Here is a 115,343-nt window from a genome sequence, read left to right as displayed (position 1 = left end):
TTCACAAGGTAAATCACAGACAAGAAGCGTTAGAAGAACTAGATGGCAATACAAAGAAGGACAGTTTTCTCAATTTTTCAATGATATTTTAATATGTGGCAATCAAGAAATTACACAAGATTATATCAATAAAATATATCCTTTTCATCTTGATGAATTGAAACCTCTGAACGAAAAATATTTGTTGGGTTGGAACGCAAAGGCTTTTGACAAAGACATGAACGATAGTTATACGTTGTCAAAGAACTTTATAACGAGTAAGGTAGAAGAAATGGCTGCGACTTATTTAGCTGCTGACACGTATAGTGGCTTAGAAGTCTCAACGGAGTTTTGTGATGAAACCTATAAACACATTATTTTACCAGTCTGGTTTTGTGAATATCTTTTTAAGGATAAGAAATATTTTTTCATCATCAACGGTCAAACAGGCGCCATTCATGGCGAAAAACCACTTTCCACCACTAAAATTGTTACGGCAATTGTCTTAGCCGTCATTTTTGTTATTGTTCTTTTTATGGCTTTTAGCTAAGCTTACAGCACTTTTAAAATTACAATTTCTTAAAAAAAAATAAGTTATGACGCACCAGAGAGATTGTTTAAATGAATACGTGGATATCTGGTCAAATTTTAAGACGCAGATAAAATTGACAAGTCGTGGTGATTATTGGTTTTTTGTATTGGTTAATTATGCGCTGTTAACTATTTTTCAACACTTTTTTCAGGACCATTATTACTTGGAATTGCTCTTAATTATTGGATTTGTAATCACCACAATTTGCATAGGATTTGGCCGAATGAACGATATTAAAAAACCTATTTATTTCCTATTTATTCCGTTATATAACTTGTATCTCCTACTCCAACCTACCGCAAAGAATAAAAGTACTGCAACAATTGAATCTTTGCAAGAAGGTACAATGTCGAATGCGAATTTCACTGCTGTTGAAACTGTCCCTATTCAGAAAAAGATGTTTTTTCTAAAGTTTCTTATTGCTTCCATTGCTCTAGCGATGTTGCATCTAAAAATTAATCTCACTTATGAAGAAAATGTAATTAACGACGAACTAGCTGAAATTCTTGTATATTTAGTATCAATTATAATTTTCATTGCTTCCTTCTTAGCCTTATTTATTTTACACCAAGTTTTGAAGAAAGGAATTTCTAGCAGTTCGCTTATTATTTATTTTATTGCTAGTTTAACAATCTTGAATTTTTTGACACGTTTGTTATTACAAATTCTTTTTAACTGGCTTTAACTGCTTACTAATTAGCTGGCACGTAATCAGTTTTGCTGAAATTTACTTCAAGAATATAATAGAGAAATAAGTATATTTAAAGATGGTTTTGATTATTTGGGCGTTACCACAAGGGTCGCGCTGTGCGTTCTATCTTTTTGTTGAAAAAACAAAAAGGATGCCACTTCCATCGCTAACGCAACTTAGTAGTAAAATTCAAAAATAGGATTGTATTTTAGAATTGTACTAACAAAATAATTTATAGAATTTAAAAAAAGACCGAAAGAAGTTGAGCTAATAACTAATTATCTTTTGTAACAGCAACCGCATCTGCATCTTTAACTCCATCAAAAAAGCCTTTTTTCACGTCCTCAAAACTAGTGTAAATGGTTGCCATTAAATAAACAACTACTGCGGCAATAAATAAATAATCCTCTCTTTTCTTGTAATTTTCATCTTCCTTCTGTTTTATGTTTTTTTGCTACTCTATTAATTTTTCAAAGACAATAAAAATATCTAAAATCAATTAAAGTGTCAATTTAATCTCTTCTCTAAATTTAGTCGCGGTTTTTATTCTGCGTTTAGAAAATGTTCCATTTCGTGCGGCATTGGATAGTGTCCATTTTGACGCATTATTGTAATTATTTCACCCAAATGGAATGATAAATGAACTGTAATATCTTGAATGATTTTCAGTTTTTCCTCACTATTATTGTCTTGAAGTGTCATTTTACGCAACATTTCTTTAATCGTTTCAATTTGGGTTTCAAAAGTAGCGATCTTATTAATAAGTAAAACTTCATCGCTTACCTCTTTTGATGCAAACCAAGTATCAATTTCATTTATCTCCGCTGTAGCAACAGCACTCAATTTCCTTATCTGATACTCTTGCCAAATTATTAAATGATTCAATATTTGCCAAATACTTTTTGGCGTATTGTTATGAAGCAAACTAGCTTTTTGCGTATCTAATTTTGCAAACACCTTAAAAGTATCAAATGAGTCTTTAAATAAAGTATGTAATTCCATGAAGTTATCTTTGTTGTAACGAATTACTTATAAATTTGAAAAATAGATAGCAAAAAACACTTTAAAAAGATTTAGTACAAAATACTTTTTATTTATCACTGTTATAAATCTGATAGCGCTTATACGCTATCTTTTCGTTTTTATAATGTAACGCTTTTATTAAATCAGATGGTTTAAAATACTCAATGTAAATTAATTCATCCATGTCCATTTTCTGATAATCAACAGTACTTAAGAAAATATATTTATTTTTATTTTCAATTTCTGAAAATATTTTAATTACATATTCTAACACATTGTCAGGAGCTTCGTTGTTTTTTATTTCTTTTCCAATTATCTTAAAATTACCTGAAATCTTCTTCTGATTAAAAAGAGCGGCTTTCACCATTCTATTTCTCTCAATACCTTTAAAACTAATGTAGGTTAAAACTCCTAAACCAAGCGATTGAAAAGCAACTGATAAACCATCAATTTCATTCAATGCTTTATTTATAAAATTAAAATAGATAAAAGCAATAAATAAAAATAGTAAAACGAAGATGGAAACAAACATTCCTATCTCGTAATTTTTATACTCTTTTGAAAGATATATTTTGTCCTGCTCTGTTAATTCAATTTCTTCCAAAATACTTTGTAATTTATTTTTATTTACTTCTTTTTTTACTTTTCTTAGAATTACCTAATTTTTATGGCATCTGTCGCGATTTTTTGATCAACCGAAAATGCCATAAAACAACTCACTAGCTGAAAAGATTGTGCAAAAGTAAACCAAACTGAACCAATTCTCTTGGATTGATTGCTTTATTTTAGAATAGTTTTATTTACTTAAAGTTCATTTTTTGTATTCGAACCGCATTTAAAATAGCTAATAATGCGACACCAACATCTGCAAAAACAGCTTCCCACATTGTGGCAATTCCACCCGCACCAAGAATAAGAACAATAGCTTTAACAGCAAATGCTAAAATAATATTTTGTATTACTATTTTTCTTGTCGCCTTCCCTATTTTTATGGCTGTTGCAATTTTTGAAGGTTGGTCGTTTTGAATCACCACGTTTGCCGTTTCAATTGCTGCATCGCTTCCCATTGCTCCCATCGCAATACCCACATCGCTTAATGCTAAAACAGGCGCGTCGTTTATTCCATCGCCTACAAAAGCAATTATGTTATTTTTGTCTTGCTTTAATTCTTCTACTTTTTGGACTTTATCTTCCGGCAATAAATCACCAAAAGCCGTATCAATTCCTAAATGAAGTGCTACCTGTTGTGTAATTGCATTTTTGTCGCCACTTAACATTACTATTTTCGTAATTCCATTAGCATGCATTTGTCTGATTGCCTCTTTTGCATCTTCCTTAATCTCATCGGCAATTATAACATAACCGGCATATTGATTGTCAATCGCAACCACAACAATACTCTCTACGATTGCATCAATATTTTTATCATAAACTATATTGAACTTCTGTAAAAGTTTGGTGTTACCAGCTAGCACAACTTTACTATTTACAACTCCTTTTAATCCATGGCCGCTTATTTCTTCAATAGCTGTTGCCTCGTACTGATGGTCATTGTCTTTTTCACTTTCTACGATTGCTTTGGCTATTGGATGTGTCGATTTTTTCTCAAGCGCAACTAATGATTGCATTAGCTCTTCCTTAGTGGTATTGTTGGCCACTTCAATTTTTTGGACTTTAAAAACTCCTTTTGTCATTGTGCCCGTTTTGTCCATAACCACAGTGTTAATTTTGGTCATTAGCTCTAAATAATTTGAACCTTTAAACAAAATACCGTGCCTGCTTGCGGCGCCAATCCCACCAAAATAACCTAACGGAATAGAAATAACTAATGCGCAAGGACAAGAAATAACTAAGAAAATTAATGCTCTATACAGCCAATCTTTGAAAACGTAATCGCTTACAAAAAAGAATGGAATTATAACTACCGCCAAAGCTAAAAAGAAGACAATAGGTGTATATATTTTAGCAAATTTCCGAATTAACAATTCTGTTTTTGCTTTTTTTGCTGTCGCGTTTTGCACCATATCCAATATGCGAGCTAGCGAACTATCAGCGAATTTTCTAGTAACTTTAATTTCAATTACTTTTTCTAAGTTCAACATTCCGGCCAATACTGTTTCTCCTTGTTTTATGCTTGCCGGCTTGCTTTCCCCTGTCAATGCCGAAGTATTAAAACTACTGTTCTCACTAAGCATTATTCCATCTAACGGAACTTTTTCACCCACCATAATTTGGATCGTTTCGGCAATCGCTACTTCTTCCGGATTTACAGTGATGTAATTGTTGTTTCTATAAACATTCGCTATTGTGGGACGAACATCTAACAAAGCTTTAATATTGCCTTTTGCACGATTTACTGCTGCACTTTGAAATAGTTCTCCAATACCATAGAAAAGCATTACAGCAACACCTTCCGGATATTCTCCAATGGCAAAAGCACCCAATGTTGCCACACACATTAAGGTAAACTCTGTAAATAGTTGTCCTTTTTGTAAGGTTTCAAAGGCTTCTTTTAAAACTGGTAATCCAACAGGTAAATACGCTACAAAATATAAAATGAACCGAATATAACTTTTAAAAAATTCTGGTTTAATATAATAATCTAAAGCAATTCCAGTCAGCAATAAGCAAAACGAAATAATTGCTGGCACATATTGCATAAATCCCGAAGTATAGCCGTGATCATGATCGTCATGATCGTGATCGTGATCGTGATCATCGTGATTGTGTTCGTGATCTTGCTCATGATTGTGTTGCTTTTCGTGATTCTTTATAGTTTCCCTTTCTTGATTTTCATTTCCAGCAGTTGCTATCAAACCTTTTGCGCCTGCTCTTGTATAAATCCTTTCTTCTTGCGTGCAGCAAATTTGCTTGCCGTATTTGTTGTAAATATGTTGGTGTTTCTTATTATCCATTTTTTAATTTTATCATTATGTTTATCAGAGTTTCCTACTCTTGGCACTTACCGTTTTTCGGTTCTAAACCTCGGAAAAGCTCGATACTAACTACAACAAATATAAAACAAAAAAAGGGAAACTATTTCTAATTTCCCAGAAGCCAAGTCATCTTTTATTGTTTACGCTAAATTCAACTTTTAAACTATTTGCAAAATTATTTCAATTTAAAGTTATAGTTATTCTATTCTCGATTTAACACTTTACGATATAAAACTTTTGTTTAAAATCAGTTAAACCTATATAAATAATGTTTTGATTAGCTGCTAAATTCTAATTAGCATTTACGTTGAAGCATCCAGTTCTAATATTGCACATTTAAACAAGTCTCAACTATTGATTGCTACTATTTCTAAATTTCAACTGATTCTAGAAATTCTTTAACAACTTGTAGTTCTTCTAATTGCGCTTTAAATTCTAAATTCACTTCAAAAACAATAGTTGGTGATGAATATCTTGTTGAAATCAGTTTAATTTTGTTTGTTAAATATTCTTTTTTTCCTATAGTAAATCGGTTACCAACACCCTCAAGTTTATCAAAATCATCACTTTTAGATAATTGCATAATTGAGCTGTTGGTATTGATTATTTTATTTCTTAACAACAACAAAAGAGTGTTTTCAAAAAGAATTATATCAGAGTTGAAAAATTTCGAAGATACACCAAGTTTGTTTGTAGCATACATTTCAACATCTATATTTTTAATTTCTACGAAAAGCTTCTCTCCAATGCTTTTAAAGAGTAGTTTACGCTTATTTTTAAAATATAAATGCACTCCATAATTTCCAAGAATACCCAAAGGAATCAGGAGAATCAACATGCTGATTAAATTTGTGCTCATTATAATATTGGTTTTAATTTGATTTATTTCTCAATTGAGATAGATTGAGTTGAAAGCAATGAAAATTTTACTAGACGAAAATACAATTAATATTCAATATTGTAAAGGGTAGCTTGTACTTATAAAAAGCAGGAAGGCCCTACTCATGATTTTTGAAATGTACTCAAATTTTCAGGAAGTACTTTTTTATAAAATCTATGGATTCTCTGTAGTAAGTAGTTGTATTGTCCCAACTCCCAATTTCAATATGAGAATCAAAGTCTCCTAAACATATGACTTCACAATCTGGATCAATTATAATTCTAAACTTTAAGCTACCGTCATTATAGATTGCATAACTATCGTTTAAAAACGTCATTAAATTAGATTTATCATCATTTTCAAATCGTTTGTAATATGTTAGTTTCGCAAAAACTTCGGGTAGTTCCTTTTGAATTTCATTATATAAATCTTTTCCAAATCCACTATAGCGGATTTCAAAAGTTTCAAGTGGCTCTTCAACATATCTCTGGCGGTCGCCTAATAAGTCCATTTCCATTTATTATAAGCTTTATTTTATCCCTAAAACAAATATAGCTAAAATCATAAATGACACATATAAGATTAAGCTCTTTTTAGTAAACATTTGCAACTAAAATAATTACGGGACTAGTATTTCTTTTCTAACGATTTTACTTAACTCCGTTGCTTTATTTAAAGTCATAAAATGACCACCATTTTCAATTTCAATATTAAAATCTATAAAATTTATTGGCAATATTCGATCTGAATTGCCGTGAATATGTATTGAGTTTGTAGGCGTTCTTATATTATCCCAGGTAACAATTTTATCAATTGCCCATTTCAGAAATTTCTCATCTGTGTCTTTTAGAATCTCTTTTAGTAAATCTTTATCTTGCTTATTTTCTATTCCAAAAAACCAATAGCTAAAAACATTCGGAAGTTTTAATAATTTCGTTGGTACTAGTTTATGGAGTTTTAACTTTCCCGCGATTCTGTAGTAGTAAGGAATTTGATTTTTATTTTTGGCAGAAGCAATTAAAATTATCTTTTCAGTTGCAATTATCTTACCTATTTCGGTCGCAATTATACCACCAAAAGAAAGTCCAATTAAGATTGGTCTTTCATGAGTGATTTCTTCAGCTAATCTTTTTGCATACTTCTCAATAGTTTCATTTTCATCTGGCAAAATCCATTCTACAAATTTCACATTAAAGCCCGAAAAATCCATATTTTGAAATACCCTCTTATCAGCTCCTAGACCACTAAAAATATAAATATTTTTCATAAATAAATTTTGCTTTTCTGATAAATTTTAAGAATTAGGAGTTGCTAACTTTCAGCTAACGACAGATATAAGAATTCTAGATTAAGCATTACAAATTAAAAAAAAAGTTATGTCAATTCTGACAATATTTTGCAAAAGTTGACGAATCACTTATGTTCTATCGTAACAGTTGTTATTTGAAGCATTTAATCTTTTAAGGACTTCTCTAGAAAGATCTAAATAGTATTTTCAGAATTAAATATTTAATTATTCATTCTAATTTGGCTTATTACATCGAACGATTATACTCTTGATGATTCTACCTATTTTTTAAGTCTGTTTACTGCGCGTTCTTAAAATACAACTAATTTCTTAAATAAGTCTAAAGACGGATTGCAATTCATTTCTACTGATTTCATATTACTATATTGATAGTATGTTTTTAAGTGTCAGTCTTTTAACTTGCTATGTTCTGTATTATATTTTAGTTAGGTGTTTCGGTTCCTTCAATTTTTGCAATTCTATTGTGACAATATCTTTCTATTTCACCTGCGTAAAGAATGTCTGCGATCTTTATTTTAGAATTAGAAAGTATCTTTTTACCATTTCGACTGATATGAACTCCAGTTTTTAACTTAAATATTATATTACCATGTTTTTCACTTCCAAACATTTCAATATCATTAGTAAAAGACTCCCAAGGATGTGGCTTTATTTTACCACGACTATAGCAGATCAAATTATCCTTAGTCCCTAAGTAATATCCTCCAGAACTAAATAATGCAAAAACACCCAGAAAGAAGAAAAGGATTCCCGGCGCTATAAAAAAGGAAAAATAGATAAATAAAAGATTTAGCGGAGACAAATCATCTCGACAAACTTCTATTAGATCTCCTCCTATTGAAACTGTAGTACAGTCTCCATAAAACAATTCCCAAACGAAACCTGAAAATATTAAACAGACCACTACAATCCAAAAAATTCCAGAACCAATTAAGGAAACACTATCTCTAGTAGGTTGCACTTTTTTCGCCTTTACAAAAAATTCTATTTTTTCATTACCCGCTTCTTGCTTTAAAACATCGGGAATTGCAATATTTTCAATCATATATTAAATAAAATATTTATGTGCGCAAATAAAGATAAAAATGCGTGCTTTCGTAATTGAAGTTTGAAAAAAATTAAAACTAACTATCGCAAATATAAAATTACTTTGGTGAATCTTGTAGGTAATTCGAAAATGATATTACAAATTACACAAAATAACAACTTGCCTAAAACTTTTATAATTCATTAAAAACTGTCGCGTTAAGCAATGACAAACTTCAAAAATCGCAATGGCAACAACTAAATAATAAAAGCAAATGGGCTGATTTTTTATTTTATATAATCGATTAAACCACCTATCATAAATATTACTATCATAAATGTTATCATTCCTAGAAAGTAAGAAATTACTGCTTTCGGATAATTTAAAACTTTCTTTTTGTCAAAAAAAAGTACAATTGCCCATAAAATGTAAAGAATCCCAATTAAGTAACCTTTATCAATTATATTTAGGTCAAATAAGCTATTAGCAATTCCAAAAAAAGAAAATAGTAACATTCCTATCCCCATAACAAAACATAAAAGAATAAGTATTTCAAAGAAATTGTAACCGTACTTTTTAAAGAAAATTTTAATCCAAAATGCAATAAAGATGCCCATTAATATATTAGAATAGCCATAATTATTAGAAACCCATCCAAAAACAGAAGCTATTGTCGAATCCTTTTCAAAGGAGTAACCTACATATCCATCTTCAAAATTGAATATTTGTTGAATAATAGAATAAATTAAAGAGCATACTATTATAAAAACTACTGGCTTAACGAGTCTATTTCTGTCTTCATTTAAAAAATTTCTTACAGTTTGCCCTGGTCTTATAATTAACTCTCGGGTTGTATATAAAAAACCTTTATTAAAATTTAAGACACTACCAATTTCACTAATTATATATTTTGCGTCAATTTTAGTCAATTTAAGTGGTAGCCCACAATGTGAACAATAGTTTTGAATTACTTCACTATTACAATTTTTACAAATATTCGTTTTCATTTATTTTAAATTTCGAAGAATTAGGCATTTCGGCACGAAAGTTAAGCTAGTGTAAAAATTGCATGGTATGCAAAAAATCTACTAACGAAAATTACAATATTTCATTTTGTGGCTTTACTTTCTAAGTAAGAAAATCAATTCCGACAGAACGAATTAATGATTCAATAAATACGAGAAAATAAAAGTGGCTAATTTCTAAATCATATTACTTACATCAAATTCTGCTTGATTCAATTTTACTTTTAATAAGATATAATTTGATTTTTCGATCGCTCCAATAAGAGTGGGAACATCAAATTTTTGACCATCAATAGTTCCTTCTATAAATGTATATCCTTGAACGTTTGAATAATCCATTCTCATAAATTTCTTATTTCTATAAATTGATTTTATATCCGAATAATTAATTTTTGCATAATCATACTTACCGAAGAACGCTTTATAGGCAGAAGTATATTTACCTCCAGGATATAAGGCCACGATCATGAAAGAATTGTAAAGTTCTATAATAGGTATATTGTATCGTATGAGTACATATAATTTTATAATTCCTTTATAACCAAGGTAAACACATAAAAAAAGTAGTAATAATGACAAAAGGTTCGCAAATTCAAATGCAAATTCAATTTTGTCAAATGACCACTGTACGAAGAAAATAGCTGCGCAGACAACGATCAATCCGAGAATAACAAAGGCTGCCCTTGATCCGTCACTAAAATAATAGGTTGTATCTGCTTTCATATTTTATTTATTTTTAAAATATACTTATTTTAATTGTTGCTTTCAAAAGTAAATGATTACGATCAATCTTCCAAACAAACAATTTTTAAAGCATCTACGGACTATCATATCAAGATCATCCTCGAGGATTAGGTGGACAAAAATACTAGAAACTTTTTAAAAAAATTGTTGCAAAAAAATGTTCTAGTCGGAAAAACGAAATTATATCACGCTCAAAATTCACTAACAACGTTAAGATGTTTTACAAATAGGTGCAAATAGTATTTTACTTATTATTGTTTTCAGATTTAAATTTATAGTAAAAAATGGATATTAAAATTGGATTTGGCAAACAAACTACCATTAAATATTGTAAATCTTTATTTTCAAAATTTTTGAGCATTAGCGCTACTATAAATACTATTAGCACTATTGGTAAGAGATAGAAACTTAAAAAACTATACAAAGTATTCTCTCTAACCTTTTTATTAAAATTCAAGAAGACTGTTAAAAACGAAATTGAAATAAGTAAACTTATGAAACTGAAGATGAACTCTGTGCAATAGGGAATATAATATGTAGGAATCGTGTCTCTATTTATTTCTATAAAATGACAAAGTATAAAAGTTAGAACACAACTTAGAAGTAAAGTTGTGAAATAATTTTTAACTAAAAAAGATTTATATTTTAAACTATTCATTTGGTAGATTAAGTTTTTTTAGCTTTAAAATTCATGCTATTTTTCCATTTTGCTGTCTGATGAACACTGTATTTAGAAGATTAAATGGTAACGGTTATTTAATCTGAAATAAAACTGTAGTAAAACCAAGAGTCCTGAATTGAACTAGTTGAGATAAATATACTTTAAAACAAATATATATATTTTAAAGTATGTGAAGATGGTAAGCTTTCATGAAATATGCTAAAATAAGTTTGGTGTAATAAAAAACCACTTCAAAATGAAGTGGTTTCGCTATATTTATTTTATTGCTTTCATTTATGAACACGGAATATAATTGTACTCAATCATTGCGTCAAAATGTGTGCTCGATGTGATTTTAAAACAGAGAGTAACCAAAGATTATTGATGCTGTTTTATATTCGGAACCCCAGTACATATAATTTTTCAACACCTCTCTATTCGAAAGGTATCTCAATTCTACACTATATTTATTATTTAGTTTATAACCTACGCCAAGTGCTAAATTGAAAGTTGTGTCAATTGGCAAATCACCTCCGAACTCATAATCAAATTGCGAATTTGTCGGAAAATCTAATACACCTGAGGCATTTATAAATAGTTTAGAATTCTCGTTTAGATAAATATAATGTCTTACTCCTAAAGCCAATTCAATCGATGTATAATCTACTTTTACTTTTTGATAGGCAATTTCCGTTTCCGCTTTAAAATATTGATATGTTGGCTCAGCAATTATACTCCATTTGTTTTTATTAAATGGTAAAACAAACTCGCCCTCAAGACCCAATCTAAATGTTAATTTATTACCAAAATTTAAATCTGTACTACTTGAAATGACATTACTTGTTGATAAAGAGGAAATGTTAAGCCCTGGACGAATACTTAAATTAAATGGATTCTTCTTTTTCTTTTTTTCAAAAATTGTATATTGTAGATTATTACATTTATTATATGTTACAAAATAATTCATTAAATCTTTTTTACTATAATCTAAATTTTTAAAAGTAGATAAATCAAAAGTTTCACAATTTAAATCTTTCCAGAGTTGTTGTTTGTAACTGCTATTTATTGCAATATTATTAACGCTATTCAGATATTTTTTATAGATTAACTGTTCAATTTTAGCATTGTCTTTATTGTAAAAATATCTTGTAAGATTGCCATCTTCATACGAGTATAAATTTGCATTTCCTTCAATTAATAATTTTAAAAAGAGTTCTTCTTCCTTAAACTGCGGGCTTCCCTCATTGGTAAGGGCGTTTATAAAATCCGAAGACCTGTCAATATCCACAGTGCTTCGCACGTATTTAGTAATATTATAAATGCTAAATTCTTTTACTGATTTTATCGTAGCTGTTTCAGAATTCGCATTTTCTGAAGTTTTATATTCAAAATAAGATGGATTGTTTTTCCAATCTATATTTTTGATCAAACATTCAATTTTTTGATTCGCATTGTTAATGTAGTATCCTTTTTCAAAATTAATTTGTGAATACCCACTCAAACTTAACATTGTAGTTATGATTAACACTATGTTTTTTTTCATTTTTTTATTGTTTTTCGATTAAATACTTAAGTGATTTTGAAGATATCAAAAGCTTAAAATTAAATCCTACTTTTAAAAAAAGCTATGAAAGCGATTTTTAATTACTAGGGATTAATTTTAAATCGGTGCGAATATAATTTATTTTAATATATATCTAAATATATTTTTGTAATAATATGCTTATAATTTGCACAGGTTTGCCTTAGTGATGGCAGTGGCATCCTTTTTGTTTTTCTTTAGAAACAAAAAGATAGAACGGACAGCACGACCTGAAAGGGAACGCCCAAAAACATTTTCTAAAATTATAGTAAAGTTTTTAAATTTATAAATTCATACTTCTTTATTCTGATTTTCATATCGTATCTTTGCTTTTCAAAATTTTGATTATGGATATGGCTGTTGACAATGTTTTTCCACCAAGAGAACCGAAACCGAAATGGTTGCGCGTGAAATTGCCTACGGGTAAAAATTATGCAGATCTTAGAAATTTAGTTGATAAATATAAGCTGAATACTATTTGTACTTCGGGAAGTTGTCCGAATATGGGCGAATGCTGGGGCGAAGGAACGGCGACGTTTATGATTTTAGGAAATATTTGTACGCGTTCGTGTGGCTTTTGTGGGGTAAAAACGGGTCGACCAGAAGATGTGGATTGGGATGAGCCTGAAAAAGTGGCACGTTCTATCAAGTTAATGAACATCAAACACGCCGTAATTACAAGCGTTGACCGCGATGATTTAAAAGATATGGGTTCGATTATTTGGGCAGAAACAGTGAAAGCTATTCGCCGAATGAATCCAAACACAACTTTAGAAACTTTAATTCCTGATTTTCAAGGAAATACAAGAAATATAGACCGAATTATAGCGGTGGCTCCGGAAGTAGTTTCGCACAATATGGAAACCGTGAAACGTTTGACACGTGAAGTGCGTATTCAGGCGAAATACGAGAAAAGCTTGGAAGTGCTTCGCTATTTGAAACAACAAGGCATCAAAAGAACAAAATCTGGAATTATGCTTGGTTTAGGTGAAACCGAAGAAGAAGTGATTCAGGTTTTACACGATTTGCGTGATGCAAATGTGGATATTGTTACGATTGGTCAGTATTTACAACCAAGTAAAAAACATTTGCCAGTGAAGGAATATATTTTACCAGAGCAATTTGAAAAATACGAAAAAATAGGAAAAGAATTAGGTTTTAGACATGTGGAAAGTGGTGCATTAGTGCGTTCGTCTTATCATGCAGAGAAGCACATTCATTAAATCAATAACAATTTCAATAGCAATTTCAAATTTCAATTTAGAGGCTGAAAGAATACCGAATTCCTTAACAGCTAGAGAAAAGAAGAGAAAAATAAAAAGTTAACCTAAAAGATGAAAACAAGAATTGCTATAAATGGTTTTGGAAGAATTGGGCGCAATGTGTTCCGATTGTTATTAAATCATCCAACTATAGAAGTAATTGCCATTAATGACATTGCGGACACGAAAACAATGACGCATTTGGTAAAATACGATAGCATTCACGGTGTTTTGAAAGAGCCGATTTCGTGCACAGAAACGACATTGGTAATTAACGATAAATCGTATTTGTTTTTTCATGAAAGGGAAATTAAAAACCTAGATTGGAAAGCTCTAAATATCGATATTGTAATTGAATCCACGGGAAAATATAAAACGTTTGAAGCTATTAATCAACATGTTTTATCGGGTGCGAAGAAGGTAATTCTTTCTGCTCCTTCTGAGGTTGATGAAATAAAAACAGTGGTTTTAGGTGTTAACGAACATATTTTAGACGGAAGCGAACTTGTTATTTCAAATGCAAGTTGCACGACGAATAATGCTGCTCCCATGATCAAAGTGATTCAGGAATTGTGCGAAGTTAAGCAAGCGTACATTACAACGGTTCACTCCTACACTACCGATCAAAGCTTACACGATCAACCGCATAAAGATTTACGAAGAGCTAGAGGTGCAGCTCAATCGATTGTTCCAACAACTACTGGCGCTGCAAAAGCATTGACTAAAATTTTTCCTGAACTTGAAGGTAAAATTGGTGGCTGTGGTATTCGTGTTCCGGTTCCAGATGGTTCTCTAACAGATATTACTTTTAATGTGAAGCGCAGGGTTTCCATTGAAGAGATCAATGCAGCTTTTAAAAAGGCAGCCGAAACAAATCTAAAAGGAATATTAGATTATACAGAGGATCCAATCGTTTCTGTGGATATTATTGGCAATCCAAATTCATGTGTTTTTGACGCGCAATTGACTTCTGTCATTGATAAAATGGTAAAAATTGTGGGTTGGTACGATAATGAAATTGGATATTCATCTCGTCTCATAGATTTGATTTCTTTTGTTTCTAAAAAATAAAGTTTTTTTTTCTCATGAATTAACCTAAATTGCAGTGTTTTAAAATTAATTCTATCTACAAAATTGATAAAACAATTTGCAATATTCTTATACCTAGTATCTTTTGCAAGTTACTCACAATCGATATATAAGCAAGTTACTGGCGCAACCGACAGTACTGATTACTACCTAGAAATTGGACTTTTTAATAAGGAAGATAAACAATCTTATAAAAAAGCAGTAGAGTTCACTGAGAAAGCTATTGATTACGCGAAATCTACAAACAATACCAACAAGCTAGCTGATTCATACTTACAATTAGCTAACATTTACTACGATTTAGAAAAAAATAATTTGGCTGTTGATTACTATATCAGGGCTGTAAACTCGTACGACAAAGATAATCCGAAGACGAATTTAGCCTTGTCTTACTATGGTCTTGGTAAATGTTATCTAAAAAAAGACAATATCAAAGTCGCTGAAATTTATTTTGAAAAAGCTGCCGCGCTCTACAAATTATTAAATTTTCATGAAGCCATTGAATTGATCAATCTTCAAAAAGGAATTATAAAAAAAGAAAAGAAAGACTACAGAAATGCAACTTACATACTCTTATCTGTAATTAAAAACCTAGAAGACGATAGTTTTCTCAGCACTAAATCAGAGGCGTACTTTCAATTAGGCGAAATTGAAATGGCACAAGAAAAGTATGCTTTAGCAATCTATTATTACGAAATTGCCAATACTATCAACGACACGGATTCAAATAATATTGAAACCACCAAGAAAATCCTACATCAGCTAAGTGTTGGACACGAGAAAAACAAAGACATTATTAAGTCCCAATACTTTTTGAAAAAATATGTAACCTTCTCAGATTCCATCACTAGTAATTTTATCCGTTTTGATTCTGAAAACATGATTGACAAGGTGCAGTTTGATCAGCAACTAAAAACGATAGAGCAATTAGACAAGGAAAAGAAAAGCCAGCAAAAGACATTGCGTTTTTCTAAACTAATCAGTATTTTAAGTATTGCGTTAATTTCCATTTTGTCGCTGTTGAGTTTGTCATTGTATAAAAACAACAAAATTAGAATTAGCACAAATAAGTTGCTTAAGGAAAAAAACAAAGAATTAATTGCCGAAAAAGAAAGAGCAGAATTAGCCTCGAAGGCTAGAGCCGATTTCTTATCTACTGTAAGTCATGAATTGCGAACGCCACTGAACGCAATCAACGGAATTACCTATCTTTTACTTCAGGAAAAACCAAGAGCCAACCAATTAAACTACCTGAAATCACTGGAGTTTTCCGGAAATTACTTATTGCATTTCATTAATGATATTTTAGAGATTAACCGATTAGAATCTGACAAAGTAGACGTTGAGACGATCGATTTTGACCTGAAGAAATTAATTGATAACATCTCCATTTCATTTCAAGAGTTTATAAAAGAAAATAACATTCATTGCCATTTAAATTACGAAGCTGCTGTTCCAAGTAATTTAAGAGGTGATCCTACAAAACTTTCTCAAATTCTAATAAATCTGCTTAACAACGCCATTAAATTTAGCAAAGATGGCGATGTTTGGTTGAGTATTAAAAATATAGCCGAAACTGAAAATTCGGTTAAATTACTATTTAGAGTTAAAGACAACGGAATTGGAATACCAAAAGACAAACAAAAGGAAATATTTGAAAGCTTTAGTCAAGGTTCTGTAGAGGTAAACAGAACTTATGGCGGAACAGGTTTAGGACTTTCAATTGTAAAGAAAATTCTTGAAATTATGGGAAGTACTATTCATTTGCAAAGCGAAAGCGGTAAAGGAAGTACTTTCACGTTCGAATTAGAATTTGAAAAAGGCGACGGAAAAGAAGTGATTTTAGATGTGAGTCCTGCTGTTAAATTCCTGAATGAGAAGAGAATTCTTCTGGTGGAAGACAATAAAATCAACCAAATGATTACTCAGAAAATGTTAGAAAAAAGAGGTATTTCTTGCGTAACTATTGATAATGGAGAAGAAGCTATTGTAGAAGCAAAAATGAATCAATACGATCTTATTTTAATGGATGTCCATTTACCAGGAATTAATGGAACCGAAGCTACTACCGAAATTAGAAAATTTGATTCTAAAACACCTATTATTGCTTTAACAGCAATATCTTTAAACGAAAACAAAGAAATGCTCTTGTCTTATGGCATGAATGAAGTTATCACAAAACCGTTTGAACCAGAGCATTTCTATGCTGTTGTAACTAATTATTTATCGAAGCCTAATTAATACTGAGCAATCAGATTCTTAATTAGATTTCTTACGTGTGGTTCTGCTTTTGAAGCGGCTTCAAGCACTTCTTCATGACTTACCTCATCGATATTTTCTTCATCACCCATATCAGTAATTACGGAAACACCAAAACATTCCATTTCCATATGACGTGCAACAATTACTTCTGGAACGGTTGACATTCCAACGCAATCTGCACCTAAAGCTTTTACCATTTTATATTCAGCAAGGGTTTCAAATGTAGGCCCTGATAATCCTAAATAAATTCCTCTTTTTAAATCTACAATAAGTTCTTTACCTAATTCAAATGCTTTTGCAATCATAGCTCTTGAATAAGGTTCACTCATGTTTACGAATCGCGGTCCGAAACGTTCATCGTTTTGACCTCTTAGCGGATGCTCGGGCATAAAATTCACATGATCTGTAATTACCACTACATCACCAACTTTGTAAGCTGGATTTACTCCGCCTGAAGCATTCGATACAATTAACTTCGTTACACCTAAATATTTCATTACGCGCACTGGAAACGTAACTTCTTTCATGTCGTAGCCTTCATAATAATGAAAACGACCTTGCATTGCAACCACTTTTTTCCCTTGAATGGTTCCAAAAACCAAAGCGCCTTTATGTCCTTGCACCGTTGAAACTGGGAAATTTGGAATTTCCGTGTAAGGTAATGTGTGCTCAATTGTAATGTCATCTGTAAATCCGCCTAATCCTGAACCTAAAATTACGCCATATTCTGGCGTGAAATTGGTTTTGTTTTTAATGAAATTAACGGTTTCTTGTACTTTGTCCCACATAATCTTTTATCGTTTTATCAATGTTCATACTATTCAAAAATACGGATTTTATTGGCAAATAAAACAATTGGTCTTTTGGCAATAATCCGTTTAAACGCACAAAATCTTTTTCAGTTGTAATTATCTTTCTTCCTTTTGCTCTTGCTAAAATCTGATCGCAATCTTGTTCTGAAAAAATATGATGATCTGGATAAACCAAGGTTTCATCTTTTCCAGTTTTAAGAAAGTAAAAAAATAACTTCGGCTTGGCAATTCCTGCAACTAATACTTTGTCTTCCGACTGAATAATTTCTGTTGCTATTTTTTGTTCCGCTCCGAAAACATAATCATCATAAGCGATAGTTGTGAAATAAACAGCTTGCTTCGCTTTTAATTTCTTCTTAATCTCCTCTTGTGCAAGGTCCGATAAATCTTTAGGACATTTGGTGACAATTATCACGTTGGCTCTTTTTTTACCACTTGATGGTTCTCTTAAATTTCCGAAAGGCAAAGAATAATCGTCTGAAAACAAATCGCCATAAGCTGTGAGTAAAATATAAAGTCCTGCTTTTACTTTTCGATGTTGAAAAGCATCATCTAATAAAATTAAATCCGGTTTATTGGCTGAATTTATTAATTGCTCGATTCCATTTCTTCTATTAGCATCAACTGCAACTTGAACATTCGGAAATTTTGAAAAGAATTGAAAAGGTTCATCACCAATTGATGTTGCGCTAGCATTTTCATCTGCTAAAACAAAACCTTCGGTAGCACGCTTATAGCCACGACTTAATACCGCAACTTTATAATTTTCGGATAACAATCGGATTAAATATTCAATTTGAGGAGTTTTCCCGGTTCCACCAACGCTTAAATTTCCAACAGCAATAATTGGAATATCAAAAGTATAGCTTTTCAGAATTCCTTTATCATAAAGCAAATTGCGAATAAAAGTTACAAGCCAATACATAATGGCTAACGGGAAAAGTATTTTTCGTAGGAAATTCATAAATTATTTATCAGAATATTGACCCATTGCAGAAATTACATAAACTGATACAACGTCATCATTAACTTTGTAAATAATCCTGTCTTTCTTATTTATTTCTCTTGACCAAAAACCTGTAAGTTGGTGTTTTAATGCTTCAGGCTTACCAATTCCTTCATACGGTGCTTCCGATAATTCTATTAAAATTCGCTCAAGCTTTTTTATACTCGCTCTATCACCAGATTTTAAATGTTTCTGAATATGCGATTTTGCTAAATCTTCTATTTCAACTCTAAACTTCCCCATATATCAGTAGGATCTAAAGTTGTATAATTGCCTCTTTTATCAGCTTCCAAAACCATTTTCACAAATTCAGGATTATAAGAAGTTTCTTCAACCTCAACCTTTTCATCTTTAGATTCCGCAACAATTACATCCTTCTCATTAGCAAAAAAAGCGCGAGCAAATTCTAAGAATGCTTTCCCTTTCTTTGATTTTTCGTTAATTTTTATTGTTATTGTTGTCATAATAAAACTTATTAGTTTTACAAATATACAAAAATCGTTCAACTTAATTTTGGTGGAAATGGCAATTTAAACGGGTTCTTTTTTTATCTTTGAAATGAAATCGTTAAAAAATGAAATTACAAGAAATACTTGCCGTTTTAGAGGAAATGGCACCTTTAGGTTATGCCGAAGATTTTGATAATGTTGGACTTTTGGTTGGAAATTCTAATCAGGATATTTCAGGCGTTTTGGTTTGTCACGATGCGTTAGAAAATGTGATTGATGAAGCTGTTGCTAAAAAATGCAATTTAGTTGTTTGCTTCCACCCTATTTTATTCTCAGGAATTAAGAAAATCACCGGAAAAAACTATGTCGAGAGAGCTATTTTGAAAGCCATTAAAAATGACATAGCAATTTATGCAGTTCATACGGCTTTGGACAATCATCAAAAAGGAGTGAACAAAATTTTCTGTGATGCTTTGGGTTTAATCAATTCGAAGGTATTAATTCCGAAAGAAAATTACATTCAGAAATTAGTCACTTTTACCATTCCTGAAAATGTAGAAAAACTTAGAAATGCTTTGTTTGAAGCTGGAGCTGGAACTATCGGAAATTATGAAGACTGCAGTTTTAATTCAAAAGGAATTGGAACATATATGGGCAATGAAAATAGCAACCCAGAAATAGGTTCGCGTTTTGAATTTGTGGAAGCTGAAGAAATTAAAATTGAAGTGACTTTTGAGAAGCATTTACAAGGAAAAATATTGAAGGCATTATACAATAATCACGTCTATGAAGAAGTGGCTTACGAACTTTATAAGTTGGAAAACAAGCATCAAAATATTGGTTTAGGAAGAATTGGAGAATTCGAAAATCAGATGACTGAAAATGAATTTTTACAGTTAGTTAAGGAAAAACTGCAATGTGGTGGCATTCGTCACTCCGTTTTTACGGGAAAACCCATAAAAAAAGTCGCGGTTTTAGGCGGAAGCGGAAGTTTCGCCATAAAAAACGCAATTGGCTCAGGCGCTGACGCTTACTTAACTGCTGATTTAAAATATCATCAATTTTATGAGGCTGAAAATCAGTTACTTTTGGCTGATATTGGTCATTTTGAAAGCGAAAGATTTACAAAAAACTATATAGTTGATTATCTTAAAGAAAAAATCACTAATTTTGCAATCATTTTATCAGAAGAAAATACAAATCCAGTTAAGTACTTTTAAATATGGCAACAATCAAAGAGGTAAACGTAGAAGACAAGTTAAGAGCCCTTTTCACATTACAGTTAGTTGATTCTAAAATCGACGAAATCAGAAATGTTAGAGGAGAATTACCGTTAGAAGTAGAAGATTTAGAAGATGAAGTAGCGGGACTTTCTACACGTTTAGAGAAATTAAAAGGCGATTTAGACTCGATTGATGATCAAGTCAAAGAGAAGAAAAATGCTATTGATGCGCACAAAGCTGGCATTAAAAAATATTTAGAGCAACAAAAGAATGTTCGCAATAATAGAGAATTCAACTCTTTAACAAAAGAGGTGGAGTTTCAGGAATTGGAAATTCAATTGGCTGAAAAAAACATTAAAGAATTAAAAGCTTCTATTGAGCACAAAAAAGAAGTTGTTAACGGAACTAAAGAACGTTTAGACGGAAAACAAACGCACTTAAAACATAAAAAAGCTGAATTAAGCGACATTATGGCTGAGACTGAAAAAGAAGAAAACTTCTTAACGAACAAATCTCAAGAATTAAGAGGACAAATTGAAGAACGTTTATTAGCAGCTTACGACAGAATTAGAAACAGCGTTAGAAATGGTTTAGCGGTAGTTTCAATTGAGCGTGGCGCTTCTGCAGGTTCATTCTTTACAATTCCTCCACAAACACAAATGGAAATTGCTGCACGTAAAAAAATTATTACGGATGAGCACAGTGGAAGAATCTTAGTAGACGGCGTTTTAGCTGACGAAGAAAGAGAAAAAATGGATAATTTATTTGCTAGCATTTAATTAATCCTTTCAAAATAAAAAAGTACCGTCTCATTTAGTTGTGACGGTATTTTTTTTTCAACTAACGAACCATTTCAACTAATCACAAAATAAACTATCTTTGCAGTATGGAAGAAAACACTACACGAATTAACAAATACTTATCCGAAACGGGTTTTTGTTCTCGTAGAGAAGCTGATAGACTAATTGACCAAGGAAGAGTAACTATTAACGGAACTGTTCCTGAAATGGGGACGAAAGTAGGTCCCAATGACGAAGTTCGTGTGAATGGTGTTTTAGTAACTGAAAGAAATGAGAAACCAATATACTTAGCTTTTCACAAACCAGTGGGAATTGAATGTACCACTAATCCGCTTATTCGTGAAAACATAGTAGATTACATCAATTATCCTGAGCGCATTTTCCCTATTGGGCGATTAGACAAGGATAGTGAAGGTTTAATATTCATGACAAATGATGGTGATATTGTAAACAAAATTCTTCGTGCCAGAAACAACAACGAAAAAGAATATATTGTAACGGTTAACCGAGCAATTACTGACCGATTTATTCAACGAATGGGTAATGGAATTCCAATTTTGGAAACTATTACAAAAAATTGTAAAGTAGAACAAGTTAGTAAATTTGTGTTTCGCATTATCTTAACGCAAGGTCTTAACCGCCAAATTCGTAGAATGTGTGAATATTTAGATTACGAAGTTACTGCGCTAAAACGTACACGAATTATAAATGTGCCATTAGACGTGCAAGAAGGTAAATATCGCAACTTAACTGAAGAAGAGCTAACGGAATTAAACCGATTAATTGCACCTTCAAGCAGTACAGAAGAAGCTAGTTTACCAAGTGCAAAAGCAAAATTTACAGGAAAACGAAATTACGGCGAACGTAATAGATAGTGAAAAAACAAAAACCTCGTTATAATACGAGGTTTTTTTATGGTTTAATTATATTTTAAAGATTCACTTCCATGACGTAATCATCCATTATGTACTTATTCCCGATGTCAATTACTTCTTCTTTAGTAATTTTTAATCCTAGTTTAGTATAGAAATATTGCGCTTTGTTGTATTTATTTACGTTTAAGAAGATGGCTTTTTGATGCTGTTCTTTTGCTTTATTTTTTACAAATTCAAAAAGTTGCTTCCCCACTCCACTTCCTTGCGTTTCTGGCAAAACATAAATTTTATGTATTTTTGTTTTATTAGGCTCACAGTTGATTTCGTAAGCTACAAAACCAATATAATCTTGTTGCATATCCTGCGCCAAATAAAATTGTTGCCCTTTTTCGGCTTGCAGTTGCAAAGTATCCAAATTATAAAAGCGTTCCAACATATAAGTTAGTTGTTCTTTTGAAAGGATTTCTCCGTAAGCTGTAGGCCAAATTGCATACGCTAATTCTTTTACTACTTCGAGTTGGGCTCGATTACATTTTATTATTTCCATACATTATATTCTAACGGCTAAATTAAAAACAAAAAGGGTCAATCTCTAAGATTGACCCTTTTTTTAATAGAAATAAGTGAATTTATTAGTACTTTGAATTTACCTGAAATATTGGCAACTGTTACTTTAAAAATGTAAATAGATCTACAGACAATTTTATTAAATTTAGCCTTTGAAAGACCAAGTGCTTTAACCTATAAGTTATATTAAAAATTCAATCCTTTATTTATCCATTTCCGAATACTATAATTTAAATTTTACTGTATTTCTAAGCATTTCAGATTTTCATTCCATGGAATATCCAACGAATTACCTAATTTCCTAACAAGCACTTCATTTGAAAGAGATACCAGCCAATATCCTTCGGTATTTTTAAACAAATAATAATTTGATGGATATTGGCTGTCTTGACTACACCCTTGTCGATATCCTGCGAAAACTGCTAAAAGAACTGTATCCTTATTTTTAAGAATACGGACTTTACCGCAATATATATTGGTAGCATCTTTTAAAAATTCATTAAAAATAGTAGTTGTATTGGTATCAATTCCTTTTAAAATAATTAGTCCTTTTTCAATATCATAATAAAAAACATGATTTTTATCTTTGTAGTAGTAATAATTTAATTGCACAAAACTTGAAGCATCAGCTCTAGTTTCCTTATTATCCCAATATATTTTATTACCTTTTTTGATAAGCAAATCATCAAACTTTTTTTCTACCAAAGTTCTTTGCAACATATTTTTGCTGAGTACTAATCTATTTTCTTTAGCTAATTTCAATTGTTCTTTTGTCAAATTTTCATAAAGAATTTTACGCCAAGGATCGTACGCTTGATTCTCATAAATAATATAACTTGAATCATCGGTAATGAAAGTATTTTCACTAGTTACCTTATTTTTATAGTTAAATGGAAATTTCACATTGATAACATCGTCCAGTTTTTCAACCCATTCTCTTTCATAAATTCCATTTTTATCATAACAAAAATCAGAATGTGGTAACATTCCAAAAGTCTTAGCATCAAAATTTGGCTCTACATTTCCATCTCTAAAGTATATTTTTAACCCATCCGAAATGTATGCACTATTCACTTGCTCCCAAACCTTTACGTTTTTAAAATTTATAGGTTTAATCGCTAATTTCTCTGTTTCGTAATACACAAAATCCTTATCCATTGTATAACTATCTGAAAAAGCAACTAATGTTTTCACATCCATATTAAGTTTTTGAAAGTCTTTTGAAAGTACATATTTTGATGTTTTAACAATAGATTTGTTTACTGGCATCACTTTTTCATTCTCAAATCTCAATATCTTACCGTCTAAGTAATAATTATATTTATCAAAGCAAGAATTATCACACGATTTAGAAACACTCAAACCATCTGATCCCTCAATTTTTTTATCAAAATAATAAACAAAGTCTTTATCTCTAAAGTAACTACCATTATAACATTCAATAGGTTCAAAACTAGCAACATCTGAAACTATTACTATTTCTGAATTTTTATAGATATTTGTATTAGTTTTCCACAAAACTTCTGTGTTTGTGTAATCATATTTAACACCTATCAACTCAAAACCAGTAGTATCTGTTTTAATAAAATCTCCTCTAAAATAAACGCCATTTTTATCTAATGCAAAAAAGCCGTTTTCATTGCGCTTTGGAAATCTAAAACTAGACATATCTGGAAAGATATATTTTCTAGTAGTACAATTTTCATAAATAACTGATTGTGGATTAACAATGTAAACATCCTCATCCATAAACTCACAATTTGATAAGGGAACTACTAAAGTTGAACTCATTTTTGCATCTTGTGGCACTTCAACTAGTGCATCAACAACTTTCTGTTCTTGCGCACAACTTAAAGATAAGAAAGATGTAAAAACAATAGTTTTTTCATGTTTTATTTTTACGAATTTTCAAGTTAAAAATTTCATAAAGCTCTTAGTTACTCCTATTCGAATTATTCATTCCAAAAACTACTTAGAGAAATATTTTCAAAAGGATATTTCTTTCTTATTGGTTTGCTTATTTTTACTTCTGAAGCGGCATCTTCATTCATAGTATTTATTTCACTTTTGAAGATCTCTTCTTTCGCAAAATCATAATATATCGAAGTTTGACCTCCTGCACCTCTAAAATCACCCTCAGCGTAAGTGAGTAAGAATTCATTTTCCAAATATTTGAAAGTGAAAAATAAATTTCCACCAGGTCCAATACTGTAAAATTGAATATTTAAACCTTCATTCTCAAAATTAATACTTTCTGTGTCAAAAATTTTATAATCGTATTCATTGTATTCGGCAGGAAAAGCAACTTCGGAAATTTTATCTAAACGATATGATTTGTCTGCATTTTGCAAAATTACAATTGCAGGACGTATGCCCATATTATCAGTTTTATGTTTAAATACCAAGAAATAATCTGCCAATCCATCCTTATTAAAATCACCTTCTGCTTGGTGCTGAACCTCATAAAACTTTGAATTTGGAATAAAATCAGAAGGCTTTCGACCTGTTTTTGGATAAACCAAATCATCTTGAACCGCTTCCTCTTCCCACTCCATTTCATCCTCCTCAAAATCATATGATGTATCTTCTTCAAATACTGGTGCACTGCTTTCAATAACTTCTTTTTTATCTTGGCAAGAAAAAAAGCAACTCATTAAAACAAGAAATATAAAATGTTTCATTTAGTAAAGTTAGTTTAAATAGATCGAATTAGTCGTAATGAAAAAAAACTGGAACAACGGTCATTTTAATTTGGCATCATTTTATGAACTTTTTTATTTTTTGTTGGTATTTTGATGAATTAAACTCAATAATAGGTCTTGATCTCCCGTTAAATAGAATCATTGCTGTTCTTTGTGGCAAGCTATCTACTTCGATGTAATAAGTTACTCCTTTTAAATTAAATTTAAAATCTCTGGCATTCGTCTCTGCTATAAAAAACCGATCGGTTGCCGGACCATATTTATTATAAAGTCTATTGGCTGTGTTTTTGTGATTATAAAGTGTTCTATCGTCAACCTCTCTGGTGCCATTCTCTACAAAAAATATCGAGACAGAAGGAGCACTGATTTCAAAACCAAATTTAGTTTTTGTATCTGGACTCACTTTCTGAATATACTTAGAACTACATGAAGAAAGTAATACAAATAGAAGATAAAATTTCGCTATTTTAATTATCATACTTTTGTTTTTTTAAGACAGCGATTTTGATGTCCATAATTTTATAAGCGTATTTAATTAATACTTAAACAAGTGTGATTAAGTTGCCAAGGCATTCCGTTTACCACCTTTCTTTATTTAAAATATAATCGTAAGGAATATGCTGACTAAGCTGGCTTACACACCAAGTATTTGGAGCGTCTTGATATTTTACAAAATCATAAGCTACATCTAGCGGATATTGAATATTGCCAAGATTTCCTCGTTCTTTATTAAAAGCCGAAACCATAGCGGTAACTCGTGCTATTTCAACTTGACCACTTTGTCCATTTTTTTGCAAAGGCGCTTTATAACAAACTCCAATTTTAAAATTCGCGTCGTATTGTTGTAGTAAACTAGCTACATCTTCTTCATAATTATTAATAATAGCTTCCTGAGCTTCTTTATCCGTTGGACTATCGATGGCAAGTACCAATTTTGAAAAATCACGATTTTTATATTCTTGAATTTCTACCAAAACATCTTCCGGAATATACTGTCCGGTTTTTATTGAATGGTTCCACATCTCAATATCTAAAGGGCTCGTTGGAGCGCTAAGCGCAACATCGGTAGCAACATCTTGCGCCATTTCTGCATCTAAAACTTCATTAGTCGAAGAAGAAAAGCTAAAGCCTGAATTTGCTACGAAATGATCAAAGTGATGCTCTACATGGCTAAAACCTATAAAATATTTTAAAAATAAAAATCCTGATAAAATTAAAATAGCAAACAGAACAATTACTTTTCTGCTTTTCGCTATAAAAGATGGCTTTCTAATAAGCTGATTATGATCTAAATTCCTTCTTTGTTCATCAAACAAATCCTGATTATCAAAATTATCGATGCGATTATCTTTGAAAAGGTCTACAATATACGTTGCGGTAGATAAACTTACGTTTCCTTTAAGACTTAAGTATTTTATAGCTTCAGATTTATCTTTCTCATCGAGAAACTTCTTAATCTGTGCCTTATTAATTTCACGCTTATTTACAAGTATTGTCCCTTTCATCGTATGGATTTTGATTATTTATGTTTCTATATTTATAGTATAACGGAAGAATTGCTACTATATGATTAAGACCTATCTCAATTTAAAACACTTTTCTAATAGTTTCCTAAATCTTCTTTTTTTCTATGATATTCTAAAGTAAAAACTTCATTATTTACTTTTTCGCCAAATGCCTCGACCCAATCTCTATAATAGTATTTTGCATGAAGAATATTATTTGTAAGTTCAAATTTAGCAAAAGATTTACCTGTCTCTGGCACGTTTTTTAAGTTGAAATCATTACCAGTTCCATTATCAAATTTACAATCCATTTCCTGACCCCAGATCATTTCGAATTCGGTAGCACTGATTTTCTTAATAGGATAAAAGTAAATACATTGTTCATGGTATTTAAAAATTAAATAGTCATTATCCACAATTAAAGTGACCAATGAATTCTCCCACTTAACAGCTGCTGTACTTTTCTCTTCAACTATATTTGATTTGCTTAAAAACTTAATGTCAGTAATTTTCCAATATGTTTTATCTTTTTCTAAGGTGATTGTGGCGAAAGCTTCCTCTGGTCCTCCATGATTTAAATATACAGTTGCAACGGCACTAAAATCATTAACTTTACTTACATCATTGATAGAAAAACTTTGTGGATTTTCCTGACTACCGATCCAATACATATAGTATAAATCATCACAATATTGATCATACGCATAAGCGTCGGAAGTTTCATAATCCTTAAAATCAAGTGTTGCCAGGAATTCTGAACAGCCTTGTAATCTTTGTTCTTCCTTGGAGATAAACTTTTAGGAAATAGTTCCAAGTTTTCTCAGTGAATTAAAATAAGTTGTGCTATCTAATAAACATTTTCCTTTCTTATCTTTAATAATGGAAATGTACTGCAAGTCATTCGCGAAATACCAGTCATAGAAAGACTCCACGCTCTTTTCAATATCCTTTAATTCGTTGTCAATTTGTATTTCGCCTTTGGGCTCGTCAGTATTTTCTTCTGCATTTGCAACTTTATCACTACAGTAAATAAATAAGACTGAAATTAAAACGAACATAAACAGCTTCTTCATCTATCTTGTATTTTATACATTTTGCTCCGTAAAGATAATTTAGTTTACTATTTAGCTCGTAAATAATTAGTGAAATTTTTAGATTGGTTCTACTATTGCTGCTTATAAAAATTATATCAAATAGCTAAAATTTCTGATTGTCGTCTAAAAAAAATAACCTCACTAAAGAAGTTACTCTTTAAGAGAGGATGAAATAAAAATATTTAAATAATAGTATCTAACCACTTATTCCTTTAATTATCCAGCCATTCTTTTCCTTTCTAACCATAAAGATAAACATATCATCCCAAATGAAATCTTCACTTCTATCTTTTCCTTGTACCAGTTCAAAACCCATGAAAAAGAAATCAGTTTCTGTGGTTTTATAATGATCTGGCAACTTCTGATTAAATTTTTGCTCTAATTCGGCAGGTGTATAAAGATTTATCTGGTACATATCTTTATAGTTTTGAAAGGTCTTACTCTTATCTCGTACAGCCTCTTTATGTGAATCGCATAATTTTACTTTTAAAGGTTTCTTAAGCACAGGCTTTTCAGTACTGAATCGTAAAAGTGAATCGCTCATGGCATCATAGACAACATCGCAATCTTTTGTAAAGTACGATTTTACAATTGTTAACGAGAACTCTTTCGCTTCTTCTTTTAAATCGAACGAACTCTCATCTTCTTGGGTGGAGGAAATTGGAGTCGCTGAGAAGAGCAACGCAATTAGAGAAATTATGTAGTATTTCATTATAATAATTATATTTTTAAATGTAAAAACGTTAGCCGTTTAACTTTTACTTACTTCACGCCTTTGAAGGGCCTTGTGACACCCACACACCTTTGTTTGAATTTTCCTTTTTCAATAACCCAAATTACCGCATAAGAAGCTGACCAATCACTATTGTCAGAGCGAATATATAGTGTTTGCGATTTTTCGTCAAAGTAAGCAACTGTATATTCGATGGTTGGTTCAAATAGATTTTGTATCGCACCTTTAGGCATTACGACTTTGATGCCGTTAATTTTAACTTCTAGCGCGTTATATTCTCTTTTAGGTAAATCACCATCAGTTCCGTAAATTTCTTTACCTTCAATTCGCTCAATAACTCCTTTGTAAATTTCATAATACATTATTGAGTGTTCGCTAGCATTGAATACTTTATCTGAAACAACGATTTCAACATTTCTATTAAAAAGTTTGTATTCATTACTTTTTTCACTGCGTCCTTGGACTTCCTGAAAACTAGTAAAATCTCTCAATCGATCTCTCAAAATGAATCCAGAAATCTCTGCGTCATTCTTTTCATAACGAATAGCAATCCAGAGTCCATCTCTTTCGAAATAGTTAATAACAAATCCGTTATCTAATTTGTCAATAATATTGTCATTGATTAATTGTTTGCTGTTACGCACATGTACAAATCCGTCTTTATCATTAATTATTGCAAAATCTAAGCTCTGTCCGTAGGTATTGAACAGACTTGTGATAAAGGTAAAGAACACTATTAATTTACGCATGGGGCTTTGCAGATTAGTTAGAGTTAAAAGAAATAAATGTAGAACTCCTAAACTAAATTTGCAAATGAAAATCAATTTAATTTAACAAAAATGTTAAAAAAAAGCATTTATACAATGAAAAATTCTCGCATTACACGAGACTTGATAATTTATGCTTGACCTGTAGGACCAAAGTTCAAAGGAATAGTTGGTTGTTCACCTTCTTCTATTTTACCATGAGCTGCTTCAAAACGGTGGATATTTTCGCCTAATGCTTTTAGTAGACGTTTTGCATGTTGAGGGGTTAAAACAATTCTAGATTTAACTTTAGCCTTGGGTACGCCTGGCATTATTGCAACGAAGTCGACAACGAATTCTGAATTTGAATGATTGATTATCGCTAAATTTGAATAAGTTCCTTCAGCCACTTTTTCGTCTAATTCAATATTAATTTGTCCTTGTTGGTTGGTATTTTCCATTTTTATTTGTTTGATTATATTATACACGGAGCTTTTAATTCTTCCTATATAATTCTGTTATGTTGACTTTAAAAACCTTATACAAGAATACGGGTTTTTTTTAATTAAAAAAAACCTAACAGAAAAATCTGTTAGGTTTTTAGATATAGGAATACTAGGAGCTAATTAATAATTAAATTCTTCTTTAGCAGCTACTAATTCATTGTATTCATCTTTAGAACCTACTATCATATTGTCATAATCTCTCATACCTGTTCCGGCTGGGATTCTATGTCCTACAATAACATTTTCTTTTAATCCTTCTAATGTATCGATTTTACCTGCAACTGCAGCTTCGTTTAATACTTTAGTAGTTTCCTGGAACGATGCCGCAGAAATGAATGATTTCGTTTGTAACGATGCTCTCGTAATACCTTGAAGTACTGGAGTAGCAGTAGCTGTAATAACATCACGCGCTTCTACTAAGTTTTTATCATTACGTTTTAATAACGAATTTTCATCTCTTAACTGACGTGGAGAAATAATTTGACCTGCTTTTAAATTCTCAGAGTCACCTTCAGTTTCTACCACTTTCATTCCATATAATTTATCGTTTTCTCTAAGGAAATCACTAGTATGAGCTAATTGATCTTCCAAGAATAAAGTATCTCCTGGATCAACAATTCTTACTTTACGCATCATTTGACGAATTACTACCTCAAAATGTTTGTCGTTGATTTTTACCCCTTGTAAACGGTAAACTTCTTGAATTTCATTAACTAAATACTGTTGAACAGCAGATGGTCCTTGAATTCTCAAAATATCTTCTGGAGTAATTGCACCATCAGAAAGTGGTACACCCGCTTTCACATAGTCATTCTCTTGTACTAATATTTGGTTAGAAAGTTTTACTAAATATTTCTTCACTTCACCAAATTTAGACTCAATAGCAATTTCTCTATTTCCTCTTTTAATTTTTCCGAATGTAACTACACCGTCAATTTCAGACACTACCGCTGGGTTAGATGGATTACGAGCTTCTAATAACTCAGTAATTCTTGGTAAACCTCCTGTAATATCACTCGATTTAGACGAACGACGTGGGATTTTTACTAAAATTTTACCGGCTTTAATTTTCTCGCCATCATCTACCATAAGGTGAGCTCCAACTGGTAAGTTGTATGAACGAATAAGTTCACCATCTTTTCCATAAATCAATAATGTAGGAACTAATTTTTTATTTCTTCCTTCAGAAATTACTTTCTCTTGGAAACCAGTTTGCTCATCGACTTCAACTAAGAACGATTGTCCTTGTTCTAAATCTTCGTAAGCTACCTTACCAGTAAATTCAGAAATAATTACCCCATTATAAGGATCCCATTTACAAATAGTAGTACCTTTTTCAACGATGTCACCATCTTTTACTGAAATACTAGATCCGTAAGGAATATAGTGTGTATTTAAAACAATACCTGTTTTAGGCTCTACTAATTTTAACTCAGTAGAACGAGAGATAACAATATCAACAGAGTTTCCTTCTAAATCTTCACCTTTAACAGTTTTTAAATCTTCTAATTCAAGACGACCTGCAAAACGAGTAACGATACTAGATTCTTCAGAAATACCTCCAGCAACCCCTCCAACGTGGAACGTACGAAGTGTTAACTGTGTACCTGGCTCACCAATTGATTGTGCTGCAATAACACCAACTGCTTCCCCTTTTTGAGTCATATTTCCTGTTGCTAAGTTTCTTCCGTAACATTTAGCACAAATTCCTTTTTTAGCTTCACAAGTTAAAGGCGAACGTACTTCCACTTTTTCAATAGGAGACGCTTGAATTTTCTTAACGATAGCTTCTGTGATTTGCTCTCCAGCTTCAACTAATACTTCGTTGTTTAAAGGATTGATTACATTCTGTAAAGCTACACGTCCAAGGATTCTTTCACCTAATGATTCAACAACCTCTTCGTTTTTCTTTAAAGCTCCAACTTCAATACCTCTTAATGTTCCACAATCTACAGAGTTTACAATTACATCCTGAGATACATCATGTAAACGACGCGTTAAGTAACCAGCATCGGCAGTTTTAAGAGCCGTATCCGCAAGACCTTTACGAGCACCGTGAGTAGAAATAAAGTACTCAAGAATCGAAAGACCTTCCTTAAAGTTAGAAAGAATTGGGTTTTCAATAATTTCACCACCACCAGCAGTAGATTTTTTAGGCTTAGCCATCAAACCACGCATACCAGTTAACTGACGAATTTGTTCTTTAGAACCCCTTGCTCCAGAGTCAAGCATCATGTATACCGAGTTGAAACCTTGTTGGTCTTCACGGATATTTTTCATTGCTAACTCTGTTAATTGAGCATTCGCAGAAGTCCAGATATCAATAACTTGGTTGTAACGTTCGTTATTAGTAATAAGACCCATGTTATAGTTCACAGAAATAGCTTCAACTTGCTCTCTTGCATCTGCAATTAATTGTCCTTTTTGCTCCGGAATTCTAATATCCCCTAACGAGAATGATAAACCTCCACGGAATGCAAATTTATAACCCATATCTTTCATGTCATCCAAGAAAGCTGCAGTCGTAGGTACATCAGTTACAGATAAGATTTTACCAATAATATCACGTAATGATTTCTTAGTTAAAACCTCATTAATATATCCAGCTCCTTCAGGTACTACTTCATTAAATAATACTCTACCAGCAGTTGTTTGGATAATTTTATATACTAATTCTCCATCTTCATTAAAGTCTTTAGCTCTAATTCTTACTCTTGCGTTCAATTCTAATTTCCCTTCATTTAAAGCGATATTAGCTTCTTCAGCAGAATAAAAAGTTAAACCTTCTCCTAAAATTTTGTGTTCTGGAGTTGACAAACGCTCTTTGGTCATATAATAAAGACCAAGAACCATGTCTTGAGAAGGAACAGTAATCGGTGCACCATTCGCAGGGTTCAAGATATTATGAGAAGCCAACATTAATAATTGAGCTTCTAAAATAGCTTCTGGTCCTAAAGGTAAGTGAACTGCCATCTGGTCACCATCAAAATCGGCGTTAAATGCCGTACATACTAATGGGTGTAACTGGATTGCTTTTCCTTCAATTAACTTAGGTTGGAAAGCTTGAATACCTAAACGGTGTAATGTAGGAGCACGGTTAAGTAATACTGGATGTCCTTTAATTACATTTTCAAGGATGTCCCATACAACAGGCTCTTTTTTGTCTATAATTTTCTTAGCCGATTTAACTGTTTTAACAATTCCTCTTTCGATTAATTTACGAATAACGAATGGTTTGTATAGTTCCGCAGCCATATCTTTCGGAATACCACATTCAGATAATTTCAATTCTGGACCAACAACAATTACCGAACGAGCAGAATAATCCACACGTTTTCCAAGTAAGTTTTGACGGAAACGACCTTGTTTACCTTTTAATGAATCTGATAATGATTTTAATGGTCTGTTTGATTCTGTTTTAACAGCAGATGCTTTACGCGTGTTGTCAAATAATGAATCTACAGATTCTTGTAACATACGTTTCTCGTTTCTTAAGATCACTTCTGGAGCTTTGATCTCCACTAATCTTTTTAGACGGTTGTTACGGATGATAACTCTTCTGTATAAATCATTTAAATCTGAAGTTGCAAAACGACCTCCATCAAGCGGCACTAAAGGACGCAATTCTGGTGGAATAACCGGAATAACTTTAAGAATCATCCACTCTGGGCGGTTTTCTCTATTTTTGTTAGACTCACGGAATGCTTCTACAATATTTAAACGTTTTAATGCTTCTGTTTTACGTTGTTTAGATGTTTCGTTATTAGCAGCATGACGAAGACTATAAGACAATTCGTCTAAGTCTGTACGTGCTAATAAATCCATAATACACTCAGCACCCATTTTAGCGATGAATTTATTAGGATCCTTATCATCTAAATATTGATTTTCCATAGGAAGTGTATCTAAAATATTTAAATACTCTTCTTCTGTTAAGAAATCCAATCTTTTTAAAGATTCTCCTTCTGGATTTTGAGCGATACCTGCTTGAATTACTACGTATCTTTCGTAGTAAATAATCATATCTAATTTCTTAGATGGTAACCCTAAAATATATCCAATTTTGTTTGGTAACGAACGGAAATACCAGATATGAGCAATTGGCACCACTAAATTAATGTGACCAACTCTATCTCTACGTACTTTTTTCTCAGTTACTTCAACACCACATCGGTCACAAACGATTCCTTTGTAGCGAATTCTTTTATATTTACCACAAGCACACTCATAATCTTTAACTGGACCGAAAATTCGTTCACAGAAAAGACCATCTCTTTCTGGTTTGTGCGTACGGTAGTTGATTGTCTCAGGTTTTAGAACCTCACCTCTAGACTCACCCAAAATAGATTCTGGAGAAGCTAAACCAATAGTGATTTTATTAAATCTTTTGATTTGCTGCTTGTCTTTACTATTTCTATTGTTATTGTTATTCATCATCGTTTTTACTTTGATTTATTTTGCAATTAAAAATTGTTTGTTTGTTATAGTCAAAAGTCTAAGATTAAAAAGCTAAAAGTCAGTATATGACGCTAAAACTTAATACCATTAAACTTTAAAACTATGGTCATCTTCTCGGGTTACTTCTCTAAACCTCAAAATAAATTTGAAGTGCTAGTTATAAAACTACTAAGTTTTATAAAAAATCGGAACGGTTTACGAGTATAAATCTTAAAAACTTATTAAAAAAAGTGTTCAGTGCTCAGTAAAAAGTAAACAGTTAATAACTGAAAACTAAAAGCTGAACACTGAATACTAAAATTTATTCTTCTAATCTGATGTCTAATCCTAGACCTTTCAATTCATGCATTAATACATTGAATGATTCAGGTAATCCTGGCTCTGGCATAGATTCTCCCTTAACGATTGCTTCGTAAGTTTTAGCTCTACCAATAACGTCATCCGATTTAACAGTTAAGATTTCTCTTAGAGTACTAGATGCACCATATGCTTCAAGTGCCCAAACCTCCATCTCTCCAAAACGTTGTCCTCCAAACTGCGCTTTACCTCCTAAAGGTTGTTGCGTAATTAATGAGTACGGACCAATAGAACGTGCGTGCATTTTATCATCTACCATGTGTCCTAATTTCAACATGTAAATAATACCCACAGTTGCTGGTTGGTGGAAACGCTCTCCAGTACCACCATCATAAAGATAAGTGTGACCGAATTGAGGAATTCCTGCTTCGTCTGTTAATTCATTGATTTGATCTAAAGTTGCACCATCAAAAATTGGAGTAGCAAATTTTCTACCTAATTTCTGACCAGCCCATCCTAATACCGTTTCATAAATCTGACCGATGTTCATACGAGATGGTACTCCAAGTGGATTCAATACAATATCAACTGGTGTTCCGTCTTCAAGGAATGGCATATCTTCTTGACGAACGATTTTTGCAACAATACCTTTGTTACCGTGACGTCCTGCCATTTTATCTCCTACTTTCAATTTACGTTTCTTAGCGATGTAAACTTTAGCAAGTTTTAAAATTCCAGAAGGTAATTCATCTCCAACTGTAATTGTAAATTTCTCTCTTCTCAACCAACCTTGTAAATCATTTAATTTGATTTTGTAGTTGTGAATTAAGTCGTTCACCATTGAGTTAGCACGATCGTCAGTTGTCCATTGACCTTTAGTTAAATGCGCGAAATCTTCCACACCTTGTAACATCTTTTTAGTGAATTTCTTACCTTTCGGCATTACTTCTTCTCCTAAATCGTTCATTACACCTTGTGAAGTTTTTCCGTCAATGATAACAAATAATTTTTCAATCAATCTGTCTTTCAATTCCGTATATCTAACTTCAAATTCAAGCTCTAACTTGTCAACGTCTTCTTTGTCTTTCGAACGTTTTCTCTTATCTTTTACTGCTTTCGCAAATAATTTTTTATCTAAAACCACACCGTGTAAAGATGGAGATGCTTTTAATGAAGCATCTTTCACATCACCTGCTTTATCCCCGAAGATAGCTCTTAAAAGTTTTTCTTCTGGAGTAGGATCTGATTCTCCTTTTGGTGTAATTTTTCCAATTAGAATGTCGCCAGGCTTAACGTCTGCACCAATTCTAATCATTCCGTTTTCATCTAAATCTTTAGTAGCTTCTTCAGAAACGTTAGGAATATCATTAGTTAATTCTTCGTTACCTAATTTAGTATCACGAACTTCTAATGTATAATCATCAATATGTAATGAAGTAAAAATATCATCACGAACTACTTTTTCAGAAATTACAATAGCATCCTCGAAGTTATACCCTTTCCATGGCATAAACGCAACTTTTAAGTTTCTTCCGATTGCTAATTCTCCGTTTTCCGTAGCATAACCTTCACAAAGAACTTGTCCTTTAACAACTCTATCCCCTTTTCTAATGATTGGTTTTAAGTTGATACATGTACTTTGGTTGGTTTTTCTATATTTGATCAATTGATATGATTTCTCATCTGAATCAAAACTAACCATACGTTCTTCGTCAGTTCTATCATATTTGATGGTAATTTTGTTAGCATCAACATATTCAATAACTCCGTTTCCTTCCGCATTAATTAATACTCTTGAATCAGAAGCAACTTGTCTTTCTAAACCAGTACCTACAATTGGAGCTTCAGGACGTAACAATGGTACAGCCTGACGCATCATGTTAGATCCCATCAAGGCTCTATTCGCATCATCATGTTCCAAGAATGGAATTAATGAAGCAGAAATCGATGCAATTTGATTAGGAGCAACGTCTGTATAATCTAGTTCAGTTGGAGCAACTACAGGGAAATCGGCATCTTCTTTAGCAATAACATTTTCCGCAAGGATTTTACCATTACTATCGATTTCGATATTCGCTTGTGCAATCAATTTACCTTCTTCTTCTTCAGCACTTAAATAAACTGGATCAGAAATAATATCAATAACACCATTATTAACTTTACGATAAGGTGTTTCGATGAATCCCATTCCGTTTACTTTAGCATATACACCTAAAGATGAAATAAGTCCAATGTTTGGTCCCTCAGGAGTTTCAATAGGACAAAGTCTTCCGTAGTGTGTATAGTGAACGTCACGTACCTCGAAACCTGCTCTTTCTCTAGATAAACCTCCAGGTCCTAGGGCTGATAAACGACGCTTGTGTGTGATCTCTGCTAATGGATTCGTTTGGTCCATGAACTGAGACAACTGGTTTGTTCCAAAGAATGAGTTAATAACCGATGATAATGTTTTAGCATTGATCAAATCGATTGGTGTAAACACCTCGTTATCACGAACGTTCATTCTTTCACGGATAGTTCTAGCCATACGCGCTAAACCGACACCGAATTGTTGAGACAATTGTTCCCCAACAGTTCTTACACGACGATTAGATAAGTGATCAATATCATCAATCTCTGCTTTAGAGTTAATTAATTCAATCAAATATTTAACAATAGTGATAATGTCTTCTTTAGTTAAAACTTGTTTTTCCATAGGAATATCAAGGTTTAACTTTTTATTCATTCTGTAACGACCTACTTCACCTAAGTTGTAACGTTGATCAGAGAAGAATAATTTATCTATAATACCACGAGCCGTTTCCTCATCAGGCGGTTCTGCGTTACGCAGCTGACGGTAAATGTGCTCAACAGCTTCTTTTTCAGAGTTTGTTGGGTCTTTTTGTAACGTATTATGAATAATTGTATAGTCAATAGCATTGCTATCCTCTTTATGTAAAAGAATAGTTTTTACGTCTGCTTCAATTATTTCTTCGATATTATCTTTATCTAGAATCGTATCACGATCTAAGATAATTTCGTTACGTTCAATAGAAACCACTTCACCTGTGTCTTCATCTACGAAGTCTTCATGCCAAGTATTTAAAACACGCGCAGCAAGTCTTCTTCCTGCGTATTTTTTAATACCGGTTTTAGAAACTTTAATTTCTTCAGCTAGGTCGAAAATCTCTAAGATATCTTTATCTCTTTCGAAACCAATTGCTCTGAACAAAGTAGTTACAGGTAATTTTTTCTTTCTATCAATATAAGCATACATTACGTTGTTTATATCGGTAGCGAATTCTATCCAAGATCCCTTAAAAGGAATAACTCTCGCAGAATACAATTTAGTACCATTTGCATGGAAAGATTGTCCAAAGAATACACCTGGTGATCTATGTAATTGCGAAACAACTACACGCTCAGCACCATTGATAACAAATGTACCGCTAGGAGTCATATATGGTATTGTTCCTAAATACACATCTTGAACAATAGTTTCAAAATCTTCGTGTTCAGGGTCAGTACAATATAGCTTCAATCTAGCTTTAAGAGGAACGGAATACGTTAAGCCTCTATCAATACATTCTTCAATAGTATATCTAGGTGGATCTATAAAATAATCGAGAAATTCTAATACGAATTGATTTCTCGTATCAGTAATTGGAAAATTTTCCATGAAGGTATTATACAGCCCTTCGTCGCCTCTTTCATCAGATTTAGTTTCCAGTTGGAAAAAATCTTTAAACGATTTCACTTGAATATCTAGAAAATCTGGATATTGTGGAATGTTCTTTGTAGAGGCAAAATTTAATCTTTCAGTCTGATTTGCAATCATGAATGGATAAAATTTTTGATTTAAAAAAAGTAATTTTTGTGTAAATACACTATTTAATAATACTTCCTTTTTAATAACCAATACATCTTTAAAATAAACCAGGAAAGTTAGTTTAATTTTTTTCTTCGTAAGAGGTTAAGATATGCTCGTAGTTTGAAAATAAATATCAATTTTCATATACGAAAAAAGGGTTTAGGTCTTTGAGACAAATCTCAAGACCTAAACCTAGTTTTTTAAACTTAAGTTAACTTATTTAAGCTCAACTACAGCTCCAGCTTCTTCTAAAGCTTTCTTAAGACCTTCAGCCTCATCTTTAGAAACACCTTCTTTTACAGCAGCAGGTGCAGAATCCACTAAATCTTTAGCTTCTTTAAGACCTAAACCTGTTAATTCTTTAACTGCTTTTACAACAGCTAATTTAGAAGAACCAGCTTCTTTTAACATTACTGTAAATTCTGTTTGTTCAGCAGCAGCTTCCGCTCCACCACCAGCAGATACTACAACAGCTGCAGCAGCTGGTTCGATACCATACTCGTCTTTTAATATTGTTGCTAATTCGTTAACTTCTTTAACTGTTAAGTTAACCAATTGTTCTGCGAATTGTTTCAAATCTGCCATTTTTTCTATCGTTTAAAATGTTTTGTAAAAATATAATTTATTAAGTGCGTACTTCTTATTCTGCTGAATCTTCCTTACTAGGCTGATTTTGAAGAGCTGCAATAACTCTTTGTGCAGGAGACTGTAATAATCCAATAAGTTCTCCGATAAGTTCTTCTTTAGACTTGATAGCAACTAAGCTGTCTAATAATTCGTCACCGATATAAATTTCTTGGTTAATATAAGCTCCTTTGAATAATGGCTTTAAACCTTTCTTACGGAATTCTTTAATGATTTTTGCTGGACCATTTGCGGTATCAGCAATAAACATAGAAGTATTTCCTTTAAGAACTGTAGATAAATCACCAAAATCACTATCTGAAGCCTCCATTGCTTTTGCCAACAATGTGTTCTTAACAACCTCTAATTTAATACCTGCTTTAAAACAAGCTCTTCTTAAATTTGAAGTAGTATCTGCATCAAGTCCTGATGTATCTGCTAAATAGATAACATTAACACCTTCTAACTGTGCAGTTAAATCTTTAATCGCGATTGATTTTTCTTCTCTAGTCATACTAAAAATTTTTAACTACCAATTATATTGCTTTAGGATCTAAGGCAATAGCAGGACTTTGTGTACTAGATAAGTGAATAGACTTAATGTAAGTACCTTTAGCTGCAGTTGGTTTTATTTTGATTAATGTTTGTACAATTTCGTATGCGTTTTCATAGATTTTATCAGCATCAAAAGATACTCTACCTATTCCTGCATGAACGATACCAGTTTTATCAACTTTAAAGTCAATTTTACCAGCTTTTACTTCCTGCACAGCTTTAGCAACGTCCATAGTTACAGTTCCTGTTTTAGGGTTTGGCATTAAACCTCTAGGTCCTAAAATACGACCTAATGGACCTAATTTACCCATAACAGCTGGCATAGTGATAATAACATCAACATCTGTCCAACCATCTTTAATTTTTTGAAGATACTCATCTAAACCTACGTAGTCTGCACCAGCAGCTTTAGCTTCAGCTTCTTTATCTGGAGTTACAAGAGCTAATACTCTTACATCTTTACCAGTTCCATGAGGTAATGTTACAACCCCTCTTACCATTTGATTCGCTTTTCTAGGATCTACCCCTAATCTTACTGCGATATCAACAGACTCATCAAATTTTGCAGAAGCAACTAATTTAATTAATGCCGAAGCATCTTTTAAACTGTATAGTTTATTCTTTTCAATTTTTGAAACAGCCTCTTTTTGCTTTTTTGTCAATTTTGCCATGTCTAATTCTTTTTACGATTAAAAAGGAGCATTCCCTGTTACTGTTATACCCATAGATCTAGCTGTTCCTGCAATCATGCCCATAGATTTCTCTAATGTAAAAGCATTCATATCTTGCATTTTGTCTTCAGCGATAGACTTAATTTGATCCCAAGTAACACTTGCTACTTTCTTACGGTTAGGTTCACCTGAACCAGACTTTAATTTTGCTGCCTCTAATAATTGGATTGCAGCAGGTGGCGTTTTAACAACAAAGTCAAAAGACTTGTCTTTATACACAGTAATTTGTACTGGTAAAATTTTGCCGGGTTTATCCTGAGTTCTAGCATTAAATTGCTTACAGAACTCCATGATGTTAACTCCAGCAGCCCCCAAAGCAGGTCCAACCGGTGGCGATGGATTCGCTGCACCTCCCTTAACTTGTAGTTTAACTACTTTACTAACTTCTTTTGCCATTTTTTAAAAAAATTTAGCACATCTATCAATTGGAAGCGATTGATGTGGTTTATATATATAACCTAATTATACTTTTTCAACTTGCATAAAACTTAATTCTAAAGGTGTTTTTCTTCCGAAAATTTTCACCATTACTTCAAGTTTACGCTTTTCTTCATTTATCTTTTCAATAGTTCCGTTGAAACCATTAAAAGGACCATCAACAACCTTAATTGTTTCACCAATAGAAAATGGAATAGACATACTGTCTTCTTTAATAGATAATTCATCTACTTTTCCTAACATTCTATTAACTTCTGATTGTCTTAAAGGAACAGCGTCTCCGCCTTTAACCTCTCCTAAGAAACCGATAACACCAGGAATTGATTTAATAATATGAGGAATCTCTCCAGTTAAATTTGCTTCAATCATTATGTAGCCCGGAAAATAAACTTTTTCTTTCGCTATTTTCTTTCCGTCTTTAATTTGAATAACCTTTTCTGTAGGCACTAAAACCTGAGAAATATAATCTGCCATTCCTAATCTAGCAGTTTCTGTCTCAATGTAAGCTTTAACTTTATTCTCTTGACCACTTACAGATCTTACCACATACCATTTATTCACATTATTGTCAGCCATCTTATAGAATTATTTTAAAATATTAAAAAAGCTTTCAAGTGCTTTACTAAATACGGTATCTACACCCCAAGTTAATAATGCGAAAACAATTGAAAATATAGCAACAATAATTGTCAAACGTTGCACTTCTGGCCATTCTGGCCAAGTAACATTTGATCTTAATTCATGAAATGCCTCAGATACGTAATTAACTACTTTCATCTTAATCTTTATTTGCACGGGCGGAGGGATTCGAACCCCCATCAATGGTTTTGGAGACCACTATACTAGCCCTTGTACTACGCCCGTATGTTAAAACCAGCAGCGAACTGCTGGTTTAAATTATTATTGACTAATAATTAGTCTAAAATTTCAGTAACCTGACCAGCACCTACTGTTCTACCACCTTCACGGATAGCAAAACGTAAACCTACTGATAAAGCGATAGGGCTTAACAACGTTACATCGATAGTTAAGTTATCACCAGGCATAACCATCTCTACACCTGCTGGTAAAGAAATAGTACCCGTTACGTCAGTTGTGCGTACATAAAACTGAGGACGGTAGTTATTATGGAATGGAGTATGACGTCCACCTTCTTCTTTTTTCAAGATATAAACCTCTGCCATGAAATGAGCGTGTGGTTTAACAGATCCTGGCTTAATAATAACCATTCCTCTTTTAATATCCTCTTTCGCAACACCTCTTAACAAGATACCTACGTTATCACCAGCTTCTCCTCTATCAAGGATTTTACGGAACATCTCAACTCCTGTAACTGTAGAAGTTAATTTTTCAGCTCCCATACCGATAATTTCAACTGGATCTCCAGTATTAGCAATTCCAGTTTCGATACGTCCTGTAGCAACAGTTCCACGTCCTGTAATTGTAAATACATCCTCTACTGGCATTAAGAAAGGTTTTTCTGTATCACGAATTGGCTCTTCGATCCAAACGTCAACAGCTTCCATTAATTCCAACAATTTGTCAACCCATTGTTTTTCACCATTCAATGCTCCTAAAGCAGAACCTTGAATAACTGGACAATTATCACCATCATACTGATAGAAAGATAATAAGTCTCTAATTTCCATTTCAACAAGCTCTAACAACTCAGCATCATCAACTAAATCCACTTTGTTCATGAAAACAACCATTCTAGGAATACCAACTTGGCGACCTAAAAGGATGTGCTCTCTTGTTTGTGGCATAGGCCCATCAGTTGCAGCAACCACAAGGATAGCTCCATCCATTTGAGCAGCACCAGTAACCATGTTTTTCACGTAATCCGCGTGACCTGGACAGTCAACGTGAGCATAGTGACGGTTTGCTGTAGCATATTCTACGTGAGATGTATTAATTGTAATACCTCTTTCTTTTTCTTCTGGAGCGTTATCAATTTGATCAAATGATTTTGCTTCTGAAAAACCAGCATCTGATAAAACTTTAGAGATAGCTGCAGTAGTCGTTGTTTTTCCGTGGTCAACGTGTCCGATAGTTCCAATATTTAAATGGGGCTTCGAACGATCAAAGGTTTCTTTTGCCATGATTTAATAATTTTTAATCTTAGTGTTATATATTAGTGTTCAAAAAATAATTTCTATGAGCCAATGACGGGAATTGAACCCGTGACCTCTTCCTTACCAAGGAAGCACTCTACCCCTGAGCTACACCGGCTTTTGTGTGTTCAGACGTTAGAACCCGGAATTCAGAAAACTAAATAAAGAGTTCTAAACTCATATTCCGTGGGGAGAGCAGGATTCGAACCTGCGAAGATGTAATCAGCGGATTTACAGTCCGCCCTCGTTGGCCGCTTGAGTATCTCCCCAAACCTTTTATAAATAGTTGTTAAACTCAGAGCCAGTGGAGGGACTCGAACCCACGACCTGCTGATTACAAATCAGCTGCTCTAGCCAGCTGAGCTACACCGGCAACTTAAATATAAAAAGTCCGCTATTTCTAACGGACTGCAAATGTATATAATTTATTTTTGATTCAAAACATTTTTCGTGTTTTTTTTTCGAATATCAATTCGCTCTTAGTTTTTCTTTTCTCCTAACTATCGATCTCTCTAATGAATCTACAGACAAATCAACTGCTTCCTCAAATGATTTCGCGGTTTTCTTTACAATAAAATCATCTCCAGGGACAATAACTTTTATCTCAACTGTTTTATTTTCTTTATCACTGGTGTTCTCTAATTTTAAGAAAACTTCAGCAGAAACAATCTTGTCGTAATATTTTTCTAATTTATCTAACTTTTCTTGAATAAAATCTACTAACTTTTTGTCAACATTAAAATTTACTGCTTGCAAATTAACTTTCATATCATTTCAATTAAATAGGTTATACATTGAGTTACTATTTGTTCCGAGGATGTGCTTCTTGATATACTTTTTTTAGCGTAGCTAAACTGCTATGCGTATATATCTGAGTGGACGACAGACTGGCATGACCTAATAACTCTTTAACAGAATTCAAATCCGCCCCATTATTTAAAAGATGGGTAGCGAATGAATGTCTAAGAACGTGTGGACTCTTTTTTGTTTTTTGTGAGACAGTACCAAAGTACTCATTTATTAAACGATAAACAAACGATTCACTTACTTTATTACCGCTTTTTGATAAAATTAACACCTCACTATCATTAACCACTTCTAAATGATTTCGTTGCTGATCATATAGCTTTATCAGCTCCAAGGTACAATCCAAAAGAGGAATAATACGCTCTTTATTTCTTTTCCCTATTACTTTTATACTTTTTTGCGAAAAATCGACAAAGTGTATTTTTAGATTGATCATTTCAGCCCTTCGGATTCCTGTAGTATAGAAAAGCTCTATGATTAATTGATTACGAATTCCTTCAAAATTACGTTCATACTCATTAAATTCAAAAACATCTTTTAATTCTTTTTCGGAAAATGGAATTTGGACTTTTTTAGCCGTTTTAAGCGACTTGTGTTTCAGCAATGGATTTATGGAAATCTGTTTTATTTTTAAAAGAAATTTATAGAACGATTTTAGTCCGGATATTTTTCGGTTGACAGAACCATTTGAAATATTACTTTCTACTAAAAAAACAATCCAACTGCGGATTTGGGAATAACTGACTTCTTCTAATTTTAATCCTTCTTGATCTGATATTAAATAATCCTGAAAAGAAAAAATATCTGCCAAATAAGCCTGAACAGTTAAAGGAGAATAATTCTTTTCCTTAACTAAATAATCTTGATATGCTTGTAAATTAGTTGCCATAAAAAAACCGCTAGAAACAAAGTTACACTTTATTATCTAGCGGTTGATATAGTTTATTCAAAAATGATTAATTCTCTAAATTATCTTTCATGTTTTGAATGTAAGCAGCTTTTCCTAATTTAGCTCTGTTTGCAACAGATGGCTTCATGAAAGCTTGACGTGCACGTAACTGACGAACAGTTCCTGTTTTATCAAATTTTCTCTTATAGCGCTTTAATGCTCTATCGATATTTTCTCCGTCTTTAATTGGTATAATTAACATAATATTGACACCTCCTCTCATTAAGGATGCAAACTTACAAATTATTATTGGGCTTTAGTTATTATTTTTCAATTCTTTTAAAACAAAATATGATTTAAAAACAAAAGCCCTAGCCCAGATAGGAACGGTATCCTTTTTTGAATTCCCATGGGAGAAAACCCATGGGAATTTAAAAAAGATATAGTGGATAGCTGGAAATAGCTCCTAGATCCTGAAATAAATTCAGGATGGCAAATGGAGACTAATCCTATTCAGGATCACACATGGAGACCAATCCTATTCAGGATCACAAATGGAGACTAATTCTATTCATAAACATAAATTGAGATTCTGAAAATAGTTCAGAATCTCAAAATTCAGCTTTACTTTACTGCTGGTTTGTAATTTTGCTTGTCGATTATCATTTTTGATAAAATTTCTTTTAGGATTTCAGAAGTTCCACCTCCGATAGGCCCTAAACGACTGTCTCTCAACAAACGAGCTAATGGATATTCTTCCATATAACCATAACCACCTAGCATTTGTAAGCAGCTGTATATGGTTTCATCTGCTACTTTTGTAGATTTTAATTTAGCCATAGTAGCCTCTTTTACTACATATTCTTTTTTATCTAATCTTGCTGTTGCCGCGTAATTAAACACTTTACAGTGTTCAACATCAGTTGCATGCTCCACGATTGTATGTCTTAATGCTTGGAATTTATCAATTGTAGTTCCAAATGCTTCACGTTGTGACATGTATTCAATGGTATATTCAATTGCATATTCCGCTCTTGCATGTGCATTAATTGCCATAATTAAACGTTCGAAAGCAAAATGTTGCATGATATATGGAAAACCTTTTCCTTCTTCGCCCATTAAATTTTCTAACGGAATTTCTACATTATCAAAAGCGATTTCCGCCGTATCAGAAGCTCTCCAACCTAATTTATCTAATTTAGTTGCAGATATTCCTGGTAAATTACTGTCTAATAAAAAGATACTTATCCCTTTGTTCCCTAACTCTGGACTTGTTTTAGCAGCAACTACATAATAGTCTGCATAAACACCATTGGTAATAAAAGTTTTAGAACCTGTAATGATATATTTGTCTCCTTTTTTAACTGCTGTTGTACGCATTCCTGCTACATCACTTCCACCAAAAGGCTCAGTTACACACAAGGCTCCAATTTTTTCACCAGCAATACTTGGTGCTAAATAGTCTTGTTTAATGCGTTCGCTTCCTTCTGCATTTAAATGAGTCATTGCTAAGTAAGCGTGCGCCCACATAGCAGCGGCAAAACCTGAAGATTTTACTTTTTGAAGTTCTTCTAAGAAGATAACTGAATAGAATAAATCTAAATTCATGCCGCCATAAGCTTCAGGATAATTTATTCCAAAGAAACCCATTTCGCCAAATTTTTTCCAAATAAAGCGTTCGATGGTTCCTGTTTTTTCCCATTTTTCAATGTGAGGTACTACTTCTTTTTGTAAAAAGTCGCGGAAACTTTTCCTAAATAATTCGTGCTCTTCTGTGAAGTATAATGAATTCATATTCTTAAAATTGTTATGTTGTTTTTTGGTGTTTTTTTAGAATTCCAAATATAAGGCGATTATTTTTAATTTTTCATTAGGCATTCCCTTAATTTTTGTTAAATCCGCAATTTTCTTGATTCCATTATTCATAGTTCTATAGATAACAATTTCTTTTGCAAGGGTATAATTAAAATAAGGAAAGGTTGCTAATTCTTTTATAGACAAATCATTAATCGCAATTTTCTTAAGTGAAGAAGTATTCTTAACAAAGAATCGCTTTTGGAGATCCGCGATTGCTTCAGGACTAATTCCCCATATAAATTCGAGTTGTTCGATGCTTACAAACTCACCAAATTTATCTTTTTCGAGTAAAATTTTATCCGCTAGCTTCTCTCCTATTCCGTACGCGGCGATTAAATCTTCTCTTGACGCCGTGTTTAAATCTTTCTGTATTATAAGCACTTTTTCTTTTGAAGGGAATTTTTGGAATTTGTCACCAGCATACGTTTTTTTATTAGTGACCCATTCTGGAAATTTAAAATAAGGCGAAAGTTTGTTTAGCAACTCGGTAGAAACCTGTGTTACTTTTTGAAAATCCTGAGCGGAATTAACGTATTTATTTTGACTGCGAAAGGCATGCAATCGATCTATTTCTGCAACGGACAAGCCTAATTTATATCCTTTGTAATCGGTTAAGAAATTAGGGTTAAAAGGATAAATGGTATCTTTTTTAGTACTACCAATTTGTTTTAAACTATCAATTTCATTTTGCATCGCTAGCCAAACCAAATCTTCTTTCGGCTTTTTAGTTTCAAATAATTTATCTGCAACTAAAAAATATGCTAATTGCACTGCAATAATTAAGAAAAACAACAAGAAAATCCCACTTCGGTGTTCTCTTGAAAACAGGAAGTAGGATTTTATTTTATTCATTGTATCTGATATTAATCTTCTTTTCTAACTAATTCATCATCATTTTCAGAGAAAGAATCTGGCTCTTGCTTTGGCGGTATAGTCAAAACTTTATAGAAAAAATAAGCCGCAAAAGAAATTACAATTCCTTGAGCACATATCATTGTTATTAATGCTGATGTATTCATATCGTTTTTTTTATAATATTATTACTATTGACTACAATGTAGCTCTACCTTCTCTTGCTCTTTTCTTGTACGCAAAATAAACAATTAAACTAATAAATGCGAATAAAGAAAGTAACAACATTCTACCCATAAATTTATATAAAGTATCATTTGTAAAATCTCCTTTTGCAATTACACCTTTAGGCTTTACTATATCGCCTTTTTTAACCGTTACGATTTGATTCTTGTCTGCATCAAAAGTATACTCTTTATAATTTTTAAATTCAACTTGCTTTATTCTTTCGGTTTCTTTATCAAATACTTTTTTGGTATCCATAAAAGAAAGCTTAACATGCTTATCTGAAGCCTCTTCCACTACTCCGTTTTCAATTCCTTTGCTTTCAAAATTCTCAGCGTAGTATTCACTTGCAAACCATTCTTTATTATTTGTATCAGCATCTTGTACTTTTTCAATCCAATCTGGAATACTTGACACAAGAACCCATCCTAATAATAATGGTGTGACAACTAAAATAATATACTTGTAAATACCTGGTATTTTGATATCAGCACCCATGTTAATTTCTGCCCAACCCTTTTTAATTCCAAATATATAAGAGAATAATATTGTTTCTAAGAACGCAAAAACTACTAAACTTACTGTTCCTGCCCAATAGTCATACTGATCAAAAAGTCCTTCTTTGTAGAAAATAACTGTGGGCAATCCCATTATTAGCACTAAACCACCAAAAGACCAAGCTCCTTTATTTTTACTCCAGTTAAACTCATCTTGCATGAATCCCATCCAAGGAGTTCCCATTGCTAATGAAGAAGTAATACCAGCAAAGAACAACAGCCCAAACCAACAAACTCCAGCTACAATAGCTAATGCTGGTCCCCATTGTTGGAACAGATACGGCATTGTTTGGAAAGCCATTCCAAAACCTGCGTTTTGAATTACCCAATCCAAACCTAAATAACCTGCTGCAATAGGAATTACAATTAAACTTCCTAATACAACTTCTACGAACTCATTCATGAATCCTGCAGAAACTGCATTTAAAGCAATGTCATCTTTTGATTTTAAATACGCTGCATAACAGTGAATTGTCCCCATTCCTACAGATAAAGTAAAGAATATTTGACCCGCTGCTGCTAACCAAACTTTTGAACTTGTTAGCGAATCATATTGTGGTGTCCAAAGAAAGTTTAAACCATCCCAAGCATTTGCATCTGGAAAAATATCTGAAGCTCCTGAAGTACCAAGTGTTAAACCTCTCACAGCTAAAACCACTCCAAAAAGAATTAATAATGGCATTCCTATTTTTGCTACTTTTTCAATACCACCTAAACCTTTAGATAAAATAAAAGTATTTAAAAGAAGACATAAAACATAAAAAACAACCGCTTCATAAGGAATACCAGTTGTAGACTGAGCAATATCAACGTATGAGTTAAAAAACCCTGCAACTTCACCTTGACTCATATTATCAAATGTACCAGATATGGTGTGATACACGTAAGACATTGTCCAAGATTCAATATAACAATAATAAGCAGCTACAGCAATGTTGGTGAAAATTCCAAATACTCCAACGTATTTCCAAAGCCGACCTTTAACCATAGAATCCAAAATGTATGGCGTACTGTGGTTTCCAAATCTTCCACCGAATCTTCCCGAAGACCACTCAATGAATAATAATGGAATACCCATTACTAGAAAACAAACTAAATAAGGAATTATAAAGGTTCCTCCTCCATTTTGAACTGCTTGTACTGGAAATCTAAGGAAGTTTCCTAATCCAACGGCATTTCCCGCCATTGCTAAAATTAGCCCAACTCGGGATCCCCAAGAATCTGCTTTTGTAGACATATAGTTATATTGGTTGTTAATTTTTCAAAGATAAGAAAACAATCTAAAAAACAAATAAAACTTACATTTAATGTAATTTTACAAGTCAAAAACTGAACTTCTCTTAGTTTTTATCATATCTTTTAATTTTAAAAGAAACGCTAGTGTTAGGTAAAATCCAAAACCTAACCCCACGGTAATGAAAGAGATATAGATAAAAAACAGTCGCACATTAGTAGCGCGCATGCCTAATCTATCCGCTAATCTCGAAGCCACAAAAAAACCATGCTTTTCAAAAAAGTGTAATAAATTTTGGATCATGAAGTAGATTTTTAGTTTTTCAAAAATACAATTAATTTTTAAGCAAATGAACACCTATTGCACATTGTAAGCATTTTTTTTGTTCACAATATTCTTTTTTAAGTTGCAACAAAGCTTGCGTTTGAAATGCATTTTTAGAATGAACACCAATTTCCTTAAATTTATCTACAATTATATTTTTCTCTGGCGGAATTGCTATAGCCAAATCAATAATTTCTTGTGAGGTCTCTTTATTAATGCTTTGCTCATAAGCGAATCTTACTGGAATTATAGTATTTATAATGATCAAATCAATAAAGGAATTTGTCATTTTCTTTTTCTTCTGCACACTTTTCTTGTCAAAATTATAATGCGTTTCCCAATAACTACTGATCTCTAGCTTGAATAAATCATAAATTTGCTCAATTGAAGCTGTAGCCATTACTTTCGAAAACAAATTTTGCTCTTTGTGATATAAAGCTGCTAGTTGTGCCAAACGAATCGTTGGGAAATTATCAGGTCTGTGTTTAAAAAACTCAACGTTCTCAAATATACTTTTTTGAAATTTATGTTTGTGCGCTAAATAATCAAACTCTTTTTGAAGGCCGATTACATAACTATCTTGAAAATCATAATCTAACATATTAGCTTGACCAAAAAACAAAGCTTCTAGGCTTTCAACCGAAGTCGATTCTTTCCGAATTACTGTAAAAGGAAACGATTTTGCCATTTTTAAAAATAAATTTCCATTGGTATTTAACCCGAAATTCTTCGCTAACAGACAAAATAATACGGCTTCCCAATCGTTATTAGATTCTTTTAACAACTGCAAGATTTCATTAGATTTTCTTTCTAGACGTTCAAAATAAAGTCTTTCTTCCCAATTTTTAAAAATAAAATCAGTTACTGAAGCGATATCGTTTTCACAATAAATCCATTCCTTCTGAGCAAGTAACGACTGATATTTATTTAAATCAGCAAGTGCGACGTAATTTTTTAGCTCTAATGTGGGAATTTCAGAGTTGTCTTTTCTAAAAACTGGTGTGTCGTGTTCCCAAACTACGTGTAGAATGACTGAATCATAATTACTGTCATTTTCGTGATTGTGCACATACCAATCCGAAGAATTGAGATGAATTTCGACATTCCCAGCCCATTTTTGCTGGCCGATGATAATTTGTGAATTGAAAAAATCAGGTCCGGCTAGTTGTAGATATTGTCCGGAATTTAGAATCTGAATTGACTCTCCTGTAGTAGTTTTTAAATCCGTAACAGCAAATTTCTTATGCTGCCACAAGTGGTGCAAATAATCTTCTTTCATTTTGTATGGCGTATAGTATTGAATAACAAATATAAAAAAATTATCTTGGTTATTCAATATTCTTGAAATGAAAAAAAATCGTAACTATCGCATTAGTAAGTCTCTTTACGGCAGCGACAGCAAAAAGGGCATTAAAATCACCTATCAAATAAGCTTGAAAATGCTTAATTATTTATGACTTTCTTTTGCTTTTAAATCTTCATAATACTTAACCAAAATATTATATTGTAATAGTTTTTCTTCTTTTATATAGAAAAAACCATCAACAACTGAAGTAATATCGACATTATATTGTTTTAAACCGACCAGTAAGGATTTTGATACATTATTCTCTAACAACTCTGTTTTGTTAGGTTCATTTCTAATCGAAATAAAAGCAGCATAAGGATTATATTTTTCCAATATATATCTTTCGATACTCCCTTTTTTTGCCTTTACTTTACGTTTCATTAATCCAAGATAACCCTTCATACCTGTAACTCCTTTTGCTGGTATAAAAGCTAAATGATAATATTTATCCCCAAACTCTTTTTTTATATAATATCCTGTGGATTGTTTGTTTACTTTATCTTTAAAATATAATTTATTTACATCTTCCAAAAAATGCATGGTCGCTCCCCAAAGCATAATCTTTTTGTTTGGGTATTTATGATTTGCTAGAAAACTTAAGTTTTTAGCCATTTCATAATCACGGTTTGCAAGATGGTAATTTTTACGATAAATAGATTGGATATTGTTTGTCATTCTTTCCCAAAAAAGAAAATAAACATCTTTGCTTTTAATTTTATCCAAAGAATTGCTTACTTGTTTGAAGGTGTTATATAATACTAAAGTATCATTTGGATTAACTTTATTAAAATAGTAGCATTTTTTCGCCGTATCCATTAAAGCATAATCAAAAATTGAGTCAGTTTGGATTTTAGAATCACTTTCTATGTTTAGCTTTTTAATAAATGTATTATAATCATCTACAATGGTATAGTTTACATTATTGTAAAATAAGCTCTCATCAAACCCTTCATAGATTAAAGGTCTGTCTGTTTTTTGAGTTTCTAAAATATATTTAAAAAGCTCAATCATATCATCCGTTCTCCAGATATTAGAAACCTGACCTGCAGCAAGAAATTGATTAGCGTTTACTTTATTGGTTTTTATATATTCAATGTAATATTTGTCTAAATCATACATTGGAGATTCAAAAGCTATAACGTCAAAATCACAATGCTCATGTAAGTATTTTATTAGTTTTATCTTTGAAACAAAAGTGTTTCCCATATAATGTGCTGGCTCGCCAAGACCAATTATTCTCACCTCTTTTAAATCATTTTTTAAGACCGTATTTTGAAAATTTGAAGATTCAAAATCTTGCTTACTTATGGTGTTAATTTGTGCATAACACGCTACAGTAATAAAATAGATTATCCAATAAAAATTAATTCTTTTCATGTTTAAAGATTTTATTCGTTTTAAAAACTTATTTAAACTTAATGAGAAGATGAAACGAGTTCAGCTTGACAAAATACTTTAGCTTTCTTTATTTATAATTTTTATTTGATTTTAGTGAGAAGATGAAACACGTTTAGCATGACAAATTCAGAGCTTTATATTGCTCAAAAGTATCAAATCAACTTGTCAAAGATGCAATTGTCATCCTGAACTTGTTTCAGAATTTAAAATTATTGAATAGAACCTATAATATCATATTTAGTGATGATATGATGATTTCCATTTCCTAAATCAATTAATACTGCTTGATTATCTTTAGTAATTAATTTTGAAACTTCTTCAACTGGCGTTCCTATTTTTACGATTGGAAATGGTTTTCCCATAACCTCCCTAATTGGGCGTTCCGCTGTATTTTTATCGGTAATGAAACTTTGGAATAAATCTGATTCATCTACTGAACCTACGAATCCGTTTACGTCAACAACTGGAATTTGTGAGATTTTGTATTTTCTCATTCTTTCAATTGCGTGGGAAACTAATTCTTCTGTACGAACAATTACTAACGGTTTTTCGATATGTCCTTTGATTAAATCTTCTGCTTTTGTGATTTCTTCATCTAAGAAACCTCTTTCTCGCATCCAGTCATCATTAAACATTTTTCCAACATAGCGACTTCCTGAGTCGTGAAATAAGACCACAACTACATCTTCTGGAGTAAAGTGTTCTTTTAATTGCAACAAACCTTTTACAGCTGCTCCAGCAGAGTTTCCAACGAAAATACCTTCTTCCAAGGCGATTCTTCTAGTATAAACTGCAGCGTCTTTATCGGTAACTTTTGTAAAACCATCAATTAATGAAAAGTCAACGTTTTTAGGTAAAATATCTTCACCTATTCCTTCTGTGATGTAGGAATAAATTTCGTTCTCATCAAAAATTCCAGTTTCATGGTATTTTTTAAAAACTGAACCGTATGTATCAATTCCCCAAATTTTGATGTTTGGATTTTTTTCTTTTAAATATTTGGCAACTCCAGAGATTGTTCCTCCGGTTCCAACACCTACTACAAAATGAGTAATTTTCCCTTCGGTTTGTTCCCAAATTTCTGGGCCTGTTTGTTCGTAATGTGCGATAGCGTTACTGGGATTATCATATTGGTTGACGTACCAAGAATTTGGAATTTCGTCTCCTAATCTTTTAGAAACTGAATAATAAGAACGAGGATCTGTTGGTTCCACATCTGTAGGGCAAACAATTACCTTTGCTCCTACTGCACGAAGAATATCTGTTTTTTCTTTTGATTGTTTATCAGAAATTACAAAAATACATTTGTAGCCTTTTACAATTGCTGCTAAAGCTAAACCCATTCCAGTATTTCCTGATGTTCCTTCAATGATGGTTCCGCCTGGTTGTAAACGACCGTCTGCTTCTGCATCTTCGATCATCTTAACCGCCATTCTATCTTTTACAGAATTTCCCGGATTGAAGGTTTCCACTTTAGCTAATACTAAAGCATCAACGCCAGCAATTACTTTATTTAACTGAACCAAAGGTGTATTTCCAATGGTTTCTAATATATTTTTTGCGTATTTCATTTTAAAATTTAGAATTTAGAAGTTTGAATTTAGAACGCTGTGATGCTATCTAAACTATTTTGCAAAGATAGTATGAATATTACGAATACAAAAAAGAAAATGGAATCCTGCCTAACCCTGATGGGAGTGGTAGCTCCCGATTTTTCAGAATCGGGACTATAACGGACAGCAGGAATAAGGAAACCAAATAAAGCCCTAGCAATTCGTTTCTATTTAAAGAAATTCCATACCAATCCGAAGCGAACCATAAAATCACGATATGGATAATTTGGTGCTGAGTAGAAATTATTTCCAGTCATTGCGGAGTTAAAATGTTCGGCTTTTAGGAACAAACGCGTTTGACGCACTCGGGCATTGATGAAGAAGTCGACCATAGGAAAATCGCCAATCTTCTTCTCGTTTTGCACATAGAATTCTCCGATTAGTGGATTGTAATCGTTTCCGTAATATTTTGTGAAATATTGAAATGTGAATCCGGTTTGAATTAACATGGCTCTTTTGAAAACGTAATCCGAAAAATAAAGTGTATTTCTTGTAGTAATTTGTGGCACATTTAGTACATTATCAGTTTGATCTACCGCTTGATAAAGTACGGTATTATCTAAAGCTAATTTCCAAAACTTGATTTCTTTACTAGCTTTTACTGACAAATAATTGATTGTTTTATCGTACTGAACCGGTTTAATAAGTAAAGAAGTGATATCGTTTGTAGTATTGTCAAAATATAGGTAATCATTTAAGACTTTATATTCTGCCGATAAATTAACCCATTTTGTATTTGCTGCAAAAGAAAATTCGTTGGTTTTTTCGGTTTTAAAATTGTTGTACCAATTGTAATTGATGTAATTACTTTGGTATAAAGTGTAATTCAAGTTTGGCAAGCTGGTTAACTTCTTGTAATTGAATTCGAATGCAATGGCATCATTTAATCTGTATTTTGCATTGGCTTCAATATTTGAAATCGAAGGTTCGCTGATAGACTGAGAAACGGTAATGTTGGTAAGAATATCTTTGATGCGATACGTGTAATTCCCTCCGAACATATTGATTCGGTCTGCAATGGAATTAGGAATTTCAATTGCTCCTGTATTTCCATAAATTACGCTAGCATAGTAATAATTATAATTGGCATCATCAATGAAAAATGATAAATCGCCATACGATTTTGTGGTATAAGCCACGCCTACCTTATTATACATTTGGTTATAGCGTGTTTTGTTGCTAATTCTATTGGAGTAAGAAGTACCAAATCTTGAACTAACGGTTGGTTGCGTATATTCAAAAAACTTGTACTCGTATTCGAATTGGTGCGTAAACATCAAACTATTTGGGTTTGTTTTACTTAATTTAAAGGAATGATCTACAAAGAATCGATTTCCTTTTAACATAGAAGTGGCGTCCTCAAAATAGACATCGATACGATTTCGATCTTTAAATCTATCATCGCCAGACTCAAAGTCATTGGTATTTATAATTCCACCATTTTCTTGATTAGAAACATCTTGCCCTGTAAAATGTGCGTTTAAAATATAGCGTTTGTCTTTCGTAAAATAACTGCTGGTAAATCTGAAATTTCCTGAGCTGGTTAAGTAATTCACATATTTACCTAAGGAACGCAATCCTTTATAAGCTATGGAAAAATTAAGATTTTCCTGCGTATTTACGGTTAAAAAAGCATCTAGTGATTGGCCTTGTTCCATTACCGTTTTAAAATATAAATCGGTCAATGGTGTAGGAACAGAATAATAATTGATATCATCTGATTCTAAATAATTAAAGTGCTTCGCTGTAAAACCCATCGTTGGCTGCGTTCGCTTTTTAATTAGTCCAAAATCCAACGTATTATAAGTTTGCCCTTCGTTTGAAAAAGGCAATAGTCCGAAAATATCTTTTCTAAGTAAATTATATTTATACTCGCTTTGAATCGTCAACGTGGTATCTACATAAGTAGAGTCTTTTTGAAGATTATAGATTTTATATAGATCTATGGGTGGTTTGACTTTAGGATCTACTTCACTATTAGCATCAGAACCTGAAGACGGCTTACTAACAATAGGTTTTGCTTTACTATTATCTTTTAAATTAATAGAGGCATCTTTCGCTAGTTTCTTTTGTGAAAAAGACAACACAGAAAAAAAGAATATAAAAAAAAGGAAATATTTATTCATTTGCTAAAAATTATTCAAAAGTAAGTTGAAAAAATCAAAAAAGTAAACTTTTAACAAAAAAAAGAAATACATCAAATTACGGAAGCTCGACAGTCATACCGATAGTTAAATTTATGCTTATTTTATAGAAAGATAAAACCGCTTCATTACTAAAAAAGCACTTGTGAAATATTTCACAAGTGCTTTTGATTTAAATAGCAATAAATATGCTTTATTACAGTCTTTTAAAGGACTACTTTTTTACAAATTTCTTAGTATAAGAAGCGCCCAAAGCATTAATTCTTAACATATAAACGCCTGATTGTAAATTTGAAACATCTATTACTGATTCTTCACCTTGTACTTTCTGAGTTTTAACAACTCTTCCTTGAAAGTCAACTACAGAAATAGTAGTATTACTGCTAACAAATTTACTATCTCTTAAAACAACATTAAGCTGGTTACTTGTAGGATTTGGGTAGAAAGAAATTAAGTTTTCATTAAATCCAACTAATCCAAGGCTTTCTTCCGCTTTACAGAAATTTAGAGAAAAACTATTAATTACTCCACCATCTGCTTCAAAACCATCAACAACTCTTAGCTTCCACTCACCTGTAACAACTTTATTATTTAAAGTTGCCAATGTATTTGCTGGTTTAAATGTTCCTGAAATTGCAGGCGTACTAGAAGTATTACAGTTAATTTCACCAGCGCCATCCTTAATTTCAGCAACAATATCTGCATAATCTCCACAGCTTTGATCAATAAGCAAAATTGATGGACTACCTATTGATGCGGGTCCTTCTAAAAATACTTTCAATTCTTGTACTGAGCTATGTGAAATATTAATATTTACAGAAACATCCGCAATAACAAAATCCTCCGTGATCTGAATAGGAACTATTGCTTCAGCGAAGCCATCGGTGCCAATAGTACTATTTGAAAAATCTGTTGCAAGATAATTAGCGCCACAAACAATATTAGCAGTTTTAAAACTATTTACTTCATTAGAAGTTGGTGCTTGTCCACAAAGATTCACTGGTAAAACTCTCCAGAAAAATGCTTGATTTGGTGCTAAACCATTCACCAAGTACGATGTACTTAGTACCGTTTCATTTACAAAAAGGCTTTGGAAATTTGCATCCTGAGACACTTGTAAAATGTAAGATGTTGCATTTGGATTTACATCCCATTCAAATTGTGTATTAGAGGCTACTGAAGTTGAATTATTTAAAGGAGAAATTAAGCTTACATCACCAAAGTTACTATTAAATACTTTCAGCGTCACCGGCACCGTTTTAATTTCTGTTCCTTTAGTTGCAACAAGATTGATAAAATACTCACCACTTGGAACGCTTCCTAAATTAGAAATTGTCATAGTTACAACACCTTGAACCGCTATGCTACTGCTGCTAAACGTAGCACTTGCTCCAGCTGGAAGATTAGTTGCTTGCAAGTTAACCGCCGCAAATGTCGCATTTTTGAAATCAAAAGAATACACTGCGCTAGCTGTTGAACAAAGTTCTTCGTCTGAATTTAAAGGTAAAAGAGAAAAAGAAGAATCGATTCCACTAACTATTAATGAAAAATTCTGTAAACCATTAACTAAATTACCTTTATGAGTAATTGTTACAGTATACTCAACACCTGCAGTAGGAGCGTCAATTAAAACGCTCTCAACATTATCTACGTTATTATCGCCGTCTCTTACTGCATTTAATGCAGGGTTAGATTGAAGTTTCCAAGGGAAAAATGATTCATTTGCCGCTGATGTAATTCTAACATCTAAATCATTAACTAGCGCAGGCGTAGTTCCATTTAACACACCATTAATTGCAACTCCCGCAGGGTCTGTCCAACAAACTGTCGCTTTGAAAGGAGCTCCTGTAGCTTTATATTTATATGTAATTGTTTGATTTTGATTGATGTTATTCTCTACAATTGAAGTGCTTAATCCATTAAAAAAAATAGTTTCTACTGCTTTTTTTGAATTTAAAAGTCCCCAACCATAAACTGCGTCAGGACCAGGTCTTCCTGCATCATCTGCTGTATGACAAACTAGACCTTTTAATGTAGCGGCTTTCATGTATCTGTTGTTCTTCTGTTCAAAATACTCTTGTAACAATACTATTGAACCAGTAACATTTGGAGCAGACATAGAAGTTCCACTCAGTGTAAGGTAACTAGAATTAGAGGAATCACCTGTTGATAGAATACTAGATCCTTGTCCTGCAATATCTGGCTTTATTCTTCTGTCATCAGAAGGTCCTTGACTACTTGAAGAGTTGATATTAACAGCAGTAAGATTACCATTAGCATCTATAGATGCTTGTTGCGTATTAGCGATCACCAAGTTATTCTTGGATACTTTGTTTCCTGTTAATTTATCATAACCAGTAGCTAGTGGTGCAGCATTGGCGTCACCTCCATTGTTACCAGCAGAAGCAACCATTAAATAATAAGGCATATTAAAAGCAATAACATCCCAATCACGCGATTCGCTTGTATAAGCACCAGCATACCAAGACGGCACTTTGTTTACAGGAACTCCGTAAGAATGATTTGAAACCAACATTCCTATACGTGCTTGCGCTATAACTTCAGAAATATCGTTAAACCAGTCAAATCCTTTAATATTAACTTGTGGAGCCATTCCTTTTGCAAGTGCATTTATACCTGACGCACCAATAGTTCCAGCTACATGAGTTGCGTGAAAACTATTTTCATTAAGAGCAAACATTCCGTCTCCGATCGAAGCGCGACCTCCAAATTCTACATGACCGATCCTCATCGGACCGCCATCCCAGACACCTACAAAAAGACCAGCTCCAAACAAGTTATAATTATTATTTAAATAATTAGTTCTAGTTGAATTAGCCGCTGTAGAATTATTATCAGTACTATAATATTTCAAGTGATCGTCTCCTATTAGACCAACAAGTTGATCTACTCCATTTTTAGTTAAAATGTCAGCGGAATAGCCAAACTTGTTTGCAAGGAATCTAGCCTTTTCAAGTTCTTTAACCTGTTTATCTTTGAAACTTAACTCGAGCTTTTTAAGATACTGTAAGTCATATGAACTAAGTACTTTGTCGATACTCGATTTTTGAGCTACTAAAATATTAGTAGCGACTAGAAAAACAACAAAAAAGTAATATTTTCTCATATCAATATTTTTATAATTACAAATATAAAAAAAAGCTGTCTAAAAGACAGCTTTTAATAAAATTTAAAAAGAAATTAGTTCGGAGTTAAAACTACCGCAACTTGGAATGTTCCATTAAATAAACCTTGACGTAAATTATACTTAATAACTCTAGTACAAGGATCGTAAGTTCCTGTTCCTCCTGGATACAAAGCAGTATTAGTAACATTAGTCACCACTACTGTATTATCACTATTTATTGTGATAAAACCGGGATAAACATAACCAGTAGCAGCTCCACCAGTAAGAAAATCAACAAATCCATCTCCCCAAAGAGTGCTTACTTCAAACTTTTTAGTATCACCTGGAACAATCGTCATAGTAGGAGTCCAAGGACCGAAAAAATCTTCTTCACCTTCAACTACAGAAGTACCTCTGTAGTTAGTTACCAAATCACTCGGACAAATCCTGATTCTTTTAACAATTGGCTTAAGATTAGCACCACTATCAACAATTCCTACCGTCACATTTGAACGAGACGTACCACTTAAAGTAACATCAAATTCTATGACACTAGCTAAATTAGCACCTAACATATTCATAACAATGCTTGATGTATTTGTAGCTTTATCAAATACAACTTTATTATCAAATGATAGAACACCATTGGTAGTACCAACAATATTTGTAATAGCATAGTCAACTTGTAAGCCAGAAGTATTTACTGGTGATTTCAAATCCACAGGAATTGAAACTTTCCCGTCTTCCATAAACATAATCCCTAATGTAGCAGAATTACGAAATTGAACCCATCCACTTTCTTCATCAGAACTGAATCTTCTGGAATCGTCATCTGAACAGGCTGTAAAAACCCCTAAAGACAACAAAACCGTTAATATTAATATTTTTTTCATAATTCTTACTGTTTTGTAAATTTATAAGTTGTTTGGCTCGAAGGAGCACAATCACTTGTACTATCATTTGTAAATGTCATAAAAAACTCGCTATCATCTTCTGCGTCAAAAGTTGCAGGAGTTGTTGCAGGGCCAAAAAACATTCCGTCAGCACTACATGTACAAGTACTAGGTTGATTATTTTTAACTATAACTTCACCACATAAAAGATTGAAAAAGAAATCTCTGAAAGGAGAACAATAGTCAGGATAATTCTTAGTACTGAATTTTCTCTCAGTCGTAGGAGTATTAGCATTAATATGCTTCAAAACAATAACTGTACCATCACTTAAAGTAGGACCATCAACATATGGGGTCATTTCCTCAATAAGATAATCACCAATAAATTTAGTTGGATCCACAGGACAGCTTTGAGCTACAGTAACTTCATGAGTTGAAGGTGAAAGAACCACGTTAGAACCCGTTGTTACGGAAACAATTTTAAGAATGATTAATTCTGGATTGGTACTAGCAGTCACATCAACACCATCAATCGTTAAAATACCTGAATATTGATTAGCAGGTATAACAACAGTACTTGGCAAAGAATAATTAGCATCATCAGCTGTTGAAGTAGCAAGCACCTCAATAGTTACTGTTCTATCAACATTCGATAAAGAGCTAGAGTTAACAGCAATTTGAACTTGTCCTTCACCATCTAAAACAATATCCAACTTAGAGGTCTTAGTTGCAAAATAAATTAAACCTTGACCATCTGGATTGTACAGAGTACTTTCATTTTCGCTACATGAGAAAACAATGAAAGCTAAAATAAATATTCCAATAATTTTTTTCATACAATAATATTTTATTAATTATAACCTGGATTTTGCACCATCAAGGTATTAGCGCCTGTTTCATTTAAAGGTACAGGTAACGTAAATCTGTGATCTGTTACTCCAATTGTACAAGGAACTGAACCACCACAATCTAAAGCATTTCTTACAATACCAACATTTGTGTCATTTCTAAGTCGTTTTATATCAACATATCTATGACCTTCATATCCCAATTCTAAATTTCTTTCTGCAAGTATTGCTGTTGCAGCTTCGTTCATGTTAGTATACACATCTAGTCCTGGCTCATTACCAGAAGTAAATCTATTATCTCTAAGCAATTTGATAGTCTGAGCAGCAGGTCCATAAGACGTTAAACGAGCTTGCGCTTCAGCCTTAACCAAGTACATTTCTGAAACTCTCATTACTTTCTCTTGGTTGAAATAGTTAACACCACTACTTCCAGGATACTTGTTAATTAAATGCTCATTATTTGCAACATCGCTAGTAGGATCAAACAATACGTTAGTTCTAACATCGTTAGGAACTAACGCGTCATACATTTTATTCGACATTTCCATAAATGCACCTCCAGTACCTGTAAAGAACCAAGTACCACCCATATAAGTTTCAGTAACAGTACGTTTTCTTCTAAAAATAATTTCAGCGTTATTAGCGTCAGTAAATATTCCAGGATACTGTGCAACAGTAGCTAGCGGTACATTCGCAATCACAGCATCAGCTTTGATTAACGCTTGAGGAAAATCACCAGTAACTAAAAACACTTTAGCTCTAAGAAAATCAAAGAAATTTCCAGTAGCAAAATAAGTATCCGTTGTAGAAACCTTTGCTTGAGCAGTATCTAAATCATCTAAAATCCCGTCTCTTACTTCTTCTACTGTATTTCTAGCAATCCCTGCCGTAAGAACTCTATCAACATAAGGAACAGCTAATGAAGTCAAATTTCTAGGATCTACAGTATAATGATTTAATAAGTCAAAATGACATAACGCTCTAAGCGCATAACACTGACCTACAATGTTATCATAGCGAGCTTGCTCAGCAGCAGAAGGTGTAATAGTAGAGGCTGCTACAATAATTCTATTTGCTCTCGCGATTGCAGAATAATGACCCGCCCAAATAGCGGCAGCACTACCCTCTGCAGGATCTAAAACTTGGTTATACAAGTTAATTTGTTGTCCTCCATTATCTGCACCGATTTTTGATTCATCAGTAAAAATAGAAGAGAAAGTTATAATATTTCGCTGTGTATATGCAGAGAACACACCATTTAATCCTAATTCTAAGTCATCAACAGTTCTATATGCCGTATCTGATACTAAAGAATCATTTGGCAATCTATCAAGACTATCTTCACAAGAATAAAAAGCAAATATTACAGTGAATAATAATACTATTTTTTTCATTTATATTTTTTTTTATAAGTTAATATCTACACCAAATGTAAATTGACGTGGAGTAGGGTAATCAAAGAAATTTGATGAACCGTTAGATTCAGGGTCAAATCCTTTATATTTAGTCCATGTAAATAAGTTTTGTGCTTGAACGTAAAAACGAACAGAGCTAAAGTATTTTGAATCCTGCACTTTAGTACCATTTAAAACATAGCCTAAAGTAACATTTCTAAGTCTTAAATATGACGCATCCTCTAAATATCTATCTGTGTTTTGCAGACGAATACTTGGGAAATTTACACTTGGAATACTTGTGATATCTCCAGGATTTTGCCATGCATTTAACATTGTCGTAGACTGATTAGCAAATCCAGCTAAACTCACGTCTTCTACAATCGCTAAAGAACTATTAGTTCTGTATTGCTCAGCTGCAAATGAGAATAAAGATGATATTTGAAAATCTTTATAAGTTGCATTTAATCCAAACCCTCCAGTATACTTAGGAACGAAAGATTTACCTGAACTTACTCTGTCATTCAAATTGTAAACATTAGTTATATCTCCATTGCCATCATAGTAAAGCGGCTGACCATTCGCTGGATCAACACCCGCATAACGAACAGTGTTGAAAGTACCAAAAGCATCACCTACCTGTAAACGAGTAGCACCACTACCTTGGAAATTGGTTAAACCATCTAACTTAACAATTTCGTTTTTGTTGTATGCTCCGTTAGCAAATACATTAACAGTGAAGTCAGACTTTTTGATTAAATCATAATTAAGTTCTAATTCAATTCCTCTGTTTGACATTTCACCAATGTTTTTAAAAATGGAAGCAAAACCAGTAGAAGTAGGTAGCTGTGTTTGAAAAAACAAATCTTTTGTCTTTTTCTCATAAACATCTAATGAACCTCTTAATCTATTTAATATACCAAAATCTAAACCAATATTAGTTTGATAAGTAGTTTCCCACTTCAAGTCTTTATCAGCGATTCCAGGTAAATATGCTTGATTAGAACCATAACCAGTACCTCCAGTAATAGTTTCATATCCTACATAATAACCTCCAACACCTTGATTACCCGTAGAACCATAACTAGCTCTAAGCTTCAAGTCATCGATTACTTTAGAATCTTCCATGAATTTCTCTTCACTAATATTCCATTTACCCGAAACAGACCAGAAAGTTCCCCATCTGTTATCTTCTAAGAAACGTGAAGAAGCATCTCTTCTTGCAGAAACCTGAACACCATATTTGTTATCATAATCATATTTCACAACACCAAAATAACTAAAAATAGCTAATTCAGAATTACGTGAAAAAACTTCAGGCGCATAAATTGCCTGACCACCTTCTAATAAAGATCCTGAAGTAAATCCTGAACCAGAACCAATCAACGCTGGATTCAAACCATAAGCCTGAAAACCTGCATTTTTATAGTCATTATAGAAATACTCTGATAAAACAGTAGCTTCTACGCTATGTTTGTCCTTAAAAGTTTTCTCATATGAAATAAAAGTATTCACATTCAAATTTGAATCTCTACCAAAAGCTTCATACTGATATCCTTTGTTAGCCGATGCTTGTGTAGGATACAAATCTCCTCTAATACTTAGAGGATGTGTAATATCAAGACTTGCAATGTTAGTATAATCTACACCGAAAGAACCCCCAACTTTAATATTAGGAAGAATTTTATAATCAGCATTAATTTGAGCAACAGCTTTTAATTCACTCTCAGAATCCGTATTGAATCTTGAAGTATTTAAAGCTAAATATGGTGTATTAGAAAATCCATTTGCTCCAGAAATTGAGTACCCGCCTTGAGATCCATCTACATTTGTATTATAAGCACCTGACAATTGATTTCCAATGATATTTAAACTTCCATCTGTATTGTATGGAGATAAATAAGGAAGACCAATATAAGGAACGATGAAAGGATTATCAAGTTCCCCTCCTGTATTCTCAGCACCTACTCTATTACGATCCACTACGAAACTACTTTTACTATAGTTAAAAGTCAAATTGTATCCAAAACGGAACTTGTCATTTGGCTTTAACTCGTAGTTAGTTCTAAAAGTAAATCTCTTTAAATCACTTCTTAAGGTAATCCCTTCTTGATCAAAATACCCAATAGAGGTATACGATCTAGAAACATCATTACCCGAAGTTAAATTCAACTCATGAGATGTAGTTCTACCTTCTCTAAAAAATACATCCGACCAGTCTGTATTAGTTTGACCAGCAATAGCGGCGATCTCAACATCAGACAATGGACCAGCACCAACAACAGTTCCTGAACTACCTGTTGCACCATAACCGGTACCAAGAACATCTCTTTGCCAAGTTAAGTATTGTGAAGCATTCATTACATTAAATTTCGCAACTGGCTCCATTGAAATACCGAACAAAGATCTGTACTGCACTTTAAATCCTGAATTATATTTACCTTTTTTAGTTGTAATAAGAACAACTCCACTCGCACCTCTACTTCCGTAAAGTACTGTTGCTGCAGCATCTTTCAAAACGCTTAAGCTTTCAATATCATTAGAATTTATACTTCTAAAGTTTTTAGCATCAATAGGCACACCATCCATTATATAAAGTGGATCTCTTGTACCACTTAATGAAGATATACCTCTGATTCTAACAGAAGCACTTTGACCAGGCTGTCCTGATCCTGTTGAAACAGTCATACCTGCCACACTACCTTGTAGAATCTGGTCTAAAGAAGCGATAGGAACCTGCTCAATTGCTTTAGCACTCACCGTAGATACTGCAGATGTTACATCTTTTTTACTAGATGTACCATAAGCTACAACTACTGTCTCAGCAATTTCAACAATTTTTAAAGAAACATTATAATTGCTTGCATCTCCTACAGTAATACTTTGAGTACTACCTGCAAATGAAACCACTAAAACCTCTCCTTTTCTTGCACTGATAGAATACTTACCATCAAAATCAGTTACCGTACCAGCTTTTGTCGATTGATTAACAACGTTTGCACCAGCAACAGGGCCTAGGTTATCAGAAACCACACCTGTAACAGCTTTCTGTTGCGCGAACGAAAACTGCATCGTAAACGCTACTAATAGCGTAAAAATCCATTTGAACTTCGATCTCATATTAAATTTATTTGAGTTAGTTATCCAGCAAACTTCTTAATAATTTCTTAAATAAACAAGTAATACTCCGGAATATTACAATTTACAAGTGTTAAAGTTTTTACGGTAAAAAAAACACATTTAAGAATTATCTCATAATAAAGATGCATATATGCTAAATAGGTTGAGTAAAAAATTAAATATTTCTCAAAAATAATATTGTTAAGTAAATGTTATACTTTTGCCAAAAAGAAAGATGCTGAACAATAAATTTACGAATCTTGAGCATGAGTGTGGCACAGATGAAGCAGGCAGAGGATGCCTTGCAGGACCGGTTACAGCGGCGGCTGTAATTCTTCCAAATGATTTTGAATTAGCATTACTAAACGATTCCAAACAGTTGTCAGAAAAAACAAGAATGTTACTAAAACCACTAGTAGAAGAAAAAGCTATTTCTTTTGCAGTAACACATCTATTAAATGAAGAAATTGATGAAATCAATATTTTAAACGCTTCAATGAAGGCCATGCAAGAATGCATATTGCAGCTAAAACCGATGCCAGAATATATTATTGTTGATGGCAACAGGGCATTAAACGCCAAATTAGGCATGAAACAGACAAAAGGAAGGATATTTACTTCTGAGGAGATTGAATTATTAAAATCGATCCCCACGACAAGTATCACAAAAGGTGATGCAAAGTTTTTAAATATAGCAGCAGCCTCGGTATTAGCAAAGACGTACCGAGATGAGTATATGAATAAAATTCACGAGGAATTCCCAATGTATAATTGGAAAAAGAACAAAGGCTATCCCACAAAAGAACACAGAGCGGCCATAGCAAAATATGGCCCAACAAAATATCACCGAATGAGTTTTAAATTACTGCCGGATCAATTGCGTTTGGAACTTTAGGAAAGTTGTCCGTTCTCTATTGTAGGTTATCAGTTTAGGTTGATTCTGGAAATAGCTTTTAATTGTGCTTGCTTTTTATTTAACCATTTCTGCTTCAAAAAGCGTTTGAAAATGCTTTAATATTTTTTCTTTTACTTCTTCGGCATCTACGGGCCCACCTAATTCTACATGCATTGACGTCACTGCTTTTCCTTTTATACCACAAGGAATAATATTATCAAAAAATCCTAAATCTGCATTGGCGTTTAAAGCAAATCCATGCATTGTAACCCAGCGTGAAGCTCTTACTCCCATGGCACAAATTTTACGTGCAAATGGCGTTCCAACTCCTAGCCAAACACCTGTTTCTCCACCACTTCTTTCGCAACGTAAACCATATTCGGACAAGGTTAAAATGACTGCTTCTTCTAAAAAACGCAAGTATTTATGAATATCAGTAAAGAAGTTTTCTAAATCTAAAATAGGATATCCTACAATTTGTCCAGGTCCATGATACGTAATATCCCCTCCTCTATTTATCTTATGAAATGTTGCTCCTTTAGCTTCCAATTGTTTTTCGGAAAGTAATAAGTTAGAAAAATCACCACTTTTACCTAAGGTATAAACATGCGGATGTTCTACATATAAGAAATAGTTATCCGTTTCAATGGAAGGATCTTCTCGTTTCAGTTTTTTTTGCGCTACAACTTTTGCAAACAATTCTTCTTGATAATCCCATGTTGCTTTATAATCTTTATTTCCTAAATCTTGCAGTTGGACTTTTTTGTTCATGATTATTTGAATTCTACTTTAAATTCTAAATCTTTTTGCTCATCCATTTCTTCTAAAAAAACCTCATAAGTAAAGGTTTTTCTATCGTCGCTTATTTTTGCTCCTTTTAATGAAACATTTTTTATTTCTTTTGGGAACGTATATTTCATTACATAAGAACATTCCTTCAAAGCAGCACTTATCTGTTTAGAAAACTCATCATCACCTAATTTTTCTTTTTTTGATGCTTTTTTAGATTTTTTCTTCGACTTATCTTTTGATGTAACTGTTTTAATAAAAAATTTATCCGTGTAAGAATAACTCGCTTCGATATTTTCACTATCTGAACCCACTTGACTTGAACCTAACGCTAAATTTTTGTCCGTTTTAGACAATGCATCAATACTTTTAAATGGAGACATGTCTTTTGATATAGCGGCAACTGAGCTTATGTTAATTCCCATTTCATATAGGAAAATATCTTTCGACTCGTCGACATTTAATCGAATATCAAAACCTGATAAAAATTCTAATTTAGCTTTAATACTATCAGGAAGCTTGGAAATACTGTCTTTATGCTCCACTAACAACGTTTTAAAATCTAAAACCGTATCGATTACTTTCTGGTTCGCTTTTTTATCTTTATCCTTTGTACCTAACTTAAGCATAGGCGAAAAATCGAATCCGTAGCGTAAATTTACTTCTTCTGAATCCGTAATTATAAAGGTTTCATGAATTTTACAACCAACGAGTAATGTCCCTAAAAACAAGGCGAGTACTATTTTTTTCATTTTAAAAAATTTTAACAAATATACAAATACTTTACTAACTAGCCCTGATTGAAGAGGAAATCCTTTTTAGAAATGACAGGTTTCAAAAACCTGGCAAGTCTAAAAAGATTGTAACGAAAAGCAGGAATATGGATACCAAAAAGGCGCTTACCATTCGCTTCAGAAAAAAGTTTTCAGTCTTCAGTTCTTAGTTGGCAGTTTTTTAATTTATGCCTATCTTTGCACCCTTAAATATAGTTATATGCAACTTTCGGAACAAGAAATTATCAGAAGAGACAAGCTAAACGCTTTGCGCGAATTAGGAATTAACCCTTATCCGGCGGATTTATTTCCGGTGAATCATACTTCGAAACAGGTGAAGGAGAGTTTTGTAGAAGGTAAGAAGGTGATTTTAGCAGGTCGTTTGATGAGTGTTCGTGACCAAGGGAAAGCTTCGTTTGCTGAGTTACAAGACAGTGAAGGAAGAATTCAGCTGTATTTAAATCGTGATGTTCTTTGCTTAGGTGAAGACAAAACGACTTACAATCAGGTTTTTAAAAAATTAACGGATTTAGGTGATTTTATAGGAATTGAAGGCGAATTGTTTATGACAAAAGTGGGTGCAATGTGTGTTCGCGTCGATAAATTCACTTTTTTAAGTAAGACTTTACGCCCATTACCATTACCAAAAACAGATGAAGAAGGCAATGTTCACGATGCTTTTTCTGATCCTGAATTGCGTTACAGAATGCGTTATGTAGATTTAGTAGTGAATCCGCAAGTAAAAGAAGTGTTTATGAAACGTACGAAATTGTTTACCGCAATGCGTAATTTCTTCAACGATGCCGGTTATTTAGAAGTTGAAACTCCGGTTTTACAATCTATTCCTGGTGGCGCTGCAGCACGACCTTTTATTACACATCATAATAGTTTAGATATTCCATTATACATGCGAATTGCTAACGAATTATACTTAAAAAGACTAATCGTAGGTGGTTTTGACGGTGTTTACGAGTTTTCTAAAAACTTCCGTAACGAAGGAATGGATAGAACGCACAATCCAGAATTTACAGCAATGGAAATTTATGTAGCTTATAAAGACTACAACTGGATGATGGAAATGACTGAAAATTTATTAGAATATTGTGCCAATCAAGTAAACGGAACTACCGAAGCTACTTTTGGCGAACATAAAATAAATTTCAAAGCACCGTATGCTCGTGTGACAATGACAGATGCGATTATTCAATTCACTGGTTTTGACATTACTGGAAAATCTGAAGATGAATTGCGTGAAGCTGCAAAAGGAATGCATATTGAAGTTAACGACACGATGGGGAAAGGAAAATTAATTGATGAGATTTTTGGTGAAAAGTGTGAAGGCAACTTCATTCAGCCAACTTTCATTACTGATTATCCAAAAGAAATGTCACCTTTATGCAAATCTCATAGAGATAATCCAGAATTAACGGAGCGTTTTGAATTGATGGTTTGTGGTAAGGAAATCGCTAATGCGTATTCTGAGTTAAATGATCCAATTGACCAAAGAGAGCGTTTTGAAGCACAAATGGCTTTGGCCGAAAAAGGTGATGATGAAGCAAACGGAATTATCGATGAAGATTTCTTAAGAGCTTTAGAATACGGAATGCCACCAACTTCTGGTTTAGGAATTGGTATGGACCGATTAATTATGTTTTTAACGAATAATCCATCGATTCAGGAAGTGTTATTTTTCCCTCAAATGCGTCCGGAGAAAAAAGGACCTGAATTGACTGAAGATGAAAAACACATTATTGAAGTTTTGAAAGCAAATGAAGGCATTTCGATTGCCGATTTAAAAATCAAAGCGGATTTAAGCGGTAAGAAATGGGATGCTGCCAGCAAAGGAATTAGCAAACACGGTTTAATGAAAATTAAAGTAGATGGCGACAATAAAATTGCCGAATACTTAGGAAAATAATCACATTTTAAAAAGGCTGCTAATTGCAGTCTTTTTTTGTTTTAGAGTTTAAAAAGAAAGGGCAATTGTATTTATATTGCACAAATGGTAAAGATCCTGAAATAAATTAAGGACGACAAAATCCCAGTTAATACTACAAACAAAAAAAACACCTAAAAGTGTTGCATGAATTGTGATTGAAAATAAAAATTAAGCACTAAAAATAGGTGGTCTAAAAACGGAACAATCTGCCGTGTGAAAGTAAAGATTGGCATAATTGTATCCAAAAGAAGTTGTATTATGATAATAAATTTGTCTTACTGATAATGCTTCGATGTCTTGAAAAAACAAGACTTGCGTAATTTGTTTTAAGTTATTCTTTTTATCTGATTTCATTGGCTTTTCATCAGCAGCCGTTTTTGCTAATTCAGCCACCAAATGACATTTTCCATTACACTCTAATTCGGGCTTGTTTGTATTTTTGCAAAGCTCTGTAGCAATGTAGTCATACTGCAAGATGTATTCTAAAACCGGATATATTGGTTTTAGAAATAACATAAGTGCAACTATAACAATTAATCGCTTCATAACGTCAAATTTAAAATAAGAAAACTAATAAAATTATGATTGTGGTCATAATTTAAGTAGTTTTATATCAATTATTTTGTAACACCAAATTGAAAGAGCATAAAACAGAAGCTTTTTCGACTTAAAACACTCATTTTCAACCATGCAAATAGATTTAGATTTACTTTATACTTGGGGCGCAATTGCTAAAGAATATAAAAAAAACGAAATCCTTTTCAGCGAAGACGAAGTAGCAGGTTTTTATTATCAAGTAGTGGAAGGTTGTGTTAGAATGTATAATTCTAATGATGACGGCAAAGAATTTACCCAAGGTTATTTTAATGACGGACAAAGTTTTGGAGAACCTCCTTTACTGATTGACGAGAAATATCCTTCTTCAGCAGTGGCTTTTTGTGATTGTAAAATAATTAAATTGTCAAAGGAGAAATTCCTGAAGATTTTAGATGAAAATCGAGAAACTCAGAACCGATTTCTACAATTATTAGCCCGTAGAATTCATAGCAAGTCGAAAACCTCCAAGGACATTATTAACCAAAAACCTGAGTTTAGAATTTTAGCATTCTTAAATACACATAAAAAAGGCAAAGACGAAATTAGAGAATTGGTTCCTTTTACACGTCAAGAAATTGCCAATTTTACAGGCTTACGTGTTGAAACTGTAATTCGAACATTTACGAAAATGAAAGCAGCGAAAAAAATTGAAATTATAAATCATAAATTATATTACTGATGTTATCTAGAGCAACATTTTGGTTAAAATTCTCATTATTTAATCTACTATTAGTAGCAATCTTAGGACTTTTAATGCGCTACAAAATTGGCTTTGAATTTCCTTTTTTAGATCAAAAAAATCTGCAACACTCGCATTCTCATTTTGCATTCGCCGGATGGATTAGCCACACTTTGATGGTATTGATGCTAGTTTTTTTAACTAAAAAAATAACCAATTCTACTAAAGATTTCCTGAAAAAATACAATACTGTCCTAATTGCAAATTTAATCTGCGCTTATGTGATGCTGATTTCCTTTATAATCCAAGGTTATGGCATTATTTCAATCATTTTTTCTACATCTACTATTGTTGTAGCCTGCGTATTTGCTTTCATGTACTACCAGGATCTAAAAATGGTTCCGAACGATGATCTGTCTAAAAACTGGTTTAAAGGCGCACTCTTTTTTAATGTAATTTCATCTATCGGAACTTTCTATTTAGCCTACATGATGGCGACAAAAACCATTATTCAAAACGAATATTTGGCTTCTATCTATTATTACTTGCACTTTCAGTATAATGGTTGGTTCTTCTTTGCTTGTATGGGATTTCTAATCTCTTTACTAAAATTAAAAGCTTCCGAAAACTCATTTTACAATCAGTTTTACTATCTGTTTTTCCTATCATGTATTCCGGCGTATTTTCTATCGACACTTTGGTTAAAATTACCAATGTGGGTTTATATTTTGACGGTACTTTCTGCAGTAATTCAGGTTTATGCATGGTTTAAATTCTTGGCAATTGTTATCAAAACAAAAAGCGAAGTCATTAAGACCTATCCTGTTTTTCTACGAAATATTTTCCTGTTTTCAGCCTTGGCCTTAACCTTAAAACTTTTACTACAATTAGGCTCTACAATTCCTGCGTTAAGTCAACTGGCTTTTGGGTTTAGACCGATTGTAATCGCATATTTACATTTAATACTTTTAGCTGTAATTTCATTATTTTTATTGTTCTATATTTTTGCTACTGATTTGATCCGTGTCAATAAGGGGATAAAAATTGGTCTAATAATTTTTACTGTTGGAGTTTTCTTAAACGAAATTATCCTAGCCATACAAGGAGTTGCCGGCTTTAGTTACACTAAAGTTCCATATGTTAACGAGATGCTTTTTGTAGCTGCCATCGTTTTAGTGACCGGAATAGGTATTACTGCTTTTTCTTCTGGAAAAAAGGTTAAAATTTAGAATATCTTATGCGTACAATCATAAAATATAGCTTTTATAATCAGGTACTTTGTTAGTATAATTTGAATGTATTATAAAACCAATAATTATGAGAACAACAATCAAAACGTTATTAATTGCAAGTTTATTATTTGCTTTTAATTGCAAGCAGGTCGACCAACCAGCTACAGAATCAACATCAGATACAACAGAAGCGGCTGTTGGAGGACAAGAAAATGTTGTGGATGAAACTTCAATGCCAAACATTGTTCAGACGGCTGTTGCAAGTAAAGATCACACCACTTTAGTAGCTGCATTAAAAGCGGCAAATTTAGTATCTTCACTAAGCAACGCAGGTCCATTTACAGTTTTTGCACCCACTAATGCTGCGTTTGATAAATTACCAGCTGGCACAGTAGATGGCTTGTTAAAACCAGAGAAAAAAGATGATTTAGAAAACATTTTAGGCTATCATACTTATGTAGGTGTTTTAAAAACAGAATACATGCAAGACGGACAATCGTATGATATGGTTTATGGTGGAAAAGTAAAAATCACAAAAGAAGGTGATAAAACTTTTGTAAATGGTTCTGAAATACTAGCCACAATTGAGACTGCTAACGGCGTGATCCACGTAATTGGAGATGTTCTTTTACCAAAATAAGATAAAATTATTAATTCAACTTATTTCTATTTTATAAAAGTTAAAAAAGCGTGAATTTTAAAATTCACGCTTTTTTATTTTCTTTATATTGTTATCAATCTTGTCCACCTAATTCTACTAAACTTTCTAAAACTACATACCTCAACAGCATCAGAAGAAACTAACTAACTGAAGGCGTATAAATAGATTTAGAGTCATTTTCGAAGCTTTCTTAAGACAGGTTAGCTAACTGTCTTAAGAAATTCTGTTGCACTAATAAAAAACACTACTTTCAGAATAACAATTCGCTCTATAACTGCTCTAAATTGAAGTCATTTATAGAATAGTAGTTCTTAGTCATAAGATCAATAACGTATACCACAAGCTCCAAAACAAGTGATAGCATTCTTATACTTTCGATATATTTATTAGAAAAAGAGATATCAACTTACAGATTACATTTTTCTAGCTTTTGGAACTTCAATAAGCACTAAAATAAATGGCCACTCACCAAAACGGTAGCGGCCAATAATTTTATTATTTCTAAAATTTAATGCTTTATGGAGCTAGTGTTTTGCTCATCAATACAGCAGAAATATTCATTGCTCTATTTTTTATTTCTTCCGCCTTTGGTCCTTCAAAAAAGGTATTTACAGTTTCTTCAAAAAGTTTATTCCATTGCTTAAAATGCTTCGGATTTAAAGGGCTTTTTTCGTGTAATTCTTTATGAACCACCATCGGACTTCCATTGTAATTTCCGGTGTAAAATAAAATATTTTCCCAAAAGTTGTACATTATCGGAAGATGCAATTCCCAATTCACTTGCGCTACATCATTAAACATATAACCAATTATCGAATCAGATTTAATCTTATCGTAAAATGAATTCACTAATTTCTCAATGTCTTTTCTATTTCTGATGTCCGTTTTCATGTTAAAATAATTTAGAAATTAGTGTGAAATTCTTTAGTTATAAAATCTAAATTTATACAACTCGATTCTTTTACAAATCTTTTGTTTTGAACTTTCTAAGTGAAATTAAAAAAGGAAGTATTACCCATAAAACCAATAAGAATAAAGAAACTGCTATTCCTATTCCGTTACCGAAGTATTCTTTGAATAAGGCTCCTGTGTATCCCATCATTGCTGAAGCATCAAGATGCAATAACATTTGAATTCTCGCTAAGTCAATTGGACTCATTGAGGTTACAAAAATCATTGGTTTTTCAATTGGATAATCCGAAAACTGAAACAATAAGAACAAAATTAAACCGTCAAAAATCAAGGCAAAGAACAACCAAATTACGATTGAAGTTCCAATTCCTCTCGCTTTATCGCGATTAAAAATTGCGCTAAAAAAAGCTAGAGAGACGAAAATTGCTGTAATTAAAATACCGATGATCAACATCATAAACCCATTAAAATCAGGCGCATAAATCAGTAAAGGTATTCCAGAACCTATAAAGAAAGAGATTACTAAAGACAACATCAAACTGATGAATAAACTGATCCAAATCTTACTTCTTTTAATAGGCTGACTTACTAATAATTCTATGAATTCAGAACTATTATAAATGTAAATCGTTGAAAATAAAATAGCTACTAACGGAACTGTGAACAAAATTACATTTAATACCGTTAACATTCCTTTAGCTGAATTGTCTTCCATTGCAAAAGAACTCCATGACAAAACGGCTAAAATAAGTGTGTAAACTATTACTATTTTATTTTTTAAAATATCGGATAATATGATTTTAATTATTCTGTTCATGTGAGTTTGCTCTTAAAATTTTGGCTATGGCTTTAGATATCTTATCTTCTTGGGTTTCTTCTCTCAATTCATTTACGCTCTTGTGGAAAAAAACTTTCCCTTCCTGCATAAAAATAATTTCCGAAATTAAATCATCTAATTCACTCAATAGATGTGATGTAATAATGATTAACTTTCCTTTATCTTTTTCCTTGATGATTTTATCTTTCAACAACTCTGAGGCTAACGGATCTAGTCCGGCAGTAGGCTCATCTAAGATTAAAACATCAGGGTTGAATAAAAACGCCAATACGGCACTTACTTTCTGAGTTGTTCCTCCCGAAAGTGTTCGCATTTGTTTGTTTAGCATTTTTTCAATTCCGAAAGCATGGTATAAATCATCGTCTAAAACTTCTTTCGAATTTCGGATTTTCTTTACCATTTCAATAATTTGACCTATTGTCATGGTATCTGGATAACGGCCAATTTGAGGCATATATCCAATTTTTTCTCTGTATAAATAATCGCCAAAAACTGACTTATTATTGAATTCCATTGTTCCTTTATCAGGTAAAACCATTCCTAAAATTGATTTAATCAAAGTGGTTTTTCCGCATCCGTTTGGACCAATCAATGCAATACATTGACCTGATTTACACGAAATAGAAACATCTTTAAGGACTTCTAATTTTCCGAATTTTTTGCTTACCTCTTTTACTTCTATCATAATGGCAACGGTTTCATTAATGGTTTATTATCTATAAAATTATCTGGTGTAATACTTGGCAATACTTTTTCTGATTTGTCTAAAAGTGTAATCATAAAACTTCTAAACAAAAGCATTGCGGAAGGATTGTTTTCAATAAGAACGGCAAACAAACTCAAAGGATGATACGGCACATCGCCTACTCCATCTTTATTGATATCATACCCTTCATACTTATCCCAATAATTACTATTAAAGGTGTTTAAAACAAGAGTTCCATTGGTTCCCATATCAAAGGTATTCCCCTTAAAATTATTATTCACCACCTCATTATCCATACTATTAGCCTGGATTTGCATGGCCCATCCGTTTGAATTAAATTGATTCTTTTCAATTTTATTACGGCTACTTCCTTCTATATAAATTGCAGAAGTATTAGAAATGAATTTATTATTAAAGATATAACTATCAGAAATTTCTTTTAAAAGCAACCCGTAAGCAGAAGCACCCCAGTTTTGATCAAATGTATTATTAAACATTTTCACATTCTTAGTGTACATCACCGAAACTCCTGCTCCATTATTTCTAAATACATTAGTAATGTAAGAGTTACTATGTGAAAACATGAAATGAAGCCCATATCTAATATTATTAGTGCAGATATTTCTCCAAACTAATGAATCATATACAAATTCAAAATAGATGCCATCTCTATGGCCGTCAATACGATTACCAATGATTAAGATATCATTTGACTTCCAGCAGTGTATTCCGTTTCCTAGTTGCTGTTCTTCTCTGCCGTGTGCAATTAGGTGATTATTTTTTATGGTACAATTTTGGCTATTTTGAAGATATATACCAAAAAAATTATCCTCTAAAACATTGTTTTGAATTACAACGTATGATTTGTTATACACTTTGATACCACAAGGATCTGTAATTGTTGCATAAGCTGATTTAATAACTTTAAAACCATCTACAACAACACTATCTGCTTTAATAGATAACACTTCATGTTTTTTTTCCCCATCTAAAATGGGTAAATCTTTACCTATAAAAACAATTTTTTTATCAATTATTATATTTCCTTCTCTATATAAACCACCGTGAACCATTAAAGTATCACCAGCTTTCGCTAATTCAATTCCTTTTTTAATTGACTTAATAGGGTGATCTTTTCCTACATGAATAGTTTGTGCATTCAATGAAAATGAAAAAAGAAGTACTATAACTATGAAATTTCTCATTTAAATTTATTTAATAATTTCGCTCCAAGAAATAGGATTTGCTTTATATTTTTCAGCCATTTGTTTAGCTTCTGCCTCCGTTTGAACAGCAATTGTATTACCGCGCATAGGACTGTTGATTTCTCCTCCTTTTACATAGTAAGCACTTTCCGCAGCAATAAGTGCGTTGTCTTGGTTAAAATCATGAATGAAAAATGACTGAATGTTAGTAGAGCTGTTTTCTTTGTGATAATTAATCATGCAATGCATGTCATCAAATTTATAGACTCTTCCTTTGGCCGTAATTAATTCTGCGCCAAATTTTCCGTCGGCAATTGTCATTTTACAAAATTCGCATCCATCAGCGTTTAGTTTAATAGGCTCAGCACCTTGTGGCGCGCAAGAGACCATTACGATAAAAAGTAAGAAATACGATATTTTTCTCATCATGTTGTTTTTTTATATTTGTATTCCATCCACACGATTATTGCTAATAAAAGTCCAGCTGCTGTAAGCATCCAACCTCCTACATCAGGAATAGAATAAGCTCCAAAGTTTAACAATTGTTTAAATCCTAATAATGGGGGCTGATAAGCCATTCCAGGAACAATAATAGCGGCATGCGGGTCTAAATTGTGTCCGTATTCATAATTCCATCTGTAAAAGTCAATTCCAGAAAGCGCTATAAAAAGCACAAAAGTAATTAAGAAGGCAAAAACTGCTTTTCTATTATTGATGAAAATTAAGGCCAAAGCCACTAATGCAAACGCACTGAATATATAAGGCAAAATCTTAAACTCAAAGAAATTTTCTGTGTGCAAAGTTGCCATCCCAATATAGTGATTTAATCCATTTATAATATCAACATCACCAGCAATTTTATTTGCATGCAGTTGTAATGTTAATCCTTCTGGATATTGTGGTGCATCTAATTCGATTCTCCATAAAGGTACAAACAGAGAACCAATGAAAAGCAATCCTACGATCAAAAGCATAGCTTTCGAAAGCAAAGTTAAATTTGATGTTTTCATTTTGAAAGTTTTTTAAAAAAATAAAGGGAGCAGTTTAACTTGCTCCCTTCTTTCTTATTATTATTATTTTGAAGAAGCTGGTAAATTAGTACCTAAGCTATAAGAAATTGGCACATTACTTCCTGCCGGAGATACTCTAATATATCCTGACATTTCTTGGTGTAATGCACTACAGAAGTCTGTACAATAGAAAGGCACTATACCTACTTTATTTGCTTTCCAATATAAAGTAGCTGTTTCTCCTGGCATGATTAACAATTCAGCAGTTGGCGCTCTTCTAATTGAGAAACCATGAGGAACGTCCCAGTCTTGTTCTAAGTTTGTGATATGGAAATATACATCATCACCTACTTTAATTCCTTCAATATTGTCTGGAGAGAAGTGAGAGCGAATCATTGTCATGTAAACATGTACTTTATTTCCTTCTCTAACTACTTTCGTTTCTTTTTCACCTTTTGCAACTCTTGGGTGCTTGTTGGCTTTTATATCATATATTTTCAGCTGTCCGTTGTTACGAATTAAATCTGCAGGAGCTGCTTGCGCATAGTGAGGCTCACCTATTGTAGGGAAGTCTAACAATAATTGCATTTTTTCTCCACTAATATCAAATAACTGAGCAGATTGCGTTAATTCTGGACCTGTTGGTAAATATCTGTCTTTTGTAATTTTGTTATACGCAACTAAGTATTTTCCAAATGGTTTTCTAGAGTCTCCTCCAGGAATCATTAAGTGACCTGTTGAATAAAACGTAGGCGATCTATCTAACACCTTAAGTGTTTTAATATCCCATTTCACAATCTCAGACGAAACGAACATAGTTGAATATGCATTTCCTTTACCGTCAAATTCTGTATGTAATGGCCCTAATCCTGGTTTTTGAACTTCTCCATGTAAAACAGAAGCATATTTTAAAACCGGAATTCCTTCATAATCTCCTTCGAAATCTTTTTTATCAATAGCTTTGATCATTTTATCAAAACTAAATACAGGAATCAAAGCAGCTAATTTTCCAGAACCTACAATGTATTCTCCTGTTGGATCAACATCACATCCGTGAGGTGATTTTGGACATGGCATTAAATAAAGAACATCTTTTAAATTTTCTACATCTAATACTAAAACCTCTTCTTTGATTACAGATTTTCCAGTATGCGTTTCATCATCCCATGTGTTATGAGCATATCTAGCTTTTTCCATTTTACCTTTACCAGCTTTGATATATTCTTCAGCTTTTTTCCAGTTAACCGCCATGATAAAATCTTTATCATTTTGAGAAGCATTGACTTCTAAAAGAGTGTTTGCTTGTTCTGAATTATAACAAGTAAAGAAGAACCAGCCATGAGATTTTCCTTTTCCTGCGTGAGAAAGGTCAAAATTCACCCCTGGTAAACGCAATTGAAATGCAATATCCATTCCACCCGTTTCTTTGTCAACACTAATAAAACTGATGTGAGCTTTAAAGTTTTTCTTGTATGTGTTAATTGGCACATCACCATCTTCATAGTCACCCGGTACACCAAAACGTGTTCCTGCAACTACATATTCTGTATTTTCTGTAATAAATGGTGAAGAGTGATTACCCGCAGAGTTTGGTAATTCAATAATTTCAGCCGTTTTAAAACGTTTTAAATCTACTCTAGCAACACGTGGAGTATTATTTGCGTTTGCAAAAATCCATCTTCCGTCTACTTCACCGTTTGTTTGTGATAATTCAACGTGATGTTGATCATCCCATGGAACAAAACCTTCTGATGTGTTTAACATCGGTTTTGATTCTTCACTATAACCCCATCCACTTTCTGGATCTACTGAGAAAATAGGAATTACTTTTAATAGTCTAGCACTTGGCAGACCATAAATACTCATTTGACCACTGAAACCTCCTGATACGAAGTTGTAGAACTCATCGTATTTCCCAGGTGCAACATAGACACGCTGCGCAGCATCGCCACTCACAGCATCGCCTGTGCTTTTAGGTTTACAAGAAGTGACAAGTGCACTTCCCAATGCAATTACTAGAATTGCTTGTACAAATTTATTTTTCATAATATCGGTAATTAAATTGTGGAAATTGAATTACTTTCACCTAACTCAATTTCCATTTATGTTTATTTTACACCATCATTCTGACGCATGTATTCCACAATTTCTCTTGCTTCAACATCAGAAACACCTTGGTTTGGCATACGTACTAAACAAATCTCTAGTTGCGCTTGCACTTCAGGGTCTTTATCAATCATTGGATCTGGATTGGTAATGAAATTCATAATCCATTCTGGTTTTCTTCTTTCAGAAACACCTTTCCATCCTGGTCCAACTAATTTTTCATCTGTCATTTTATGGCATGAAGTACATTTTACTTCAGATACTTCTTCTCCTTTTTTTGCCATCGCAAGGTCTAATCCCGTTCCTAAATCTACTGAGTCATGTTTTCCTTCACCACGATTTGGGTCGTATGTTGCAGCATCAGATGCTCCTTCTTCAGTAGTTGGAGTAGAAAAATCAGTTCCGTTTTCTTCTTTTTTACCACATGCGATTACTAGTACAAATGATAAGATTAATAAAAATGTTTTGTTCATGATATTATATGTTAGAATTAATACGACAAATCTCCGAAATTAGGGGGTCAAAAAGTATGACTACAATCATAACAATCAACATTTGCTAAAACTTTGTTAAATATTAAACCTTTCCATTTCATTACGGTCTTATTAGTAAATCCTCAAAATAATACATCATGAAAAAGTTACTAGTAATTATCGCATTAGCCCTTTCTACTCTAACATTAGCACAAGAAACAACAGGCAAAAAAGACAGATTAACTCCTGAACAACAAACTGAGCTGAAGGTTAAGCAAATGACATTGGATTTAGATCTGTCTAAGAGACAGCAAAAAGATTTAAAAGTAATTTTATTAGAGAAGGCCCAAAAAAGACAAGACAAGATGGTAATGTTTAAGGCGAGCGGCGAAAAAACCCAACAACGAACAGCAAATGAACGCTTTGAAATGCGAAGGAAAATGCTTGACGACCAGATTGACAAAAAAGCAAAAATGAGAAAACTATTGAATGAAAGTCAATTTGAAAAATGGGAAACAAACAAGACAAAAAGAGTAAAGCAAATGAAAAATAAACGCTCTAATAGAAAATACAAAAGAAAAGCCAGTCAAGAAATTACAGAGTAATTTTTTTTATTTTTATATTTGTTAATCCAAAAAAAACAATTAGATTTGGATTTAGAAAACTATAAAAATCGAAAAATGAAAAAATTAGCAGTACTATTTATTTTATTCTTAGCCTACTCTTTTGACGGTCATGCGCAAGAATTTGAAAAATTTGACAGCGAGAAGCAAGCTAAGAAAGAAATAGAAAAGGTAACTCAATATTTAAGCTTAGACGATTCGCTATCTAACGACATCTATTCATTATTGTTGAAAAAACATAAAGATCTTGCTGAAAACAAAAAAAAGGAAGACAAAGAAGTTATTTACCACCATGTAGAAGCTAAACTCAAAGCAACTTTCACTGCAGAACAATACACTAAGTTAGAAAGCAACAAAGCGCTTTTGTTTGATTTAATACACTAAAAAAAAAGCCCGTATTTAATAAAATGCCCCAAAAAGTTAGATTCTATTTGGGGCATTTTTTATGTTATAATTCTTTTGCAACTGCTGCAATAGCTTCAATGGTGAAATCCAAATCTGCATAACTCAATGCATCTGTGATAAACCACGTTTCATAAGCTGATGGTGCAATATATACACCACGATTTAATAAACCGTGGAAAAACTTTTTAAAAGTTTCGTTGTCTCCGTTTTTAGCGGTATTGAAATCATATACTGGATTGGCATCAAAATGAACTGAAATCATTGAACCTACTCTATTAATAGTATACGGAATTGCCGTTTCTGATAAAACGCGGTGTATTCCTTTTTCTAAATACGCTGTTTTCTCTTCTAAACTTTTAAAAATACCTGCATCAGCATTTAAAGCTTTCAACATTTCTAATCCAGCAGCCATAGCTAATGGGTTACCCGATAAAGTTCCTGCCTGATAAACAGGTCCAAGTGGTGCTAAATAGTTCATAATTTCTTCCTTCGCTGCAAATGCACCTACTGGCAAACCACCACCAATTACCTTCCCAAAACAAACGATGTCTGCCTGAATACCATATAATTCTTGTGTTCCTCCTTTTGCCAAACGGAATCCGGTCATTACCTCATCAAAAATTAACAATGCTCCGTTTTCTGAGCAAATCGAACGTAATCCTTCGAGAAATCCAGTTGCTGGTGGAATACATCCCATATTTCCGGCAACAGGTTCGATTATGATCGCTGCGATTTCGTTTTTATTAGCTTCAAATAAAGCTTTTACATTATCAAGATCATTGTAATTTGCTAATAAAGTATCCTTCGCAGTTCCTTCAGTTACACCAGGACTATTTGGCACACCAAATGTACTTAAACCACTTCCAGCTGCAATTAAAAAAGAATCGGAATGTCCATGATAACAACCTGAAAACTTAACAATCTTGTCGCGTTTTGTATATCCTCTTGCTAAACGAATAGCGCTCATACAAGCTTCCGTACCAGAATTAACAAATCGTATTTTATCAATATTAGGAACCATTGAAATAGCCAAAGCAGCAATTTGCGTTTCTAATTCAGTAGGCATACCAAAAGAAGTTCCTTTTTTTGCTCTTTCAATTACGGCATTTACCACAGGTTCATAAGCATGTCCTAAAATCATAGGTCCCCAAGAGTTGATGTAATCAATTAAACGGTTACCATCTTCATCATATAGATAAGCTCCTTTTGCTTCTTTTACAAAAATAGGCGTACCACCTACTCCTTTAAACGCTCTAACTGGCGAATTAACACCTCCTGGAATTACTTTACTGGCTTCAATAAATAATTCGCTACTTCTTTTGTACAACATTATTTAGTTTTTATTTTTTGACCTACGTTTATGGCGTTGTCAGATAAATTATTCATTTTTTTCAATTCGTCGACAGTAATATTGAATTTTTTAGACAATGAATATAACGTATCACCTTGCTGCACCGTGTAATTTCCCGCCGCTAATTCTACCGCAGGATCTTTCTTAGCTATCGCAAAGTTTCTAGACAATACTTCATTATCATAATCATACAAATTATATCGTTCAATAATTCCAATTAATTTAGCAGGATATTTCACATCAGTAGCATATCCGGCAGCTTTTAATCCTTTTGCCCAAGCTTCATAATCGCCTTTATCTAATTTAAATAAAGAAGCGTATCGACTTCTCGAAGTTAAAAACAGCGAATGATCTCTATACGATTCTGATGCATGAACATATTTTCTAAAACACTCTTGGGCTGCATCATCATCGTGCTTGACACTTTCACCAGTCCAACCTGTGTGGCATTTGATCCCGAAATGATTGTTTGCACTTTGCGCTAATTTACCTTTCCCTGCGCCCGATTCCAAAATTCCTTGCGCCAAAGTGATACTTGCAGGGATACCGTGCGTTCTCATGTTGTTTTTAGCAATTTCACTGAAGTCCGAAATATAAAAGCGGATTTCATCGTCGTAAGTACGAACTTTAGAAGTTGCTTCCAACTCCACTTCGCTTCTTGGAGTAATAATAGGTTTTGGAGAATCTTTAGGTTGCGTTTTTACAAAAACAGGGGCTGGTTTTTTCTTAATCGCAGTCGTTTTTGATTTCGAAGTTTTTTTAGTCACTGATTTTGAACTGTTACAACTCAGCACTAAACTAATTAGTAACAAAAGGGCAATTTTTTTAATCATTATAGGCTATTAATTTTTTATTCTTCTTCTCTAATATAGTATTCATTCCAGCAATACCTTGCAAACCACCAGTATGGATGGCTAAGATTTTTGAATGAGGTGGAAAATAATCATTTTCAATTAAATCCACTATTCCAAACATCATTTTCCCAGTATAAACTGGATCTAAAGGAATTTTTGTTTTGCGATAAAAATCATTTAAAAACTGAATGAGCGCGTCCGAAACCTTTCCGTAACCGCCAAAATGATAGTCACAATTAGTGTTCCAATTTTCTTTGGTTACAAAATTACGAATTACATCAGACAAAAAATCACCTTTTAACGAAGAAAATCCAATAACCTGCTGTTTTTCGCCAGATGAATTGATAATTCCAGAAATAGTTCCAGCAGTTCCCATAGCGCAACATACGTGCGAAAACTTTAATTTATCAGTTTCGGTTAAAATTTCTTCACATCCTTTTACTGCCAAATCATTAGTACCGCCTTCCGGAATCAAATAAAAATCACCAAACAATTTATGTAAGGTGGTTATAAAAGCTTCATCTGTTTTATTTTGGTAGGAGGTTCTATCGATAAAATGAAAATTCATTCCGTTTTGTTTGGCAAAATTCAACGATGGATTATCTTGCAATTTATCTTCAATTTCTTCGCCACGAATAACACCGATAGTCTCGAAACCATATTCCTTACCGGCACCAGCAACGGCAGCTATGTGATTGGAATAAGCGCCACCAAAAGTTAACAATTTATTATAACCTTCTTCTTTTGCAGTTACTAGATTGTATTTCAACTTTCGATACTTATTACCTGAAATTATAGGATGCAGTTGATCCTCTCTTTTTATAAAAAGCTCAATGCCATTTGGCAAAATAATATCTATTTTTTGATTGACGGATTCCATAAAAAAAACAGCTATAAAAGCTGTTTTCAAATATACTGTATTATTTGGGTTTTACTTTTTATAAATCGATACTTTTTTACTTACCGCAATATTGTCTTTTGTTGTAGCTTTTACGATATAAATTCCATCGCTTAATCCCGAAGTCGAAAATTGATAAGAAGCATCAGTTCCAAGGTTTGTTTTGCGTAACACTTGTTTCCCAGCAATGTCGTAAAGCACCACAGAAGCGATATCTTTATTTGTTTTATTGAATAAAGTTAGCATTCCTTGTTCATTATTTTGATTTACAGAAAACGCGTCGTTGACTGCAGCGATATCTTCTGAAGATAAGGTTTCGTTTTTAAAGGTAATTTCAAAACGTGTTCTATTATCACCAGCCGGTAAGGTTATTTCAAAAGTACTATTTTTTATATCGTGATAAATACCTGTCTGTTTGTCAAAAATAAAAACTTCTTGACTAGGATCAAAACCATATAACAACTCATTTATTTTTATTTTAAAAGTAGCTTGTAGGTTGTTTCTCAATCCAACCGGAAGTCTTTTATCGTTATTGAATGAAGTTATTGACATCGAGAATTCATTAGGCGAATCGTTTAAAACATAATAAAAACTATAAGGCGAATCTTCAGAAGTTCCTGCGGCATCCGCACTATAATCGACACCGTCAGTATACTGATCTCCAAAACCTAGGGCCGTATGAATAATTGCTGCATCGTTAACTAATGCATTAATTCGTAACTGTGGTGCATAGCCCGTTCTTATTGTGGTATAATCTTTACCCGCAACATTAGGAATTTCAGGATAAAACTCATTTTCTAAATTTGAATTCCTTTCACCTGCACCTGCAGCTATTCTTGCAAATTCAGAGTCAGCTGGATCAAGACCTTCTTTCCTAAATAATCTAAAAGAATTCTTCATAGTTGCAACACCATTCGCTAGCCCTACTACCATGAAACCCTGACCTACAGGTGCAAACCTTCTTTTATATAATGATCCAAAATTGCCCGTATCTGAGTTTATTGAACCATCACCGTTGTATCTCAAGATATTAGCTTTCACATAACCCCCTGCTATAGTAAATGTACCGTAACCGCCTTGATACTCATTCAGTATATGGGAATTAATCGTCGATTGTTCCCAAAAATATAAAGTACCATCTATAAATGCCGAATTAGCAAGTATGTAATCGTGTAAATCTATTGCACTTGGATAAGGATTACCAACTAAAGTGAAATTATCCTTTAAAACAGCAACGGAAATATCTCCATCATTTGGCTTTCCTCTGAAATCATAACGTTGTTTATTACCCGGATTATTTTGAACATTTTCAGCAGCTTGTACTATTGTAAGATCAGTGCCGGAAGTTCCTTTCATTGAAAATCCTTCTCCTGGACCAATAGTTGTGGTGTTTCCAACAAAAACCCATTGCGAATATGCTGATGATGCTACGAATTTATGTATCCATCTCGGAGAAATCATTAAAGGATCTGCTGCACCATCATGACCCCCATTAACAATTGCAGCTGCACTCGTTGTTAAAGTCGTAGGTCTAAACAATCTACTAATTCCAAACTGATTATTACCAGGACCAACTTCTGCCGCTCCCACGGGAGAACACCAATAGTTATATTGAAAATTATTTACAGTTCCCTCTTGAAAGACAGACAAATCACCAGCACCTTTATTAGCACTACCAGTAGTACCTCCTTGTAATAATTGAGAATTATTACGTAAATAAAAATTAGCGTTAGCTTGAATATTTAAATCTTGTTGTACATAAACATATTGATCATTTACAAAAACATAAGACGTAGGCGATACATACATCTGAGCACTAGCAATATTTGCTAAACTTACAAATGTGATGAGATAGAGGATTTTTCTTTTCATAACCTAAAGATTAAGATATAGTTATGATACAAAAGTAGTCTATTTTTAATGAATTTTACAAATAATTTGCTTATTTAACAACACTGATTTACTTTTATGATAATAAAGTTTTCCATATCAAAACTTGAGAAATTTATTGTTTTTAGCATAGTCGTTTAGTGTTGATTTTAAAAATAAGAACATAATCTTAATAAATAAACCGAGCACAATGATTTTAACTGTTTTATTAAAATTAATTATCTACTATTTGAGTTTGTTAAAAAAATTGATATCGATCATAAACTCACTTATTACAAAAATCAACTCTAAAAAATAAAAAACAAAACTGCATTTCGTCGATAAAAAAACCTTTTTGTCGGTAAAAAGATACTTTTATCGATTATACAGGCAACAATAACGTAAGGGATTTAATATGGCATATTTTTGCAAAAAAAACAAATGAGATTACCCCTTCTTCTATTGTTATTTTGTACAATTTCACACGCTCAAGTCGGAATTGGAACATCAACTCCGCAGGCAGCCTTAGACATAAACTCTACAAATGATGGTTTGCTGATACCACGAATAGCTTTAACAGCCAATAATGTCGCGTCACCAATTATCACACCTACAGTTTCTGAACTTATTTACAACACCGCTTCAGCGGGAAAAGCTCCAAACAATGTAACTCCAGGTTATTATTACTGGGATGGAATTTTATGGAATAAATTAGCAACCACAACAAATGCTAGCTGGTCTGTAGCAGGGAATGCGGGGACCGATCCAACTATAAACTACATTGGAACTTCAGATGATAAAGACATCGTTTTCAGAGCTAATAATATCGAAAGAATGCGTATTATTAGTAAAACTGGCGATTTAAAAATAGGTGATGCTACTTCTGGAACCATAAAAGCTACTAAAGAATTAATATTAAGACAAGATGGAGACCAGTATGGATCATCTGTTTTAAGATTGCTAAACAGAACGGGAGAAAACGGAGCCATTTTTGAGAATTTAAATCCTACACCTGCAGGCACAAATTTAGTAGATTTTATTTTTAAAACCGGAACTACAGCAACGCCAATAAAAAGCAATATAAGATTCGAAACTAGATCAAGTAGCTTAAAGCTAAGTGGAAATACTACAGAATGGCAATTTGGACAACCTGACACTGTGAATGGAGGACCAACATTGGTACTTGGTGCAAATGGTAGTGGTTCAAATTCTGCTTTTCTAATTGGAAATGTCGGTTTCGGCACTTCTAGTCCTCAAGCAAAATTGCACAACACCGGAACTACAGCTTTTACAACAGCTACTTCAGGAACAAACAATACCATTTTACTTTTAAATGGTGGAACCTTTGCTACACCAGCAGCTTCAATTGGCAATGGAATGGTTTACATCATAAGAAATACGAGCAATTCAACAAACACAATCATAAATAATGTAATCGACTACAACTCATCCGTAGCATCAAATTTTACCTTAACACCAACTTTAGGATCCATAATGATCGTTAGTAATGGAACTAAATGGTATCGCATAAACTAAAAATACCTCCAAAACCTCCAAAAAGACCTTTGCTTTAAATAGTGAAGGTCTTTTTCGTTAGCATAAGCTTCCCGTTCAAACGAAATATTCCGATAAGCGGCATTCCAGTTTTTATATTGAACATATCGAATTATAAATTCCGTAAAATACCAAACATAAAAAAACACCACCAACAACTCCAATTGCTGTCGGATGTGGATTTTTTCGTGATGCACCAATACCCTATTCTCACGATCTTGCTTCCCTAAAAGAAACACAAACGGAAAAATAGTAATACTGCGATATCCCTTCGGAATTAAATATTTAGAAACTATAACGAACATATCAAGCAAAGTTGCTAAATTTGTAGTTATGAATAAAGCATTAGACCCAAATAATTTAAAAGAAGGCGAAGATTTTTATTACACGCCCGAAGGTTACAAGTGTTTTACCGAAACCTATCACTTAAAACGAGGCTATTGTTGCAAAAGCGGTTGCCGACATTGTCCGTATGGATTCGATAAAAAAACAGGAACTATTAAGAAGTGAGCAGTGGTCAGTCACAGTAAACAGAAAAAAAAGTAAAATGTATATTGTCTTTTGTATACTGAAATTCAGCATACAATTTTACAATCTACATCAATACATTATACAATATTTATAAAATGACTTTCAAAGAACAAATACATCAAGGAATTCCAGCGGAGTTACCAAACGTAAAACCCTACGAAACAGCAATCAATCACGCACCAAAGCGTAAAGACATCCTTACCGAAGAAGAAAAAAAGTTAGCTTTAAAAAATGCCTTGCGTTATTTTGATGCGAAACATCACGCCGAACTAATTCCCGAATTCAAAGCCGAATTAGAAACTTACGGTAGAATTTATATGTATCGTTTGCGTCCAGATTATGAAATGAAAGCCCGACCAATCGATGAATATCCAGGAAAAAGCGAACAAGCGAAAGCTATTATGCTAATGATTCAAAACAATTTGGATTATGCCGTGGCTCAACATCCACACGAATTAATTACCTATGGTGGAAACGGTGCGGTTTTTCAAAACTGGGCTCAATATCTTTTGACCATGCAATATTTGTCTGAAATGACAGACGAACAAACCTTAACGATGTATTCGGGTCATCCGATGGGATTATTTCCATCGCACAAAGAAGCACCAAGAGTTGTAGTTACTAACGGAATGGTAATTCCAAACTACTCAAAACCGGATGATTGGGAAAAAATGAATGCTTTAGGCGTTTCACAATACGGTCAAATGACTGCCGGAAGTTATATGTACATCGGTCCGCAAGGAATTGTGCACGGAACAACGATTACTGTTTTAAACGGATTTAGAAAAATTAAAAAAGCTACTGCAGGCGGATTATTCGTCACTTCAGGATTAGGTGGAATGTCAGGTGCACAACCAAAAGCAGGAAATATAGCAGGATGTGTTACGGTCTGTGCCGAAGTAAATCCAAAAATAACACACATTCGCCATTCACAAGGATGGATTAACGAAGTAATTGATGATATTGAAAAATTAGTGCCAAGGGTTCAAAAAGCGTTAGCCAACAAAGAAGTAGTTTCGATTGCTTATTTGGGAAATATCGTTGACGTTTGGGAAAAATTTGATGCTGAAAACGTACATATCGACTTAGGTTCCGATCAAACTTCATTACATAATCCGTGGGCGGGAGGATATTATCCTATCGGTTATACTTTTGAAGAATCGAACGAAATGATGGCAAACGATCCTGTGAAGTTTAAGGAAGAAGTACAAAAAACTTTACGCCGTCACGCTGATGCAATTAACAAACACACCGCAAAAGGAACGTATTTCTTTGATTACGGAAATGCCTTTTTATTAGAAGCTTCTCGTGCGGGTGCGAATGTAATGTCAGATAATCCAACTTTAGGAAGAGAATTCAAATATCCTTCTTATGTACAAGATATTATGGGTCCGATGTGTTTTGATTACGGCTTTGGTCCTTTCCGATGGGTTTGTGCGTCGGGAAAACCAGAAGATTTAGCAAAAACAGATCAAATTGCTTGTGAAGTTTTGGAAGAAATGATGAAAAACTCTCCTGAAGAAATCCAGCAACAAATGCAAGATAATATCACTTGGATCAAAGGAGCTCAAGAAAATAAATTAGTCGTTGGTTCGCAAGCACGAATTCTATACGCCGATTCAGAAGGAAGAATTAAAATTGCGGAAGCATTCAATCAAGCAATAGCACGAGGAGAAATTGGAACTATCGTTTTAGGAAGAGATCACCATGATGTTTCGGGAACCGATTCGCCTTACAGAGAAACTTCGAACATTTATGACGGATCTCGTTTCACAGCTGATATGGCAATTCAAAACGTAATTGGTGATAGTTTCCGAGGAGCTACATGGGTTTCAATTCACAACGGCGGTGGCGTTGGTTGGGGCGAAGTTATTAACGGTGGTTTTGGTATGGTTCTTGATGGTACTAAAGAAGCTTCAAAACGCTTAGCATCAATGCTTTTCTGGGATGTGAACAACGGAATATCAAGAAGAAGTTGGGCTAGAAACGAAGGAGCCATTTTTGCAATTAAAAGAGCGATGGAGACGCAACCTTTATTAAAAATTACCATCCCTACTATAGTAGACGAATCATTATTATAAATTAGTTAAAGGTTTAAATTTAAATCTTTGACTTTAAACCCTAAAAAACTATTCATTATGAAGACAATAAAATTACTTTCGGTGCTTTTTATAGCGACTTTAGCTTCGTGCAGTTCCGTGCGAGTAAACTCAGACTATGATAAAAAAGCAGATTTTGGTTCATATAAAACCTATGCTTACTTAAAAAGTGGTGTAGATAAAGCTGAAATTTCGGATTTAGATAAAAAAAGAATATTATATTCGATTGATGAGGTAATGACTGCTAAAGGATTTACGAAATCTGAAAATCCGGCTATTTTAGTTAGTATTTTTACTAAAGAATCGCAACGTGTTGACATTTACCAAAACAATAGTTTTGGTTGGGGCTGGAATCCGTATTGGGGAATGGGAATGAATTATTCAAACGTGAATACTACACCAGAAGGAACTCTTTTCATTGATTTAATTGATGCAAAGACAAAAGAATTAATTTGGCAAGGTGAAGGAACAGGTTATTTAACAAAAAACACAGAGAAAAAAGATGCTAGAATTAAAGAGTTTGTTGCTAAAATATTAGATCAATATCCTCCAAAATAAAATTTACAACATACTTAAAAAGTAAGAGTTAGCCTGCGGTTAACTCTTTTTTATTTTTTTAAAATAGTAAGCGATATTTGTAGTAATATTGCACTTTCTTAAAAATAAAAAATGATTGCTTTTAAAAAAACCCTTTTCGTTAAGATTCTTAAAATTACTGGAATTACTCTAACAGCTATATTAGCGCTCCTTGTCATAATTCCGATGCTATTTGCGAATACTATTACCGAAAAAGTAAAAACGCTAGCTAACGAAAATTTGGAAGGCGAATTGAATTTTTCCGATTCAAAACTATCTTTTTTTAAGGAATTTCCATCTTTAACATTAACGTTAAACGAATTTGATTTAAAAGGCTCAAAACCATTTCAAGAAGAAACCTTAGTGACTGCTAAGGAAATTGGTTTTGGAATTAATGTATGGAGCGTAATTTTTGGAAGTCAAACCAAAATTGAAGAAATCTACATTACAAACGCCAAAATAAATGTTCAGGTAACTAAAAATGGCGAATCCAATTACAATATTTATAAATCCAATAGTAAAGACACAACAACTTCATCAGAAACCGCTTCTTTGAATCTTGAAAAAATTCAGATTAGCAATAGTCAATTGACTTACAACGACTTATCAGCTAAGATGCTTATTGAAGCCAAAGGTTTTAATTACCAAGGAAAAGGCGACTTATTAGCTTCGAATTTCAACCTGAATACTTCGGCTCAGATTGATGATTTAAGTTTTTCGTTTGACCAAAAAGAATATTTAAAAAATAAAAAAGTTAAAGCCGATTTAATTACGAAAATCAACACCAATTCCCTTTCTTTTGTCTTTGAAAAAAATGATTTGGTGATTAATAAATTGCCTGTTGAATTTACTGGACTTTTCGATTTCCTGAAAAACGGTTATCAAATGGATTTTACCCTAAAAACCGAAGACAGTAATTTAGACGATTTATTTACAGCTTTACCAGCCGAATACGTTTCGTGGAAAAACGAAGCTACAATGACCGGAAAAACTTCGGCATTTCTGACCTTAAAAGGAAAATATATCGCTTCGGAAAATTTGAGTCCGGAAGTGAATTTCAATATTAAAGTACGAAAAGGCTATGTAAAGCATACCAAATCGCCTTATCCAATCGAAAATATTTTCTTAAATTTAGACACGAAATTACCAAATTTAGACATCAATCAACTGAAAGTGCAATTGGATTCGTTGTATTTTGATGTGGCTAAAAACAATTTAAGTGCGATTTTAATTTCGGAAGGATTTGGTGATGAAATTAAATTGGATGCAAAAATAAAATCAAAATTAGATTTAACGCTTTTAAATAATGCGCTTCAAATTCCGAACTTTAAAATGGCTGGAAATTTGGATGCCGATATTGTTTCCAAAGGAACTTACAACAAACAAAATAGAGAACTTCCCGTTACAAGAGGAAAATTCGAACTCAAAAATGCTTTAATTCAAACGGAATTTTATCCAAAACCAATTGAAAATATTAATTTAAAAGCAGAATTCAATTCGACTTCTGGCAGTTTCGAAGAGGCGAGTTTTGTGCTTTCGCCAGCGAGTTTTACCTTCGAAGGTGAACCTTTTGCATTGAATGCTTCTTTCAAGAATTTCGAAGATATCACTTATGATATCAAAGCGAAAGGAACATTAAACGTTGCTCGAATATATAAAGTTTTTTCACAAAAAGGATTGGATGTTGATGGTTTTATCAAAGCCAATGTTGATTTAGCAGGAACTCAAAGCGATGCGTCAAACGGCAGAATTTCAAAATTAAAAAACAGCGGGACTTTAGAAGTAAGAAACATCAAAACGACAAGTGATTATTTGGCCAAGCCTTTTTTAATTGAAAACGGATTGTTTACTTTTCACCAAGACAAGATGAACTTCAGTAATTTCAATGGTAAATTTGGCACTTCGGACATTAAAATGAATGGGCAATTAGAGAATGTAACCAATTATATTCTATCTGATAATCAAGTGTTGAAAGGGAGTTTTAATCTGACTTCGAATTACTTACATATTAATGAATTTATTCCAACAGCTACGACTACTATTGAAGGTACGGAAGCAACTGCAACTACTTTCGGTGTAATTGAAATTCCAACCAACTTAAATGTTTCGATTCAAACCAATGCTGTAAAAACACAATTTGACGATATTATTATTTCGAATTTAAAAGGGAATTTAGTCATCCAAAACGGAAGTTTGAAATTGTCAAACGGTATTATTGGTATCATCGGAGCGACGGCAAAAATGGATGCTTTTTACAAAAATGAAGGCACACAAAAGGCGCATTTTGATTATAAAATTAATGCTTCAGAATTCGACATTAAGCGCGCTTACAACGAAATTAAAATGTTTCGAGAAATCGTAACTGCTGCCGAAAGTGCGGAAGGAATTGTAGGTTTAGATTATTCCATAAAAGGTGTTTTAAACAATCGAATGGAACCAATTATGCCTTCTTTAGAAGGAAGTGGCACACTTTCTGTGAAAAAAGTAAAGATGAAAGGCTTCAAACTTTTAAATGTGGTAGCTGCTAAAACGGATAATGAAGATTTAAAAGATCCGGATATTTCAAAAGTCGATATTAAAACCACCATAAAAAACAATATAGTAACTATTGAACGCTTTAAATTCAAAGTTTCAGGTTTTCGTTTGCGTTTTGAAGGACAAACCAGTTTAGACGGAAAATTAAACTTAAAAATGCGCGTTGGATTACCTCCATTGGGAATTTTAGGAATTCCTATTAAAGTTTTGGGAACCCAAGAAAAACCTGAAATTAAAATTGGAAGAAAGTCCGATGATTTAGAAGAAACCGAATATGAAGAGGGTGAAAATCTTATGAAAATTCCAACTATTCCTACAGATAGCATTCCGAAAGTAGAAGTTTTAATTCCGACTGATACTTTGCCTAAGCCTAAAGTTGAACTGACTCCGATCCTTCCTGCAAAGGAAAATGAATAAGTCTATGTAAATAGTTAAAAAGTTTCCTGCTTTGTGAAAAAATTGTATTTTTACGACAAACATCACAACAAAAACTATGGAAACGCATTTTGAAAGCAATCCGTTGATTGACAGATTACCAAAGCATTTAAAGCAATTCATCAAACCTCAAGTTTATGAAGATTACACGCCAATTAACCAAGCGGTTTGGCGCTATGTAATGCGTAAAAATGTAAATTATCTTTCAAAAGTAGCGCACAGTTCCTATTTAGAAGGTTTAGAAAAAACAGGTTTAGAGATTGATAATGTCCCAAATATGTATGGAATGAACCGTATTTTGAAAGAAATCGGTTGGGCTGCAGTTGCTGTGGATGGTTTTATTCCGCCGAATGCTTTTATGGAATTTCAAGCCTATAATGTTTTAGTTATTGCTTGTGACATTCGTCAATTAGAACACATTGAATACACTCCCGCTCCAGATATTATTCACGAAGGTGCTGGCCACGCTCCTATTATTGCTAATCCTGAATATGCGGAATATTTAAGACGTTTTGGTGAAATTGGTTGTAAATCGATTTCATCGGCACGTGATTATGAATTGTATGAAGCAATTCGTTTGCTTTCGATTTTAAAAGAAGCGGAAGGAACTTCGGAGGAAGAAATTAAAAAAGCAGAAGATCAAGTTGATTATTTGCAAAACAATATGGGCGAATTGTCCGAAATGTCTCGCATTCGTAATTTACATTGGTGGACTGTTGAATATGGTTTAATTGGAACGGTTGAAAATCCAAAGATTTATGGTGCTGGTTTACTTTCTTCAATTGGTGAAAGTGCTTGGTGCATGACGGATAACGTGAAGAAAATTCCTTACGATATTTCCGCAGCAGACCAAGGTTTCGATATTACAAAACCACAACCTCAATTATATGTTACACCAGATTTTGCTCAATTGAGTTTTGTTTTGGAAGAATTTGCGAATACAATGGCACTACGAACAGGCGGTTTATCGGGAATTCAAAAACTAATTTCGTCCAATGCATTAGGAACTATTGAATTAAGTACGGGACTAGAAATTTCCGGCTTATTCACTAATGTAATTGAAGACAGTGGTAAACCGGTTTACATTCAAACTACTGGAAAAACAGCATTATCTTATAGAGAAAAAGAACTCGTTGGTCATGGAACTGAAAGTCACGCAGACGGATTTGGTTCACCAATCGGAAAATTAAAAGGAATCAATTTAGCGATTGAAGAAATGAGTCCGCGAGACTTGCGTGCGTATGACATTTACGAAGGCGAAGTTGTTACTTTAGAATTTGAAGGAAATATCATCGTAAAAGGTGAAATTATTACTGGAAGCCGCAATTTAAAAGGTGAGATTTTATTGATTAAATTCAAAAATTGCACTGTTACTCATAATGAAACGATATTATTCCAACCAGATTGGGGTATTTACGATATGGCTGTTGGTAAAAAAGTGATTTCTGCTTATTCAGGTCCAGCGGATGTGAATAGTTTTGATATGATTAATCACGTTCCTTCTTCTAAAACCATTAAACAGAAAAAATCTGCTTCGCGTGAAGAGTTAGAGAAATTATACCAAAGCGTTCGCAACATCAGAGCGAACAGGCCTTCTGACACCACTTTAAAAGAGGCATTTGGAGCCGTTTCTGCAAATCATCCAAATGATTGGTTGCTTAGTGTCGAAATAGCAGAATTAGCTAAGAAAGATAACAATACCGATCTAATAAATAAGGTTTTAAATTACTTAGAAAAAGTGAAAAGCAACCGACCAGAAATTGTACATTTAATTGATGGCGGTTTGGAACTAATTTTCGAAAAAGAAAACGCATAACCTAAAAGTAACTTTTGTTACTGATGAAAACTTTAAACATATATACCTTTGTCTTATAAAATAATACAATTATGGGAATTTTAGATTTTTTAGGATTTGGAAATAAAACCAATGACGTTCAAGAATATGTTCAAAAAGGAGCTGTTATTTTAGATGTTAGAACTCCAGCAGAATATAAAGACGGACATATCAAAGGTTCAAAAAATATTGCATTACAAGTATTATCTGGACAAGTAGAAACTATTAAAAAATGGAACAAACCAGTGATTGCTTGTTGCAAATCTGGAATGAGAAGCTCGCAAGCTACTTCAATTTTAAAACAAAATGGAATTGATTGCATTAACGGCGGTGGCTGGAATAGCTTAGAGAATAAATTATAATAAAACTCCCGATGCAGGTCGGGAGTTTTTTAATTCGATAAGTTAATCTGAAAATCAGTGTCGCTTTTAATTACGTTTCCTTTATAAGATAAAGTCCAGCCCATACTGTTTGTTAAAATTAATATTTTTGATAACTCACTTAATAATCTATTTTGAGCATTAGATTTTAATGAGGATTTTTCTATCTTTTTCGCTAAATTCTCTTTAACTATTTTATTGATTTTATTATAATCCTCTCCTTTAAATTCATTGAAAGTAGAAGATTCTGTATTGTAATATTTAAGGTCAGGACTAATTTTTATTTCCTCTTTTGGAATATTTGTTATAGTTACAATTTTGTTTTTTGCATCGATATCGTATGTAACCAAACTTAAGTCAAAACTAACCGTTACATCAGCATTCACCACAACCAAAGCTTTTTTGTCAAAGGACAATCCCGGAATATACGTTTCTTTTTTGTCTTTATAAGTAATGACTTCTGCAAAATGTCCTTCAGTTACAACTAACTTTCCTACATTTTTTATCTGGGTTTGAATGAGATTGGTATCATATTCAATCGTAGAAGAGTCTTTGCTTTTTGTAAAGTAATTAAAAATCCAAAAAAAGATAAAAGCCATAAAAAGTACTAAAATCCATTTTCTGATTTCTGATAATTTACCAAAAAAGCCAAGATTATTAGATTTATAGTTTTTCATTGTAATTTATTTGATACGAAGATAATAAGAATTTTATTTAAACGGGTGGCGTTGTTGCCAATTTAACTCAGGTTCCAACTGCTTGAAGATTTTACCTATGTATTTATTAATCCACTTATTATTGTGATAAATAAATCCCGACATATTCACGGGAGTTGCTCCTATTGAACTTTTAATTTCTAAAGCGGTTCTTCCGAAAATAATTCGTTGAAAACCATTTTCTATTCCATACGAAGTCATATTATAAAGCATATTCAAATACAACATATTCTCTTTTTGAACGGTTTCCTCATATCCTAAAAAATAGGTTTCTAAAACGTCATCATTCAACAACAAGGTGTGAAAACCCACTAATTGATCATTCAAGAAATAACCAAAAATTTGAAAACGATTACCACATTGTCCTTTCAGCACTGAAAAATGATTTTCAGCCAGGAAAAAAGTATTAAATGGAGCGTTCTTAGCCACATAATGATACAAATCATAAATTATATGTTCGTACTTAATTACTTCTTCATAAGAAAGGTTTTTGACCTTAATTCCATTGAATTTCTTTATCGCACGTTTATATTGATCGCGATATTTCTTAGATAAGGCCTCAACGTAATTAGTCATTGATTTCCAATTGGGATCTAAGTAGAAAATCATATTCGGTTGCGTATTAAATTCGTAAGTCTCACTCAATCGGAATTTTCTTAATTCAACCGCACAGTCTTCGTAAAAATCTTTAAAAGATACCAAGTGAATAGTAATTCCTTTTTTCTTGAAATATGTGGTGATTTCTTCTGCACTTTGTAATAGCACTTTGCTGATCCATTCAAAATCTATTTCTTTTGAAAAAGCGTAACCATTTTGCCCAGTAATCATATTATTCCCAAGAAATAAAGTGTGGGACGCAAACTTTTTAAAAATGAAATTTCGGAAGGCTACTTTTAATGACTTATCTCTTTCGCCAAAAGATTCGAGTTTATTTAAATCTAAATACTGTGCTAATGAAACTCCTATTAAATCCTTTTCTTCAAAAATTCCGATATAAAAGCACTCCATATTTATAGGAGCCGAACATTCTAAAACAGACAAATAAGAAGTTTGAAGAAATACATTACTTTGAGCAACTGTGTCCCAAAGTAAAGGTAGATCTTCAATACTATTGTATATTTTAAAAGTTAATTTGTCCAAAAGTTATAAAAATAAAAAACGCCCTACAAAAGTAGAGCGTTTCTTATATAATTAAATGTTAATTCTTATTCAGCAGCTACTAATTTCGAAGCGCTACGGTATAAAAATTCATTATAAATGTGTCTTCTTGCAAAACGACTTGGAGATTCTGCATTTACCATTTTGATATAAGTAACTTTAGGAACACTGAAGTATTCATAATTACTACCGTCTAAAAAAGTAATATACAACACACCATTTTCCATATGGAAATCTTGGATGTTTATTGTTGTAGTCGTTTTAGCGTAAACTTCTTTATTTTTTTCTTGCGTTTCTGGCGCAACGCTAACTAAGAAATGGTAAGCTTCAATGATCAGTTTACTTCTTTCTTCTGCAGCTAAACGCTCAACAGGATCAGTTATAGTATCTGGATGATCTTCCTTCATACTATTTCTGTAAATTGTTTTTAACTCTTTAAGAGTAGCTGTTTTTGTAACCTCAAGTAACTTTCTGTACTCGGCAATTTTCTTTGGATTCATATGTCTTTTTATAAAAAAACCCTCTTATTCTTTAGAGGGCTACCTATCTAGTTGAAAATATTAAACATTTCCAACTTGTTTGCAAAGGTAAAAAAATAATTGGATAAATATTATAAAATAAAACTATGTAAAAATTTAAAATAAAATCATACTGCCTTTTTAATAAAAAAACCGTTTCAAAAAATGAAACGGTTTAGTTTGTAACTTAAAATATAAAGAACATAATATTAATTATTATCCCAAATAAGTTTAGTTGTTAAATTATCAGGACCTCCCATACTTGTAACAGCAGCTGCATAATTCACACCGTTCAATTGAGCTGAATTTGTAGGATACTGAAGACGCGTTGGTAAGTCTATTAAACCATTTAATGCTTCAAACGTATAAATAAATGTACCATTAGGTGTAGGAAATAGATTATTTGTAGTATAAGTTTGGTTTGGTTTTAATAAAGTATCTGGAAAACCAGTTCTTCTATATTCTGCCCAAGCTTCATATGGTTGCATAAACAATGCAATGTACTTTTGATTCATAACATTTGCTTGTGAAGCAGCTGGAAGTGCTGCAATGTAAGCTGTAATAGCAGCATTGTCTACACCCCATTTTTCCATCGAAGCTCTAACACCTGCTTTATAATTAACGTCATTCCATCCAGCGTTCTCAGAAAGTAAAAACTCTACTTCAGAATATTCCATTAGAATTTCCGTATAATCTTTCTTTAAAATATTATAACTAAAAAAAGAAGTGTTTGGTCTTTGCGACTCAGCATCAGATGTCGTTATACCATAAGGCATTCCAATGTATTGAGATAAGTCTGCTGTTTCAACATAAGTTTTGTCACGAATATCAAGTAAATCAGCTGAAATAGGTGCTGCATATTTTTGTAAACGTGGATCAACAGGGAAATTACCTCTTGTACCTTTTAACAAATCAACAAATGTATTACTAACTCCAAAATCATCACGATTACGAACGAAGTGAGAAACATACATTGGACTTGGATAAACATCTGTATTTTCAAATTTCAATCCAACATTATCAGCATTAGAAGTCATAACACCAGCAGCAATAGCTTCTGTTATATGAACCGCAGCAGCTGGAATAACCGATTTCACTCTATTTGCAATACGTAGACGCAATGAATTAGCAAATATTTGCATTTTCGCAGCGTTATTACCAAAAAGCAAATCTCCTTTAATAAACACAGGCTGTCCTAAAACGATCATTGCTGACGCTTCTTTAAGTTCTTTCATCAAATCTGTATAGATTTTTTCTTGAGTAGCAAACTTAGGTTTTAAGATTTTACCATCCAAAGCCAAAGCCTGAAAATCTGGATCACTATTTCCATAAGAATAGTATGGAATATCACCAAAAGTATCAGTTAACTCGCAAAAAGTGTAAGCTAACATAATTCTTGCAGCTGCGATTTGATTTTGAGTGTTACCGTAAGCAGAAGTTTGACCAACAGTTGCAGGATTTGTATTTAAGTCAAGAATAGTTCTATAATCTTGAGCAATTAAATAATGATCTAAATAAAAGCTATTTCCAGTACCAACTCTATATTGAAAGCGGTCTTCTTCCGTATAGTTTCTTTGCGCAGAGTACTGAACCCATGGCAAAGCTATTCTACCAGAAGAGAAGTCACCTCTACTTGCATTGATTAAGGCCTTATTGGCATTATTAAACAATCCATTTGAAGAAATATCTGTCATACCTGGTGCATTACCATTTATGTTCGCATCTTCGAACCCATCTGTACAACTAACAGCAAGTAATGTAAGCCCTAGACTTAATACTGCTACTAGTGGTTTAAATATCTTTTTCATCTTTTAATTTTTAAAATTTTAATTCTAAATTCATTCCGTATGTTCTAGTAGAAGGTAAAGAACCTCCTTCAAGACCTTGTGTGTTACCACTTCCGTAAGAAGCAGTTTCAGGATCCATTCCGTTCCAATCTAATCCCCAAGTTAAAAGATTTCTACCATACGCAGATAATTTAATTCCTGAAAATACACCAGTATATTTAGAAGGGAAAGTATATGAAAGCGTAACTTCTCTTAATTTAAAATAATCAGAATCAAATACATTTAACTTATCAACTCCAGCATAAAACTGTTGAGAATATTCTTTTCCAGAAAGACTAACGTTGTTTGCAGTTCCATTAACAAATACACCTTCATTAACAACACCCGTTTCACGAATACCGTTTGCAGCACTTTCTTCTAACATTCCAGAATACATACCAAACATATGTGTTGTAGAAAAATAATTTCCACCTTTTTGAATATCTACTAAAGCAGATAAACTTAAGTTTTTGTAACGGAATGTATTTCTAATACCCATGTTGTAGTCTGGAGTAATTGTTCCAAGAGATTTTTGTCCAGATGCAATATAATAACCATCAGCATCGATCAATTTATTTCCATTAGCATCATAAGTAAAATCAGTACCATATATTTGACCGTATGGCTGACCAACAACAGCTATAAGAGAAGCTTGGAATGGTGCAGTTTGAATAGTTAAAGATTGTACATCTTCATATAATTTCAACAATTCGTTTTTATTTTTCGAAAAGTTCCATGTAACATCCCAATTAAAATCTTTAGTTCTAATAGGGTTAACATTTAAAGTTACTTCAATACCCTTGTTTTCTAACTGACCTGCATTTAGAAGAGCATTACTAAAACCAGTAGCTCCGTCAACCTGCACAGGAGTAATTAAGTCATCAGTTATAGATTTGTATACAGAAACATCAAATCCAAAACGTTTATCAAACAAACTCATTTCTAATCCAATCTCTGAAGTTGTTTTTAACTCAGGTACTAAATTTTTATTATTTGATGTATTAGGGTTGCTATAACTTGGAGCACCTCCGAAAGGAGCTTCAACAACAGCGACATTTTCAAGTCTGTATGGAGTGGTAGCACTACCTGCTTGAGCCCAACCTCCTCTAATTTTACCATAATTTAACCATGAAGACTCAAGTAATTGAGAAAAGATAAAACTTCCAGTTACAGAAGAATAGCTTACTGGCTTAACAACAGTACTAAACCAATCTTTTCTATTGGTTCCTTCTATAAACACTAAACCATCATACCCAACAGATGCGAATCCATAGATACTGTTAGTCAAAAGCTGTTCATCGTAATTAGTAGATCTTGCTTGCGTAACACTATTTGATAAGTTATACTGATTAGGCAATACTAAACCTCCTACTGTTTGTCCATTAACAAAACCGTATTTGTAGCTTCTTTTATTAGCTCCTACAAATGAATTTAAACTAATTTTACCGAATTTTTTATCTAAATGAAGACGACCTTCATAGTTAAAATCAGTTAAAGTTCTTGTTACTGTAGAATAGCTAGGTGTCGCTTGCGAACCGATTGCTACTCTTTCTGAAATATTTAAAGAATAAGTATCTCCATATGCGTTACCTACAACGTAAACGTCTGGAGTAATATTATATGTTAAACTAAGATTACCATATAAACGATTTCTTAAATCAGTTGAGGTATTTTCATTAATAATCCAATACGGGTTATCAGAAAACTTAGGTCTTGCATTATTGTATGCAGTTCTGTTCCAAGAACGTTGTGAACCATTAGCTAATTTATAATCTTTCATCACATTGAAATCCAACTGTCTCTGACCAAATTGGTAAAACTTTTGTGCTAAACTATTATCTCCATATCCAACTTCTGGTCTATTAAAACCTTTTGTTTGAACATAGCTTAACATACCATCAACTTTTAATTTATCACTAATTTTAGCGTTAGCGTTAAGAGAAATTGAATTCTTTTGCAAGTTTGAATTAGGAACAATTCCTTCAGTTTGCTGATTCGAATATGAAAAACGAATACCTGCATCATCAGTAGATTTTAAAACTGAGATAGAATTATTTGTAGTAAGACCAGTTCTAAAAAACGATCTAACATCATTAGCAGAAGCAACCCATGGCTTCTCTACTAAGTAATCATTAGGAAATTCTAAATCAAAAGCATTCCAAGGTAAATATTTCAAATTAGAATCATATTTTGGACCCCAGCTTTCGTCTGCTCCATAGGCAGCAATATTATAAATTTGACCACCAATATTTTGAGTAGCAAAAGAAGTTGTAGAACCTCCTCCATACTCATTTTGTAAATCAGGCATAATGTTAACTGATTCTAAAGTAACACCAGAACTAAAAGTAAACTCAGATCTACTTCCTCCTTTTTTACCAGATTTTGTAGTATAAAGGATAGCACCGTTTCCAGCTCTACTTCCATACAAAGCAGCAGCAGGTCCACCTTTTAAAACAGTAACAGATTCGATATCATCAGGATTAATATCCGCAGAAGCATCACCATAATCTCTACCACCTCTTCCAGTTTGAGTATTTAAATTGTTGTAATTCCCATTATCTAAAGGAATACCATCAATAACAATAAGAGGTCTGTTTTCTCCAGTAACAGAACCAATACCACGCATTAAGATACGAGTAGAACCTCCCATTGAAGAAGGAGCAGTAATTTGAAGCCCTGACACATTACCAGACAATGAAGACAAAGCGTTTGATCCACCACCTTCTGATAGTGTAGAACCGCTAATTTCTTGAGCCGAGTAACCAATAGCTTTCTTCTCTCTCTTAATACCTAAAGCTGTAACAACTACATCAGAAAGCGTAGTTACGTCATCTTGTAAAGAAACATCAATAGTACTAGCAGAAACAACAATTTCTTGTGTTTTCATACCAACATAACTAAAGACAAGAGTAGCGCCTTGCTTCGCATCAATAGTAAACTTACCATCAAAGTCAGTTAAAGCTCCCTTTTTTGTACCTTTATCTTGTACAGAAGCCCCAGGTAATGGCATTCCAAATTGATCTGAAACTGTTCCTGAAACAGTTTTTCCCTGAGCCATAATAAACTGGCTCAACAGCACTAACACTAACGCTAGCAATTTGTTAAATTTTGAACTCATAATTATATAATTGAATTAATTAGTTCAAAAATCTTAATTATATATTAAATAACCTAATTATTTTAAAAAAAACATTAAAAAAAATCACAGGAACGCTATAGTATTTCCTATTACAAAAAGAAATATTCCCTTTGAAATAAGGACGTAAGAAGGTATTATTAACAATTCGCAGTCAAGAAAAATTTTTACAAATAATATGTTATTTTCTTACAGAAAAAACATCTCCCTTATCATAATAAATATTTACACAATTATTTAACTTTATTCTGAAATAGCAAAAACGACAGTAATACTTGTCGACAAAGACTAAGCTGTTGAAAATTTATCTTTAAAATAGCGTCGAAAACAGATTAAACATAACGCAAAAAAACGAGATATATTATAGCACTTAAAAAAAATATTTTAAACTATAATAAGAAATGCTTTTACAATTAATAACGCGAAAAGAGATTCTGAAAAAAAAAGAGATTGTAAAATACAAATAAAACAGCTGCATTATTCATTTATGACCACTTAATAGATTTAATGGCAAACTTAATTAAAAACAAGAAAGCCACTCCGAATGGAATGACTTTCTTTAGTAGCGGGAACAGGACTCGAACCTGTGACCTTCGGGTTATGAGCCCGACGAGCTGCCTACTGCTCTATCCCGCGATGTGCGTTTTGTAATCTCAATAAGGCTACCTAGTAGCGGGAACAGGACTCGAACCTGTGACCTTCGGGTTATGAGCCCGACGAGCTGCCTACTGCTCTATCCCGCGATTTGTGAGTGCAAAGGTACTATAACTATTTAAAAAAGCAAGTTATTTTTAAAATAAATTTTTATTTATCGCATTTGCGTGATAATATGTACCTTTGCAAAATAAAATTATCAAAATGGAGCACAGAGCTGGATATGTAAATATTATTGGAAATCCGAATGTAGGAAAGTCAACCCTTATGAATGCGTTTGTAGGTGAGCGTCTTTCTATTATTACTTCAAAAGCACAAACCACAAGACATCGTATATTAGGAATTGTTAATGGTGAAGATTTTCAAGTTTTGTTTTCAGACACGCCTGGGATTATAAAACCTGCTTATGAATTGCAAAGTTCAATGATGGATTTTGTAAAATCGGCTTTTGAAGATGCTGATATTTTAGTTTATATGGTGGAAATTGGTGAGCAAGAATTAAAGGACGAAGCTTTCTTTAATAAAATCATCCATTCTAAAATTCCAGTTTTATTGATTTTGAACAAGATTGATAAATCTAACCAAGAACAACTAGAAGAGCAGATGATTTTGTGGAAAGAAAAAGTGCCTAATGCAGAAGTTTTTCCAGTTTCGGCTTTAGAGAACTTTAATGTGCAAGCTGTTTTTGACAGAATCTTAGAATTGTTACCAACTTCGCCTCCCTTCTATCCTAAAGATGCTTTAACGGATAAACCAGAACGTTTTTTTGTAAACGAAACGATTAGAGAAAAAATCTTATTAAATTACGATAAAGAAATTCCATACGCGGTAGAAATTGAAACGGAAGAGTTCTTAGAAGATGAAAATATTATCCGAATTCGTGCTGTAATTATGGTAGAACGCGATACGCAAAAAGGAATTATAATTGGCCACAAAGGAAATGCATTAAAACGCGTAGGAATTCAGGCCAGAGAAGATTTAGAGAAATTCTTCGGCAAGCAAATTCACTTAGTTACTTATGTAAAAGTAAATAAAGATTGGAGAAGCAGTGCTTACCAATTAAAACGTTTTGGCTATAACCAGAAATAGAAAATAAAAATCTGAAACAAATTCAGATTGACAAAATAGCATTTATTAAACCTGACAGACTTCAAAATCTGTTAGGTTTTTTTATTTCAAAACGCGATTCATCAATTCTTCTAAATTATGCATTTGGGGTTGGCATTTTTTTCTGTTGATGCGAGCTTGTGCATAAAGTGCGAACCAAAAAACCACCATTGCTCCCATAATTGCAAAATCCATTGTCATCGCTTCTTTCAATGTCCAATGAACATAAGCCATCATCATAAAAACTAAGAAAACACCAGCAATGATGAAATGCAGAAACATAAAAAATGTCCAAACGGTTTGATCAGGTCCATAAAGTCCTCTTACATTTGTGGATCCGTCTTCATTTTCTGTTAATTCAATATGTAAATGAGGCGAATAATATTTTCGTTTTGCTAAAGTGATGAAAAAGAAAATATGATGGTCAGAAACCTTAACACGATAATCTTCCTTTACTTCTGCCTTGATTCTATTAGCATTTTCTAAAATAGTTGCTATAGATTTAGGTACTTCTTTATGAAATTTGGGACGTAATACAATGCTGTTTTCGATTTCCATTTACTATGATTTAAAAAGCGAATATATACATTTTTACTAAATATGAAACTATTGCTACTTCCCTAGCCCTGATGGGAATGAAAACCCCGCAGGTTTTATGACTATTTTTTCTTTTTATGGAAGTAGCGACCCAAGAAGCTGCTGGAATAAATTTAGAAAAAAAGACCTAAAATTGTGGAGTTGTAATGGATAGCAGGAAAAAGCTCCAAAAAAAATTGTACTTTTGCAAATTCAAAATAAGATTATGAACAATATTGTTGCCATTGTAGGAAGGCCGAATGTAGGAAAATCCACACTTTTTAACCGTTTAGTACAGCGAAGAGAAGCTATTGTAGACTCTGTTAGTGGTGTTACTCGTGATAGAAATTATGGGAAAAGTGAGTGGAACGGGAAAGAATTTTCAGTAATTGACACGGGAGGTTATATAAAAGGTTCGGATGATATCTTTGAAGGCGAAATTCGTCGTCAAGTGGAATTAGCGATTGATGAAGCGGATGCTATTATTTTTGTAGTAGATGTTGAAGAAGGTGTTACACCGATGGATGATGAAGTGGCGAAATTGCTTAGAAAAGTAAAAAAACCTGTTTTATTAGTTATCAACAAGGTGGACAATGCAATGCGTGAAAAAGACGCTGTTGAATTTTACAATTTAGGTTTAGGTGAATATTATACTATTTCTGGAATGAGCGGAAGTGGAACAGGTGAACTTTTAGACAAATTAGTCGAAGTTTTACCTGACATGCCAGAAACAACTGAAGATACGAATCCATTACCTCGTTTTTGTGTAGTAGGAAGACCAAACGCAGGAAAATCTTCGTTTATCAATGCTTTAATTGGTGAAGATCGTTTCGTGGTAACTGATATTCCAGGAACTACGCGTGATGCAATTGACACGACGTATAACCGTTTTGGATTTGAATTCAACTTAGTAGATACTGCCGGAATTAGACGTAAAGCAAAAGTAAAAGAAGATTTAGAATTTTACTCTGTAATGCGTTCGGTTAGAGCAATTGAGCACAGTGATGTTTGTTTGTTAGTTATTGACGCTACAAGAGGATTTGAAGGGCAAGACCAAAGTATTTTTTGGTTGGCTGAAAAAAATAGAAAAGGTGTCGTAATTTTAGTAAACAAGTGGGATTTGGTTGAAAAAGACACGATGACTACAAGAGATTATGAACGTAAGATTAGAGAACAATTGCAACCTTTTACAGATGTGCCAATTCTTTTCATCTCTGTTTTAACGAAACAACGTTTGTTGAAAGCTTTAGAAACAGCTGTTGAAATCTTCGAAAATAGAAAACAACGCATCTCGACTTCTAAATTTAATGATGTGATGTTGCCAATTATTGAAGCAACTCCGCCACCAGCATTGAAAGGTAAATATGTGAAAATTAAATATTGTATGCAGTTGCCAACACCAACACCTCAGTTTGTGTTTTTTGCTAACTTGCCTCAATACGTAAAAGATCCATACAAAAGATTTATAGAAAATAAATTAAGAGAACAATACAACTTTAGTGGTGTTCCAATCGATATTTATTTTAGACAGAAATAATTTAAGATCCGAAGTTAACACTTCGGATTTTTTTATGCTTGAATTTTTCGAATAGGTCTTTAATTCATAAAAAACTATTTTTAGATTTCTATAAATTATGTCTTGCTGCAAATTTTCAATTTTAATTAGGATTATCAGTATGATCTTGTAAGTTTAACAAGCCATAGTAGCTATTGGAAATTTAAAAAAATAATCACTATAAAAGTCACGCAGATCAAACCTAACAACTGTGAAGATGCAGTATTATGCCGATTACTCTTATTTTTATTAAGCGAAAAGGATGACGATCTCCACTATATTTAAAAAAACACAAAACAGTTAAAAATTGTTATATTAAATAAATATTGTTAATAATTCCTTAATAAATAATTAACTTTGAGAATAATTAATTTATTTCGTTAAATAATACCTACTATATCCACATACAAACTAATCTATGTTTCAAAAAATAGCATTGGCCTTTTTTTTGTTGTGCTTTACAATAAATTATAGTCAAAATACCGTCAACTTAAAAGGAAAAATAATTGATCAAAAAGGAAGTTTACCTTTAGAATCGGCAACAATTTATTTAAAATCAGTTAGTGATAACGCGGTAATAGATTACACTATTTCTGATAAAAACGGAAATTTCACCTTAAAGACACGAAAGAACGAAAAACCAGTATATTTCAAAGTCTCGTACATAGGATACGTTGATTATTCTGAGAAATTGGACCATTTGAAACAGGATAAAGACTTTAAGTTTGTAAAATTGACTGAGAATATTAATACGTTAAACGAAGTGATTATAAAATCAGAAGCACCGCCAATTCGTATTAAAAAAGACACCTTAGAATTCAATGCATCTTCCTTTAAAGTGCGACCAGACGCAAACGTGGAAGCGTTATTAAAACAACTCCCTGGAGTTGAGATTGATGAGGAAGGAAAAATCACCGTAAACGGCAAAGAAGTCAACAATATATTAGTAAACGGAAAGCCCTTTTTTGGTAAAGACGGGAAAATTGCGACCCAAAATCTACCTGCAGACATTATCGATAAAGTACAAGTAAGCGATACAAAAACTAAAGAAGAAGAACTATCTGGCCAGGCAGCAACTTCCAATGAAAAAACTATTAACCTAACGATCCAAGAAGACAAAAATAAAGGCCAATTTGGAAAAATTACGGCAGGTTACGGAACGGACGATCGCTATGAATCCAGTTTGTTGTTCAATCACTTTAAAGACACTCAGAAAATCAGCGTTTTAGGCTCATCAAACAATATTAATTCGACTGGATTTTCGATGGATGAAATTTTTGATAATATGGGAGGTGGCAGAAACAGATCAGTTTGGGTGAATAATGACGGAAGTTTTGGTATTAATGGAATGCAATTTGGTGGCAATAGCGGTATTACAAAGTCAAATATGATTGGCGCAAATTATGCAGACGAATGGGCAAATAAAAAAATCAACCCTAACGGTAGTTATTATTATACGACTGGTGAAACCACTAATAAAAACAAAACCAATAGAATAAATCTTCTTCCAACGGGAAATACAAATACGGTTGCAGAATCTAATACCAAAACAATAACAGATGGTCATAATTTATCAGCAAATTTTGAGATAAAATTAGATTCTACAAGTACTTTATATATAAACCCAGAATTTACTAAAAATGAAATAAAAAACATTAACTCTGGAATTGAAGAAGCATTTGACGAAACGGGCACTATTTTAAATCAAAACTCTAGTAATAATAAATGGGCAAGTGAAAACAACACCTTCAAAAATAGCATTGACTTCTATAAAAGTTTGAAGAAAAAAGGAAGAGGCATTAGCGCTGCTTTTGTAAACGAACACAATACAAATAATTCAGATTTAAATACAAAGACGAGTACCATATTTTTTCAAAGTGGAAATTTAGCTGATGTACGAGATCAGTTTCGAGTGGATGAGTCAAAAAATAATAATATCATTGCAACAATTGGTTATTCCGAACCTTTGCGAGATTCATTAGTGTTTAACTTCGAAACTACTTATAATTATAAAAAATCAAAAGACACAAGAAATACTTACGATTTTGACAATGCCCTAATCAGCTATTCAAACTTCAATAGTTTTCTTTCAAATGACATTGTATCCAGTACCTCGTCAGTTACTCCCATGGTTGGAATAAGCATAAGAAAAAACAAAATAGGAGGAAGTATTTCTATGGGAACAGAAATTATAAATTTCAACAATGAATCTACCTATCTCTTAAATAAAACTACAGTAAATAAAAACTATATGTATCCTAAAATGAATGGATACCTCAATATTACATTAGGAAAATCAAAATCCATTTATAGTTATTATTCTTATACGGTCAATCTACCAACTGCGAATCAGATTTTACCTTTTGAAAACCTATCAAATCCCTTGAATACAATTATTGGAAATGCAGATTTAAGACCCAACGAAAATTATTCGATATATTTTAATTTCAACAATTACGATTATGCTTCTCGAAGTGGTTTTTACGCCTACGGTAGTGGAAATTATAATGTAAATCAAATTGTTTCAAACACTACTTATGACGCAGATTTCAAAGCCACAACTACGTACCAAAATGTTGATCAGGCTTATGATTATTATGTAGGCTTTAGCTTTAACAAATCCTTAAAAAAAGAAAAAAGTACGTTTAAATATAGTTTTGGAATACAAGTGGGATATGATTATAATCAAGGATTAACAAATGCCTCATTATTTGAATCAAAAGGATTAAAACTAACGCCCAGAACTAATCTAACTTGGTCTCATGATAATTTAATCACAATAAACCCTTCGTACAGATACACTTATATCACAAATGACTACATTAATTATGTTATTGATAATACGAAAAACTTTAAGCACAACGCCAAGCTAGAGATCACTACGTATTGGCCTAAAAAAGTAGTATTAGGAAGTGATTTTGGCTACAATTATAATTCAAATATTGCTAATGGCTTTCAAAAAGATTTTTACTTGTGGAATTTGAGCTTGGGCTACAACTTTTATAATAATAGGTTGCTTGCAAAAGTAAAGGTATACGATGTTTTAAATCAAAATGTAAGCGCGGTTAGAACTATTACTCCTACTGCAATTACCGATTCGGAAAACACTGTATTACAACAATACGCCATGTTCTCATTGACTTTTAAATTAGATAAGTTTGGAGGAAAAGACAAAAACTCTAATTCGGTAATCGTATTAGACTAAAATAGAAAACTCGCTAGAAATTTCTAACGAGTTTTTTATTTGTATTAGATGCGAATTGCTTTATTTACCAACTTCCGCCAGCGCCACCTCCAGAAAATCCACCGCCACCGAAGCCGCCGCCAAATCCTCCTGAGCCACCACCACCAAAACTTCCACCGCTTCCAAAACCACCGCCTCCACTTCGTCCTAAACTGCTTAGAATAATCATGTCAGCTAAATCAAAGCCTCCAGATGAACCACCTGAATTTCCACCTTTGTTTCTTCTTGAGATGATAATAAAGAAAATGATAATAAATATAACAATTAGAACAGTCGGAAAACCATCCGAATCGTCCTTTCTCTCACCCTTATACTTACCTTTTAAAACCTCAAAAATAGCATCAGCACCTTTATCTAATCCGTCGTAATAATTTCCAACTTTAAATTCAGGTGTAATTATATTTCGAACAATTTCGCCGTTAATACCTGCTGTCAATCGATCTTCTACGCCATAACCTGGAGCAATCCAAATTTTTCTTTCATTTTTAGAAAGTAATATTAAAATCCCATTATCTTCCTTTTCTTGACCAATGCCCCATTCATGTGCCCATCTTGGGGTTAAAATTCCGATATCTTCACCTTTTAAATCTTGAATCGAAATTACTACAATCTGTGTTGAAGTCGAATCAGAATAACGAATTAACTTACTTTCTAATTCACTTTTTTCAGATGGTTGTAATATATTTTCATAATCATAAACACTAGTTTGAAAACTAGGTTTTTTAGGAATAGTAAATTGTCCGAATGAGAAATTAATGAATAGAAAAAATACGATAACAGCAAATAAATTTTCTCTTTTAAAATTGAGTATTATAGTATTGGAATTTCTCATATTATCCTCTTGAAATTTCATTAGACAACTCATCAATATCATCATCTTGCGAAGGAAAATAGCTTTTTAATTGCTCACCTGCTTTTAAAACTCCTTCTACTAGTCCTTTCTTATACTGATTTTCCTTAAAACTAGCAATGACTACCTCCTTGGTGCTGTTCCAAAAATCATTCTGTACTACATCATTGATTCCTTTATCGCCAATTATAGCAAATTTTTTATCAGCCACACATACATAAAACAAAACACCATTTCGCTCTGTAGTTTCGTTCATCTTCAATTCAAAAAAAACCTCTTGAGCTCTCTCAAGAGGCGCTTTTTTTGAATGTTCTTCTATATGTACTCTGATTTCTCCCGAAGTGTTTTTTTCGGCAACAACAATCGCTTGAACAATTTCTTGTTCTTCGGTTTCTGATAAGAAATCTTCGGTTTTAGACATTTTTTTAGTATTAATTGAAATCGAATTCTACGTCAACTGGTTTTTCAGCTCCTGCAACTGCCTCGAAGAAAGGTTTTTCTTTGAAACCAAACCATCCAGCAAAAATGTTATTAGGAAAAAGAGTTACGTGAGTATTATAAGGTTTAATAGCTTCATTATAACGCGTTCTTGCAGTTAAAATTTGATTTTCAGTACTAGCCAATTCGTCTTGTAACTTTAAGAAGTTTTGATTTGCTTTTAAATCAGGATATTTTTCAACCGTTACTAATAATCTAGATAACGCAGATGAAACACCACTTTGTGCTTGATTAAATTCTGCTAATTTTTCAGGAGTAATATTTGTAGGGTCAATTGTAACTGCTGTAGCTTTTGCACGCGCATTAACAACTGCTTCTAATGTTGACTTTTCAAAATCAGCTGCTCCTTTAACAGTTTTAACTAAATTTCCGATAAGGTCATTTCTTCTTTGGTAAGAAGTTTGAACATTACCCCAAGATTCTTTTACATTTTGTTCCAATTTTACAGCCGTGTTGTTGATTCCCTTAAAATAGAAATAACCGATTAAGACCACTGCTCCTATTATAATCAAAGGCAAAAATTTTTTCATAGTTCGATTTTTTAAAGTTTATTAATTTGTTTATAGTTGATTTTTAATTGTATTCAATTGCGACTTTATAGTTTTTAATTTGGCGATAATATCAAACTTATCTAGTGTTTTTTTCTGACCTTCTTTTAAATGCGTTTTTGCTCCATCTAGCGTAAAACCTCTTTCTTTTACTAAGTGATAAATTAATTGCAGATTCTTAACATCCTCAGGAGTAAACATACGATTCCCCTTAGCGTTAATCTTTGGTTTAAGAATATCAAACTCTTTGTGCCAAAAACGAATTAGTGAGGCATTTACGTCAAAAGCCTTAGCTAGTTCGCCAATGCTGTAATATCTTTTATCTGGTGCTAAATCTAAATCCATATTTTATATTCAACTGCAATTACAAGTTCAAGAACAAGAGCAAATTTAAATTCGAGAGCAAAATCTATTTTTAATCCAACGATTGGTTTTCTTGGTTCGCCAATTTAGAAATTTCTAGGTATTCTTTTGCAGAAATACTTCCGTAATAAAAATTCAAAGGATTCACGTGAACTCCATCTTTTAAAACTTCATAATGTAAATGAGGCGCTTGACTACGGCCCGTACTTCCGACATAACCAATTAAATCACCTCGTTTTACTTTTTGGCCGGGCTTACAATTGTATTTACTTAAATGTGCATACAATGTTTTATAGCCATAACCGTGATTTATTTCAATATGATTTCCATAACCCGAAAGCGAAGCATCTGCTTTATAAACAACGCCATCTCCGGTTGCATAAATTGCTGTTCCCGTTTTTGAGGTAAAATCCATTCCATAATGGAACTTCTTAATTTTTGTAAAAGGATCACTTCGATACCCATAACCCGAAGCCATATGTTTTAAATCTTCATTCTTAACCGGCTGAATAGCTGGAATTGCCGCTAACAACTTTTCTTTCTGCTTGGCCAATAAAACAATATCGTCTAACGATTTAGACTGAATCACCAATTCTTTTGTCAAAATATCAACTCTTTTCGTTGTGTTTTCAATCAATTCAGAATTATTAAAACCTAATAAATCCTTATATCTGTTTACACCTCCAAAACCTGACTTTCGTTCTTCATCAGAAATTGGCGAAGTATTAAAATAAATGCGATAAATGTTATTGTCTCTATTTTCTACGGCTCCTAAAACTTCACTCATTAAATCTAATTTCTTATTTAAAAGCTTATAGTTTAATTGTAACACTTCAATTTCTCTGGCTTGAATTTTATCTTTTGGTGTTTCGAAGTAACTTGTGTTGATTAATAAAACAAAAATTAAGAATCCAAAAAGAAGCGACGACATTAAAAAGAGTACGATATAGCCAAATTTCTTCCTTTTTTTGGTTAGAACGCGTTTATAAGCTAAATTTTCTGAATCGTAATAATATTTTACCTTAGACATATATTAAAATGTACTATTTTTGTGCCAAATTTTTAATTGGTAGTAGTTATACGAACAAATTTAGGAAATGTTTCATTCTTATACTATTTTATTTTTAAGACACGATTCATTTTTAAAGAATACGATTTCGAAAAATTACATCTGGTTAAATTTCAATTTTCAACTAAATTACTGATAATGAAATCACAAGACATTAGAAAAGCTTATTTACAATTTTTTGAATCGAAAGACCATTTAATTGTTCCTTCTGCGCCCATTGTTTTAAAAGACGACCCAACCTTGATGTTCAACAATTCGGGTATGGCCCAATTTAAAGAATATTTTTTAGGAAACGGAACGCCAAAAAGCAAGAGAATCGCCGATACGCAAAAATGTCTTCGTGTTTCAGGAAAACATAACGATTTAGAAGATGTAGGTTTTGATACTTATCATCATACGATGTTTGAAATGTTAGGGAATTGGTCTTTTGGTGATTATTTCAAAAAAGAAGCAATTGACTGGGCTTGGGAATTTTTAACCGAAGTCTTAAAGTTGGATAAAGATCGTTTATACGTTTCTGTTTTCGAAGGGAATCCTGCTGAAAATGTGCCGTTTGATCAGGAAGCGTTTGATTTATGGAAGCAATATGTTTCAGAAGATCGAATTATTTTAGGAAACAAGAAAGATAATTTCTGGGAAATGGGCGATCAAGGACCTTGTGGACCATGTTCAGAAATTCATATCGATTTGCGTACGGCTGAAGAAAGAGCAAGTGTTTCCGGAAGAGATTTAGTAAATGCAGACCATCCGCAAGTAGTGGAAATTTGGAACAATGTATTTATGGAATTCAACCGTAAGGCTGATGGTTCCTTAGAAAAATTACCTGCGCAACACGTTGATACCGGAATGGGATTTGAGCGTTTATGTATGGCGATGCAAAACGTAACTTCGAATTACGATACTGATGTTTTCACACCGCTTATTGCTAAAGTGGAAGAAATTACAGGATTAAAATACACTTCAAACGAGGTTAAAAACATATCAGAAGA

102 protein-coding genes and 6 tRNA genes (2 of these 108 only partly in view) are annotated in these 115,343 nt (G+C 32.8%); 26 read left to right on the top strand and 82 right to left on the bottom strand.

Annotation, left to right across the window (positions count from 1 at the left end; genetic code table 11):
* Positions 1–529 carry the 3' portion of an Rpo12/RPC10 RNA polymerase subunit family protein gene (locus tag ACFSX9_RS15465; RefSeq protein WP_379809310.1) on the top strand. Its footprint begins 542 nt before the window's first position, so only the last 529 of its 1,071 coding nucleotides appear in the window; the start codon falls outside the window, past its left edge; it ends in the stop codon at positions 527–529.
* A 46-nt stretch (positions 530–575) separates the two neighbouring features.
* The gene (locus ACFSX9_RS15460; RefSeq protein WP_379809308.1) at positions 576–1,256 is read left to right on the top strand and encodes a hypothetical protein; all 681 of its coding nucleotides are present in this window, start codon (positions 576–578) and stop codon (positions 1,254–1,256) included.
* A gap of 549 nt (positions 1,257–1,805) precedes the next feature.
* Here ACFSX9_RS15460 and ACFSX9_RS15455 read toward each other — a convergent pair.
* From ACFSX9_RS15455 to ACFSX9_RS15410, 10 genes are all read right to left on the bottom strand, one after another.
* The gene (locus ACFSX9_RS15455) at positions 1,806–2,264 is read right to left on the bottom strand and encodes a hypothetical protein (protein ID WP_379809306.1); all 459 of its coding nucleotides are present in this window, start codon (positions 2,262–2,264) and stop codon (positions 1,806–1,808) included.
* Positions 2,265–2,352: 88 nt separating this feature from the next.
* Positions 2,353–2,889: a hypothetical protein gene (locus tag ACFSX9_RS15450; protein ID WP_379809304.1), complete on the bottom strand. Its 537-nt coding sequence runs from the start codon at positions 2,887–2,889 to the stop codon at positions 2,353–2,355.
* Positions 2,890–3,085: 196 nt separating this feature from the next.
* Positions 3,086–5,200 (bottom strand): heavy metal translocating P-type ATPase, encoded by a 2,115-nt coding sequence (locus tag ACFSX9_RS15445; protein WP_379809302.1) that lies wholly within the window; start codon positions 5,198–5,200, stop codon positions 3,086–3,088.
* A gap of 391 nt (positions 5,201–5,591) precedes the next feature.
* The gene (locus ACFSX9_RS15440; RefSeq protein WP_379809300.1) at positions 5,592–6,080 is read right to left on the bottom strand and encodes a hypothetical protein; all 489 of its coding nucleotides are present in this window, start codon (positions 6,078–6,080) and stop codon (positions 5,592–5,594) included.
* 163 nt (positions 6,081–6,243) lie between these two features.
* Positions 6,244–6,618, bottom strand: coding sequence for a hypothetical protein (locus tag ACFSX9_RS15435; RefSeq protein WP_379809298.1), 375 nt, complete (start codon positions 6,616–6,618; stop codon positions 6,244–6,246).
* A gap of 102 nt (positions 6,619–6,720) precedes the next feature.
* Positions 6,721–7,368 (bottom strand): alpha/beta hydrolase, encoded by a 648-nt coding sequence (locus ACFSX9_RS15430; RefSeq protein WP_379809296.1) that lies wholly within the window; start codon positions 7,366–7,368, stop codon positions 6,721–6,723.
* A gap of 463 nt (positions 7,369–7,831) precedes the next feature.
* Entirely contained in the window at positions 7,832–8,455 is a 624-nt protein-coding gene (locus ACFSX9_RS15425; protein WP_379809294.1) for a hypothetical protein, read from the bottom strand.
* 269 nt (positions 8,456–8,724) lie between these two features.
* On the bottom strand, positions 8,725–9,444 hold the full coding sequence (locus ACFSX9_RS15420) for a DUF3667 domain-containing protein (RefSeq protein WP_379809292.1): 720 nt from the start codon (positions 9,442–9,444) through the stop codon (positions 8,725–8,727).
* A gap of 195 nt (positions 9,445–9,639) precedes the next feature.
* Positions 9,640–10,185: a hypothetical protein gene (locus ACFSX9_RS15415; RefSeq protein WP_379809290.1), complete on the bottom strand. Its 546-nt coding sequence runs from the start codon at positions 10,183–10,185 to the stop codon at positions 9,640–9,642.
* Between the two features lie 1,037 nt (positions 10,186–11,222).
* Positions 11,223–12,410: an outer membrane beta-barrel protein gene (locus ACFSX9_RS15410; protein WP_379809288.1), complete on the bottom strand. Its 1,188-nt coding sequence runs from the start codon at positions 12,408–12,410 to the stop codon at positions 11,223–11,225.
* A gap of 386 nt (positions 12,411–12,796) precedes the next feature.
* Here ACFSX9_RS15410 and lipA point away from each other — a divergent pair, with 386 nt between their 5' ends.
* From lipA to ACFSX9_RS15395, 3 genes are all read left to right on the top strand, one after another.
* On the top strand, positions 12,797–13,672 hold the full coding sequence (gene lipA / locus ACFSX9_RS15405; RefSeq protein WP_379809286.1) for a lipoyl synthase: 876 nt from the start codon (positions 12,797–12,799) through the stop codon (positions 13,670–13,672).
* 111 nt (positions 13,673–13,783) lie between these two features.
* Positions 13,784–14,782, top strand: a complete 999-nt coding sequence (gap, locus tag ACFSX9_RS15400; RefSeq protein ID WP_379809284.1) for a type I glyceraldehyde-3-phosphate dehydrogenase — start codon at positions 13,784–13,786, stop codon at positions 14,780–14,782.
* 63 nt (positions 14,783–14,845) lie between these two features.
* On the top strand, positions 14,846–17,041 hold the full coding sequence (locus ACFSX9_RS15395; RefSeq protein WP_379809282.1) for a tetratricopeptide repeat-containing hybrid sensor histidine kinase/response regulator: 2,196 nt from the start codon (positions 14,846–14,848) through the stop codon (positions 17,039–17,041).
* Here ACFSX9_RS15395 and ACFSX9_RS15390 read toward each other — a convergent pair.
* Genes ACFSX9_RS15390 through ACFSX9_RS15375 form a run of 4 tightly spaced genes read right to left on the bottom strand, consistent with a single transcriptional unit; the run spans position 17,038 to position 19,344 of the window.
* Positions 17,038–17,850 carry a purine-nucleoside phosphorylase gene (locus tag ACFSX9_RS15390; RefSeq protein WP_379809280.1) on the bottom strand — a complete coding sequence of 271 codons (813 nt, stop codon included), beginning with the start codon at positions 17,848–17,850 and terminating at the stop codon, positions 17,038–17,040. The two genes, ACFSX9_RS15395 and ACFSX9_RS15390, sit on opposite strands and share 4 nt — an antisense overlap.
* Entirely contained in the window at positions 17,822–18,838 is a 1,017-nt protein-coding gene (gene lpxK / locus ACFSX9_RS15385) for a tetraacyldisaccharide 4'-kinase (protein WP_379809275.1), read from the bottom strand. Before lpxK ends, ACFSX9_RS15390 begins: the two co-directional genes overlap by 29 nt.
* 3 nt (positions 18,839–18,841) lie before the next feature.
* Positions 18,842–19,123 (bottom strand): Txe/YoeB family addiction module toxin, encoded by a 282-nt coding sequence (locus tag ACFSX9_RS15380; protein WP_379809273.1) that lies wholly within the window; start codon positions 19,121–19,123, stop codon positions 18,842–18,844.
* A complete protein-coding gene (locus ACFSX9_RS15375; RefSeq protein ID WP_379809271.1) occupies positions 19,099–19,344 on the bottom strand; it encodes a DUF2683 family protein in 246 nt (81 codons plus the stop codon). The genes ACFSX9_RS15380 and ACFSX9_RS15375 overlap by 25 nt, the downstream gene beginning before the upstream one ends.
* Before the next feature lie 110 nt (positions 19,345–19,454).
* Here ACFSX9_RS15375 and ACFSX9_RS15370 point away from each other — a divergent pair, with 110 nt between their 5' ends.
* The 3 genes from ACFSX9_RS15370 to rluF all read left to right on the top strand — a co-directional run bounded on the left by ACFSX9_RS15370 (position 19,455) and on the right by rluF (position 22,227).
* Positions 19,455–20,549 (top strand): Nif3-like dinuclear metal center hexameric protein, encoded by a 1,095-nt coding sequence (locus ACFSX9_RS15370; protein ID WP_379809269.1) that lies wholly within the window; start codon positions 19,455–19,457, stop codon positions 20,547–20,549.
* Positions 20,550–20,551: 2 nt separating this feature from the next.
* Positions 20,552–21,331: a zinc ribbon domain-containing protein gene (locus ACFSX9_RS15365; RefSeq protein ID WP_379809267.1), complete on the top strand. Its 780-nt coding sequence runs from the start codon at positions 20,552–20,554 to the stop codon at positions 21,329–21,331.
* 107 nt (positions 21,332–21,438) lie between these two features.
* A complete protein-coding gene (rluF, locus tag ACFSX9_RS15360) occupies positions 21,439–22,227 on the top strand; it encodes a 23S rRNA pseudouridine(2604) synthase RluF (protein WP_379809265.1) in 789 nt (262 codons plus the stop codon).
* 55 nt (positions 22,228–22,282) lie between these two features.
* On the opposite strand, the gene ACFSX9_RS15355 is transcribed toward rluF, so the two are convergent.
* From ACFSX9_RS15355 to ACFSX9_RS15160, 40 genes are all read right to left on the bottom strand, one after another.
* The gene (locus ACFSX9_RS15355; RefSeq protein WP_379809263.1) at positions 22,283–22,774 is read right to left on the bottom strand and encodes a GNAT family N-acetyltransferase; all 492 of its coding nucleotides are present in this window, start codon (positions 22,772–22,774) and stop codon (positions 22,283–22,285) included.
* A 257-nt stretch (positions 22,775–23,031) separates the two neighbouring features.
* Entirely contained in the window at positions 23,032–24,585 is a 1,554-nt protein-coding gene (locus ACFSX9_RS15350) for a DKNYY domain-containing protein (RefSeq protein ID WP_379809261.1), read from the bottom strand.
* A gap of 161 nt (positions 24,586–24,746) precedes the next feature.
* Positions 24,747–25,475 carry a hypothetical protein gene (locus tag ACFSX9_RS15345; RefSeq protein ID WP_379809259.1) on the bottom strand — a complete coding sequence of 243 codons (729 nt, stop codon included), beginning with the start codon at positions 25,473–25,475 and terminating at the stop codon, positions 24,747–24,749.
* 76 nt (positions 25,476–25,551) lie between these two features.
* Entirely contained in the window at positions 25,552–25,974 is a 423-nt protein-coding gene (locus tag ACFSX9_RS15340; protein WP_379809257.1) for a hypothetical protein, read from the bottom strand.
* Positions 25,975–26,074: 100 nt separating this feature from the next.
* Complete coding sequence (locus tag ACFSX9_RS15335; RefSeq protein ID WP_379809255.1) at positions 26,075–27,001, bottom strand: hypothetical protein; 927 nt, start codon at positions 26,999–27,001, stop codon at positions 26,075–26,077.
* Positions 27,002–27,096: 95 nt separating this feature from the next.
* A complete protein-coding gene (locus tag ACFSX9_RS15330) occupies positions 27,097–27,672 on the bottom strand; it encodes a hypothetical protein (RefSeq protein ID WP_379809253.1) in 576 nt (191 codons plus the stop codon).
* Positions 27,673–27,798: 126 nt separating this feature from the next.
* Positions 27,799–28,074, bottom strand: a complete 276-nt coding sequence (locus ACFSX9_RS15325) for a hypothetical protein (RefSeq protein WP_379809251.1) — start codon at positions 28,072–28,074, stop codon at positions 27,799–27,801.
* Positions 28,075–28,291: 217 nt separating this feature from the next.
* Positions 28,292–28,807 carry a hypothetical protein gene (locus ACFSX9_RS15320; RefSeq protein WP_379809249.1) on the bottom strand — a complete coding sequence of 172 codons (516 nt, stop codon included), beginning with the start codon at positions 28,805–28,807 and terminating at the stop codon, positions 28,292–28,294.
* Between the two features lie 50 nt (positions 28,808–28,857).
* A complete protein-coding gene (locus tag ACFSX9_RS15315; RefSeq protein WP_379809247.1) occupies positions 28,858–29,577 on the bottom strand; it encodes a hypothetical protein in 720 nt (239 codons plus the stop codon).
* 149 nt (positions 29,578–29,726) lie between these two features.
* Positions 29,727–30,035, bottom strand: coding sequence for a DUF3467 domain-containing protein (locus tag ACFSX9_RS15310; protein WP_379809245.1), 309 nt, complete (start codon positions 30,033–30,035; stop codon positions 29,727–29,729).
* A gap of 165 nt (positions 30,036–30,200) precedes the next feature.
* Positions 30,201–34,517 carry a DNA-directed RNA polymerase subunit beta' gene (gene rpoC / locus ACFSX9_RS15305; RefSeq protein ID WP_379809243.1) on the bottom strand — a complete coding sequence of 1,439 codons (4,317 nt, stop codon included), beginning with the start codon at positions 34,515–34,517 and terminating at the stop codon, positions 30,201–30,203.
* 322 nt (positions 34,518–34,839) lie between these two features.
* Entirely contained in the window at positions 34,840–38,652 is a 3,813-nt protein-coding gene (rpoB, locus tag ACFSX9_RS15300; RefSeq protein WP_379809241.1) for a DNA-directed RNA polymerase subunit beta, read from the bottom strand.
* A 249-nt stretch (positions 38,653–38,901) separates the two neighbouring features.
* On the bottom strand, positions 38,902–39,270 hold the full coding sequence (gene rplL / locus ACFSX9_RS15295; RefSeq protein WP_379809239.1) for a 50S ribosomal protein L7/L12: 369 nt from the start codon (positions 39,268–39,270) through the stop codon (positions 38,902–38,904).
* Positions 39,271–39,325: 55 nt separating this feature from the next.
* The gene (rplJ, locus tag ACFSX9_RS15290) at positions 39,326–39,823 is read right to left on the bottom strand and encodes a 50S ribosomal protein L10 (RefSeq protein ID WP_379809237.1); all 498 of its coding nucleotides are present in this window, start codon (positions 39,821–39,823) and stop codon (positions 39,326–39,328) included.
* 22 nt (positions 39,824–39,845) lie between these two features.
* Entirely contained in the window at positions 39,846–40,535 is a 690-nt protein-coding gene (rplA, locus tag ACFSX9_RS15285; protein WP_379809235.1) for a 50S ribosomal protein L1, read from the bottom strand.
* An 18-nt stretch (positions 40,536–40,553) separates the two neighbouring features.
* The gene (gene rplK, locus ACFSX9_RS15280) at positions 40,554–40,991 is read right to left on the bottom strand and encodes a 50S ribosomal protein L11 (protein ID WP_379809233.1); all 438 of its coding nucleotides are present in this window, start codon (positions 40,989–40,991) and stop codon (positions 40,554–40,556) included.
* A gap of 66 nt (positions 40,992–41,057) precedes the next feature.
* A complete protein-coding gene (gene nusG, locus ACFSX9_RS15275) occupies positions 41,058–41,609 on the bottom strand; it encodes a transcription termination/antitermination protein NusG (protein ID WP_379809231.1) in 552 nt (183 codons plus the stop codon).
* Positions 41,610–41,618: 9 nt separating this feature from the next.
* Positions 41,619–41,810, bottom strand: coding sequence for a preprotein translocase subunit SecE (gene secE / locus ACFSX9_RS15270; RefSeq protein ID WP_379809229.1), 192 nt, complete (start codon positions 41,808–41,810; stop codon positions 41,619–41,621).
* Between the two features lie 15 nt (positions 41,811–41,825).
* Positions 41,826–41,897: transfer RNA gene (locus ACFSX9_RS15265), tRNA-Trp, on the bottom strand.
* Positions 41,898–41,947: 50 nt separating this feature from the next.
* Entirely contained in the window at positions 41,948–43,135 is a 1,188-nt protein-coding gene (tuf, locus tag ACFSX9_RS15260) for an elongation factor Tu (protein ID WP_379809227.1), read from the bottom strand.
* Positions 43,136–43,193: 58 nt separating this feature from the next.
* Positions 43,194–43,265 (bottom strand) — tRNA-Thr (locus ACFSX9_RS15255).
* Positions 43,266–43,334: 69 nt separating this feature from the next.
* Positions 43,335–43,416 (bottom strand) — tRNA-Tyr (locus tag ACFSX9_RS15250).
* A gap of 30 nt (positions 43,417–43,446) precedes the next feature.
* Positions 43,447–43,520: transfer RNA gene (locus tag ACFSX9_RS15245), tRNA-Thr, on the bottom strand.
* A gap of 95 nt (positions 43,521–43,615) precedes the next feature.
* Positions 43,616–43,915 carry a ribosome hibernation-promoting factor, HPF/YfiA family gene (gene hpf, locus ACFSX9_RS15240; protein WP_379809225.1) on the bottom strand — a complete coding sequence of 100 codons (300 nt, stop codon included), beginning with the start codon at positions 43,913–43,915 and terminating at the stop codon, positions 43,616–43,618.
* A 34-nt stretch (positions 43,916–43,949) separates the two neighbouring features.
* The gene (locus tag ACFSX9_RS15235; protein ID WP_379809223.1) at positions 43,950–44,843 is read right to left on the bottom strand and encodes a tyrosine-type recombinase/integrase; all 894 of its coding nucleotides are present in this window, start codon (positions 44,841–44,843) and stop codon (positions 43,950–43,952) included.
* Between the two features lie 67 nt (positions 44,844–44,910).
* Entirely contained in the window at positions 44,911–45,105 is a 195-nt protein-coding gene (rpsU, locus tag ACFSX9_RS15230; RefSeq protein WP_379809221.1) for a 30S ribosomal protein S21, read from the bottom strand.
* Between the two features lie 362 nt (positions 45,106–45,467).
* Complete coding sequence (locus tag ACFSX9_RS15225; RefSeq protein WP_379809219.1) at positions 45,468–46,637, bottom strand: acyl-CoA dehydrogenase family protein; 1,170 nt, start codon at positions 46,635–46,637, stop codon at positions 45,468–45,470.
* Positions 46,638–46,673: 36 nt separating this feature from the next.
* The gene (locus ACFSX9_RS15220) at positions 46,674–47,552 is read right to left on the bottom strand and encodes a ComEA family DNA-binding protein (RefSeq protein WP_379809217.1); all 879 of its coding nucleotides are present in this window, start codon (positions 47,550–47,552) and stop codon (positions 46,674–46,676) included.
* Between the two features lie 11 nt (positions 47,553–47,563).
* Positions 47,564–47,719, bottom strand: coding sequence for a hypothetical protein (locus ACFSX9_RS15215; protein WP_379809216.1), 156 nt, complete (start codon positions 47,717–47,719; stop codon positions 47,564–47,566).
* Positions 47,720–47,750: 31 nt separating this feature from the next.
* Entirely contained in the window at positions 47,751–49,571 is a 1,821-nt protein-coding gene (locus ACFSX9_RS15210) for a sodium-dependent transporter (protein ID WP_379809214.1), read from the bottom strand.
* A 78-nt stretch (positions 49,572–49,649) separates the two neighbouring features.
* Positions 49,650–49,871 carry a PspC domain-containing protein gene (locus ACFSX9_RS15205; RefSeq protein ID WP_379809213.1) on the bottom strand — a complete coding sequence of 74 codons (222 nt, stop codon included), beginning with the start codon at positions 49,869–49,871 and terminating at the stop codon, positions 49,650–49,652.
* Positions 49,872–49,902: 31 nt separating this feature from the next.
* Positions 49,903–51,171 (bottom strand): DUF2851 family protein, encoded by a 1,269-nt coding sequence (locus ACFSX9_RS15200; RefSeq protein WP_379809211.1) that lies wholly within the window; start codon positions 51,169–51,171, stop codon positions 49,903–49,905.
* 168 nt (positions 51,172–51,339) lie between these two features.
* Positions 51,340–52,617: an erythromycin esterase family protein gene (locus ACFSX9_RS15195; RefSeq protein WP_379809209.1), complete on the bottom strand. Its 1,278-nt coding sequence runs from the start codon at positions 52,615–52,617 to the stop codon at positions 51,340–51,342.
* A 230-nt stretch (positions 52,618–52,847) separates the two neighbouring features.
* Positions 52,848–54,209, bottom strand: coding sequence for a pyridoxal-phosphate dependent enzyme (locus tag ACFSX9_RS15190; protein ID WP_379809207.1), 1,362 nt, complete (start codon positions 54,207–54,209; stop codon positions 52,848–52,850).
* A 209-nt stretch (positions 54,210–54,418) separates the two neighbouring features.
* Entirely contained in the window at positions 54,419–56,377 is a 1,959-nt protein-coding gene (locus tag ACFSX9_RS15185; RefSeq protein ID WP_379809206.1) for a putative porin, read from the bottom strand.
* A gap of 232 nt (positions 56,378–56,609) precedes the next feature.
* Positions 56,610–59,522 carry a S8 family serine peptidase gene (locus ACFSX9_RS15180; protein WP_379809204.1) on the bottom strand — a complete coding sequence of 971 codons (2,913 nt, stop codon included), beginning with the start codon at positions 59,520–59,522 and terminating at the stop codon, positions 56,610–56,612.
* A 74-nt stretch (positions 59,523–59,596) separates the two neighbouring features.
* Complete coding sequence (locus tag ACFSX9_RS15175) at positions 59,597–60,415, bottom strand: hypothetical protein (RefSeq protein WP_379809202.1); 819 nt, start codon at positions 60,413–60,415, stop codon at positions 59,597–59,599.
* 5 nt (positions 60,416–60,420) lie between these two features.
* Positions 60,421–61,251 (bottom strand): hypothetical protein, encoded by an 831-nt coding sequence (locus tag ACFSX9_RS15170; protein ID WP_379809200.1) that lies wholly within the window; start codon positions 61,249–61,251, stop codon positions 60,421–60,423.
* Between the two features lie 14 nt (positions 61,252–61,265).
* Positions 61,266–62,657 carry a RagB/SusD family nutrient uptake outer membrane protein gene (locus tag ACFSX9_RS15165; protein ID WP_379809198.1) on the bottom strand — a complete coding sequence of 464 codons (1,392 nt, stop codon included), beginning with the start codon at positions 62,655–62,657 and terminating at the stop codon, positions 61,266–61,268.
* Between the two features lie 12 nt (positions 62,658–62,669).
* Positions 62,670–65,777 carry a SusC/RagA family TonB-linked outer membrane protein gene (locus ACFSX9_RS15160; RefSeq protein WP_379809196.1) on the bottom strand — a complete coding sequence of 1,036 codons (3,108 nt, stop codon included), beginning with the start codon at positions 65,775–65,777 and terminating at the stop codon, positions 62,670–62,672.
* A gap of 235 nt (positions 65,778–66,012) precedes the next feature.
* Here ACFSX9_RS15160 and ACFSX9_RS15155 point away from each other — a divergent pair, with 235 nt between their 5' ends.
* Positions 66,013–66,672: a ribonuclease HII gene (locus ACFSX9_RS15155; RefSeq protein ID WP_379809194.1), complete on the top strand. Its 660-nt coding sequence runs from the start codon at positions 66,013–66,015 to the stop codon at positions 66,670–66,672.
* A gap of 75 nt (positions 66,673–66,747) precedes the next feature.
* Here the strand turns inward: ACFSX9_RS15155 and lipB are convergent, their stop codons facing one another.
* Positions 66,748–67,443, bottom strand: coding sequence for a lipoyl(octanoyl) transferase LipB (gene lipB / locus ACFSX9_RS15150; RefSeq protein WP_379809192.1), 696 nt, complete (start codon positions 67,441–67,443; stop codon positions 66,748–66,750).
* 2 nt (positions 67,444–67,445) lie between these two features.
* Positions 67,446–68,213 carry a hypothetical protein gene (locus ACFSX9_RS15145; RefSeq protein ID WP_379809190.1) on the bottom strand — a complete coding sequence of 256 codons (768 nt, stop codon included), beginning with the start codon at positions 68,211–68,213 and terminating at the stop codon, positions 67,446–67,448.
* Between the two features lie 241 nt (positions 68,214–68,454).
* Here ACFSX9_RS15145 and lysS point away from each other — a divergent pair, with 241 nt between their 5' ends.
* Positions 68,455–70,152, top strand: a complete 1,698-nt coding sequence (gene lysS / locus ACFSX9_RS15140; protein WP_379809188.1) for a lysine--tRNA ligase — start codon at positions 68,455–68,457, stop codon at positions 70,150–70,152.
* Between the two features lie 189 nt (positions 70,153–70,341).
* Here lysS and ACFSX9_RS15135 read toward each other — a convergent pair whose 3' ends face one another.
* Entirely contained in the window at positions 70,342–70,719 is a 378-nt protein-coding gene (locus ACFSX9_RS15135) for a hypothetical protein (protein WP_379809186.1), read from the bottom strand.
* A 142-nt stretch (positions 70,720–70,861) separates the two neighbouring features.
* Here ACFSX9_RS15135 and ACFSX9_RS15130 point away from each other — a divergent pair, with 142 nt between their 5' ends.
* The 3 genes from ACFSX9_RS15130 (at position 70,862) to ACFSX9_RS15120 (ending at position 73,321) form a co-directional block, all read left to right on the top strand.
* Positions 70,862–71,449, top strand: coding sequence for a Crp/Fnr family transcriptional regulator (locus ACFSX9_RS15130; RefSeq protein ID WP_379809184.1), 588 nt, complete (start codon positions 70,862–70,864; stop codon positions 71,447–71,449).
* Positions 71,449–72,678 carry a hypothetical protein gene (locus tag ACFSX9_RS15125; RefSeq protein WP_379809182.1) on the top strand — a complete coding sequence of 410 codons (1,230 nt, stop codon included), beginning with the start codon at positions 71,449–71,451 and terminating at the stop codon, positions 72,676–72,678. The genes ACFSX9_RS15130 and ACFSX9_RS15125 overlap by 1 nt, the downstream gene beginning before the upstream one ends.
* Before the next feature lie 88 nt (positions 72,679–72,766).
* Complete coding sequence (locus ACFSX9_RS15120; RefSeq protein ID WP_379809180.1) at positions 72,767–73,321, top strand: fasciclin domain-containing protein; 555 nt, start codon at positions 72,767–72,769, stop codon at positions 73,319–73,321.
* A gap of 537 nt (positions 73,322–73,858) precedes the next feature.
* On the opposite strand, the gene ACFSX9_RS15115 is transcribed toward ACFSX9_RS15120, so the two are convergent.
* From ACFSX9_RS15115 to ACFSX9_RS15080, 8 genes are all read right to left on the bottom strand, one after another.
* Positions 73,859–74,233 carry a group III truncated hemoglobin gene (locus tag ACFSX9_RS15115; protein ID WP_379809178.1) on the bottom strand — a complete coding sequence of 125 codons (375 nt, stop codon included), beginning with the start codon at positions 74,231–74,233 and terminating at the stop codon, positions 73,859–73,861.
* Between the two features lie 70 nt (positions 74,234–74,303).
* Positions 74,304–75,071 carry an ABC transporter permease subunit gene (locus ACFSX9_RS15110; RefSeq protein WP_379809176.1) on the bottom strand — a complete coding sequence of 256 codons (768 nt, stop codon included), beginning with the start codon at positions 75,069–75,071 and terminating at the stop codon, positions 74,304–74,306.
* Complete coding sequence (locus tag ACFSX9_RS15105; protein WP_379809174.1) at positions 75,055–75,777, bottom strand: ABC transporter ATP-binding protein; 723 nt, start codon at positions 75,775–75,777, stop codon at positions 75,055–75,057. Before ACFSX9_RS15105 ends, ACFSX9_RS15110 begins: the two co-directional genes overlap by 17 nt.
* On the bottom strand, positions 75,774–77,003 hold the full coding sequence (locus tag ACFSX9_RS15100) for a nitrous oxide reductase family maturation protein NosD (protein WP_379809172.1): 1,230 nt from the start codon (positions 77,001–77,003) through the stop codon (positions 75,774–75,776). The genes ACFSX9_RS15105 and ACFSX9_RS15100 overlap by 4 nt, the downstream gene beginning before the upstream one ends.
* Before the next feature lie 6 nt (positions 77,004–77,009).
* Positions 77,010–77,429, bottom strand: a complete 420-nt coding sequence (locus tag ACFSX9_RS15095) for a nitrous oxide reductase accessory protein NosL (protein ID WP_379809170.1) — start codon at positions 77,427–77,429, stop codon at positions 77,010–77,012.
* Positions 77,429–78,013, bottom strand: a complete 585-nt coding sequence (locus ACFSX9_RS15090) for a hypothetical protein (protein WP_379809168.1) — start codon at positions 78,011–78,013, stop codon at positions 77,429–77,431. The genes ACFSX9_RS15095 and ACFSX9_RS15090 overlap by 1 nt, the downstream gene beginning before the upstream one ends.
* A 63-nt stretch (positions 78,014–78,076) precedes the next feature.
* A complete protein-coding gene (gene nosZ / locus ACFSX9_RS15085) occupies positions 78,077–80,059 on the bottom strand; it encodes a Sec-dependent nitrous-oxide reductase (protein ID WP_379809166.1) in 1,983 nt (660 codons plus the stop codon).
* A 62-nt stretch (positions 80,060–80,121) separates the two neighbouring features.
* Positions 80,122–80,592, bottom strand: coding sequence for a c-type cytochrome (locus tag ACFSX9_RS15080; RefSeq protein WP_379809164.1), 471 nt, complete (start codon positions 80,590–80,592; stop codon positions 80,122–80,124).
* A gap of 158 nt (positions 80,593–80,750) precedes the next feature.
* On the opposite strand from ACFSX9_RS15080, the gene ACFSX9_RS15075 reads away from it, so the two are divergent.
* The gene (locus ACFSX9_RS15075) at positions 80,751–81,197 is read left to right on the top strand and encodes a hypothetical protein (protein WP_379809162.1); all 447 of its coding nucleotides are present in this window, start codon (positions 80,751–80,753) and stop codon (positions 81,195–81,197) included.
* A 75-nt stretch (positions 81,198–81,272) separates the two neighbouring features.
* Complete coding sequence (locus ACFSX9_RS15070; protein ID WP_379809160.1) at positions 81,273–81,599, top strand: hypothetical protein; 327 nt, start codon at positions 81,273–81,275, stop codon at positions 81,597–81,599.
* A gap of 64 nt (positions 81,600–81,663) precedes the next feature.
* Here the strand turns inward: ACFSX9_RS15070 and hemL are convergent, their stop codons facing one another.
* The 4 genes from hemL to ACFSX9_RS15050 are packed head-to-tail and all read right to left on the bottom strand — an operon-like array spanning position 81,664 to position 86,595.
* Complete coding sequence (gene hemL / locus ACFSX9_RS15065; protein WP_379809158.1) at positions 81,664–82,950, bottom strand: glutamate-1-semialdehyde 2,1-aminomutase; 1,287 nt, start codon at positions 82,948–82,950, stop codon at positions 81,664–81,666.
* The gene (locus ACFSX9_RS15060; protein ID WP_379809156.1) at positions 82,950–83,804 is read right to left on the bottom strand and encodes a glucosaminidase domain-containing protein; all 855 of its coding nucleotides are present in this window, start codon (positions 83,802–83,804) and stop codon (positions 82,950–82,952) included. Before ACFSX9_RS15060 ends, hemL begins: the two co-directional genes overlap by 1 nt.
* A complete protein-coding gene (locus ACFSX9_RS15055; protein ID WP_379809332.1) occupies positions 83,797–84,705 on the bottom strand; it encodes a 1-aminocyclopropane-1-carboxylate deaminase/D-cysteine desulfhydrase in 909 nt (302 codons plus the stop codon). The genes ACFSX9_RS15060 and ACFSX9_RS15055 overlap by 8 nt, the downstream gene beginning before the upstream one ends.
* A gap of 51 nt (positions 84,706–84,756) precedes the next feature.
* On the bottom strand, positions 84,757–86,595 hold the full coding sequence (locus tag ACFSX9_RS15050; protein ID WP_379809154.1) for a T9SS sorting signal type C domain-containing protein: 1,839 nt from the start codon (positions 86,593–86,595) through the stop codon (positions 84,757–84,759).
* Positions 86,596–87,033: 438 nt separating this feature from the next.
* On the opposite strand from ACFSX9_RS15050, the gene ACFSX9_RS15045 reads away from it, so the two are divergent.
* The 7 genes from ACFSX9_RS15045 to ACFSX9_RS15015 all read left to right on the top strand — a co-directional run bounded on the left by ACFSX9_RS15045 (position 87,034) and on the right by ACFSX9_RS15015 (position 96,518).
* A complete protein-coding gene (locus tag ACFSX9_RS15045) occupies positions 87,034–88,128 on the top strand; it encodes a hypothetical protein (protein ID WP_379809152.1) in 1,095 nt (364 codons plus the stop codon).
* 351 nt (positions 88,129–88,479) lie between these two features.
* Complete coding sequence (locus ACFSX9_RS15040) at positions 88,480–88,656, top strand: DUF5522 domain-containing protein (RefSeq protein WP_379809150.1); 177 nt, start codon at positions 88,480–88,482, stop codon at positions 88,654–88,656.
* A 116-nt stretch (positions 88,657–88,772) separates the two neighbouring features.
* Positions 88,773–90,758 (top strand): urocanate hydratase, encoded by a 1,986-nt coding sequence (locus ACFSX9_RS15035; RefSeq protein WP_379809148.1) that lies wholly within the window; start codon positions 88,773–88,775, stop codon positions 90,756–90,758.
* A gap of 57 nt (positions 90,759–90,815) precedes the next feature.
* Entirely contained in the window at positions 90,816–91,334 is a 519-nt protein-coding gene (locus ACFSX9_RS15030) for a DUF4136 domain-containing protein (RefSeq protein WP_379809146.1), read from the top strand.
* Positions 91,335–91,445: 111 nt separating this feature from the next.
* Positions 91,446–94,304 carry an AsmA-like C-terminal region-containing protein gene (locus ACFSX9_RS15025; protein WP_379809144.1) on the top strand — a complete coding sequence of 953 codons (2,859 nt, stop codon included), beginning with the start codon at positions 91,446–91,448 and terminating at the stop codon, positions 94,302–94,304.
* 76 nt (positions 94,305–94,380) lie between these two features.
* Positions 94,381–96,138, top strand: coding sequence for an aromatic amino acid hydroxylase (locus ACFSX9_RS15020; RefSeq protein ID WP_379809142.1), 1,758 nt, complete (start codon positions 94,381–94,383; stop codon positions 96,136–96,138).
* Positions 96,139–96,209: 71 nt separating this feature from the next.
* Entirely contained in the window at positions 96,210–96,518 is a 309-nt protein-coding gene (locus ACFSX9_RS15015) for a rhodanese-like domain-containing protein (protein WP_379809140.1), read from the top strand.
* Positions 96,519–96,547: 29 nt separating this feature from the next.
* Here the strand turns inward: ACFSX9_RS15015 and ACFSX9_RS15010 are convergent, their stop codons facing one another.
* The 7 genes from ACFSX9_RS15010 to ACFSX9_RS14980 all read right to left on the bottom strand — a co-directional run bounded on the left by ACFSX9_RS15010 (position 96,548) and on the right by ACFSX9_RS14980 (position 104,633).
* A complete protein-coding gene (locus ACFSX9_RS15010) occupies positions 96,548–97,213 on the bottom strand; it encodes a DUF4230 domain-containing protein (protein WP_379809138.1) in 666 nt (221 codons plus the stop codon).
* 33 nt (positions 97,214–97,246) lie between these two features.
* Complete coding sequence (locus ACFSX9_RS15005; RefSeq protein ID WP_379809136.1) at positions 97,247–98,392, bottom strand: 8-amino-7-oxononanoate synthase; 1,146 nt, start codon at positions 98,390–98,392, stop codon at positions 97,247–97,249.
* A 65-nt stretch (positions 98,393–98,457) separates the two neighbouring features.
* Complete coding sequence (locus ACFSX9_RS15000) at positions 98,458–98,910, bottom strand: KTSC domain-containing protein (RefSeq protein ID WP_379809134.1); 453 nt, start codon at positions 98,908–98,910, stop codon at positions 98,458–98,460.
* Positions 98,911–99,137: 227 nt separating this feature from the next.
* Entirely contained in the window at positions 99,138–100,736 is a 1,599-nt protein-coding gene (locus tag ACFSX9_RS14995) for a SusD/RagB family nutrient-binding outer membrane lipoprotein (protein ID WP_379809132.1), read from the bottom strand.
* A 10-nt stretch (positions 100,737–100,746) separates the two neighbouring features.
* The gene (locus ACFSX9_RS14990; RefSeq protein ID WP_379809130.1) at positions 100,747–103,872 is read right to left on the bottom strand and encodes a SusC/RagA family TonB-linked outer membrane protein; all 3,126 of its coding nucleotides are present in this window, start codon (positions 103,870–103,872) and stop codon (positions 100,747–100,749) included.
* A gap of 581 nt (positions 103,873–104,453) precedes the next feature.
* A tRNA-Met gene (locus tag ACFSX9_RS14985) sits at positions 104,454–104,526 on the bottom strand.
* A 34-nt stretch (positions 104,527–104,560) separates the two neighbouring features.
* Positions 104,561–104,633, bottom strand: a tRNA-Met gene (locus tag ACFSX9_RS14980).
* Between the two features lie 115 nt (positions 104,634–104,748).
* On the opposite strand from ACFSX9_RS14980, the gene era reads away from it, so the two are divergent.
* Complete coding sequence (gene era, locus ACFSX9_RS14975) at positions 104,749–105,633, top strand: GTPase Era (protein ID WP_379809128.1); 885 nt, start codon at positions 104,749–104,751, stop codon at positions 105,631–105,633.
* An 81-nt stretch (positions 105,634–105,714) separates the two neighbouring features.
* Here era and ACFSX9_RS14970 read toward each other — a convergent pair whose 3' ends face one another.
* Complete coding sequence (locus ACFSX9_RS14970) at positions 105,715–106,209, bottom strand: hypothetical protein (RefSeq protein WP_379809126.1); 495 nt, start codon at positions 106,207–106,209, stop codon at positions 105,715–105,717.
* A 244-nt stretch (positions 106,210–106,453) separates the two neighbouring features.
* Between ACFSX9_RS14970 and der the strand changes: the two genes are divergently transcribed.
* Both der and ACFSX9_RS14960 read left to right on the top strand, forming a co-directional pair.
* Positions 106,454–107,764, top strand: a complete 1,311-nt coding sequence (der, locus tag ACFSX9_RS14965; RefSeq protein ID WP_379809124.1) for a ribosome biogenesis GTPase Der — start codon at positions 106,454–106,456, stop codon at positions 107,762–107,764.
* Positions 107,765–108,200: 436 nt separating this feature from the next.
* A complete protein-coding gene (locus ACFSX9_RS14960; protein ID WP_379809122.1) occupies positions 108,201–110,987 on the top strand; it encodes an outer membrane beta-barrel protein in 2,787 nt (928 codons plus the stop codon).
* Positions 110,988–111,051: 64 nt separating this feature from the next.
* On the opposite strand, the gene ACFSX9_RS14955 is transcribed toward ACFSX9_RS14960, so the two are convergent.
* The 5 genes from ACFSX9_RS14955 to ACFSX9_RS14935 form a co-directional block, all read right to left on the bottom strand.
* Positions 111,052–111,858 (bottom strand): TPM domain-containing protein, encoded by an 807-nt coding sequence (locus tag ACFSX9_RS14955; RefSeq protein ID WP_379809120.1) that lies wholly within the window; start codon positions 111,856–111,858, stop codon positions 111,052–111,054.
* A 1-nt stretch (position 111,859) separates the two neighbouring features.
* On the bottom strand, positions 111,860–112,297 hold the full coding sequence (locus tag ACFSX9_RS14950) for a TPM domain-containing protein (RefSeq protein ID WP_379809118.1): 438 nt from the start codon (positions 112,295–112,297) through the stop codon (positions 111,860–111,862).
* 10 nt (positions 112,298–112,307) lie between these two features.
* Positions 112,308–112,904 (bottom strand): LemA family protein, encoded by a 597-nt coding sequence (locus ACFSX9_RS14945; protein ID WP_379809116.1) that lies wholly within the window; start codon positions 112,902–112,904, stop codon positions 112,308–112,310.
* A gap of 30 nt (positions 112,905–112,934) precedes the next feature.
* Entirely contained in the window at positions 112,935–113,267 is a 333-nt protein-coding gene (locus ACFSX9_RS14940; RefSeq protein WP_379809114.1) for a MerR family transcriptional regulator, read from the bottom strand.
* A gap of 70 nt (positions 113,268–113,337) precedes the next feature.
* A complete protein-coding gene (locus ACFSX9_RS14935; RefSeq protein ID WP_379809112.1) occupies positions 113,338–114,315 on the bottom strand; it encodes a M23 family metallopeptidase in 978 nt (325 codons plus the stop codon).
* Positions 114,316–114,492: 177 nt separating this feature from the next.
* Here ACFSX9_RS14935 and alaS point away from each other — a divergent pair, with 177 nt between their 5' ends.
* On the top strand, positions 114,493–115,343 hold the beginning of the coding sequence (gene alaS / locus ACFSX9_RS14930) for an alanine--tRNA ligase (RefSeq protein WP_379809110.1). It continues 1,789 nt past the right edge of the window; the window shows 851 of its 2,640 coding nt (coding positions 1–851); the start codon lies at positions 114,493–114,495; its stop codon lies off the right edge, out of view.

It is taken from the genome of Flavobacterium ardleyense (assembly GCF_042686085.1).
Taxonomy (GTDB): Bacteria; Bacteroidota; Bacteroidia; order Flavobacteriales; family Flavobacteriaceae; genus Flavobacterium; species Flavobacterium ardleyense.
This window is presented reverse-complemented; position numbering and strand designations above follow the sequence as displayed.

Bases quoted from the DNA above. Each gene is read 5' to 3' on its own strand.
- ACFSX9_RS14955 (WP_379809120.1), bottom strand. From the start codon at position 111,858: ATGAGAAATTCCAATACTATAATACTCAATTTTAAAAGAGAAAATTTA.
- rluF (WP_379809265.1), top strand. From the start codon at position 21,439: ATGGAAGAAAACACTACACGAATTAACAAATACTTATCCGAAACGGGT.
- ACFSX9_RS15325 (WP_379809251.1), bottom strand. From the start codon at position 28,074: ATGAAGAAGCTGTTTATGTTCGTTTTAATTTCAGTCTTATTTATTTAC.
- ACFSX9_RS15050 (WP_379809154.1), bottom strand. From the start codon at position 86,595: ATGAAAAGAAAAATCCTCTATCTCATCACATTTGTAAGTTTAGCAAAT.
- ACFSX9_RS15010 (WP_379809138.1), bottom strand. From the start codon at position 97,213: ATGAAAAACTATAAATCTAATAATCTTGGCTTTTTTGGTAAATTATCA.
- ACFSX9_RS14935 (WP_379809112.1), bottom strand. From the start codon at position 114,315: ATGTCTAAGGTAAAATATTATTACGATTCAGAAAATTTAGCTTATAAA.
- ACFSX9_RS15315 (WP_379809247.1), bottom strand. From the start codon at position 29,577: ATGCGTAAATTAATAGTGTTCTTTACCTTTATCACAAGTCTGTTCAAT.
- ACFSX9_RS15425 (WP_379809294.1), bottom strand. From the start codon at position 8,455: ATGATTGAAAATATTGCAATTCCCGATGTTTTAAAGCAAGAAGCGGGT.
- ACFSX9_RS15410 (WP_379809288.1), bottom strand. From the start codon at position 12,410: ATGAAAAAAAACATAGTGTTAATCATAACTACAATGTTAAGTTTGAGT.
- ACFSX9_RS15110 (WP_379809176.1), bottom strand. From the start codon at position 75,071: ATGAACAGAATAATTAAAATCATATTATCCGATATTTTAAAAAATAAA.
- lipA (WP_379809286.1), top strand. From the start codon at position 12,797: ATGGATATGGCTGTTGACAATGTTTTTCCACCAAGAGAACCGAAACCG.
- lipB (WP_379809192.1), bottom strand. From the start codon at position 67,443: ATGAACAAAAAAGTCCAACTGCAAGATTTAGGAAATAAAGATTATAAA.
- secE (WP_379809229.1), bottom strand. From the start codon at position 41,810: ATGAAAGTAGTTAATTACGTATCTGAGGCATTTCATGAATTAAGATCA.
- ACFSX9_RS15390 (WP_379809280.1), bottom strand. From the start codon at position 17,850: ATGTGGGACAAAGTACAAGAAACCGTTAATTTCATTAAAAACAAAACC.
- ACFSX9_RS15070 (WP_379809160.1), top strand. From the start codon at position 81,273: ATGAAAAAATTAGCAGTACTATTTATTTTATTCTTAGCCTACTCTTTT.
- ACFSX9_RS15235 (WP_379809223.1), bottom strand. From the start codon at position 44,843: ATGGCAACTAATTTACAAGCATATCAAGATTATTTAGTTAAGGAAAAG.
- ACFSX9_RS15130 (WP_379809184.1), top strand. From the start codon at position 70,862: ATGCAAATAGATTTAGATTTACTTTATACTTGGGGCGCAATTGCTAAA.
- ACFSX9_RS15215 (WP_379809216.1), bottom strand. From the start codon at position 47,719: ATGAATACATCAGCATTAATAACAATGATATGTGCTCAAGGAATTGTA.
- ACFSX9_RS15135 (WP_379809186.1), bottom strand. From the start codon at position 70,719: ATGAAGCGATTAATTGTTATAGTTGCACTTATGTTATTTCTAAAACCA.
- ACFSX9_RS15165 (WP_379809198.1), bottom strand. From the start codon at position 62,657: ATGAAAAAAATAGTATTATTATTCACTGTAATATTTGCTTTTTATTCT.
- ACFSX9_RS15015 (WP_379809140.1), top strand. From the start codon at position 96,210: ATGGGAATTTTAGATTTTTTAGGATTTGGAAATAAAACCAATGACGTT.
- rplL (WP_379809239.1), bottom strand. From the start codon at position 39,270: ATGGCAGATTTGAAACAATTCGCAGAACAATTGGTTAACTTAACAGTT.
- ACFSX9_RS14970 (WP_379809126.1), bottom strand. From the start codon at position 106,209: ATGGAAATCGAAAACAGCATTGTATTACGTCCCAAATTTCATAAAGAA.
- ACFSX9_RS15430 (WP_379809296.1), bottom strand. From the start codon at position 7,368: ATGAAAAATATTTATATTTTTAGTGGTCTAGGAGCTGATAAGAGGGTA.
- ACFSX9_RS15120 (WP_379809180.1), top strand. From the start codon at position 72,767: ATGAGAACAACAATCAAAACGTTATTAATTGCAAGTTTATTATTTGCT.
- ACFSX9_RS15220 (WP_379809217.1), bottom strand. From the start codon at position 47,552: ATGAATAAAATAAAATCCTACTTCCTGTTTTCAAGAGAACACCGAAGT.
- ACFSX9_RS15420 (WP_379809292.1), bottom strand. From the start codon at position 9,444: ATGAAAACGAATATTTGTAAAAATTGTAATAGTGAAGTAATTCAAAAC.
- ACFSX9_RS15030 (WP_379809146.1), top strand. From the start codon at position 90,816: ATGAAGACAATAAAATTACTTTCGGTGCTTTTTATAGCGACTTTAGCT.
- ACFSX9_RS15155 (WP_379809194.1), top strand. From the start codon at position 66,013: ATGCTGAACAATAAATTTACGAATCTTGAGCATGAGTGTGGCACAGAT.
- ACFSX9_RS15440 (WP_379809300.1), bottom strand. From the start codon at position 6,080: ATGAGCACAAATTTAATCAGCATGTTGATTCTCCTGATTCCTTTGGGT.
- ACFSX9_RS15355 (WP_379809263.1), bottom strand. From the start codon at position 22,774: ATGGAAATAATAAAATGTAATCGAGCCCAACTCGAAGTAGTAAAAGAA.
- ACFSX9_RS15145 (WP_379809190.1), bottom strand. From the start codon at position 68,213: ATGAAAAAAATAGTACTCGCCTTGTTTTTAGGGACATTACTCGTTGGT.
- ACFSX9_RS15345 (WP_379809259.1), bottom strand. From the start codon at position 25,475: ATGAAACATTTTATATTTCTTGTTTTAATGAGTTGCTTTTTTTCTTGC.
- tuf (WP_379809227.1), bottom strand. From the start codon at position 43,135: ATGGCAAAAGAAACCTTTGATCGTTCGAAGCCCCATTTAAATATTGGA.
- ACFSX9_RS14960 (WP_379809122.1), top strand. From the start codon at position 108,201: ATGTTTCAAAAAATAGCATTGGCCTTTTTTTTGTTGTGCTTTACAATA.
- hpf (WP_379809225.1), bottom strand. From the start codon at position 43,915: ATGAAAGTTAATTTGCAAGCAGTAAATTTTAATGTTGACAAAAAGTTA.
- nosZ (WP_379809166.1), bottom strand. From the start codon at position 80,059: ATGAAAAATAAATTTGTACAAGCAATTCTAGTAATTGCATTGGGAAGT.
- ACFSX9_RS15040 (WP_379809150.1), top strand. From the start codon at position 88,480: ATGAATAAAGCATTAGACCCAAATAATTTAAAAGAAGGCGAAGATTTT.
- ACFSX9_RS15170 (WP_379809200.1), bottom strand. From the start codon at position 61,251: ATGAAAAAAATTATTGGAATATTTATTTTAGCTTTCATTGTTTTCTCA.
- ACFSX9_RS15035 (WP_379809148.1), top strand. From the start codon at position 88,773: ATGACTTTCAAAGAACAAATACATCAAGGAATTCCAGCGGAGTTACCA.
- ACFSX9_RS15445 (WP_379809302.1), bottom strand. From the start codon at position 5,200: ATGGATAATAAGAAACACCAACATATTTACAACAAATACGGCAAGCAA.
- ACFSX9_RS15225 (WP_379809219.1), bottom strand. From the start codon at position 46,637: ATGAATTCATTATACTTCACAGAAGAGCACGAATTATTTAGGAAAAGT.
- ACFSX9_RS15320 (WP_379809249.1), bottom strand. From the start codon at position 28,807: ATGAAATACTACATAATTTCTCTAATTGCGTTGCTCTTCTCAGCGACT.
- ACFSX9_RS14990 (WP_379809130.1), bottom strand. From the start codon at position 103,872: ATGAGTTCAAAATTTAACAAATTGCTAGCGTTAGTGTTAGTGCTGTTG.
- ACFSX9_RS15455 (WP_379809306.1), bottom strand. From the start codon at position 2,264: ATGGAATTACATACTTTATTTAAAGACTCATTTGATACTTTTAAGGTG.
- ACFSX9_RS15180 (WP_379809204.1), bottom strand. From the start codon at position 59,522: ATGAGAAAATATTACTTTTTTGTTGTTTTTCTAGTCGCTACTAATATT.
- era (WP_379809128.1), top strand. From the start codon at position 104,749: ATGGAGCACAGAGCTGGATATGTAAATATTATTGGAAATCCGAATGTA.
- ACFSX9_RS15100 (WP_379809172.1), bottom strand. From the start codon at position 77,003: ATGAGAAATTTCATAGTTATAGTACTTCTTTTTTCATTTTCATTGAAT.
- ACFSX9_RS15000 (WP_379809134.1), bottom strand. From the start codon at position 98,910: ATGAATCCAAAGAAAATTGCCGAGTACAGAAAGTTACTTGAGGTTACA.
- ACFSX9_RS15200 (WP_379809211.1), bottom strand. From the start codon at position 51,171: ATGAAAGAAGATTATTTGCACCACTTGTGGCAGCATAAGAAATTTGCT.
- rpoC (WP_379809243.1), bottom strand. From the start codon at position 34,517: ATGATGAATAACAATAACAATAGAAATAGTAAAGACAAGCAGCAAATC.
- ACFSX9_RS15095 (WP_379809170.1), bottom strand. From the start codon at position 77,429: ATGAGAAAAATATCGTATTTCTTACTTTTTATCGTAATGGTCTCTTGC.
- ACFSX9_RS15060 (WP_379809156.1), bottom strand. From the start codon at position 83,804: ATGATTAAAAAAATTGCCCTTTTGTTACTAATTAGTTTAGTGCTGAGT.
- ACFSX9_RS14940 (WP_379809114.1), bottom strand. From the start codon at position 113,267: ATGGATTTAGATTTAGCACCAGATAAAAGATATTACAGCATTGGCGAA.
- ACFSX9_RS15115 (WP_379809178.1), bottom strand. From the start codon at position 74,233: ATGAAAACGGACATCAGAAATAGAAAAGACATTGAGAAATTAGTGAAT.
- ACFSX9_RS15020 (WP_379809142.1), top strand. From the start codon at position 94,381: ATGGAAACGCATTTTGAAAGCAATCCGTTGATTGACAGATTACCAAAG.
- ACFSX9_RS15350 (WP_379809261.1), bottom strand. From the start codon at position 24,585: ATGAGTTCAACTTTAGTAGTTCCCTTATCAAATTGTGAGTTTATGGAT.
- rplA (WP_379809235.1), bottom strand. From the start codon at position 40,535: ATGGCAAAATTGACAAAAAAGCAAAAAGAGGCTGTTTCAAAAATTGAA.
- ACFSX9_RS15205 (WP_379809213.1), bottom strand. From the start codon at position 49,871: ATGATCCAAAATTTATTACACTTTTTTGAAAAGCATGGTTTTTTTGTG.
- ACFSX9_RS14995 (WP_379809132.1), bottom strand. From the start codon at position 100,736: ATGAAAAAGATATTTAAACCACTAGTAGCAGTATTAAGTCTAGGGCTT.
- ACFSX9_RS15075 (WP_379809162.1), top strand. From the start codon at position 80,751: ATGAAAAAGTTACTAGTAATTATCGCATTAGCCCTTTCTACTCTAACA.
- ACFSX9_RS14950 (WP_379809118.1), bottom strand. From the start codon at position 112,297: ATGTCTAAAACCGAAGATTTCTTATCAGAAACCGAAGAACAAGAAATT.
- ACFSX9_RS15055 (WP_379809332.1), bottom strand. From the start codon at position 84,705: ATGGAATCCGTCAATCAAAAAATAGATATTATTTTGCCAAATGGCATT.
- ACFSX9_RS15195 (WP_379809209.1), bottom strand. From the start codon at position 52,617: ATGAAAAGAATTAATTTTTATTGGATAATCTATTTTATTACTGTAGCG.
- ACFSX9_RS15210 (WP_379809214.1), bottom strand. From the start codon at position 49,571: ATGTCTACAAAAGCAGATTCTTGGGGATCCCGAGTTGGGCTAATTTTA.
- ACFSX9_RS15435 (WP_379809298.1), bottom strand. From the start codon at position 6,618: ATGGAAATGGACTTATTAGGCGACCGCCAGAGATATGTTGAAGAGCCA.
- ACFSX9_RS15310 (WP_379809245.1), bottom strand. From the start codon at position 30,035: ATGGAAAATACCAACCAACAAGGACAAATTAATATTGAATTAGACGAA.
- ACFSX9_RS15415 (WP_379809290.1), bottom strand. From the start codon at position 10,185: ATGAAAGCAGATACAACCTATTATTTTAGTGACGGATCAAGGGCAGCC.
- hemL (WP_379809158.1), bottom strand. From the start codon at position 82,950: ATGTTGTACAAAAGAAGTAGCGAATTATTTATTGAAGCCAGTAAAGTA.
- ACFSX9_RS15025 (WP_379809144.1), top strand. From the start codon at position 91,446: ATGATTGCTTTTAAAAAAACCCTTTTCGTTAAGATTCTTAAAATTACT.
- rpsU (WP_379809221.1), bottom strand. From the start codon at position 45,105: ATGTTAATTATACCAATTAAAGACGGAGAAAATATCGATAGAGCATTA.
- gap (WP_379809284.1), top strand. From the start codon at position 13,784: ATGAAAACAAGAATTGCTATAAATGGTTTTGGAAGAATTGGGCGCAAT.
- rplJ (WP_379809237.1), bottom strand. From the start codon at position 39,823: ATGACTAGAGAAGAAAAATCAATCGCGATTAAAGATTTAACTGCACAG.
- der (WP_379809124.1), top strand. From the start codon at position 106,454: ATGAACAATATTGTTGCCATTGTAGGAAGGCCGAATGTAGGAAAATCC.
- rplK (WP_379809233.1), bottom strand. From the start codon at position 40,991: ATGGCAAAAGAAGTTAGTAAAGTAGTTAAACTACAAGTTAAGGGAGGT.
- ACFSX9_RS15090 (WP_379809168.1), bottom strand. From the start codon at position 78,013: ATGAAAACATCAAATTTAACTTTGCTTTCGAAAGCTATGCTTTTGATC.
- ACFSX9_RS15105 (WP_379809174.1), bottom strand. From the start codon at position 75,777: ATGATAGAAGTAAAAGAGGTAAGCAAAAAATTCGGAAAATTAGAAGTC.
- ACFSX9_RS15370 (WP_379809269.1), top strand. From the start codon at position 19,455: ATGAAATTACAAGAAATACTTGCCGTTTTAGAGGAAATGGCACCTTTA.
- rpoB (WP_379809241.1), bottom strand. From the start codon at position 38,652: ATGATTGCAAATCAGACTGAAAGATTAAATTTTGCCTCTACAAAGAAC.
- ACFSX9_RS15045 (WP_379809152.1), top strand. From the start codon at position 87,034: ATGAGATTACCCCTTCTTCTATTGTTATTTTGTACAATTTCACACGCT.
- nusG (WP_379809231.1), bottom strand. From the start codon at position 41,609: ATGGCTGACAATAATGTGAATAAATGGTATGTGGTAAGATCTGTAAGT.
- ACFSX9_RS15460 (WP_379809308.1), top strand. From the start codon at position 576: ATGACGCACCAGAGAGATTGTTTAAATGAATACGTGGATATCTGGTCA.
- ACFSX9_RS15340 (WP_379809257.1), bottom strand. From the start codon at position 25,974: ATGATAATTAAAATAGCGAAATTTTATCTTCTATTTGTATTACTTTCT.
- ACFSX9_RS15380 (WP_379809273.1), bottom strand. From the start codon at position 19,123: ATGGGGAAGTTTAGAGTTGAAATAGAAGATTTAGCAAAATCGCATATT.
- ACFSX9_RS15190 (WP_379809207.1), bottom strand. From the start codon at position 54,209: ATGAAATACGCAAAAAATATATTAGAAACCATTGGAAATACACCTTTG.
- ACFSX9_RS15335 (WP_379809255.1), bottom strand. From the start codon at position 27,001: ATGAAAGGGACAATACTTGTAAATAAGCGTGAAATTAATAAGGCACAG.
- ACFSX9_RS15185 (WP_379809206.1), bottom strand. From the start codon at position 56,377: ATGAATAAATATTTCCTTTTTTTTATATTCTTTTTTTCTGTGTTGTCT.
- lpxK (WP_379809275.1), bottom strand. From the start codon at position 18,838: ATGAATTTCCTACGAAAAATACTTTTCCCGTTAGCCATTATGTATTGG.
- ACFSX9_RS15125 (WP_379809182.1), top strand. From the start codon at position 71,449: ATGTTATCTAGAGCAACATTTTGGTTAAAATTCTCATTATTTAATCTA.
- lysS (WP_379809188.1), top strand. From the start codon at position 68,455: ATGCAACTTTCGGAACAAGAAATTATCAGAAGAGACAAGCTAAACGCT.
- ACFSX9_RS15330 (WP_379809253.1), bottom strand. From the start codon at position 27,672: ATGTATTGGATCGGTAGTCAGGAAAATCCACAAAGTTTTTCTATCAAT.
- ACFSX9_RS15375 (WP_379809271.1), bottom strand. From the start codon at position 19,344: ATGACAACAATAACAATAAAAATTAACGAAAAATCAAAGAAAGGGAAA.
- ACFSX9_RS14945 (WP_379809116.1), bottom strand. From the start codon at position 112,904: ATGAAAAAATTTTTGCCTTTGATTATAATAGGAGCAGTGGTCTTAATC.
- ACFSX9_RS15160 (WP_379809196.1), bottom strand. From the start codon at position 65,777: ATGAGATCGAAGTTCAAATGGATTTTTACGCTATTAGTAGCGTTTACG.
- ACFSX9_RS15080 (WP_379809164.1), bottom strand. From the start codon at position 80,592: ATGAACAAAACATTTTTATTAATCTTATCATTTGTACTAGTAATCGCA.
- ACFSX9_RS15175 (WP_379809202.1), bottom strand. From the start codon at position 60,415: ATGAAAAAAATATTAATATTAACGGTTTTGTTGTCTTTAGGGGTTTTT.
- ACFSX9_RS15365 (WP_379809267.1), top strand. From the start codon at position 20,552: ATGGCAACAATCAAAGAGGTAAACGTAGAAGACAAGTTAAGAGCCCTT.